Annotated in this window: 93 protein-coding genes, 1 tRNA gene and 1 riboswitch (1 of these 95 running past the window's edge); of the genes, 35 read left to right on the top strand and 59 right to left on the bottom strand. The window is 66.3% G+C overall.

Annotated elements, in window-relative coordinates; translation table 11 throughout:
- Positions 1-432: the 5' end (the start) of an MBL fold metallo-hydrolase gene (locus EB836_RS09735; protein WP_135539871.1), read on the bottom strand. The gene continues 696 nt to the left of window position 1, outside the view; 432 of the gene's 1,128 nt are visible here — the first part of the coding sequence; its start codon is at positions 430-432; its stop codon lies off the left edge, out of view.
- Positions 433-833: 401 nt separating this feature from the next.
- Here EB836_RS09735 and EB836_RS09730 point away from each other — a divergent pair, with 401 nt between their 5' ends.
- Positions 834-2,243, top strand: a complete 1,410-nt coding sequence (locus tag EB836_RS09730; RefSeq protein ID WP_135539869.1) for an APC family permease — start codon at positions 834-836, stop codon at positions 2,241-2,243.
- Positions 2,244-2,483: 240 nt separating this feature from the next.
- Here EB836_RS09730 and EB836_RS09725 read toward each other — a convergent pair.
- Positions 2,484-2,571, bottom strand: a tRNA-Ser gene (locus EB836_RS09725).
- Between the two features lie 152 nt (positions 2,572-2,723).
- Positions 2,724-5,024 carry a hypothetical protein gene (locus EB836_RS09720; RefSeq protein ID WP_135539867.1) on the bottom strand — a complete coding sequence of 767 codons (2,301 nt, stop codon included), beginning with the start codon at positions 5,022-5,024 and terminating at the stop codon, positions 2,724-2,726.
- A 241-nt stretch (positions 5,025-5,265) separates the two neighbouring features.
- Here EB836_RS09720 and ilvA point away from each other — a divergent pair, with 241 nt between their 5' ends.
- The 5 genes from ilvA to EB836_RS09695 all read left to right on the top strand — a co-directional run bounded on the left by ilvA (position 5,266) and on the right by EB836_RS09695 (position 9,762).
- Positions 5,266-6,537, top strand: a complete 1,272-nt coding sequence (ilvA, locus tag EB836_RS09715) for a threonine ammonia-lyase IlvA (RefSeq protein ID WP_167854421.1) — start codon at positions 5,266-5,268, stop codon at positions 6,535-6,537.
- 294 nt (positions 6,538-6,831) lie between these two features.
- The gene (locus EB836_RS09710; protein ID WP_135539863.1) at positions 6,832-7,842 is read left to right on the top strand and encodes an NAD(P)H-quinone oxidoreductase; all 1,011 of its coding nucleotides are present in this window, start codon (positions 6,832-6,834) and stop codon (positions 7,840-7,842) included.
- Positions 7,839-8,363 carry a proteasome activator gene (locus tag EB836_RS09705; protein WP_135539861.1) on the top strand — a complete coding sequence of 175 codons (525 nt, stop codon included), beginning with the start codon at positions 7,839-7,841 and terminating at the stop codon, positions 8,361-8,363. Before EB836_RS09710 ends, EB836_RS09705 begins: the two co-directional genes overlap by 4 nt.
- Positions 8,360-8,917: a hypothetical protein gene (locus EB836_RS09700; protein WP_135539859.1), complete on the top strand. Its 558-nt coding sequence runs from the start codon at positions 8,360-8,362 to the stop codon at positions 8,915-8,917. Before EB836_RS09705 ends, EB836_RS09700 begins: the two co-directional genes overlap by 4 nt.
- Positions 8,914-9,762 (top strand): HAD family hydrolase, encoded by an 849-nt coding sequence (locus tag EB836_RS09695; RefSeq protein ID WP_135539857.1) that lies wholly within the window; start codon positions 8,914-8,916, stop codon positions 9,760-9,762. The genes EB836_RS09700 and EB836_RS09695 overlap by 4 nt, the downstream gene beginning before the upstream one ends.
- Before the next feature lie 62 nt (positions 9,763-9,824).
- Here EB836_RS09695 and EB836_RS09690 read toward each other — a convergent pair whose 3' ends face one another.
- Positions 9,825-10,685, bottom strand: a complete 861-nt coding sequence (locus EB836_RS09690) for an HAD family hydrolase (RefSeq protein ID WP_240689795.1) — start codon at positions 10,683-10,685, stop codon at positions 9,825-9,827.
- A gap of 97 nt (positions 10,686-10,782) precedes the next feature.
- Complete coding sequence (gene serS, locus EB836_RS09685; protein WP_135539855.1) at positions 10,783-12,063, bottom strand: serine--tRNA ligase; 1,281 nt, start codon at positions 12,061-12,063, stop codon at positions 10,783-10,785.
- Between the two features lie 81 nt (positions 12,064-12,144).
- Between serS and EB836_RS09680 the strand changes: the two genes are divergently transcribed.
- From EB836_RS09680 to EB836_RS09670, 3 genes are all read left to right on the top strand, one after another.
- Positions 12,145-13,260, top strand: coding sequence for a diacylglycerol kinase family protein (locus tag EB836_RS09680; protein WP_240689793.1), 1,116 nt, complete (start codon positions 12,145-12,147; stop codon positions 13,258-13,260).
- A 190-nt stretch (positions 13,261-13,450) separates the two neighbouring features.
- A complete protein-coding gene (locus EB836_RS09675; protein WP_135539853.1) occupies positions 13,451-15,613 on the top strand; it encodes a hypothetical protein in 2,163 nt (720 codons plus the stop codon).
- Between the two features lie 216 nt (positions 15,614-15,829).
- Positions 15,830-17,185, top strand: a complete 1,356-nt coding sequence (locus tag EB836_RS09670) for an LPXTG cell wall anchor domain-containing protein (RefSeq protein ID WP_240689791.1) — start codon at positions 15,830-15,832, stop codon at positions 17,183-17,185.
- Between the two features lie 122 nt (positions 17,186-17,307).
- Here EB836_RS09670 and EB836_RS09665 read toward each other — a convergent pair whose 3' ends face one another.
- The 7 genes from EB836_RS09665 to EB836_RS09635 all read right to left on the bottom strand — a co-directional run bounded on the left by EB836_RS09665 (position 17,308) and on the right by EB836_RS09635 (position 25,090).
- Positions 17,308-18,183, bottom strand: a complete 876-nt coding sequence (locus tag EB836_RS09665) for a DUF1206 domain-containing protein (protein ID WP_135539851.1) — start codon at positions 18,181-18,183, stop codon at positions 17,308-17,310.
- A 177-nt stretch (positions 18,184-18,360) separates the two neighbouring features.
- Positions 18,361-18,801 (bottom strand): helix-turn-helix transcriptional regulator, encoded by a 441-nt coding sequence (locus tag EB836_RS09660; RefSeq protein WP_135539849.1) that lies wholly within the window; start codon positions 18,799-18,801, stop codon positions 18,361-18,363.
- A 14-nt stretch (positions 18,802-18,815) separates the two neighbouring features.
- Positions 18,816-19,835: a DnaJ C-terminal domain-containing protein gene (locus EB836_RS09655; RefSeq protein WP_135539847.1), complete on the bottom strand. Its 1,020-nt coding sequence runs from the start codon at positions 19,833-19,835 to the stop codon at positions 18,816-18,818.
- A 179-nt stretch (positions 19,836-20,014) separates the two neighbouring features.
- Positions 20,015-20,698 (bottom strand): nucleotide exchange factor GrpE, encoded by a 684-nt coding sequence (locus tag EB836_RS09650; RefSeq protein WP_135539845.1) that lies wholly within the window; start codon positions 20,696-20,698, stop codon positions 20,015-20,017.
- Positions 20,698-22,560: a molecular chaperone DnaK gene (gene dnaK / locus EB836_RS09645; RefSeq protein WP_135539843.1), complete on the bottom strand. Its 1,863-nt coding sequence runs from the start codon at positions 22,558-22,560 to the stop codon at positions 20,698-20,700. The genes EB836_RS09650 and dnaK overlap by 1 nt, the downstream gene beginning before the upstream one ends.
- Before the next feature lie 448 nt (positions 22,561-23,008).
- On the bottom strand, positions 23,009-24,007 hold the full coding sequence (locus tag EB836_RS09640; protein WP_135539842.1) for a carbon-nitrogen hydrolase family protein: 999 nt from the start codon (positions 24,005-24,007) through the stop codon (positions 23,009-23,011).
- A 177-nt stretch (positions 24,008-24,184) separates the two neighbouring features.
- Positions 24,185-25,090, bottom strand: a complete 906-nt coding sequence (locus EB836_RS09635) for a helix-turn-helix domain-containing protein (RefSeq protein WP_135539840.1) — start codon at positions 25,088-25,090, stop codon at positions 24,185-24,187.
- Between the two features lie 280 nt (positions 25,091-25,370).
- On the opposite strand from EB836_RS09635, the gene fepB reads away from it, so the two are divergent.
- Positions 25,371-26,408, top strand: coding sequence for a Fe2+-enterobactin ABC transporter substrate-binding protein (gene fepB, locus EB836_RS09630; protein WP_135539838.1), 1,038 nt, complete (start codon positions 25,371-25,373; stop codon positions 26,406-26,408).
- A gap of 152 nt (positions 26,409-26,560) precedes the next feature.
- Here the strand turns inward: fepB and EB836_RS09625 are convergent, their stop codons facing one another.
- Positions 26,561-27,829 carry an alpha-hydroxy acid oxidase gene (locus EB836_RS09625; RefSeq protein WP_135539836.1) on the bottom strand — a complete coding sequence of 423 codons (1,269 nt, stop codon included), beginning with the start codon at positions 27,827-27,829 and terminating at the stop codon, positions 26,561-26,563.
- 61 nt (positions 27,830-27,890) lie between these two features.
- Complete coding sequence (locus EB836_RS09620; RefSeq protein WP_135539834.1) at positions 27,891-29,576, bottom strand: L-lactate permease; 1,686 nt, start codon at positions 29,574-29,576, stop codon at positions 27,891-27,893.
- Between the two features lie 285 nt (positions 29,577-29,861).
- Between EB836_RS09620 and EB836_RS09615 the strand changes: the two genes are divergently transcribed.
- The gene (locus EB836_RS09615) at positions 29,862-30,602 is read left to right on the top strand and encodes an FCD domain-containing protein (RefSeq protein WP_205683344.1); all 741 of its coding nucleotides are present in this window, start codon (positions 29,862-29,864) and stop codon (positions 30,600-30,602) included.
- Positions 30,603-30,609: 7 nt separating this feature from the next.
- On the opposite strand, the gene EB836_RS09610 is transcribed toward EB836_RS09615, so the two are convergent.
- The gene (locus EB836_RS09610; protein ID WP_240689789.1) at positions 30,610-34,287 is read right to left on the bottom strand and encodes an efflux RND transporter permease subunit; all 3,678 of its coding nucleotides are present in this window, start codon (positions 34,285-34,287) and stop codon (positions 30,610-30,612) included.
- Between the two features lie 334 nt (positions 34,288-34,621).
- Positions 34,622-35,836 (bottom strand): CobW family GTP-binding protein, encoded by a 1,215-nt coding sequence (locus EB836_RS09605; protein WP_135539830.1) that lies wholly within the window; start codon positions 35,834-35,836, stop codon positions 34,622-34,624.
- A gap of 209 nt (positions 35,837-36,045) precedes the next feature.
- Between EB836_RS09605 and EB836_RS09600 the strand changes: the two genes are divergently transcribed.
- Positions 36,046-36,453, top strand: coding sequence for a transcriptional repressor (locus tag EB836_RS09600; protein WP_135539828.1), 408 nt, complete (start codon positions 36,046-36,048; stop codon positions 36,451-36,453).
- A 6-nt stretch (positions 36,454-36,459) separates the two neighbouring features.
- Here the strand turns inward: EB836_RS09600 and EB836_RS09595 are convergent, their stop codons facing one another.
- Complete coding sequence (locus EB836_RS09595) at positions 36,460-37,473, bottom strand: GTP-binding protein (protein ID WP_167854416.1); 1,014 nt, start codon at positions 37,471-37,473, stop codon at positions 36,460-36,462.
- A 69-nt stretch (positions 37,474-37,542) separates the two neighbouring features.
- Between EB836_RS09595 and ykgO the strand changes: the two genes are divergently transcribed.
- Positions 37,543-37,665: a type B 50S ribosomal protein L36 gene (gene ykgO, locus EB836_RS09590; protein ID WP_039212194.1), complete on the top strand. Its 123-nt coding sequence runs from the start codon at positions 37,543-37,545 to the stop codon at positions 37,663-37,665.
- A gap of 25 nt (positions 37,666-37,690) precedes the next feature.
- Here ykgO and EB836_RS09585 read toward each other — a convergent pair whose 3' ends face one another.
- The gene (locus tag EB836_RS09585; protein WP_167854415.1) at positions 37,691-38,344 is read right to left on the bottom strand and encodes a GntR family transcriptional regulator; all 654 of its coding nucleotides are present in this window, start codon (positions 38,342-38,344) and stop codon (positions 37,691-37,693) included.
- A 416-nt stretch (positions 38,345-38,760) separates the two neighbouring features.
- Between EB836_RS09585 and EB836_RS09580 the strand changes: the two genes are divergently transcribed.
- A complete protein-coding gene (locus tag EB836_RS09580; RefSeq protein WP_205683343.1) occupies positions 38,761-40,431 on the top strand; it encodes an APC family permease in 1,671 nt (556 codons plus the stop codon).
- Positions 40,432-40,495: 64 nt separating this feature from the next.
- On the opposite strand, the gene EB836_RS09575 is transcribed toward EB836_RS09580, so the two are convergent.
- On the bottom strand, positions 40,496-41,149 hold the full coding sequence (locus tag EB836_RS09575; RefSeq protein ID WP_135539823.1) for an NTP transferase domain-containing protein: 654 nt from the start codon (positions 41,147-41,149) through the stop codon (positions 40,496-40,498).
- 120 nt (positions 41,150-41,269) lie between these two features.
- On the opposite strand from EB836_RS09575, the gene EB836_RS09570 reads away from it, so the two are divergent.
- A complete protein-coding gene (locus tag EB836_RS09570; protein WP_135539821.1) occupies positions 41,270-42,994 on the top strand; it encodes an amidase in 1,725 nt (574 codons plus the stop codon).
- A gap of 66 nt (positions 42,995-43,060) precedes the next feature.
- Here the strand turns inward: EB836_RS09570 and EB836_RS09565 are convergent, their stop codons facing one another.
- From EB836_RS09565 to EB836_RS09555, 3 genes are all read right to left on the bottom strand, one after another.
- Entirely contained in the window at positions 43,061-43,678 is a 618-nt protein-coding gene (locus tag EB836_RS09565) for a TetR family transcriptional regulator (protein WP_167854414.1), read from the bottom strand.
- 73 nt (positions 43,679-43,751) lie between these two features.
- Positions 43,752-44,966 carry a glycosyltransferase gene (locus EB836_RS09560; RefSeq protein WP_135539817.1) on the bottom strand — a complete coding sequence of 405 codons (1,215 nt, stop codon included), beginning with the start codon at positions 44,964-44,966 and terminating at the stop codon, positions 43,752-43,754.
- Between the two features lie 95 nt (positions 44,967-45,061).
- Positions 45,062-45,793: a DUF998 domain-containing protein gene (locus EB836_RS09555; protein WP_167854413.1), complete on the bottom strand. Its 732-nt coding sequence runs from the start codon at positions 45,791-45,793 to the stop codon at positions 45,062-45,064.
- A gap of 102 nt (positions 45,794-45,895) precedes the next feature.
- Here EB836_RS09555 and EB836_RS09550 point away from each other — a divergent pair, with 102 nt between their 5' ends.
- The 3 genes from EB836_RS09550 to EB836_RS09540 all read left to right on the top strand — a co-directional run bounded on the left by EB836_RS09550 (position 45,896) and on the right by EB836_RS09540 (position 48,004).
- Positions 45,896-46,669: an isocitrate lyase/phosphoenolpyruvate mutase family protein gene (locus EB836_RS09550; RefSeq protein WP_135539812.1), complete on the top strand. Its 774-nt coding sequence runs from the start codon at positions 45,896-45,898 to the stop codon at positions 46,667-46,669.
- Between the two features lie 76 nt (positions 46,670-46,745).
- Positions 46,746-47,507 carry a VOC family protein gene (locus EB836_RS09545; RefSeq protein WP_135539810.1) on the top strand — a complete coding sequence of 254 codons (762 nt, stop codon included), beginning with the start codon at positions 46,746-46,748 and terminating at the stop codon, positions 47,505-47,507.
- Entirely contained in the window at positions 47,504-48,004 is a 501-nt protein-coding gene (locus tag EB836_RS09540) for a hypothetical protein (protein WP_205683342.1), read from the top strand. Before EB836_RS09545 ends, EB836_RS09540 begins: the two co-directional genes overlap by 4 nt.
- A gap of 72 nt (positions 48,005-48,076) precedes the next feature.
- Here EB836_RS09540 and EB836_RS09535 read toward each other — a convergent pair whose 3' ends face one another.
- Both EB836_RS09535 and EB836_RS09530 read right to left on the bottom strand, forming a co-directional pair.
- Positions 48,077-50,206, bottom strand: coding sequence for a RecQ family ATP-dependent DNA helicase (locus EB836_RS09535; RefSeq protein ID WP_135539808.1), 2,130 nt, complete (start codon positions 50,204-50,206; stop codon positions 48,077-48,079).
- A 56-nt stretch (positions 50,207-50,262) separates the two neighbouring features.
- Positions 50,263-50,736: a hypothetical protein gene (locus EB836_RS09530; protein WP_135539806.1), complete on the bottom strand. Its 474-nt coding sequence runs from the start codon at positions 50,734-50,736 to the stop codon at positions 50,263-50,265.
- A gap of 133 nt (positions 50,737-50,869) precedes the next feature.
- Here EB836_RS09530 and EB836_RS09525 point away from each other — a divergent pair, with 133 nt between their 5' ends.
- Positions 50,870-51,454: a TetR/AcrR family transcriptional regulator gene (locus EB836_RS09525; RefSeq protein WP_135539804.1), complete on the top strand. Its 585-nt coding sequence runs from the start codon at positions 50,870-50,872 to the stop codon at positions 51,452-51,454.
- On the opposite strand, the gene EB836_RS09520 is transcribed toward EB836_RS09525, so the two are convergent.
- Positions 51,455-52,363 (bottom strand): ArgP/LysG family DNA-binding transcriptional regulator, encoded by a 909-nt coding sequence (locus tag EB836_RS09520; RefSeq protein WP_167854412.1) that lies wholly within the window; start codon positions 52,361-52,363, stop codon positions 51,455-51,457.
- 70 nt (positions 52,364-52,433) lie between these two features.
- On the opposite strand from EB836_RS09520, the gene EB836_RS09515 reads away from it, so the two are divergent.
- On the top strand, positions 52,434-53,033 hold the full coding sequence (locus EB836_RS09515) for a LysE family transporter (protein WP_135539800.1): 600 nt from the start codon (positions 52,434-52,436) through the stop codon (positions 53,031-53,033).
- A gap of 42 nt (positions 53,034-53,075) precedes the next feature.
- Complete coding sequence (locus EB836_RS09510) at positions 53,076-53,795, top strand: AAA family ATPase (protein WP_135539798.1); 720 nt, start codon at positions 53,076-53,078, stop codon at positions 53,793-53,795.
- 35 nt (positions 53,796-53,830) lie between these two features.
- On the opposite strand, the gene EB836_RS09505 is transcribed toward EB836_RS09510, so the two are convergent.
- Together EB836_RS09505 and EB836_RS09500 are read right to left on the bottom strand one after the other, a co-directional pair.
- The gene (locus EB836_RS09505) at positions 53,831-56,008 is read right to left on the bottom strand and encodes a YhgE/Pip domain-containing protein (protein ID WP_135539796.1); all 2,178 of its coding nucleotides are present in this window, start codon (positions 56,006-56,008) and stop codon (positions 53,831-53,833) included.
- Between the two features lie 115 nt (positions 56,009-56,123).
- Positions 56,124-56,984: an ATP-binding cassette domain-containing protein gene (locus EB836_RS09500; RefSeq protein WP_135539795.1), complete on the bottom strand. Its 861-nt coding sequence runs from the start codon at positions 56,982-56,984 to the stop codon at positions 56,124-56,126.
- Between the two features lie 369 nt (positions 56,985-57,353).
- Here EB836_RS09500 and EB836_RS09495 point away from each other — a divergent pair, with 369 nt between their 5' ends.
- Positions 57,354-58,433, top strand: coding sequence for a tellurite resistance/C4-dicarboxylate transporter family protein (locus EB836_RS09495; RefSeq protein ID WP_135539793.1), 1,080 nt, complete (start codon positions 57,354-57,356; stop codon positions 58,431-58,433).
- A gap of 154 nt (positions 58,434-58,587) precedes the next feature.
- Here EB836_RS09495 and EB836_RS09490 read toward each other — a convergent pair whose 3' ends face one another.
- From EB836_RS09490 to EB836_RS09480, 3 genes are all read right to left on the bottom strand, one after another.
- Positions 58,588-59,199, bottom strand: a complete 612-nt coding sequence (locus EB836_RS09490; protein ID WP_167854411.1) for a DUF805 domain-containing protein — start codon at positions 59,197-59,199, stop codon at positions 58,588-58,590.
- A 181-nt stretch (positions 59,200-59,380) separates the two neighbouring features.
- Entirely contained in the window at positions 59,381-60,694 is a 1,314-nt protein-coding gene (locus EB836_RS09485; RefSeq protein ID WP_135539789.1) for an MFS transporter, read from the bottom strand.
- 75 nt (positions 60,695-60,769) lie between these two features.
- Complete coding sequence (locus EB836_RS09480; RefSeq protein ID WP_135539788.1) at positions 60,770-61,258, bottom strand: MarR family transcriptional regulator; 489 nt, start codon at positions 61,256-61,258, stop codon at positions 60,770-60,772.
- A gap of 115 nt (positions 61,259-61,373) precedes the next feature.
- A riboswitch (FMN riboswitch) is annotated at positions 61,374-61,502 on the top strand.
- A gap of 114 nt (positions 61,503-61,616) precedes the next feature.
- On the opposite strand from EB836_RS09480, the gene ribD reads away from it, so the two are divergent.
- From ribD to ribH, 4 genes are all read left to right on the top strand, one after another.
- Positions 61,617-62,762, top strand: coding sequence for a bifunctional diaminohydroxyphosphoribosylaminopyrimidine deaminase/5-amino-6-(5-phosphoribosylamino)uracil reductase RibD (gene ribD, locus EB836_RS09475; RefSeq protein ID WP_240689787.1), 1,146 nt, complete (start codon positions 61,617-61,619; stop codon positions 62,760-62,762).
- 76 nt (positions 62,763-62,838) lie between these two features.
- On the top strand, positions 62,839-63,501 hold the full coding sequence (locus EB836_RS09470; protein ID WP_135539786.1) for a riboflavin synthase: 663 nt from the start codon (positions 62,839-62,841) through the stop codon (positions 63,499-63,501).
- Positions 63,494-64,879: a GTP cyclohydrolase II gene (gene ribA, locus EB836_RS09465; protein WP_135539784.1), complete on the top strand. Its 1,386-nt coding sequence runs from the start codon at positions 63,494-63,496 to the stop codon at positions 64,877-64,879. The genes EB836_RS09470 and ribA overlap by 8 nt, the downstream gene beginning before the upstream one ends.
- Positions 64,880-65,015: 136 nt before the next feature.
- Complete coding sequence (ribH, locus tag EB836_RS09460) at positions 65,016-65,486, top strand: 6,7-dimethyl-8-ribityllumazine synthase (protein ID WP_135539782.1); 471 nt, start codon at positions 65,016-65,018, stop codon at positions 65,484-65,486.
- Positions 65,487-65,633: 147 nt separating this feature from the next.
- Here the strand turns inward: ribH and poxB are convergent, their stop codons facing one another.
- The 8 genes from poxB to EB836_RS09420 all read right to left on the bottom strand — a co-directional run bounded on the left by poxB (position 65,634) and on the right by EB836_RS09420 (position 79,405).
- On the bottom strand, positions 65,634-67,349 hold the full coding sequence (gene poxB, locus EB836_RS09455) for a ubiquinone-dependent pyruvate dehydrogenase (protein ID WP_135539780.1): 1,716 nt from the start codon (positions 67,347-67,349) through the stop codon (positions 65,634-65,636).
- Positions 67,350-67,763: 414 nt separating this feature from the next.
- Positions 67,764-68,930 carry an MFS transporter gene (locus tag EB836_RS09450; RefSeq protein WP_135539778.1) on the bottom strand — a complete coding sequence of 389 codons (1,167 nt, stop codon included), beginning with the start codon at positions 68,928-68,930 and terminating at the stop codon, positions 67,764-67,766.
- Positions 68,917-70,338, bottom strand: coding sequence for a DUF3322 and DUF2220 domain-containing protein (locus EB836_RS09445; protein WP_135539776.1), 1,422 nt, complete (start codon positions 70,336-70,338; stop codon positions 68,917-68,919). The genes EB836_RS09450 and EB836_RS09445 overlap by 14 nt, the downstream gene beginning before the upstream one ends.
- A complete protein-coding gene (locus EB836_RS09440; protein ID WP_135539775.1) occupies positions 70,335-73,799 on the bottom strand; it encodes an ATP-binding protein in 3,465 nt (1,154 codons plus the stop codon). Before EB836_RS09440 ends, EB836_RS09445 begins: the two co-directional genes overlap by 4 nt.
- Complete coding sequence (locus EB836_RS09435; RefSeq protein ID WP_135539773.1) at positions 73,796-74,575, bottom strand: DUF4194 domain-containing protein; 780 nt, start codon at positions 74,573-74,575, stop codon at positions 73,796-73,798. Before EB836_RS09435 ends, EB836_RS09440 begins: the two co-directional genes overlap by 4 nt.
- Positions 74,572-76,035 (bottom strand): DUF3375 domain-containing protein, encoded by a 1,464-nt coding sequence (locus EB836_RS09430; RefSeq protein ID WP_135539771.1) that lies wholly within the window; start codon positions 76,033-76,035, stop codon positions 74,572-74,574. Before EB836_RS09430 ends, EB836_RS09435 begins: the two co-directional genes overlap by 4 nt.
- A gap of 57 nt (positions 76,036-76,092) precedes the next feature.
- Positions 76,093-78,930: a DEAD/DEAH box helicase family protein gene (locus tag EB836_RS09425; RefSeq protein ID WP_167854410.1), complete on the bottom strand. Its 2,838-nt coding sequence runs from the start codon at positions 78,928-78,930 to the stop codon at positions 76,093-76,095.
- Positions 78,931-78,973: 43 nt separating this feature from the next.
- The gene (locus tag EB836_RS09420) at positions 78,974-79,405 is read right to left on the bottom strand and encodes an MmcQ/YjbR family DNA-binding protein (protein WP_135539767.1); all 432 of its coding nucleotides are present in this window, start codon (positions 79,403-79,405) and stop codon (positions 78,974-78,976) included.
- Between the two features lie 53 nt (positions 79,406-79,458).
- Here EB836_RS09420 and EB836_RS09415 point away from each other — a divergent pair, with 53 nt between their 5' ends.
- Positions 79,459-80,460, top strand: coding sequence for an asparaginase (locus EB836_RS09415; protein WP_135539765.1), 1,002 nt, complete (start codon positions 79,459-79,461; stop codon positions 80,458-80,460).
- Between the two features lie 18 nt (positions 80,461-80,478).
- On the opposite strand, the gene EB836_RS09410 is transcribed toward EB836_RS09415, so the two are convergent.
- Positions 80,479-81,501: an NADP-dependent oxidoreductase gene (locus tag EB836_RS09410; RefSeq protein WP_135539763.1), complete on the bottom strand. Its 1,023-nt coding sequence runs from the start codon at positions 81,499-81,501 to the stop codon at positions 80,479-80,481.
- Between the two features lie 74 nt (positions 81,502-81,575).
- The gene (locus EB836_RS09405) at positions 81,576-82,463 is read right to left on the bottom strand and encodes a DUF402 domain-containing protein (RefSeq protein WP_135539761.1); all 888 of its coding nucleotides are present in this window, start codon (positions 82,461-82,463) and stop codon (positions 81,576-81,578) included.
- A gap of 86 nt (positions 82,464-82,549) precedes the next feature.
- On the opposite strand from EB836_RS09405, the gene EB836_RS09400 reads away from it, so the two are divergent.
- Positions 82,550-83,539: an amidohydrolase family protein gene (locus tag EB836_RS09400; RefSeq protein WP_346763086.1), complete on the top strand. Its 990-nt coding sequence runs from the start codon at positions 82,550-82,552 to the stop codon at positions 83,537-83,539.
- A 40-nt stretch (positions 83,540-83,579) separates the two neighbouring features.
- Here the strand turns inward: EB836_RS09400 and EB836_RS09395 are convergent, their stop codons facing one another.
- From EB836_RS09395 to EB836_RS09330, 14 genes are all read right to left on the bottom strand, one after another.
- Positions 83,580-84,329 (bottom strand): hypothetical protein, encoded by a 750-nt coding sequence (locus EB836_RS09395; RefSeq protein ID WP_135539759.1) that lies wholly within the window; start codon positions 84,327-84,329, stop codon positions 83,580-83,582.
- Positions 84,330-84,397: 68 nt separating this feature from the next.
- Positions 84,398-85,333: a hypothetical protein gene (locus EB836_RS09390; RefSeq protein ID WP_135539757.1), complete on the bottom strand. Its 936-nt coding sequence runs from the start codon at positions 85,331-85,333 to the stop codon at positions 84,398-84,400.
- A 1-nt stretch (position 85,334) separates the two neighbouring features.
- The gene (locus tag EB836_RS09385) at positions 85,335-85,979 is read right to left on the bottom strand and encodes a response regulator transcription factor (RefSeq protein ID WP_135539755.1); all 645 of its coding nucleotides are present in this window, start codon (positions 85,977-85,979) and stop codon (positions 85,335-85,337) included.
- The gene (locus EB836_RS09380) at positions 85,967-87,961 is read right to left on the bottom strand and encodes a sensor histidine kinase (RefSeq protein ID WP_135539753.1); all 1,995 of its coding nucleotides are present in this window, start codon (positions 87,959-87,961) and stop codon (positions 85,967-85,969) included. The genes EB836_RS09385 and EB836_RS09380 overlap by 13 nt, the downstream gene beginning before the upstream one ends.
- Positions 87,962-88,288: 327 nt before the next feature.
- Complete coding sequence (locus EB836_RS09375) at positions 88,289-89,566, bottom strand: aminotransferase class I/II-fold pyridoxal phosphate-dependent enzyme (RefSeq protein ID WP_276606434.1); 1,278 nt, start codon at positions 89,564-89,566, stop codon at positions 88,289-88,291.
- Between the two features lie 270 nt (positions 89,567-89,836).
- Complete coding sequence (locus tag EB836_RS09370; RefSeq protein ID WP_135539749.1) at positions 89,837-91,915, bottom strand: FAD/NAD(P)-binding protein; 2,079 nt, start codon at positions 91,913-91,915, stop codon at positions 89,837-89,839.
- Complete coding sequence (locus EB836_RS18275) at positions 91,902-92,837, bottom strand: LLM class flavin-dependent oxidoreductase (RefSeq protein ID WP_205683341.1); 936 nt, start codon at positions 92,835-92,837, stop codon at positions 91,902-91,904. The genes EB836_RS09370 and EB836_RS18275 overlap by 14 nt, the downstream gene beginning before the upstream one ends.
- Entirely contained in the window at positions 92,834-93,451 is a 618-nt protein-coding gene (locus tag EB836_RS09360; RefSeq protein ID WP_135539747.1) for an NAD(P)H-dependent oxidoreductase, read from the bottom strand. Before EB836_RS09360 ends, EB836_RS18275 begins: the two co-directional genes overlap by 4 nt.
- A 1-nt stretch (position 93,452) precedes the next feature.
- Entirely contained in the window at positions 93,453-94,835 is a 1,383-nt protein-coding gene (locus tag EB836_RS09355) for an NtaA/DmoA family FMN-dependent monooxygenase (RefSeq protein ID WP_135539745.1), read from the bottom strand.
- Positions 94,828-96,807, bottom strand: a complete 1,980-nt coding sequence (locus EB836_RS09350; protein ID WP_135539743.1) for an ABC transporter ATP-binding protein — start codon at positions 96,805-96,807, stop codon at positions 94,828-94,830. The genes EB836_RS09355 and EB836_RS09350 overlap by 8 nt, the downstream gene beginning before the upstream one ends.
- Positions 96,804-97,694 carry an ABC transporter permease gene (locus tag EB836_RS09345; RefSeq protein ID WP_135539741.1) on the bottom strand — a complete coding sequence of 297 codons (891 nt, stop codon included), beginning with the start codon at positions 97,692-97,694 and terminating at the stop codon, positions 96,804-96,806. Before EB836_RS09345 ends, EB836_RS09350 begins: the two co-directional genes overlap by 4 nt.
- Positions 97,691-98,743 carry an ABC transporter permease gene (locus tag EB836_RS09340; protein ID WP_135539740.1) on the bottom strand — a complete coding sequence of 351 codons (1,053 nt, stop codon included), beginning with the start codon at positions 98,741-98,743 and terminating at the stop codon, positions 97,691-97,693. Before EB836_RS09340 ends, EB836_RS09345 begins: the two co-directional genes overlap by 4 nt.
- Positions 98,743-100,407, bottom strand: a complete 1,665-nt coding sequence (locus EB836_RS09335; protein WP_135539738.1) for an ABC transporter substrate-binding protein — start codon at positions 100,405-100,407, stop codon at positions 98,743-98,745. Before EB836_RS09335 ends, EB836_RS09340 begins: the two co-directional genes overlap by 1 nt.
- A gap of 445 nt (positions 100,408-100,852) precedes the next feature.
- On the bottom strand, positions 100,853-102,358 hold the full coding sequence (locus EB836_RS09330; RefSeq protein WP_135539736.1) for an acyltransferase: 1,506 nt from the start codon (positions 102,356-102,358) through the stop codon (positions 100,853-100,855).
- Positions 102,359-102,598: 240 nt separating this feature from the next.
- Between EB836_RS09330 and EB836_RS09325 the strand changes: the two genes are divergently transcribed.
- The gene (locus tag EB836_RS09325; protein ID WP_135539734.1) at positions 102,599-103,630 is read left to right on the top strand and encodes a nitronate monooxygenase; all 1,032 of its coding nucleotides are present in this window, start codon (positions 102,599-102,601) and stop codon (positions 103,628-103,630) included.
- A gap of 83 nt (positions 103,631-103,713) precedes the next feature.
- Here the strand turns inward: EB836_RS09325 and EB836_RS09320 are convergent, their stop codons facing one another.
- A complete protein-coding gene (locus tag EB836_RS09320; RefSeq protein WP_135539732.1) occupies positions 103,714-104,439 on the bottom strand; it encodes a response regulator transcription factor in 726 nt (241 codons plus the stop codon).
- Between the two features lie 168 nt (positions 104,440-104,607).
- Here EB836_RS09320 and EB836_RS09315 point away from each other — a divergent pair, with 168 nt between their 5' ends.
- The 3 genes from EB836_RS09315 (at position 104,608) to EB836_RS09305 (ending at position 108,635) form a co-directional block, all read left to right on the top strand.
- Positions 104,608-105,513, top strand: a complete 906-nt coding sequence (locus tag EB836_RS09315) for a hypothetical protein (RefSeq protein WP_135539730.1) — start codon at positions 104,608-104,610, stop codon at positions 105,511-105,513.
- A complete protein-coding gene (locus EB836_RS09310) occupies positions 105,510-107,537 on the top strand; it encodes a sensor histidine kinase (RefSeq protein ID WP_135539728.1) in 2,028 nt (675 codons plus the stop codon). The genes EB836_RS09315 and EB836_RS09310 overlap by 4 nt, the downstream gene beginning before the upstream one ends.
- Before the next feature lie 231 nt (positions 107,538-107,768).
- On the top strand, positions 107,769-108,635 hold the full coding sequence (locus EB836_RS09305) for a hypothetical protein (protein WP_167854409.1): 867 nt from the start codon (positions 107,769-107,771) through the stop codon (positions 108,633-108,635).
- Between the two features lie 62 nt (positions 108,636-108,697).
- Here the strand turns inward: EB836_RS09305 and EB836_RS09300 are convergent, their stop codons facing one another.
- Entirely contained in the window at positions 108,698-109,771 is a 1,074-nt protein-coding gene (locus tag EB836_RS09300) for a type II CAAX endopeptidase family protein (protein WP_135539724.1), read from the bottom strand.
- A 181-nt stretch (positions 109,772-109,952) separates the two neighbouring features.
- On the opposite strand from EB836_RS09300, the gene EB836_RS09295 reads away from it, so the two are divergent.
- Together EB836_RS09295 and EB836_RS09290 are read left to right on the top strand one after the other, a co-directional pair.
- A complete protein-coding gene (locus EB836_RS09295) occupies positions 109,953-111,389 on the top strand; it encodes a histidine kinase (RefSeq protein WP_135539722.1) in 1,437 nt (478 codons plus the stop codon).
- Positions 111,386-112,018, top strand: a complete 633-nt coding sequence (locus EB836_RS09290) for a response regulator transcription factor (RefSeq protein WP_135539720.1) — start codon at positions 111,386-111,388, stop codon at positions 112,016-112,018. The genes EB836_RS09295 and EB836_RS09290 overlap by 4 nt, the downstream gene beginning before the upstream one ends.
- Before the next feature lie 31 nt (positions 112,019-112,049).
- On the opposite strand, the gene EB836_RS09285 is transcribed toward EB836_RS09290, so the two are convergent.
- The 3 genes from EB836_RS09285 to EB836_RS09275 form a co-directional block, all read right to left on the bottom strand.
- Positions 112,050-112,289 (bottom strand): hypothetical protein, encoded by a 240-nt coding sequence (locus EB836_RS09285; RefSeq protein ID WP_135539718.1) that lies wholly within the window; start codon positions 112,287-112,289, stop codon positions 112,050-112,052.
- 84 nt (positions 112,290-112,373) lie between these two features.
- Positions 112,374-113,135, bottom strand: a complete 762-nt coding sequence (locus EB836_RS09280) for an SDR family NAD(P)-dependent oxidoreductase (protein WP_135539716.1) — start codon at positions 113,133-113,135, stop codon at positions 112,374-112,376.
- Positions 113,136-113,511: 376 nt separating this feature from the next.
- Positions 113,512-114,090: an NAD(P)H-dependent oxidoreductase gene (locus EB836_RS09275; protein ID WP_135539714.1), complete on the bottom strand. Its 579-nt coding sequence runs from the start codon at positions 114,088-114,090 to the stop codon at positions 113,512-113,514.
- Positions 114,091-114,448: 358 nt separating this feature from the next.
- On the opposite strand from EB836_RS09275, the gene EB836_RS09270 reads away from it, so the two are divergent.
- A complete protein-coding gene (locus EB836_RS09270; protein ID WP_135539712.1) occupies positions 114,449-115,111 on the top strand; it encodes a TetR/AcrR family transcriptional regulator in 663 nt (220 codons plus the stop codon).
- Positions 115,112-115,343: the final 232 nt, after the last annotated feature.

Below are 115,343 nucleotides of genomic sequence, written 5' to 3'. Positions count from 1 at the left end.
GGCGATGTTGAGGTTCGGGTTGATCCCGGTACCGAGGTCGACGGCGTTGGTGTAGAAGCGTTTGATCGAGCGCAGGTCCTCACCGTGCATGGCGACCCAGGCGCTGGGATTCTTCGCCAGCAGCGCGGGCACGAGACCGATGTGGTCGCGGTGGTAGTGCGTGATTGCGATGCCGTGGATGTCGCTGACCTTGAAGCCGAGGTCCGCCAGCGCCGAGGTGAGCGCCAGGTACTGGTCCTTGCCGTCCCAGCCCGGGTCGATGAGGACAACCCCGGAGCCGTCGGCGATCGCATAGCAGTAGGTGTAGACGAGCGGGTTGTCCGGGATCGGGACGGGGACGGCCCAGACTCCTTCGGCGACCTTTTCGACCGGGGGCAGAACCCGGTCCTTCCACGCTGCCGACTGTCGGGAACTGAGCGTTTCGATCGCCATACTTCTCTCACACCTCACTGTGGGTCCGTTAAGTCCTATGACTGCAATCTACTCTGTTTCCATCTCGGCCTGAAGGTTCGTTCGATAACTGGGCGGTTCGAGGCCGAGGCGGTGGCCGTGACGACCGGGCGAGTGTCGGGCGCCCTGGGATTGTGACGCCGTCTGCGGCAGGCGGCCGGAACGGTGCAGAACAACCCCGTGAGACTACCGATATCGTTGTGATCTTTGCTGAAAGTCACTGATTCCATCTCAATCGGGCACTTATTATTCGCATATTCATCGTCGACGGTTTCGCAATCAGTACCGAAGACGTTAAGATCATGACGCACATCACTGCCGGGGCGGCGTCGAGGACGACAGGCGCGCACCGGCAGCGGCAAGACTCATTGGGGAGGATTGATATGGCTGCTTCCGGCTCACTGAAGCGCAACCTCGGGCTGTGGTCCATCGTCGGGCTCGGACTCGGATACATGACCCCGACGGTGGTCTTCGATACGTTCGGAATCGTGTCCGGCGAGACCAAGGGAGCAGTACCCTCGGCGTACCTCATCGCTCTCATCGTCATGATCTTCACGGCCTTCAGCTACGGCAAGATGGTCAAGATCTTCCCGACCGCAGGGTCGGCGTACACCTACACCCGCGAGACGATGAATCCGGGCCTCGGCTTCCTCGTCGGGTGGACCTCGCTCATGGACTATCTGCTGCTGCCGATGGTCAACTGCCTCATCGCGCGCCTGTATATGGAGTCGCTCGTCCCCGACGCCCCACCGTGGGTGTGGGTCGTCGTCTACACGGTCGTCATGACCGGCATCGTCACCTCGTCGATGCGCGGCACGGCGAACTTCAACGCCGTTCTGCTCACCTTCGCCGTCACCATGGTCACGCTCTTCTGCATCTTCGCGATCGTCAATCTCACCAACGGTGACGGTGCCGGAGTCGTCTTCAGCCCCGAGCCCTTCGTCCATGAGGGTGTGAGACTCTCCGCCCTGCTCACCGGAGCGACCGTCGTATGCTTCTCGTTCATCGGCTTCGACGCCGTGACGATGTACACGAACGAGGCCAAGCACGTGAACCTCATGCCCAAGGCGATCATGCTCACCGTCATCGCCGGCGGTGCGATCTTCCTCGTCGCCAGCTACTTCGCGCAGCTGCTGTTTCCCGACAATTCGCAGTTCACCATCGTCGATGACCCGCTGCCGGAGATCGGCTTCCTCACCGGCGGCCACGTCTTCCAGGGATTCTTCCTCGCCGCTGCGTTCGCGGCCACGATCGCCTCGGGACTGGCCTCGCATGCCTCCGTGTCTCGCATGCTGCTGGTCATGGGCCGCAATGGTGTGCTGCCGCGGAAGGCCTTCGGCTACATCAACCCGAAGACCCACACCCCGGTGTTCAACATCGTCCTCGTCGGAGCCGTGTGCCTGCTAGCAATGTCGTTCAGCCTCGAGCTCATCTCCGCGCTCATCAACTTCGGTGCGCTCATCGCGTTCACCTTCGTCAATCTCACGGTCATCGCCCACTACGCGTTCCGAACCAAGCAGGTCGTGGATTTCAAGACAACGTTCAACTTCGTCATCATGCCGTCCATCGGCGCGATCCTCACCGGTGTGCTGTGGGTGAGTCTGCACAAGACGGCGCTCATCGGCGGCATCATCTGGCTGACGATCGGCATCATCTACCTGGCTGTGATGACTCGCGGCTTCAGGCGCTCGGTGCGCAGCTTCGACGACCCCGAGGCCGATGCCCAGATGTCCGAGCCCGAGGAGCCCGAGCCTTCCGGGACGCCCCAGCCCGAGGTGCCGGTCGAGGACTGAAGCCGCCAGGTGCCGGCGCCTCGGGGCCGGCGCCTGGGGGCCGGCGCCTCGGGGCCGGCGCCTGGGGGCCGGCGCCTCGGGGCCGGCGCCTGGCCTCCTCGTTCAACAGGGAATCAGGTTATCGATGCGAGGACCTACCGATAACCTGATTCCCTGTTGAACGAGCGGGCCCACTGCCGCCGGATGCAGAAGCCCCCGAGCACTTCGCTGATGCGAGGTGCTCGGGGGCTTCTCACTGGGCGGAAGCGGTGGGATTCGAACCCACGGTGCGGGGTTGCCGCACAACGGTTTTCAAGACCGTCTCCTTCGGCCGCTCGGACACGCTTCCCTCGGTTCTCTGATGCCGGTGACAGCACCGGAGTGAACCCGGCCTGCTCGGCGCGAGGCCGAGCCAGAACAGTTTCTCACAACCGCAACAGCATCTGCCAATTGACCGGGCAGCGCTGGGTCGCAGTCATGGCGCGACAGTATTCGACCTGGTCAGTTCTTCTTCCGCTTCTTCATCCGGTTCCGTTTGCGCTCGGTGCCGAGCAGCTCATCGAACACCGAACTGCCGGCCGAGTTCGAATCCTCGTCCGGCTCCTCTGAGGCTCGGTCGCCGGGTGTGCGGCTGCCGTCGCCGGAATCGTGCGCGCGTTCGTTCCAGGTCTTGCCGAGCTTCGGGGCATTCGTCGGCTTGGCCGGGGGCGACTCGTGGCCGGTGCTGTCCGCGTCCTCGGAGGTGGCTCCGCGAGCCGCGAAGGTTGCGGGCACCCGCTGGACGGGAACCTCCGACTCTTCCTCGTCGACGAATTCCTCGTCGGCGTCGTCCGCGGGCGGGACGACGGCGTGGTCCTCGACATCGTCGATGTCCGAGTCGGCTGTGGCATCAACAGTGTTCTCGGCGGTGTCCGCGACCGGAGCGGCATCCGCCTCGGCATCATCAGCGCCCGAGCTCGCGATCGCCGCCGCTACGGCACCAGACGTTCCCCGGGGCGCGGCAGCGGCCGACTCCGAATCGGCAGTGGTCGTATCGTCGACAGGTGCCGCCGCGGTGAATGCAGCACTCGGCTCGGCGTCGGCGGGCGCAGCGTCGCCGGCGGGAGCGACGTCGGCGAGGGTGTCAGGGGTGCGCTCTTCGTCGATGGGTGTCCTGTCGGTGGGTGCCTCCTCGGCGCGGGACGGCTTGCCCTTGAGCACGAGGGTGAGCGTGGCCAACGGCACGGACAGCCAGTTCGGGCGGTTGCGCAGCTCGGTCACGGTCTCCACGAGGAGGCGGTCGATGAGTGCTGCCCGCAGCACGGGGTCGCCCAGGCCGATGCTCTCGCCACGGGCGCGGGAGTACCCGGACAGCAGCGAATTCTGCACCTGCGAGGCCCACAGGTATTCGGGCGAATCGAAGATCGCGCGCAGGGCCGTCGGATCGTTGCCGAACCCGCTGACCACCAGGGATCCGTCCTCGGAATCGAGCGCATCCGTGCGCTGCAGCCGAGCGAACCCGGCCGCATAGTCGATGCTGCGCAGCAGCGCCACGAGGTCGAAGGCGGCAGGCTTCGGATCCGAATTCGTCGAATCCGTGAACTTCACCACCGAATAGCCGTCCGACGGTGAGCTGACCACATGGTCGAGCGTGAGCTCACCATGAATCTTCTGCAGAGTCCCGATGGTCTCCAGGCCCTGCACCTTCACCCGGTGGGCGCGCAGCTCCGGCACCAGCGAATCCAAGGCCAAAGGTGCCCGGCCGAGCGCCCAGTCGATGCGTTCGACCCACTTCGCAACCAGCTGCTTCGTCGGCTCGCCGGCGCCTTCGACGACGCCGAACTCGGCGGCCATGTCCGTGTGGAGTTCTCCGATGCGCCGGCCCATCTCCGCGGCATGGGCGTTGTACGCACCGATCGATCCCGAATCCACGGCACACACGGTGTTCACGGCTTCCCGCCAAGCCGGTTCGGCCTCGACGTCGACGTGGGAGAGCAGAGCCATCGGCGCCTCCATCTCCTGCACCTCGAACATGTCGTACCAGCGGCCGGACCCCCATCCGATGACCTCAGGCACGCTGCGCGACCCCGCCTCGGTGAGCAGCACGGGAATCGTCAGCGACGACGGCATCCCGTTCTCCAGCACTCGGAAGAATGACAGCTCCAACGGTTCGTATTCGTCATGGATGATGACCGTCGACTTGTGCGCACCGGAGTCCGCGACCTCGATCGGTCGGATCTCCACCGGCAGAACATCGTTCGCCCCTACCTCAAGGTCACCCTTGGCCGGCTTCGGCGGGACCGCCTCGGTGCCGGTGTCCGATGCGGGATTCGCCGAGGCGGCCGCCCCGTTCGCGGTCACCGGGAACGGCGTCGACGCTCGGTCCCGGGCGTCGGCCTTCTCCTGGGAATGGCGCAGGGACTCCGTCGAGAGCTGCCCGCCGTCGAAGACCTTGCGTTTCGTGATGGCATCGGCCATGAGGTTGACGAACACGGGGTCGGCGGCGCCGTCGTAGACATGGACGGTGCCGAGCGCGAGGTCGTCGACGCGGCCGATGAGGGCATGACGCAGGTGGATGTCCTCGGCGCCGCGCAGGGTCAGGGGAATGTTGAGGCGGCGCAGGGTCGGGCCGTCGCCGACGGAGATGACGGTGACGAGGCCGACGAATCCACCGAGCTCCTCGGCGGTGTAGGTGAACGCGCGAGCCACCGACATGGGGGTGATGTCGGGGTCGGAGCCGAAGTCTGCAGCGAGCTTGGGGAACCACGGCTGACGAGGTATCCAGCTGGCTAACAGTTGTTCGAGCTCACTGCTGATGGCCATGACGACTCCTAGGCGGGAATACGGGCACCTTCCATCCAATCATGTTAGGCGGCATTCGCGGATCAGGGCGCACCCGAAACCGTGAAGTCCGTGGCAGATCTGCGGCAGAACTCCGCCGTTATCGGGCGGCCGTGCGGGAGTGCGCGGGGCCGCGCGGGGACCCGCTCGGTGTCCTCATACCGATACGAGTTGCCAAATGGCAAGACTGAAGGCGCACAATAGTCTGGTGGTTGAAACAGACATGGCACCCCAGAAGCTCACACTCGCCGACGAGGTCGAGGCGGCCGCGCTGCGCATTTCCGATTCCGTCATCCTGTCGCCACTTCAGATCTGCGAGCGGCTGACGGCCGCGACCGGTTCGACCGTCTACCTCAAACGTGAGGACCTGCAGCTGGTGCGGTCGTACAAGATCCGTGGGGCCTTCAACTTCATGCTCCAACTCGACTCGGACGAACGAGAGCGCGGCGTCGTGTGCGCCTCGGCCGGAAACCATGCGCAGGGCTTCGCCCGCGCCTGCAAGGAACTCGGCATCCAGGGCACGATCTTCGTGCCCAAGACCACCCCGAAGCAGAAGATCGAACGGGTCCGCCACTTCGGCGGAGAGCAGGTGACGATCGAGATCGCCGGCTCCACCTACGATGACGCCTCCGCCCTGGCCTACCGGTTCGCCGACCGCAATGACGCCCTCCTCGTCTCGGCCTTCGACGACCGTCGGACGATCGCCGGACAGGGCACCGTGGCCGCCGAGATCCAGGCCCAGCTCGAGGCCGACCCCGACTACATCATCGTGCCCGTCGGCGGCGGTGGAGTCATCGCCGGTGTCGCCGCCTATGCGGCCGAGAGGATGCCGAACACGAAGATCATCGGCGCCGAACCCGCTGGGGCCGCCTCGATGATCGCCGCACTCAAGGCCGGCCACCCCGTGACATTGGAGAACATCGACCGCTTCGCCGACGGCACCGCCGTCAAACGCGCCGGCGCACTGACCTTCGACGTGGTGTCCGAACACGGTCTCGACATCCGCCCCGTCGCCGAGGGCGCGGTGGCCACCGAGATGCTCGACATGTACCAGGTCGACGGCATCATCGCCGAACCCTCCGGCGCCCTGGCCTCGGCCGGGATCGGCGGGCCGGATTCGGACAAACCGATCACCATCGAACCCGGTTCGACCGTGGTGTGCCTGGTCTCCGGAGGCAACAACGACATCTCCCGCTACCCGGAGATCCTCGAACGCTCCCTCGTCCACGAGGGCCTCAAGCACTATTTCATCGTCGACTTCCCGCAGGAGCCCGGTGCCCTGCGCCGGTTCCTCAACGAGGTGCTCGGACCCGAGGACGACATTGCGATGTTCGAGTACGTCAAACGCTCCGACCGTGAGACCGGACCCGCCTTCGTCGGCATCCAGCTCGGATACGCCGAAGATCTGCCGAACCTGCTCGAACGGATGGAGGCCTCGTCGATCGAGGTCGAGCGGGTGCACCAGAACTCGCCGATGTTCCGCCTCTTCGCCTAGTCCGCTCGCTGCCACGGAAGGCGATCCCTTCTGGCGCAAGAGCCGCCGCGGGTGGCGATTGCGCCTGAGGCAGGAGGAAACTCTGCCAAACAGTGGTCGCAATCGGACATTTCGCCAAATCTAGGTCGCTATCGGATACTTCTGAGCTCCAGAAGTATCCGATAGCGACCTAGATTTGGGCAGAAGTATTCTCAGCCACCACCCAGACGGCCTGCATACCGCGACCCGAACGGCCCGCGTACCGTTGCCCGAACGCCCCTGCCCTCCTGTCGGCCCACGCACTAGAGTGGGAGCATGCGCGCAATCACGATCTCCTCCCCCGGTGAGCCCGAGGTTCTGCAGCTCACCGACGAGCCGACACCTGACATCGCCGCCGATGAGGTGCTCATCCGCGTCCATGCCGCCGGCGTCAACCGCGCCGACCTGCTCCAGCGTCGCGGCTTCTACGATCCCCCACCCGGCGCGACGCTGATCCCCGGCCTCGAAGTGTCCGGCACGATTGAGAAGCTCGGCGCCGAAGTCACCGGCTGGACCGTCGGCGACCGGGTCGCGGCCCTCCTGTCCGGCGGCGGATACGCGGAGTTCGTCCCCGTCCCCGCAGGTCAGCTGCTTCCCGTGCCCGAAGGCTTCGACCTCACCGAGGCGGCTGCCCTGCCCGAGGTGCTGTCGACCGTGTGGTCGAACATCGTCGGCCGGGCACGGATCGAGGCCGGCGAATGGCTGCTCGTCCACGGCGGAGGATCGGGAATCGGCACGGCCGCGATCCAGATCGCGAACCACCTCGGCGTGAAGATCGCCGTCACCGTCGGATCCGAGCGGAAGGCCGAATTCTGCCGCGAACTCGGCGCCGACGCCGTCATCAACTACCGCGACGAGGACTTCGTCGAACGCGTCCACGAGATCTGCACCCATGAGGACGGTTCGACCGGCGCCGACGTCATCCTCGACATCATCGGCGCGAAGTACCTCGAACGCAATATCAAGGCTCTGGCCACCGACGGTCGCCTCGTCATCATCGGCATGCAGGGCGGAACGAAGACCGAGATCAACCTCGGCTGGCTCATGCAGCCGCGCAAGTCGGTCTCGGCCACGACCCTGCGGGCCAGGCCGAAGGAACAGAAGATCGCCATCGTCTCCGAGGTGTCCGAGCGCCTGTGGCCGGCCGTGACCGCCGGCGACATCCGCCCGATCATCCACGAGACCCTCCCGATCGCCGAGGCGGCCCAGGCCCATCAAGCGCTCGAGGACGGGGCGAACATCGGCAAGGTTCTGCTCATCGTCGACCCGGACGGTGACCGGGCATGACCGAGACGCCCGACCGCGAAGACAACGGCGGCACCGATGGCCTGGCCCGAGCGGAGAAGGACCAGGCCGATGTCTCCTCGCCGGCGAAGGTGATGCGCATCGGCACCATGGTCAAACAGCTGCTCGAGGAGGTCCGCGGCACCGAGCTCGATGAGAAGGGCCGTGAACGACTCGCCGAGATCCACCGCCGCTCCATCGAAGAACTCGAAGAGGGCCTGTCGAAAGACCTCATCGAGGAGCTCGAACGCCTCGATCTGCCCTTCGACTCCGGTGACGGCCCGCCGACGACCTCCGAACTGCGCATCGCCCAGGCACAGCTCGTCGGCTGGCTCGAGGGGCTCTTCCACGGCATCCAGACCGCCATCATGGCTCAGCAGGCGATGGCTCAGCAGCTCGGTGGGCGCGGTCAGCTGTCGCCCGGAATGGTCGCCCCCGGTAGGGCCCAGCCCGGCGCCGAAGGACCGTCGGCGGAGAAGTCGGCGACGGACCGTGACGATCGCGGCACCGGCAACTACCTGTGAAGCGCCTCCTCTCCGGCCTGGTCAAGAAGACGCACAGGACCGGTGGCGACGATGAGCGATTCGGCACCGGGCTGTGGCGGCACAACCGCGACCGCTTCATCCGCGTCGTCGACCGCTACTACACCACGGCCCTCGCCCTCCACGAGGCACGCCCCTCGGGTGACAGCGCCGCCTCCGGGGCCGCCTCGGCGAGGGATGAGGTCACCGGGGCCGGTAGGGATCCGGTCGACGTCATCGTCGACGGCACCCACCGGCTCAATGCCCTCGTCGACGTCGTCGACGGCATCACCGCGGACCTCCACGCCTGCTGTCCCGTGACCGGTCAGGTGGTGCCCGGACCGGACCGCAACGCGGTCGGCGATGTTCCCGAACTGCTGACGAAGGCCTCATCGAAGGTCGGCGAGGCGGTGCTCGCGGCGTCGATGGCGCGGACGGAAGCCCCGGCCGGGCGACCGATCGACTCGAGCGCACAGGCGACCGCGCGATTCATCGCCGATGCCGAGGAGCTGCTGGGGCGGGCGCGGGAGAACCTCGCTAGGCTGGGGCCATCATGATTCCTCCACTCAGTCCGGACCGCCTGCCTCCGGCCGACTTCGAACTCGGGCTCGTGGCCAGCGACATCGACGGAACTCTGCTGCTGAACTGGAAGCCGATCTCGAAGGCCACGATCGACGCGATCCACCGTTGTCAGGATGTAGGCATTCCCTTCGTCCTCGTCACGGGGAGACCGATCCGCTGGCTCGCGCCGATCGCCGAGCAGATTCCCGATCTCGGTCGGGTCGTGTGCCTCAACGGTGCCGTCGTCTACGACATCGCCTCCCAGTCCGTCGTCGATGCCCACAGCATCGATGCGCAGACGATTGCGGAGATCACCGCGGCGGTGCGGGCCGACCATCCCGAGGCCAGGTTCGCCTATGAGACTCTCAACGGCGGTTTCATCGATCGCGAGTTCGTCGCGCACCGGCCGCGTGAGGCCCGGATCATCGACGATGTCTCCGAACTGGCCGGTCAGGACGTCGTCAAGGTGCTTGTGCGTCTGGATACGAGCGATTCGCAGGCGATGCACGATCTCATCGACCCCCTGCTCGAGGGCACCTGCCATGCGTCGTTCTCCGAACCGGACAATGGGCTCGTCGAGCTCGCGCCGGCCGGAATCACGAAGGCGAAGACGCTGTCGGATCTGTGCGACCACCTCGGCGTGGCGCAGTCACAGGTGATGGCGTTCGGGGATATGCCCAATGACATCGAGATGCTCTCGTGGGCCGGGCACGGTGTGGCGATGGGCAATGCTCTGGGCTCGGTCAAGGCGATCGCCGCGGCCGTCACCGAGGCCGTCGACGACGACGGCGTCGCCCGCTACCTCGACGCGGTCCTCGACACCCACAAAAAATACCCCTAATTGCTACGTGACGGCGGCCCAGCAACCTCGCGCGAGGTTGCTGGGCCGCCGTCACGTAGCAATTAGGGGCGGGTGTCGGTGGTGCCGGTCGCGTCCAGCAGAGAATCGTCGAGGCCGAAGTAGTCGATGAGGGCCACGGCCAGGCCGTCGTCCTCGATCGGATCGGTGACGACGCTGGCGAGCACCTTGAGCTCGTCCTTGGCCTGGCCCATGACGATGGAATGTTCGACCCATTCGATCATCTCGAGGTCATTGAGCCCGTCCCCAGCGCCTACGGTGTGTTCATGGTCGACACCGAGCTCGGATTCGACGAGCGCCAATCCGCTGGCCTTCGAGATCCCGTCCGGGGCGATGTCGAGCCAGTTGCTCCACCCCACCGAATAGCTGACCTCATGGAGTCCGAGCGAATCCACGGCGGCGGCGAACTCTTCGGCGGTGCCGTTGACCTCGCGCATGACGATGCGTGTGGCCCGCTTGGTCAGCAGCTCCTCGAAGTCGACGATGTCGAGAGTGTCGGATTCGGCGAGCTCCCCGACCGGGAACTCCCCCGACGCCCACCGGTGCAGGTCGGGGTCCTCGACGAGGAACAGCGCCGTCGGCAGGGCCTCGTACATCTTCTCCAGGGCATCGCGCGGGTCGAAGGACACCACGTGGTGCAACTCCCACCCCAGCGGCAGCTCCGGGTCGAGACGGGCGACGACCGACCCGTTCGAGCACACGACGAAACCGTGCTTGAGGCCGAGCGCACGGACGACCTCGAGCGCACCCGGCAGGGCACGGCCGGTGGAGATCACGAGATGATGACCCTCCTCGGCGAGCCGATCGAGCACCTGCCTCACCGGCTCCGACAGGGATCCGTCGTAGTCGACGATCGTGCCGTCGACATCGAGGGCGATGAGGTGCGGGGCCAATGTGTCTCCCAACGTGAGCTTGAGTTTTCTGTGGACGTTCGCTTTCAACCAGCCGAGCAGCTTGGGCCAGCCGAGTCCCGCCGACCGGCCTGCGCTCAGCGGCGCAGGCTCAGTAGCGCGGACCCTCCGGCCCCTGCGCGGTCATCCCGCCGAGGTAGGGCCGCAGTGCCGCCGGCACCGTGACCGAGCCGTCTGCCTGCTGGTGGTTCTCCAGGATCGGCACCAGCCAGCGCGTATTGGCCATGGTGCCGTTGAGGGTCGCAACCGGGCGGGTCGCTCCATCGTGACGTTCGCGGATGTGCAGACGGCGGGCCTGGAAAGTCGTGCAGTTCGACGTCGACGTCAGCTCTCGGTAGGTGCCCTGCGTCGGCACCCAGGCCTCGCAGTCGAACTTCCTGGCAGCCGAATCGCCGAGGTCGCCGGCGGCGGTGTCGATGACCCGGTAGGGCAGCTCGCAGAGACCGAGCATCTTCTCCTGCAGGGACAGCATCCGCTCGTGTTCGGCCGCGGCGTCCTCGACCGGGACGTAGGCGAACATCTCGACCTTCTGGAACTGGTGGACGCGGATGATGCCGCGGGTGTCCTTGCCGTAGGAGCCGGCCTCACGGCGGTAGCAGGACGAGATTCCGGCGTAGCGCAGCGGACCGTCGGAGAGGTCGATGATCTCATCCATGTGGTACCCGGCCAGCGGGACCTCAGAGGTGCCGACGAGGAACAGGTCGTCAGCTTCGAGACGGTAGACCTCATCGGCGTGCTCGCCGAGGAATCCGGTGCCGCGCATGACCTCGGGGCGAACCAGCGTCGGGGTGATGGTCGGGTTGAACCCGGCCTCCTCGGCGACGTCTCGAGCGAGGTTGAGCAGCGCCATCTCGAGCTTGGCGCCGAAACCGGTGAGGTAGTGGAAACGGGATCCGGAGACCTTCGTGCCACGCTGCGTGTCGATGGCCTTGAGCTTCTCACCGATCTCGAGGTGGTCGAGCGGTTCGAAGCCGTCGGTGCCGAAGTCGCGGGGCTCGCCGACGGTCTTGAGCGTCGCGAAGTTCTCTTCGCCGCCGGAGGGGATGCCGTCGATGATGAGGTTCGGAACCTTCGACACGAGCTGGTCGAAAGCGAAGCTCGCCTCTTCGGACTCCGCCGACAGCGACTTCACGGCCTCGGATTTCTGCTTGCCCTCGGCGATGAGCGCAGGCTTGTCTTCCTTCGCCGCCTTGGCGATCTGGGAGGAGAAAGCCTTCTGGTCCGCGCGAGCGTCTTCGTAGGCCGTGATGGCTGCACGACGTGCGGAATCAGCGGCGAGGACCTCGTCGATGAGCTCGACGGATGCCCCGCGAGCCTCCTGTGATGCCTTGAACAGGGCCGGGTTGTCTCTGAGAAGCGCTAGATCGATCACCCTCTCAGCTTAACGGGCCGGGCCCGTTTCCGACATTCGGCGCTCAGCCTGTACCCGAGTTCGACACGGTAGATTTGGCACATGATCATCGAGCTGGACCCCCTGATGACCTGGGTCGTCGTCGCCGGTGCCCTCGTTGTGCTCGGCGCCGCGTTCCTCCTCGGTCGACGGATGGGCGCACGGCGCGTCCTCGCCAGGGTCAGGCGCTACGCCCACCCCGCGAACCTCGAGGACACCGAAGTCGACGATGCCGCCCGATACCGCGCCGCCCTCATCGTCAATCCGACGAAGACCGATGTGCGCCGTCTGGCTTCAACCGCCGAAGCGATCTGCCGCTTCGAGGGGTGGAACCCTCCCCTCGTGCTTGAGACCGCGCTCGAAGACTCCGGCGAAGGGGCCACGATCCGCGCGCTCGACGAAGGGGTCGACGTCGTCATCGCCGCCGGCGGGGACGGAACCATCCGCGCGGTCGCCTCGGCGCTGGCGGGCACCTCCACGCCGATGGGGATCGTGCCTCTGGGGACAGGGAACCTGCTCGCCCGAAACATCGATCTCGTCCTCGACAAGACCGAGTGGGCGCTGCGAATCGCTCTGTGGGGGCGCAATCGGGAGATCGATGTGGGAACGGCGAAGACCGCCGAGGATGGCGAGAGCCATATCTTCACCGTGATGACCGGGCTCGGCTTCGATGCCGCGGTCATGGCCGACACCAGCGATGAGCTCAAGAGTCGACTGGGCTGGTTGGCCTATGTCGAGGCCGGATCGCGGAAGCTCGCGGGCAAACCGAGTCAGGTCAAGGTCACATTCGATGATGACTATCGGATCTCGGCACGAGTGCGGTCGGTCCTCGGCGGCAACTGCGGGCGCCTGCAGGGCGGGATCCAGCTGCTGCCGCAGGCGGTCATCGACGACGGCATGCTCGATGTGCTCATCGTCAGCCCGAAGAACCTCGGCCAGTGGCTCGGCGTCCTTGCCTCGATCGCGGGACGTCGGGCCTCACGCGGTCTGCACACGAATATCCGCAAGTGTCAGAAGGTCGTCATCGAGGCAGGTGAGGACCTCAACATTCAGCTCGACGGGGATCCGCTCGGGCAGTCGTCGTACCTCGAGATGGAGGTCAGGCCCTCGGCCCTGACAGTCCGCGTGCCCACCGTCGAACAGCGCAAGCAGATCCGAGCCGAAGCCTGGCCGGTCTGAGGTTTGCACTGAACTCTCCTCAGCCCTTCAGCAATTACCAATTAGTAGGTCACGGAGCGATTACAGAAATTCACCGAAGCGTTACAGCAATTAAACCTGAACAAAATGTACAGAAATAGTTTAGGGAATCCTTGGAACCTAGGATGAGTGCCGTATCACACCCCTCGTCACAGAGATTGAAGGCACTCCAATGAAGAAGATCATCCTCGCGCCGGCAGTCGCCCTCGCATTCACCGGCCTCGTCGCCAGTCCGGTCGCCGCCGCGGAATCCCCCTCCACGCAGTCGGCATCCACCAAGGCCGAGCAGCAGAAGCAGGACGAGGCCGAGCAGGCCAAGAAGGAAGAGGCCAAGAAGGCTGCGGCCGAAAAGGAAGCGGCCGAGAAGAAGGCCGAGGAGAAGGCCGAGGAGAAGGCGGCCGCCGAAAAGAAGGCCAAAGACGCCAAGAAGGCCGAAGAAAAGAAGAAGGCTGCCGAAGACAAGGCTGATAAAGACAAGGCGGACAAGAAGAACGACGCCAAGAAGCCCCCGAAGAAGGTCGACCCAAAGCCCGCTCCTGCCCCCAAGGACGAGGACAAGGACGCCAAGGACGATGACAAGGCTGAGGACACGGTCAACCCGATCAATGCTTCGGTGCAGGTCGTCTCGAATGATGTCACCGCCGAAGAACTCCACGAGGATGGCGTGACCGTCAAGGTCACCGGACTCGAGAAGGGTGACAAGGTCTCCGTCAAGTCGGGACTGACCGGCCCGGCAACAACTGCTCAGGGTTCGACCGCCACTCTCAAGCTGCACTCCGCGAAGAGTGCAGAGGCACTCACTTCCGGCAAGCAGAACCTCGCCGTTCAGATCGAGCGCCCAGAGGCACAGACCGCCACGGAAGCCACCAGCTTCTCGTACACACCCTTTGCAGACAGTGATGGCGTCGACCCGATCGATGCGTCGCTCAAGGTCGATCCCAAGAAGATCACCGCCGAGGATCTCGCCAACAAGGACAAGGGCGTGACCGTCACCGTCTCGGGCGTGAAGAAGGGTGACAAGATCAAGGACTCCCTCACCGCGGAGACCGAGACCGCTGAGGCCGACGGTGACTACAAGCTCCACCTCTGGTACGAAGGCAACCCGAAGAACCTTGAGGCCGGAAAGGTCCCGTTCACCGTCACCATCGACCGCGAAGGCACCGAATCGGAGACCCTCAACGGCAACATCAACGTCGCCGACGAGACCAGCGACGTCGACCCGACCGTCAAGATCGATTCGAAGAAGATCTCCCTCGAGGACTTCAAGAAGGACGGACTGAAGTTCAGCGGATCCGGGTTCTCATCGAACGGAACCATCACCGTCCAGGGCGAAACCGTGACACCCCAGCGTGCCGCCGCACCTCAGGCCGAAGAGCTCCGCGCGGACGAGGACGGCAACGTCGAAGGTGCCGTGATTGCGCCCGAGTCACTCGAAGCCGGTACATACGCTTTGACCTTCGTCGACGACGAGACCGAAGAGACGAGCGACCCGGTCGAGATCACTGTGACCGACGACGAGGACGCCGTCGACCCGATCGACGCGTCCCTCAAGGTCGATCCCAAGGAGATCACCGCCGAGGACCTCGCCAACAAGGACAAGGGTGTGACCGTCACCGTCTCGGGCGTGAAGAAGGGCGACAAGATCAAGGACTCCCTCACCGGGAAGACCGAGACGGCTGAAGCCGACGGTGACTACAAGCTCCACCTCTGGTACGAAGGCAACCCGAAGAACCTTGAGGCCGGAAAGGTCCCGTTCACCGTCACCATCGACCGCGAAGGCACCGAATCGGAGACCCTCAACGGCAACATCAACGTCGTCGAGGATGAAACCGAGGCCCCCGCCGAGGCGACCTTCAAGGTCTCGCCGAAGACGATCGAAGCCGCAGACTTCGCCAACGAGAAGAAGGGCGTCACCCTCGCCGTCGAGAACTGCGAGCCCGGCGCCGATGTCCACTTCGAGGTCGCCCCGAAGGGCATCAACGTCACGGCCTACGAGAACACCGTCAAGGCCGACGACGAAGGCAATGCTTCCGTCAACGTCTTCGGCACCTCGACGAACACTTCGGCCTACGTCGGCTCCTACACCGCGACAGCAACCTGCGGCGATGACACCATGAAGGACGCCTTCAAGGTCACCCAGGGCGCCAACGGCGGTGGAGACGACGGCAACGGCGGCGACAACGGCAACGCCGGCAACGCCGGCAGCCAGCTGCCGCGTACCGGCGCCGACCTCGGCGGACTGACGACGGGGGCCCTGCTCGTCCTCGTCGGCGGCGCCGCGATCGCGCTGACCGGTCGCAAGAACAAGTTCGGTCAGACTCCGACGAGCTTCTGATCTGAGTCAGACGGCCGCTTTCGGCCGCAGATTGAGGGGTGGTCCGGCGCGCGCCGGACCACCCCTCAATCTATTCATCGTGAACGGACGCTGAACCCTGACGGCGATCCGACTTCCGTAGTGAACAAAACGACCACAACTATGCGTGTGGTGATTGTTGCATTACTGTTACATTCGCACTACTTCACACCCAGCTGTAATTTTCGAAGGAAATACATGAAGAAGCTCGCCCTCGCCCCCGCGGTGGCTATCGCCATCACCGGCCTGGCCGCATCCCCAGTTATTGCCGCACCCGAAGCACCCGCCCCAGCGGCCTCTGCCGACACCCAACCTACCGCCAAGCCCGGGGCCCTCAAGGCTCAGGCTGGCTCGATCGACAAGCAGGCCGAAGAAGCTTCTGTGACGCTCTCGACCGAGATTGTTTCCCAGGCTGACTTCGGGGACTTGGAGAAGGGTGTCGACGTCGTTGGTGCCGGTCTTGAGACTGACCACGATTACGACATCACTGTGGCTCCGGCGAGTGGACAGAACGTCAACGAGCTGAATACAACTGCCACAACGAATGCTGATGGCGCCTTCTCGCACAAGGTCTACGGCACCGATGACCCCGCGTTCGTCGGCACCTACTCCGTTGTTGTCAACGACAGCGCGGATAGCAATATCTCCTTCCAGATGACCTTCGAGGTAACCGGCGAAGACACCGACGAGCCCGAGGCCCCCGCTGCCGACCAGAAGGTCTCGCTCAGCACCGACAAGATCTCGGAGAGCGACTTCGCGAAGAACGGCATCAAGGTCACCGGTGAGGGCTTCACCCCCGACGGAAAGGTCACCGTCGTCGGCGGAACCGCCCAGTCGCCCTTCGCCACCGTCGAAGTCGACGCCGACGAAGAAGGAAAGATCTCCGCAACCCTGAAGTTCGACGGCGACGACAACCTCCCGGCCGGCGACTACTCCGTCTGGGGCGTCGACCAGGAAACCGAGACCAGCTCCGATGCTCAGACCTTCACCATCACCGAAGACGAAACCGACGAGCCCACCACTCCTGCTGCCGAAGCCAAGCTGGCCGTCTCCCCCGAGACCATCTCCCCCGCTGACTTCGTCAAGGAAGACAAGGGCGTCACCCTCGCCGTCGAAAACTGCGAGCCCGGCGAAGACATCCGCTTCCTCGTCAACCCCAAGGGCGAGTCGAACGTCACCGCCTTCGACAAGACCGTCAAGGCTGACGACGAGGGCAAGGCCAGCGTCAACGTCTACGGCACCAGCGCCTCCAACGCCTCGGCCTACATCGGCGACTACGATGTGACCGTCACCTGTGGCGATGACGAACTGACCGGTGAGTTCTCCGTCAGCGACGATGCCAATGCAGGCGGCAGCGACGGCGGCGAAGACGGCAACGCCGACGGAAACGACGATGGCGACAATGGAGATGCCGGCAACAGCGGCGACCTGCCCCGCACCGGTACCGAGCTGACCGGCCTCGTCGGCGGTGCAGGTCTCCTCCTCATCGGTGGAGTCGCAGTCGCACTGACCATGCGCCGCAAGAAGGTCGCCCAGGATCCCGCTGAGATCTGATAGCGACGAACTGAGAACAATTGCCCGAACTCGACTGAGCTGGGCGTGAGACAAAGAAGAGCGCGAACCCGACCGGGTTCGCGCTCTTCTTGTAGTCGTCAGAAGGGGAGGCAGCAGACAGCTCACTTCATGCGGTCGTACCTCGAGCGCAGAGCGAGGAAGGCTCCGTAGAGGATCAGACCGAGCCCCACGGCCAGCAGCAGGTACGGCCCGAAGGGCTGGTCGCGCATCCCCTTGAGCGCACCGTCGATTCCAGTGAACTCCTCCGGATCACCGGTGGCCGCCGAGGCCGCAACGAGGATGCCCACCGACAGCAGCGTCACACCTTTGCCCAGATAACCGACGACGCCGGTGAATCCGACCAGGAAACGAGTGATCGTGCTGCGCGGCCGACGCAGCTCCTCTTTCCACTTCCGTCGCAGTCCGTTGATACTGAACACGATGCCGATGATCGCAATCACGGCGCCGACGGCCATGAGGACATACAGTCCACCCGGTGCTTTCGCCACGGTCGTCGAGGCCTGTGAGCTCGTCTTGCCCGAGTCCGCTCCCCCTCCGAAGACGAACTGGGAGAAGGTCGCGGCAACCACCACATAGGCAACGGCAGAAGCGACCATTGTGAAGAAGTCGATCCACTGCTTCCTCCCCTGCTTCTGCTGCGGGTCTCGAGTGCCTGCGCCACGCAGCGATGCCGAGCCGAAGAACGCATTGACCAGACACCACAACGCCATCAGCGCACAGCCGAGGAAGCAGATGACGATCAGCACCATGCCGAACGGCTGTGAAGCGATCTGGCCGACGGCCCCGGCTTGATCGGCGTCTCCCCCGCCCTGACCGAGCCCGATCGTTATAGCAGTCGCACCGAGGATGGCATGGACCAATCCGTTGGCAAGGAAGCCGGCACGAGCCACCCGCTCGAACCAGCGGCTGTCAGCGGCTTCCTGGGCCGCCGTATCAGCGCTGTCGGCGACCTGACGGACCTTCTCTTTCTCGTTCACAGAGATCAGTGTCGCACAGCGCCCATACTGTTCTGGGCCGCTAAGAGCCGGAATCTTTGAGCACCTGCGAAAAGGCGGAGCGCGAACCCGATCAAAGGTTCGCGCTCCGCCTCGACGCAGTTCTCAGTGTCGCAGTGTCTCTGTGTGTCGTCGTGTCTCTGTCCGGCTGCCGCCGGCTCAGCCGCGTCGATACCGGTTGTACAGCACCAGAGCACCCGGTTCGGGGCGGCCCCGCGGGCGACGCCCCCGCGAGATCGAGACGACATCTCCACCCACCGTGCCGGCGGCGAAGACGCGAGCCTCGCGTTCCTGCGCCGTCATCCGCGAACGGACCTCGGCCTCGAGCTCCTCATTGCGGTGTTTGAGAGCATCGACCTGATTCTGCAGATCGATGATCTTCTTGATCCCGACGAGATTGACTCCCTCGTCCTGGGACAGCTGCTGGATCAGTCGCAGCTTGGCGATGTCCTGACCCGAGTAGCGCCGCCCGCGGCCCGCGGTGCGTTCCGGAGTGACGAGGCCCAAGCGGTCATACTGCCGCAGTGTCTGCGGGTGCATCCCCGCCAGATCCGCGGCCACCGAGATGACATACACCGCAGCACTCGATGAAATGTGCATTGTGATTCACCACCTCAACTGGCCTTAGCCCGATCCAGCAGGCCAGCCCGAGGATCCTCGCCCTCGGTGGCGGCCTTGAACGTTTCGACAGCCGCCTTGGCCTCATCGGACAGATTCTTCGGCGCCACGATCTCGACCGTCGCGAGGAGATCGCCGGTGCCCTTCTTCGTCTTCACGCCCTTGCCGCGCACACGCAGGGTTCGGCCCGAGGGTGTCCCCGGTGCGACCTTGACCTTGACCGGCATCCCGCCCAAAGTTGGCACCTTGACCTCGGCGCCGAGGGTCGCCTCGTCGAAGCTGACCGGCAGATCTATGCGCAGGTTGTCGCCGTCACGGGTGAACACGGGGTGCGGCTTGACGTTCGCCGTGAGGATCACGTCACCGGCCTCGCCGCCGTTCGGGCTGGCTTTGCCCTTGCCGGCCAGGCGGATCTTCTGCCCGTCCTTGACACCGATCGGAGTCCGCACGGTCAGCGGTCTGCCGCCTGGCATGTTCAGCTTCACCGAGGCACCGTCGATCGCTTCGGTGAACGACAGCGTCGTGGTCGACTTGATGTCGCCACCCTTGACCGGGGGCGAGTAGCCCCCACCGAATCCGCCGCCGTAGCCGCCACCGCCGCCGAATCCGCCGAGCAGATCGGCCAGATCCGGAGGCACATCGCCTCCGCCTCCGTATGTCGTGCGGGTCCGGGTGCGTCCGCCACCTCCGAAGAGATCGGAGAATACGTCCTCGAATCCGCCAGCACCGGCACCGCCGGGCCCACCGGATCCGGCGCTGAACCGGGCACCGCCGCCCATAGCGCGGACCTGGTCGTACTGGGCACGCGATTCCTTGTCGGACAGCACCTGGTGGGCCTGCCCGATCTCCTTGAACTTCTCCTCGGCCTTCTCATCACCGGGATTCGCATCCGGGTGATACTTGCGCGCGAGTTTGCGATAGGCCTTCTTGATCTCGGCGTCGGAAGCATCCTTGGAGACGCCGAGGGTTTTGTAGAAGTCCTTGTCGAACCAATCATTCTGAGGTCCGGTATTCACCTGGCACCTCCTTTCCTTCCCATCAATCCTGTCAGCACTGTATTCACTTGTCTCCTCACAATCCGCATCCCCGGGGACGCTGCCCCGAAGATCCGGACCGCCGCCGAGGTGGTCCCCGACCCCGTACGTCAGTGAACTGACGAACGGGACCGGGGGCCGCCTCGGCGATCGTGGTCGTTTCAGTCCTCCGGCTGCTGGACACCGACCCGGGCGGCGCGGATGATGCGCTCCCCGATCCGGTATCCGGGCTGCATGACCAGGAAGATCGTCGGGCTCTCCACCTCGTCCGAGGGTTGCTGCATGAGCGCCTCGTGGACGTTCGGGTCGAACTCCTCGCCGACCTCGCCGTATTGTTCGACGCCGAGCTTCGCCAGCGAGTCGACGAGCTTGTCCACGTGGGTCTCGAAAGGCCCGGTGACATCGCCGTTCTCGCGGGCGAGCTTGACCTCATCGAGCACGGGGATGAGCGCCTCGACGACCTTGATCGTGCCGCCTAGCGCCGCACGTTCGCGTTCGCGTTCGGCACGCATCCGGTAGGCGGCGTACTCAGCGTTGATGCGCTTGAGGTCAGCGAGGTGCGCTGCGGCCTCCGATCCCGGCTCGGGTTCGTCCGCCGGCTCCGTGTCCTCGAGGCCGGAGGCATCGGTGGGGATGTCGACACCGAGGTCGCTGGCATCGGCCGCGGACGCGGTCTCGGCCTGCTCGGCGTTCGGATCCGCGGTCGGCTCCTCGCCGGCCTCGGCCGAGGCCGACTGCGCGTCGGCCTCGGGACGGACCTCACCGGTGTTCGGATCGACCCGGCGCTTGTCACTGAAAGTGAAGCCTGGCTCCTCGGACGACTCGTCGTTGCCCTCGGCAGTCATTACTTCTTCTCCTCATCCTCTTCGTCGACAACCTCGGCGTCGACGACGTCGTCATCGGCACCGGACTCGGCTGCACCCTCACCGGCAGCTGCGGCGCCTTCGGCACCACCCTGCTGGTTGTAGATGGCTTCGCCGATCTTCTGCTGGTTTTCCATCAGCTTGTCGTAGGCGGTCTTCACTGCGTCCTCGTCTTCGCCCTTGAGCGCTTCCTTGACAGCGTCGACGTCGCCCTGCATCTCAGTCTTGATCTCTTCAGGGAGTTTGTCGGCATTGTCGGTGAGCAGCTTCTCGGTCTGGTAGGCGAGGTTCTCAGCATTGTTGCGGACATCGGCGGCCTCACGGCGCTTCTTGTCCTCTTCTGCGTGCTCCTCGGCCTCGCGGACCATGCGCTCGATGTCTTCCTCCGGCAGTGCGGAACCGCCGGTGATCGTCATCGACTGCTCGGTGCCGGTGCCCTTGTCGGTGGCCGACACGTGGACGATGCCGTTGGCGTCGATGTCGAAGGCGACCTCGATCTGCGGCACACCACGCGGAGCCGGAGCGATGCCGGTCAGCTCGAAGGTGCCGAGGTTCTTGTTGTCGCGAGTGAACTCGCGCTCACCCTGGAAGACCTGGATCGACACGGAGGGCTGGTTGTCCTCAGCCGTGGTGAAGGTCTCCGAACGCTTGGTCGGGATCGGGGTGTTGCGCTCGATGAGCTTCGTCATCACGCCGCCCTTGGTCTCGAGACCGAGCGAGAGCGGGGTGACGTCGATGAGCAGAACGTCCTTGCGCTCTCCCACGAGGACACCGGCCTGGACTGCCGCACCGATCGCGACGACTTCATCGGGGTTGACGCCCTTGTTGGGCTCCTTGCCTCCGGTGAGTTCGGTGACGACGGCGGAGACGCCGGGCATACGGGTCGAACCGCCGACGAGGACGACGTGGTCGATGTCAGACACAGACACGCCTGCGTCCTTCATGACTGCGTGGAACGGAGCCTTGGTGCGCTCGAGGAGGTCCTTGGTGAGATCCTCGAACTTCGCGCGAGTCAGCGACTCGTCGAGGTGGATGGGTCCGTTCTCGCTCATCGACAGGTACTGCAGCGAGATGTTCGTGCTGGTGGCCGAGGACAGTTCCTTCTTCGCCTGCTCAGCGGCTTCTTTGAGGCGCTGCAGAGCAGTGGCGTCCTTGGTCAGGTCGACACCGTAGTTGTTCTTGACCTGCTCGACGAGCCAGTCGACGATCCGCTGATCCCAGTCGTCACCGCCGAGGCGGTTGTCACCCGAGGTCGCACGGACCTGAATGGTGGAGAAGTCGTCTTCATCCTTGCCGACTTCCAGCAGGGACACGTCGAAGGTGCCGCCGCCGAGGTCGAAGACGAGGATGGTCTCATCTTCCTTGCCGCGCTCGAGGCCGTAGGCCAGAGCAGCAGCGGTCGGCTCGTTGATGATGCGCGAGACGTTGAGTCCGGCGATCTCACCGGCGTCCTTCGTAGCCTGACGCTCGGCGTCGTTGAAGTATGCGGGAACGGTGATCACCGCGTCGGTGACCTTCTCCTGCAGGTATTCCTCAGCGTCGTGCTTGAGCTTCTGGAGGATGCGGGCCGAGACCTCCGGAGCGGTCATCTTCTTGCCGCCGATCTCGGTGGACCAATCGGTGCCCATGTGGCGCTTGACCGAAGCGACCGTGTTCTTGATGTTGGTGACAGCCTGGCGCTTGGCGATCTCACCGACAAGGGAGTCGCCGTTCTTGTTGACCGCAACGACGGACGGGGTCGTGCGACCGCCCTCTGCGTTCGCGATGACCTTCGGGTCGCCGCCCTCGAGGACGGTGACGACGGAGTTCGTGGTTCCGAGGTCGATTCCGACTGCACGTGCCATAGTGTTCTCTCCTAACAGATTGTGAGTTCCTGCGACTCGAATGTGTGCGATCGGGCGGCTCCGATTCCTCAGCAGAACCACTCGACCGCACACATTGAGCCAACCTGACTCAAGTATTCTCTTCGAGGTTTCGGCCGTCAAGTCGAACCTCATCAAAGTTGCGTACACTAGACTCAACTTTGGTGAGGTTGCTTTTATTCCTCCGCACTGAAGAATTCCTTTTCACGCACCTGACGGCCCCGTTTTCCGGGACCGTCAGTGCTTTCGGAAGCCGATCTTCCGCAGGCGGAGCGTTAGGAGATTCTTGTCCGCCGGGCTCTATCCGAACTGGCTGTGCTGCGAGAATCCAAGCAGACCCGTTGCCGGACGGCAGCCGTCCTTCATCGCCATCGGGCGGGTTCGCTCCTGCCCGAGATACACAGGAATTGCGGATTCGCGCGCGGACATTTCAGTCTTCCACGGCATAGAGATCCGCGGCCGGTTCCACATCGGCCAGGGTCGCCACGTCTACGGTCTTCGGGGTGCGGTTGCGGTTGATGAGGAGTCGGAACACGTCGGGGCGAGAATAGTGCCCGACCGGGTCGGCTGCCGATTTCGCGATCGCGATCATCGCGGGATCAAGGGTCGCGTAGAGGATTCCCTCTTGATCGGGCGCGAGCGGTGTCGCGAGCTCCGAGCCTTCTGGCCCGAATATCCGGGCGTGCCCGCCGCTGAGCTTGAGGAGATTCTTCTTCGTCTCTGTGTCGCAGAAGGTGTCCATCGCGGCCTGACCGACGAGGGCGCACGGGGCGAGGACGAAAGCCTGACCTTCAACGGCGTAGACGCGGCTTGCTGCGGTATTGACCTCCGGACTGAGCGCTTGAGCGGCTCCTTCGTAGATCGAGAACGACGGCCAGGCTCCGACATGGATCTCTTCGTTCTCCGCAAACAGCGCGTATTTCGACAGCGGCTGGAAGTGCTCCCAACAGTTGAGTCCGCCGATGCGTCCGAGCTCGGTCTGATGGATCTGCAGGTCGGAGCCGTCGCCTTCTCCGAAGACCGTGCGCTCGACGTGGGTGGGCTTGAGCTTATGCCTCACACCCTGCAGTTCGCCGTCGGCGTCGATGAACGCCTGGGCCATGTACAAGCTGCCGGCGACCTTCGCGCTGTAGCCGACGACCACATAGATTCCTACGTCTCGCGCCGCGGCACGGATGCGGACCATCTCCGGGCCGTCGGATGTCATTGAATTCTGTGCGTACTGGGGGACGAAGCGCATCCCATCGGCGGGAGAGTCGAGCCAGATCCACCATGGGTAGCCGGGGAGGAAGGTCTCCGGGAACGCTACGAGATCGGCCCCGTTGTCTGCGGCTTCGCGGATGAGTGAGATCGTCTTGTCCACTGCGGCATCGAGGTCGAGCCAAGCGGGTTCGGCTTGTACAGCGGCGGCGGTGATCGTACGGTCCATGATTGCTCCTTTGCAGATGGGACTTGCGTCATATCAGTATCGGAGTCTTCGTCACGTTCGTGTTGACCAGATCTGCCAGAGCCACTGACCAGATCCGCCTGATCTCGAAAGCCATAGGAACCGGACAGCGACTGCAGGAACGCCGGCAATGGCATGGCAGCTGCCGCAGATGCTGCATCACAGCCCGGAAACGAACCGCCTCGGCGTCACTCCATTCTCCGCGCGGAAGGCACGGATGAATCCGGATTCGCTGTCGAACCCGAACCGGCCGGCCACGGCGCCGACGGTCGCCTGCGGATTCAGGCAGAGGAAAGCCGCGGCCGCACTGATGCGCATTCGGCGCATGGCCGATGACACGCCGCCGTCGGGGAACAGTCGGTAGAGCGTGCGGACCGAGACGCTGCAGCGCGCAGCCAAGCGCTCCACCGTCCAAGTCGAGTCGTGGAGGTCTCGTCGCATCATGGACTCGACGCGCTGCCGCATGAACTCGTCCGGCAACCGTCCAGGCCGTGAGACCTCGCGCTCTCGCAGCACCTCGCTCAGCGCCCCGAGGATGTGATCAACCATGGGCGCCAGGGCCGAACCGCCGCTCTGCAGCTGATCGCTCATCGCCAGCAGCAACTGCGAGACGACGCCGCCGGGAGAGCCCGGGCCGTGGGTGACAGCAGTGATCGCGCGGGTATCGTCGACCCCGATCGCGGACTTCGGCAACTGGACAACGAGCTGCCGGAAGCCTGCAGGAAAATGCAGACGGTAGGGTCGGCCACTGTCATAGAGCGCAATTCCGCCGGGACGCAGCTGTGCGATTCTTCCGTCCTGCTCGACGAACCCTTCGCCACGGCGCTGGATCGAGAACAGCAGGAATTCGTCATCGGCGGAGGCAGCGAACCGTCGCGTCCGCAGCACGTCCTGCTGTGAGGCACTGACCGTGGAGAACTCGAGTTCGCCGATGGTCTCCCGCCTGATCTCACCGCGGAAGGAGTCCACCGATGAGCAGCGGGCCTCGAGCTTGACGAAGGTCTCGCAGATGAGCTCTGTCCAGACGGCAACAGCCTCATGCGGCGAGGTTTCCGCCGTCGTCATCGTCTGCGATGTATATGCCCTCACAGCTCTTCCACCGAAATCGATCGCCGCAGGCAGCTTCGCCCACACTCAGGTGTTGGAAGCATAGCTCACATCCGGGCATCGAATGAAGGACCCTCCTGCGGTACCGATCAGGCGGGGCCCATCGGCAACACCGAAGCACTTCTTCCGTGCGCCGGACCCGGGCCGAATCGAGAAACAAGTCACCACGCATGCAGTTTTCGCGACTGGTTAGGTTAGGCTCAGCTATGCGACTATTCCGTTTCGACGAAAGGACCTCATGTCCCGCCTCGCCAAAAGAACCGATCGCCGACTTGCGGTCGCCTCGATCGCCCTCGTCACCGCCCTTGGACTCTCCGCCTGCAGCGGGTCGGGCTCCGCGGACACTGAGACGACCGCCGATGCCGACGACGGCGCCTGGCCGCTGACCATCACGGACGACGCCGACCACGAGGTCACAATCGAGAAGCAGCCCGAGACGATTGTCTCCACCGCCGTCACCCTCACCGGCAGCCTGCTGGCGATCGACGCCCCGGTCACCGCGTCCGGTGCCACCATGCCCAACTCCCCCGTCGCCGACGATCAGGGCTTCTTCACCCAGTGGAGCGACGTCGCGAAAGAGGAGGACGTCGAAGCCCTCTACCAGGGCGACCCCGACGTCGAGGCCGTACTGGCCGAGGAACCTGACCTCATCATCGTGTCGAAGACCGGTCAGGACTCGGCGAATGCGATCTACGATCAGCTCAGCGATATCGCACCGACCGTGGTCATCGACTACGGCGACAAGGACTGGCAGGAAGTGACCACCCAGCTCGGCAAGATCACCGGCCACGAGGACAACTCGAAGAAGGTCAACGAGGAATTCGATGCCCGCGCCGAGGAGGTCAAGGACTCGATCGACGCCCCCGCACAGCCGGTGACCGGCATGGTCTTCAATGAGAAGGCCAAGGGCGGCGGTTCCGGTGCCAGCGCCAACGTTTGGACGCCGGAATCCGCTCAGGCCAAGCTGCTCGAAAAGGTCGGGTTCGAGCTCGCCGAGGTCCCCGAAGGCACGACCAGCCAAGGCGAGATGGGCAAGCGCTCCGATATCTTCGAGGTGACCGGAGAGAACCTCTCGAAGGCCGTGACCGGCGAGTCCGTGTTCCTCTTCAACGCGAACGAGAAGACCGCCGAGTCGTACAAGAAGAACTCGCTGGTCAAGAGCACCCCGGCGGTGAAGAACGATGCTGTCTACGCAATGGGACTCGATTCCTTCCGCCTCGACTACTACTCGGCGACGAACGTACTCGATCGCCTTGAGGACGAATTCGGGAAGTGATCGACCCAGCCATGCGATCGTTCCCGACCAGCCCCGGGTCCGCGCGGCTCGCACAGTGAGAATTCGGCACAGCGAAACGGACGGTCGGCGACGAAAGGTTCAGACACCTTCGCCGCCGACCGCCCGCTTCTGCGCTCCGGACCGCTCGGTGATCAGCCCTTTGCGGGGCACGATGAGACGATCTCAGCCCGGTCGTCGCGGTTGAACTGACGCAGCTGAGTCACATGACTGGGGTTGAGCTCGGAGACATCGGCCACCTGCAGCAGCCGCATGGTGCGTTCGACCTGCTCGCCGAGGATCTCGATCGTGCGGTCTACACCTTCCCGGCCGCCGGCCATCAGACCGAAGAGGTAGGCACGGCCGATGAGCGTGAAGTCCGCGCCGAGTGCGAGCGAGGCGACGATATCGGCACCGTTGCGGATACCGGTGTCGACGATGATCTCCACGTCCTTGCCGATCTCCCGGGCCACCTCGGGGAGGAGTTCGAAGGGAACGGGAGCCCGGTCGAGCTGGCGTCCGCCGTGGTTGGACAGGACGATCGAGTCGACGCCGAGGTCGGCGAGCTTCTTCGCGTCCTCGAGCGTCTGCACGCCCTTGACGGAGAATTTGCCCGGCCACATGGCGCGGATCTCGGCGAGATCATCGAAGTCGATCGAGGGATCCATCGCCGAGTCGAGCAGCTCTCCGACGGTGCCGCCGGTCTGCGACAAAGAGGCGAATTCGAGCTTCGGAGTGGTCAGGAAGTCCCACCACCACCAGGGACGTGGGATCGCGTTGAGGATCGTCTGCGGAGTCAGCTGCGGCGGAATGGAGAATCCGTTGCGCGTATCGCGCAGCCGAGCCCCGGCCACAGGAGCGTCGACTGTGAAGAACAGGGTGTCGAATCCGGCGTTCTTCGCCCTCTCGACAAGACCGTAGGAGATCTCGCGCTGCTTCATCACATAGAGCTGGAACCAGTTGCGGCCGTGTGGATTGACCTTCTTCACGTCCTCGATCGAGGTCGTCCCCAGGGTCGAAAGGGTGAACGGAATGCCTGCGGCTCCGGCAGCCCCGGCACCGGCGGTCTCACCCTCGGTCTGCATCAGCCGGGTGAAGCCGGTCGGAGCGATGCCGAAGGGCATCGCCGAGCTGCCGCCCATGATCTGAGTGGAGGTGTCGACGTTCGTGACGTCCTTGAGGATCGAGGGGTGGAACTCGATGTCGCGGAAGGACTGGACCGAGCGTTCCATCGAGATCTCGCCCTCGGCGGCCCCGTCGGTGTAGTCGAACGCCGCGGCCGGGGTCCGGCGTTTCGCAATCTTGCGCAGATCCTCGATCGTCAGCGCATTCTCCAGGCGGCGCTTCTTCGGGTCGAGTTCGAACTTCTTGAACTTCATGAGATCGAAGATCTCGGCCGGCTGGGGTATCCGTCTCTTGACCATGTCTTTCGCTCCTTGCTGTGCGTTGGGGTGAGTGGTGGAATGCAGGGTGGGCAGTGTTGACTCAGGCCGAGGGGACCATCCAGGACAGAACCGTCGACTGGAGTCCGACGAGCAGGCACATGAGGACAAGCATGCCCAGCGACCATCCGATGACGCGGCGGAAGATCGAGGCCTCCTTTCCGAGCAGTCCGACAGCCGTTGCGGCGATCGTGAGGTTCTGGGGACTGACCATCTTACCCAGCACACCGCCGGAGCTGTTGGCCCCGACGAGCAACAGCGGATTGAGGCCGGCTTCATGGGCGGCGGTCTGCTGCAGTGTGGCGAACAGCGCGTTGGCCGAAGTGTCCGAACCGGTGACAGCGGTGCCGAGCCAACCGAGGATCGGTGAGAGGAACGCGAAGAAGGCCCCGGTGCCTGCGATCCAGGTGCCGATGGTGATCGTCTGGCCGGACAGGTTCATGACATAGGCCAGTGCGAGCACCGAGCCGACAGTGAGGATCGAGAACCGCATCTTCACGACATTGACGACGAGGACATCGAGGGCTTCCTTCGCCGTCATCTTGTAGACGATGGCGACGATGACACCGGAGATGAGCAGCAGCGTTCCCGGTGAAGACAGCCATTGGAAGTTGTAGATCGTGCTCGTCGAGGCCTCACCGGCCGAGTCGAGGATGTTTCCGTCCAGCCCCGGCCACGGAATCGCCACGTCCGTCGATGCCAGCCAGTTGTTGAGGGCAGGCACGAGCTTGGCCACGGAGAAGATCACGATGACGAGCAGGTAGGGGAAGAGCGCAAGGAAGATTCGGGACCCGGTCAGGGGCGCGGTCTCCTTCTTCAAATCAGTGGCCACGCCGCCGGCACCGCCGGCGTCAGGGGCATCGGCGTCTTCGTGCTCACGCTCGTCGGCCATCCGATCGAGCGCATCCTGTCCGCCCTTCGGCTTCCAGAACCGCAGCATGACGACCACTGCGGCGAGTCCGAGGAGGGAGGCAATGATGTCGGTGAGTTCGACCGAGAGGAAGTTCGAGGAGATGTACTGGGCGAAGCCGAACACGACTCCGACGACCAGTGCCAGGGGCCAGATTTGGCGCAGTCCGCGGCGGCCGTCGACGAGCATGACGAGGAAGAGCGGGACGATCGCGGCGAGGAACGGAGTCTGATGACCGACCATCGCACCGATGTCCTGGTAGTCGATGCCGGTCAGCGTACCGGCGGTGATGATCGGAATGGCGATGGCTCCGAAGGCCACCGGCGCGGTGTTGGCGACGAGGACGACGACGGCGGCGCGCATAGCGGTGAACCCCACAGCCACGAGCATGACGCCGGTGATCGCCACCGGGGCGCCGAATCCGGCGAGCGCCTCGAGCAGGCCGCCGAAGCAGAAGGCGATGATGATGGCCTGGATGCGCGGATCATCGGAGATGACGTTGATGACCAGGCGCAGGTCCTCGAAATGCCCTGAACGCACGGTGAGCTCGTAGAGCCAGATCGCGGTGATGACGATCCACATGATCGGGAACAGCCCGAAGGCGAATCCCTGCGTCGCCGACAGCGCAGCGAGTCCGACGGGCATTCCGTAGGCCGCGATCGCGACGACGAGGGCGACTCCGACGGCCGTGAGTCCGGCCCAGTGGGCCTTCCACTTCAGTGCGCCGAGGGTGACGAAGATCGTCAGCAGCGGCAGGATCGCCAGCAGCGACGACCACAGCAGACTGTCGGCCACCGGCGCGATTTCGGGTGTGTACATGGTTTCTTCTCCAACACAGCCGGGCTTGCCCACGGCGGGACCGTTCCCCTGTGAACGCGCTCCGAACTCGAGTGATCGAATTGTTCAGTATGGCCTTTATGAGGTCAGACCATTAATCTGAGCATAGAACCGCGGTGTGATCTGCGTCAAGCACGCGTTCCGGAGTTCCTCGCCGAGGCTGCCGGGCGGTGCCGCAGATTCATACAGAGCGGCGACGGCACAGGCACAAGCAGAACACTGACAAAAGAAGAGACATGACATGATGATCCGATGGAGGAGGAGACCATGAGCGAGGACAAGGGCGCAACGTGGAAGCCCGTGAACCGGCCGAGCACCTATGAGCTCGTCATCGACGCCATCGAAGAGCGGATCATGGCCGGCTCGCTCACTGTCGGCGACCCCCTGCCTGCCGAACGCGATCTGGCGACGAAGCTCGGAGTCAGCCGGGCCAGCGTCCGCGAGGCCCTGCGAGTGCTCGAGAGCCTCGGGGTCGTCCGCTCCTCGGGCGGGTCGGGCCGCGGTGCGGGAACCTTCATCGCCGCGATGCCCTCGGCTGCGCTCACCCGCTTCCTCCGCCTCCACGTCGCTCTGGCGAACTTCAGCATCGACGATGTAACCGAGACGCGCATCCAACTCGAGCGCTCGAGCTCGATCCTCGCGGCCACCCGTGCTGACAAGGATTCGCTGGCTGCGATCAATGCCCAGCTCGCCATGATGGACACCCCCGGCATCAGCATCGACGTCTTCAACGACGCGGACACGGCGTTTCACGTCGCCATCGCCCAGGCGGCCGGCAATCAGCTGTTCTCCGATCTGACGGGGGCGATCCGCACCTCCCTGCGCACGTCGATCTTCGCCTCTTTCAACCGAATCGCCGAACCGCAGACGCTCATGTCCCGACTGCAGGCACAGCACCATCAGATCCTGGAAGCCATCATCGCCGGCGACACGGAGGAGGCGGCACGGGTGACCGAGGAGCACATCCGCTTCGCCGCCTCAGCGCTCCCCGGGCTCACAGAGGCCTGATCGAAGCTCACTCCTCATCGGGACGCAGGCCCACCTCGGCTGCCTCCGCTTCGATCCTCGCCTCATCGTCGGCCCGCTTTTTCGCACGCTTCTCCTCGCGGCGCGTCGCCCGGATCTCCTTGCGTCGCTCGACGAGGAGGTAGAGGGCGGGGACGAGGATGAGGGTGAGGACCGTCGATGAGGTGAGGCCACCGATGACGACGATGGCCAGCGGCTGCGAAATGAAGACTCCCCCACCGGTGAGACCCAGCGACATCGGCACGAGGGCAAAGATCGTCGCGGCAGCGGTCATGAGGATCGGGCGCAGGCGCAGCCTGGTGCCGTGGACGATCGCGTCCATGAGCTCCAAGCCGTCCTCACGCAGTTTGTTGATGAGGTCGATGAGCACGATCGCATTCGTCACGACGATGCCGATGAGCATGAGCAGACCGATGAGCGAGGGAATTCCCAAGGGGGTGCCGGTCGCCAGCAGGAGCAGCACGGCTCCGGTCGCGGCGAATGGGATCGACACCAGCAGGACGAGCGGCTGGACGAAGCTGCGGAAGGTCGCGATCATCACGAGGAACACGAGCACGATCGCCACAGCCATGGCCGCCCCGAGCTGGCCGAAGGACTCCGCCTGCTCCTGGCTGGCTCCGCCGACGTCGAAGCTGACGCCGTCGGGCAGATCCATGGTCCCGGTCAGTTCGGCGGCCGCAGCGGTGACCGTCTCCAACTGTCCGTCGCCCGGGGTCGCGAACACCGTGACCTTCCGATCCCCGTCGGCGCGGTCGATCGTGGCCGGAGTCTCGGCCCTCTTCACTTTAGCGATCTCATCGACGGTGATCGATTCGCCCTTGATGTCGGGAATGGCGGCCTGCTCATCGGCGAGGCGCTCTTCCTCATCCTGATTCTGCTCCTGTTCACGCTGGCCGTCGACGAGGTCATCGATCGCGTCGTTGGCTTCCTTAAGCCCTTTCTCCGCCTGGTCGACGCCCTCACGGGCCTGCTCCACCTGGTCGGCCGCCATTTCATCCGGGCTCGGCGCAGGAGGCGGATTCTCGGCATCTCGCAACGCTTTGCGGGCCTCTTCGAGCTGCTCGGCGGCATCGTCACGGGCTGTTCGGGCCGATTCGAGCTGCTCTGCCGATTCGTCGGCGGCCTCACGTTTGGCCTCGTCGGCGCGGGCTTCGGTCTTCTCCTCGACCCTGTCGGTGGCTTCTTCTTGCGCGTTCTGCGTCTGCACCTCGGTGACGGGCAGTTCGAGGGCGCGGATCTCGTCCGGGGTCGCATCCGGGTGGGTCGGGGCGAGGAAGATGTCGCGTTCCTTGCCTTCCAGCGTCAGCGTTCCCGCATCGGTGCCGTGCAGGGCTGCGGCGATGGCCTGGCCGACTTCGGCCTGATTGTAACCGTAGTCGGCGGCCTTCTCTCGGTCGACGTCGATTTCAATGACAGGCTGCTCGGCGGCGAGGTCGTTGCGGGCGGTTTGGACTCCGTCCGTGTCCGCCATCCTCTTCGTCACCTCGTCGGCGGCATTGTGCAGTGAACGCAAGTCGGTGCCCGAGAGTGTGACTTCGACGTCTTCGCTGACGGATCCGCCGGCGTCCTGGACGTCGATGTCTCCGGCGTCGTCTCCGAGGTCGTCGAGCTGGGCCCGGATGCGGTTCGTCGCGACCTCGGCCTCGGAATCCTCGACAAGGGTGATGTTGAACTGGTTCTCGGCTCCGGCTTCCGGACCGTTGACCGTCGTCGAGTACGTCTCGACGTCCGGGTCGTCGGCGAGGACGGCTTCGATGCGCTTCGCGGCCTTGTCTCCAGCCTCGAGAGAAGCGCCCGCAGGCAGGGTCTGAGTGATGTAGAGGGAGTTGGCTCCGGCCGAACCCAGAAGGTCGGTCTTGAGGAAAGTCGCTCCCATCATCGTGACGATGAAGATGACGACAGAGAAGATGATGGTCCGCCAGGGGTGGTGCAGTGCGGAGAGAATCGCGGGCAGGCTGCGCTGCTGGAGTCGGTCGACTCTGCCGGAAGCCTCTCCATCGCCTGGTGCCGGGGAGACAACGGGTTCGACGCTCACATCCGGCAGGAGGTCTTTGCCTTTGGCTGCTCGTTTGGCGTTCTTCTTCTGGATCGTTCTCTGGCGGCGTTCGGCACGCGCCACGGAGCGCCTGTGCTGCCTGGCGGCCCAGAGTTCAAAGCTGCGGTCGGTTGCGACCTGACGCTTGGGTGAGAGCGGTTTGGGGCTGCGGCGCAGCACCCAGTAGCTGAAGACCGGGACGATCGTCAACGCGACGATGAGGGAGGCGAGCAGCGCCAGGGAGACGGTGACGGAGAAAGGGCGGAAGAGCTGTCCGGCGATGCCGTCGACGAAGGCGATGGGCAGGAACACCGCGACGGTGGTCAGGGTCGAGGCTGTGATGGCTCCGGCGACCTGTCTGACGCTGGCCACGATGTCCTCAATCGTCAGGTCGGTCGTTCCCTGGCGCCTCCTGATGTTCTCGATGACGACAATGGAGTCGTCAACGACTCGTCCGACGGCGATCGTCAGGGCGCCTAAGGTGAGGATGTTGAGGGTGTAATCGCCGACCATCAGCCCGATCATCGCGATGAGCAGCGACATCGGGATCGAGATCGCGGCGACGATGGTCGAGCGGAAGGAGCCGAGGAAGGCGAGGATGACGAAGATCGCGAAGATCAGGCCGAGTCCGCCTTCGACGGAAAGGTCATGGATCGACTTCTCGATCTCCGGTGCCTGGTCGAAGATCGTGGAGAACTCCGTATCTTCTCCGAGCTTCGGGCCCACTCGATCCAGAGTGTCTGCGACCTTATGGGAGACGTCGACGACATTGGCGTCCTGGTCCTTGGTCACCGATACGGTCACGGAGTCCTTGCCGTCGGCGCGGGACAAGGAGGTCTTCTCGATCGAGTCGAGGTCGACGTCGGCGACATCGCCGAGCAGCACGGTGCCGTCTTGGGTGCGCAGCGGCGTCTTCTCGATCTGTTTGACGGCGTCGACCTCGGTGCCGACCTCGACGGCTATCGAGGTGTCGCCCTGGCTGCTGCGACCGGCGGGGACGACGGTGCCGGCGGCTTCGAGTTCATCGGGGACCGAGGATTCGACGACGTTCTTGTCCGCCACGTCCCTGGGCCGGAAGGCGATGCTCACCCGCTGCTCGTCCTGGCCGGTGACCTCAACGTTCGAGACACCGTCGAGGGCGCGCAGTTCGGGGACGAGGTCGGCTTCGAGCCGGTCGCCGAGCGTCTTCGGATCTCCACCGGAGACGGCGAACATCGACACCGGGACGTCGTCCATCTGATAGGACAGAACCTCGACCTCGGCGTCGTCGGGAAGGCTCGCCTTCGCCCCGTCGACGGCGGAGCGGATCGAGTCGGTCATCTTCTCGGAGTCCTTGCCGAAGGGCCAGGTCACCTCGGCGGTCATCATTCCCGACGAGGTGGAGGTGGTGACCGATTCGAGTTCGCCTATCCCTTCGAGCGCGGTCTCCACAGGTTTCGTCACGGTCTCCTCGACGACCTCGGGGGAGGCACCGGGGACGGTCGCCTGCACCGAAGTGCTGGGCAGATCGACCGAGGGCATCGTCTCCTGATTGAGCGAGGTCGTCGCGACGATGCCGAAGACGGCGATCACGAGGGTGAGCAGTCCGACGATGAGGCGGTTCTTCAGACTCATCCGGGTGATCAGGGACACGGGTTCCTCCGGGTTCGGGGGTTGAGAAGGCACGGTTCGGACACAGTCGTCATGTGGCGGCATTGCCGAGGCAATGGTGCCCAGCGGCAGAGCCGAGCACCGACGAAGGCAACGCAGTCAGTATACCAAGCGAAACGCCTGAGCGGATCGCCCGAAAGTATTCACCGGTGTCCCCCAAAGGGATGATTTCTCGCTGTCGTTTCCGGTCGACCGATCAGCACGACCCGGTGGGGCACACTTCGACCTTAGGGGCGACGGATGCTTCTCGGCACGGGTGTTGACCTCCAGACCGCCCTCAGGAAATACGGAGGAGAACCGGAGGATTGCCTCTGGCTCAGCTGTGCAGACGCACGTGGTGGAGGAGCCGTTCGGCGCGTTCCGGGCTCGGCACCGCGGAGTTGTCGGCCCCGGGATTGAGCGCGGCGACGAGAGAGGAGCGAGCCGCCTCGGCGTCGAAGTCCTCACCGATGACGACGAGGACGCTGTCGGCATCCTGCGCGACCGCGTCCTGCGCTTCGGCGTCCTGCCGGTCACCGTCCCCCGCGGCCCCATCCGGATCCCGAGTCGTGGCAACGGGCCTGCCCGCCTCGGCGACGTAGACGTTCGGGCCGACCGCCTGCACTCCGAAGCGGCGCCGCCCGGACCCCACGGCCACCTGCACGGTTCCCTTCACGCGGTACACGCCCGGAGGCAGGTCCTCGACGAAGTCCATCACAGCATCGGGATCGGCGCATCCGCGCCCCGTGACGGTCACCGACCGCGCATGCCGGTGGGGCATGAGCTCTTCGGAGGCTCCGTCGTCTCCGGCCTGTTCGGCTGCGGCCTCGGCGTAGGCCTGACGCAGCAGCTCCCGGATCGGCAGTTCGGGTTGAGTCGTTTCGGTGCTCACTTCGCCGTCGCCTCGGCGGGATTCGGCAGACCTGCGGTCGCCCTCGCCCGGGTCGAAGATCAGGGTGGGATCGATGCGGGCATGACTCGTGCCGATGACGATGACGCGCGGGTTGCGCTGGTGGACGCGATCGCGGACGGCGGCAACCGCGGGGTCGCGGTCGCTCCCGGGGATCTCGTCGAGTTTGTTGACCACGACCAGGGTCGTGGCCGCGTAGCGCAGCGGCGGCAGGCTCGAGGTGTCGACGGTCTTGAAGTGCATGGTCGCGTCGACGACGTCGATGACCCCGCCGAGGTGGAACCGATGTTGGCCCATGCGCGTGATCATCCGGGCCAGGGTCAGGGGTTCGGCGAATCCGCTGGCTTCGAGGATGATCGCATCCAGGCGCAGCTTCGGGTTCGTCATCGCCACGAGAGCGTCCTCGAGCTCCGAGTCGTCGGTCAGACAGCACACGCATCCACCGGCGATCGACAGCGGTTCGTCGACCTGACCGACGACGAGGCCGGCGTCGATGTTGAGATCGCCGAAGTCATTGACGATGACTCCGATGCGGGCGTCGGGGTGGCGCAGCAGATGGTTGAGCAGACTCGTCTTCCCGGCGCCGAGGTAGCCGGTGAGCAGGATGACCGGTATCGCCGGCCTGCGCTTGGCTCCGCCCATTTCGCCTCCCCTTCTCGCGGCGCTTCGTCTCGGTGTCGCCGCCGGTCGTCTTCTTCCCGCTCGGCGCCCGGCCGGTGGCCCCGCGGGAGTTCCGAACGACGACCCCGCGAGAGTTCCGAGCGTTAATGGTAACGTGTTTCATTACTTCTTCCGCATATGCACGCGCGTGCATATGCGTGTACCGTCGACCCGCCCGAGGAGGGTGTCCCATGGCGTCTCCACCGAAGAAGCCGCGGAGCACCGCGCAGAAGGCCCTCATCCGCGCAGCCCTGGAGTCCGAAACCCGCTTCGTCTCGGCCAAGCAGCTGCACCGCCGCCTCGAGGACGAAGGCGCGAGCGTCGGCCTGGCCACGGTGTACCGCCAGCTCAATGCGCTCGGTCACAGCGGTGAGGCCGATACGATCACCGTCGCCGAGACTCAGCTCTTCCGCGCCTGCACGCAGACCGAGCATCACCATCATCTCGTCTGCGAGCGCTGCGGCACCGCCGTCGAGATCGACCCGCCGAGCGAGGACTGGATGCGCACGACTGCGGCCTCGAACGGATTCGAGATCACACACCATGTCTTCGAGATCTTCGGCCTGTGCGCCGAGTGCCGGGCGGCTGCCGCGGTGTAGACGCCGTCAGCTCCGGTGCGCGGTGTCCCAGGCGGGGAATTCGTCCGTGTACTCCAACCAGGCCATCGGTCCGGCCAGCAGTTCGGCATCGGTGAGCACCGCACGATCGAGCGCTTCGCACAGCCCCGCCTCGTCGAGGTCGAAGCCGATGACGGCAAGCTCCTGTCCCCACGCGAGCAGCTCAGCCCCAGCACCGACAAACGGGCCCGCCGACAGCGGCGTCAGCCTCAGCAGGCTTCCGGCCTGGTCCCAATGCGCGCTGACATAGGGCCGGGACGCCAGTCTGGCGAATCCGGCAGAGCGCACGATTCGGCCCCAGCGGCCTTCGCCGAGTGCGGCAGTGAGCACCGCCTGCAGGCGCTGCGGGTGGAACGGGCGCGCCTGCTCGTAGCGGCAGGCCCCGACGCCTCCCGTATGGGCAGGCGGCCGAAACTCCGCGTTGAGGATCGCCGTCCACCCGGCCGCCGGAGGTCGCCCGCCGAAGTCCCAGCGCTCCGGGGCATGCACGGCGTCTGCCTCGGCGATGAACTGCCTGGCCTCCGGCGCCAGGTGCCCGACCAGACCGAGGGCGGCGGCGAAGCCGGCGAAGTCGATCCGCTCTCCGGGCTCGAGCAGGACGAGCGTGGAGGCGAATTCGACCTGATCGACGAGCAGCGCGGCACGGTCTTCGCAGCCCAGATCGGCAGGCAGGCACACGAGGTCGAGCACACACACGAGATCGGTCAGGACGGCCCGGGACTCCGGGGCACTCAGGGCGCCGATGATCTCCGCACAGCTCGTCTCATCGTCGTACTCGAGCACGAAGCCGCGCACACTCGGCGTCATCGCAACCAGGGCGACGAGGCGGTCGATGACCTCGATGCCCTGCACGGTCTGTTCCGCGGGAACGAACACATAATCGCGCGCTCCCGCCAGCGCCATCGCATATCGCCGTCGCTCCGCGGCGCAGAGACCGACGACCGCGATCGCTTCGATCTCACCGGCCACCGGTGCTCGCGCACTCTCGAATGAGTCCTGCATTCGCTTCCCTTCGTCTGAGACCATAGTATTACTGTTAATGATACTCGTTTTCACTAAGGAGTGACACTCATGAAGGTTCGACGTTCACTGCGGTCCCTGAAGTCCCAGCCCGGCTCTCAGGTCGTCCGTCGACGCGGACGCGTCTACGTCATCAACAAGAAGAATCCCCGATTCAAAGCTCGACAGGGCTGAGTCGGCCCCGTCCCGAGCGGACGGTTCAGCCTCGCTCGAACAGCTGCGGATCGGCTTCGACGAGTCGGCGGGTGTGGCGGATATGGGAAGCCATGGCCGCCTCGGCGGATTCGATATCTTCGATCTCGATCGCGCGCAGGATCATCCGATGCTCGGCGAAGATGTCGGTCTTGCGTCGGTGCACATCGGCGGTCAGCAGCCGCCTGCGGTAGTAGTGACTGAGGTTCCACAGGTGGTCGACGGTCTCGCTCAGCCGTGCCGCATCGGGCACGGCCATGATCGCGCGGTGGAAGTCGCGGTCGCGTTCGAGGAACTCACCGGCCGATGTCGCGGACTCGACCGCCTCGGCGAGGTGGACGAAATCCGCCATCGCCTCCGGGGCATGCAGGGGGATCGCCATCGACAGCAGCAGCGGCTCGAGGCGTTCGCGCATGAGGTAGACCTCGCGGCACTCCTCGAGGCTGAGTTCGGTCACCCACGCCCCCGTCGACGGCACCAGCGTGATCAGTCCGGCGGCGGCGAGGCTGCGCAGGGCCTCACGGATGGGGATCCGGCTGACGCCGAACTCATCGGCGATCTCCTCCTGCCGGATGCGCGCCCCCGGCGGCAGCTGACCGTCGATGATGCGCGCCCGCAGCTCTGCCGCGATCGCGGCACTGCGACCTGGATCGTGGGTCATCGCGCACTCCCTCCTGCGGATGAGATCCTTCGCGCTCGACCCCGACGTTCGGCGCGACGCGCCGAACGGGCGAAAAATCGCAACCCAATTGCAATCCGTCGCCATCACCCTACACAGCCGCCGATCTGCGCTGAGGGAAATCTGTGAGACTTTCCGCCGATCGGATCCAATCGACCCCTTCTCCTTGTCACTGCCATCCGCGATTCCGGCATCGATTCCGCCATTTCCCACGCGATTGGATCCAATCGCAGATCGCCGACTCCGCGACTCGGAAAACTGAGCATCGTCGCTGGTCATCTGGCGTATAAAGGTGCCCTCTCAAATGAGCCGCAAACGCTCTGACAGTGATTGACATCACCCACAGGGCGGCGCAGACTTCAACAGTCGAAAATGGTTTCGAAAACGAAGGGGCAAAGATGTCCACCATGAATCCCCCGACACCCGGAGCTGCGGCCTCCGGTGCCGGCAGACCGATGAAGGTCGACGTCCGCAGCGACAAGGGACTGAAGAGAGATATCGGAAAGATCGGCCTGCTGTTCACAGGGGTCGGCTCGATCATCGGTTCCGGCTGGCTCTTCGGAGCCTTCAACGCCTCGGTGATGGTCGGACCCGCCTCGTTGATCTCCTGGGCCCTGGGCGCGGTGATGATGATCTTCGTGGCACTCAACTACGCCGAACTCGGCGTGATGTTCCCCGTCGCCGGCGGTGTCATCCGCTTCCCGCACTTCTCGTTCGGATCCTTCGCCAGCTTCACCTCAGGCTGGATCACCTGGCTCTCCGTCGCGGCGACCGTGCCGATCGAGGTCATGGCGGCCGTGCAGTACGCTTCGAGCTATCTGCCCTGGCTCATGCACACCGTCGATGACGTCGCCGTCCTCACCGGCCCCGGCATCGCGGTGAGCATCGGGCTCATGCTCGTCTTCAGCATCATCAACCTCTACGGCGTCTCGCTGTTCGCCCGCTTCAACAACATCCTCGTGTGGTGGAAGCTCGTCGTCATCGTCCTCGTCATCGTCGTGTTCTTCGCACTGGCCTTCAACCCCGGCCACTTCACCTCACAGCAGTTCGGCGGCTTCGCGCCCAACGGAGTGAGCCCGATCCTCGCCGCCCTACCCGCCGCGGGCATCGTCTTCTCCTACCTCGGATTCCGGCAGGGCGTGGAGTTCGCAGGCGAGACGACGAACCCACAGAAGAACGTGCCTTTCGCCGTCGTCGGATCGATCCTCGTCACCGGAGCCATCTACATCCTCCTGCAGGCCGCTTTCATCGGCGCTCTGCCGACCGACCTGCTCAAGGACGGTTGGGCGAACCTCGCGTTCACCAACGATGCGGGCCCTCTGGCCGAGATCTCCCTGCTGCTGGGAGCGGTGTGGCTGGCCATCATCCTCTACGGTGATGCGATCATCTCCCCCGCCGACACCGGTCTGATCTACACCGCTCTGGCTCCACGCCTGTCGTACTCGCAGGCGAAGGTCGGCAACGCACCCCGCGCCCTGGCGAAGCTCAACAAGAACGGCGTGCCGTGGATCTCGCTGCTCATGGTCTTCGTCGTCTCGTGCATCATGTTCCTGCCGTTCCCGTCCTGGGCGAAGCTCGTCGGCTTCATCACCTCGGGCACGGTGCTCTCGTTCGCCACCGGCCCCGTCGTGGTGGCGGCACTGCGCCGTCAGCTACCCGAGCAGGATCGCCCCTTCAAGCTGCCCGGCGGTGATGCGCTGCCGATCATCGGGTTCGTCTGCGCGAACCTCATCGTCTACTGGACGGGGTGGGAGACGAACTGGAAGCTGTTCCTCGCCGTGGCCATCGGCTATGTCGTGATGATCGCCCACCACATCTTCGCCAAGGACAAGTCCCGCCTGCCGGATCTGAAGATGCGTTCGGGCTGGTGGATGCTGCTGTGGATGGTCGGGCTCGTCGTCCTCAGCTTCATCGGTCACTACGGCGGCGGCCTCGACCTCCTCGGCTTCATCGTCGGCGAGATCGTCACCGTGATCTTCTCGATCATCGTCTTCTACATCGGCATCGCCTGCCGCCTGAGTCCCGAAGAAGCCGTCGAGGCCGTCGAACAGACGCAGATCGACGGCTGAAGACCCTCGCCGAGGCGACCGTCGTGAGTCACGATGACCGCCGTCGCACGGTTCGCCGGAACATTCACTGCAGCCGAGTTCGAATCGCTTCGAGCTCGGCCGCGGTGTCGAAATCGCTCACCACGTCCGGGTCCACGTCGACCACGGTCGGTTCGAGACCGGAGAACAGGAGTCTGACCGCCCGGTCGGTGGGATCGCCGATGCCGTTGAGGCGACCGCGCAGCAGTTCGGATGGCCACGCCGCACACAAAAACTGCGTCTTCCCGCGATCATCTTTCGCAGTGGCCAGCCGTCCGGTTTCTCGACAGGCGTGGATGAGTCTGCCGAGGTGGCTCGCTGTAATCATCGGCATATCCCCGGCGAGGACGAGAATGATTTCGGAAGGCGACATCGCAGCCACGGCGGCCGCAATTCCTGCCAGCGGCCCGGCAAACGCGGGCTCCTCCCGCACTTCGTGAACGGTCGCCTTTTCTGCGGCCGACAGACCGCCCACGGGTCCGGCTACCCACACCTCGGAGCACGTGATCGAAACCTGACCGGAATCGGCGTCGCTACCCGCATCGCCGCTGGCCTCTGCAAGATGCCCCGTGTCAAGCCTGCGGATACTGTTGAGGATCCGTGAGATCGTCGACTTCCCGCCCACGTCGACCCCGGGTTTGTACTCGCCGCCGAAACGGCGGGAACGACCCCCAGTGAGAATGATTGCGTTGACCGTCATGCCTTGATCGTACCGAGCGTCGGCAACGGAATCCGCAGCCCATCACGACCGGATCGGCGCTACCCTGGGCAGGAACACACCCACATCGCGCACGCACCGTCGAGTGCCCGGAGGATGAACATGTCGAAGTTCGACGTCGTCGAAGCGTCCATCGCCGATCTGCGGTCGGCCCTTGAGGACGGCCGCACCACCTCGGTGGAGCTCGTCGAGGCCTATCAGGATCGGATCGCCGCATTCGACGGCCGGGATACCGGCACGAAGCTCAACTCCGTGATCGTTGCGAACCCCCAAGCGCTGACCGAGGCTGCCGCCTCCGACGAACGACGTACCGCCGGGACCACGCTCGGCCCCCTCGACGGGATTCCGTACACGGCGAAGGACAGCTACATGGTCGCCGGCCTCACGGTCGCGTCCGGGTCGCCGGCGTTCGCCGATCTGATCGCGCAGAAGGATGCGTTCACGATCGAACGCCTGCGCGCCGACGGTGCCATCTGCTTGGGCCTGACGAACATGCCGCCGATGGCCAACGGCGGCATGCAGCGCGGGCTCTACGGCCGCGCCGAGAGCCCGTACAGCGCGGACTGGCTGACCAGCGCATTCGCCTCGGGATCTTCGAACGGCTCGGGCACCGCCACAACCGCGAGCTTCGCGGCTTTCGGCCTCGGGGAAGAGACCTGGTCGTCCGGTCGGGCACCGGCTTCGCACAATGCGCTCATCGCCTACACGCCCTCGCGCGGGGTCATCAGCGTGCGCGGGAACTGGCCGCTCGTGCCGACCATGGACGTCGTGGTCCCCCACACCCGAACGATGGCTGATCTGCTCGAGGTCCTCGACGTCATCGTCGACGATGATGCCGAGACCCGCGGCGATTTCTGGCGCGTCCAACCCTGGGTGAGCATTCCGAAGGCGAGCGCTGTGCGCCCAGCCTCGTATGCCTCGCTGCTGCCGGAGTCAGCCGAGGAGGCCCGGTCGGTGCTCGCCGGTGCCCGCCTCGGAGTGCCGCGGATGTACATCAACGCCGATGACGAGGCCGGGACGAATCCGGACGGCGGGATCGGCGGGCCCACGGGACAGCGGGTCGTCACTCGTGCCTCGGTGATCGAGGCGTGGCAGGCCGCGCGGGCCGATTTCGAAGCCGCCGGCGCCGAGGTTGTCGAGACGGATTTCCCGGTCGTGAGCAATTACGAGGGCGACCGCCTCGGCGCTCCGACGATCAGGACTCGCGGACTCGTCTCACCTGAGTATCTCGATCGGGAGATCAACGACCTCTCCTCGTGGGCGTGGGACGATTTCCTCTCAGCAAATGGGGATCCGAATCTGCCCACGCTCGCCGAGGTCGACGGGGCGTTGATCTTCCCGCAGCCCGAGGGTGCGCTGCCCGACCGGTATTTCGGCTTCGACGACGATATCGCGACCTATCCGGAACAGGTGCGGGCCAATGGCTATGCGTCGCTGACGGAGATCCCGGAGCTCGAATCCGGTGTGCGCGGGCTCGAGGAGACTCGCCGTGTCGACCTCGAAGAGTGGATGGATGCCAACGGACTCGATGCCGTGGTCTTCCCGGCGATGGCCGATGTGGGACCGGCGGACATGGACGTCGATGAGGCCTCGGCTGATCTCGGGTGGCGCAACGGCACATGGGTGGCCAACGGCAACCTTGTGCCGCGTCATCTCGGCATCCCCTCGGTGACGGTGCCGATGGGCACGATGGCCGACACCGGCATTCCGGTGGGTCTGACGATCGCGGGCCGCGGCTGGGACGACACCGCGCTCATCAAGATCGCCGCGGCGTTCGAAGCCACGGGAGCGCGCCGGGAGGTGCCGCCGCGGACCCCGCGTCTGTGAGCGATCATGGCACGGTCGTGGGTGCCTGCGGCGACCGGTCATACGCGCATCGGGTCGCTCAGATCGTCAGGGATCTCTTCGGGTGTGCAGCTGCTCGCTGTCGAGAACTCCACACGTCGCCGCGAGGATGACGGTGAGTGCATGCGCGCGCTGGGCCTCGAAGTCCGGCCCATTGATCGTCTCGGAGTGATCGCCGGCGGCCTCGTCGCGATCGGCGTCTGGTTCACCCGGACGCGGGGCCAAGTCGGCGATCAGCGGCTGCGTCGCCGCAGCGCTGCGGGCGAACCCCGCGACGAGTTCGAAGAGCACTGCGATCGCCGAATACTTCTGGCCCCGGCCCGCCGGATGGGGCGTGAGCAGTGACATGGCTGTCTCGACGACGTCCACGGCCTGTGGGCCGAGCTTCGTCGGCAGGCCGCCCGCGGCGAGCCACGGATGTGCGAAGTGCAGCTCGAGGAGGCCGTGCGTGAAAGTCCGCAGATCGGTCTGCCAGTCTCCGGTCGCCGTGGCTTCGCCTCGTTCGGTCAGTGCGCTGTCGCGAACGAGGTTGACGAGTTCCTCTCGGTTCCTCACATGCCGGTACAGGGCCGCTGCAGCACTGTCGAGCTCAGCGGCCACGGCGCGCATGGTCACGGCTTCGAGTCCGCTGCGATCGGCCAGAGCGATCGCGGCTCGAACGATCACGGTCCGGTTCAACTTCGCCCGCCGGCCGATCCTGATGGCCGGCCCGACGTGCCTGTCCGTCGTTGCGCCCTCCTCAGCCATCACACATCGCTGCCCACCGGCGCAGCGGTGCCGTGCTGTCGCCGTCGTCGAGTCGGGCAGCGACCTGAGAGGCGCGCTGCCGGTACCCTGAGTCGCCGAGAACCTGCTCCACACCTGCAGACACCCCTTCTCCGCTCACGCGCTTTCCGGTGAGCGGGGTGACCGCGGTGCCGAGTTCGTGTGCGCGTCGCGCCCAGAAGAATTGGTCGGTGTGCTGCGGCAGCGGGACACTCGGGGTTTGGGCACGCAGACAGGCCGCGGTGATTCCGGCACCGGCCTGATGCACGACCGCCGCGACCTGCGGCAGCAGCCAGGAATGGGGCACATGGTCCGCGGCGAAGACTCGGTGCGGAGCCGCCTCGGCGAGGTTGCTGCCGCAGGCCCCCTGCACGATCACTCGGCGGTCGGTGGCCTCCGCGAAGTCAGTCACCGCCGAACTTCCGCCGGTATCGACGCTGCCCAAAGTGATGAGGACGGGTGCGGGCCCAGCAGCGAGGAAGTCGACGAGTCCGACCGCGGGTGTCCAGTCCTCATCCTCGACGGGCCACCAGAATCCGTCGAGGCTGAGGTTGCTCGGCCAGTCGTTGGGACGCGGCAGGACTGCAGGCGAGATGCCGTGGTGGATGGGCAGGCCGGCGCTCAGCCGTCGATGGGCGCCTGCACGGCGGCTCTCATCCGGCAGTCCCAGTTCCCTGCGCACATGAGCGACCGCTGTGTCGACGGGAGCGGGGAAGCGTCGGGCCAGGCGGCCGAAACCGCGGTTGAGGACGGGCCCGAGATCGAGGTTCGAAGCGATCATCGGCGGGTAGCCTCGACTCGGCTCGGCCGGTTGCAGCAGCGCCTCGGCCGAGGGCACATCCAACGCTTCGGCGATGTCGTGACCATACGGCGAAATCGGGTTCGCGATGACAGCCCCGAACCCACCGCCCGCTGCGGCGGCGAGCGCAGCGCGGGCATGGTCGAGCATGTAGTCCCGCAGGTGGGCAAGGTAACCGCGGGCTCCCGGAGCTTTGCCACCGGGCGGCCGCGGCGGTTCGAGGGGAACGGTGAACGATACGGATTCGCAGCCGGCGGCAGTCACGGACTGCTCGTAGTCGGCATGAGTGACGATCGTTGCCCGGTGCCCGTCGGCGATGAGTCCCGAGGCGATGCGGATAGCAGGCTCGACGTCGCCGCGGGAACCAGGCGCGAGGACAAGGATCTTCATGAGTCTCCTTTGCGAACATTGTTCACTAAGGATAGCTCAGTGATCGCTGCACAGGTTTTCGGGTTCGGACCCACGGGCCGCGGTGCTTCGACTTCTCAGCGTCCTTCTGCCAGTTCACGTCGCCTCTTCGCGGCATCGCGCAGCTGCTTCCACCCGGTGAGGACGAACCAGACGAAGAACGGGTAGGCAGCGACCCTCTCGATGATGCCGACCGGCAGATTCCAGCTCTCGGGTGCGGCCATGAGCAGGGTTCCGGCGAACCCGAGTGCGCCGAAGCCGACGGTGAGTCCACCGAATTCGGCAGGCCCGATCCACCTCTTCTCCGGCCACCTCGACATCGCGATGCCGGCGGCCAGCAGCCCGAGGTTCTGCACCGCGGCACCACCGAAGCCGAAGACCGCATGCAGGGTGGGGTCGATGTCGGCGGGGACCATCCCGGTTCCGACCAGCAGCATCCCGCCCCCGGCGAGGAGGAAGGAACCGCACCTGCCCCAGACCGTCGGCGCGATCCAGTCGTGCCAGACCAAAGCGATGACCGCGAGGATCGATCCGCCGAGGATGGAGGATCCGTTGACGAGCGGGTGCGCAGGCGAACACACCTCGATCGGGGCGTCGGCGACGGACCATTCCCCGCACCCTGTCACGCCCAGGTGGCTGATCGACTGCCGAACGAACGAATAGGTGCCCTCGGACAGAAGTGCCGCGGGGATTTCGATGAGGATGACGAGCAGACCGGCAAGCACAGCGAGGAGCGCCCATACCCGCTCAGGTTTGGGCGAAACGCGGATGATGCCCGAACCGACCACCTCGGCCCCTCTGTGAGACAACCTCAGATGTCGTTCACGGTATCACCGCCCGAGTCTGAAACCTTCTGGTGAACCGCTGAGAACCCTGGCGTGTCGGGCCCGCGAAGTGGAACAGTATTGTCCATGGTCGATTACACGGTTCTTGCCGAACGCGCCTTCACCCTGCTGCAGGGACACCATCAGGACGAGCCTCTCGTACTGCCGACCGTCTGGGATGCCTGGTCGGCACGCGCCATGGTCGACGTCGGCTTCAACGCCTTGAGCATCGGTTCGCACCCGCTGGCCGATTCTCTCGGCCATGCCGATGGGGAGAACATGACCCTCGAGCAGGCGCTCGAAGGAATCTCGAGGATCACCTCGGCGGTGGACGTTCCCGTCACCGCGGATCTCGAATCCGGCTATGACACCCCGGCTCCCGAACTCATCGCCGGGCTCCTCGAAGCCGGTGCCGTCGGGGTGAATATCGAAGACACGATCCACAGTCGGGGCAGCATGCGCAGTCCCGACGAGCATGCTGCCTACATCTGGAGCCTCCGGCAGGCCGCCGAAGCTCAGCGGGTCCACGTCGTCATCAACGCGCGGACCGACGTGTTCAAATTTCCCGGCGATTTCGATGACCCCACCGCCGAGGCTGTCCGTCGTCTCCGTCTGTGCACCGAGGCGGGCGCGGACTCCGTCTACCCCGTCCGCCTGCCCGATGTCGGCACCCTCAAATCGATCCTCGCCCAGGTCACTCTGCCGTTGAACGTCACCGCTCATCCGATCAAGGGAGCAGTCCCCGAGGAGCTCGACCTCGGCCAGCTCACCGAACTCGGGGTGGGACGCGTGACCTTCGGTCCGCTGCTGCAAGCGGCGCTGACCGACTGCTTCGACGATTTCACCCGCTCCTGGCAATAGGATCCCCGCACTCCCACCTCGTCCACTCGGGCCGCTGTCGTCCCCTGAAGAGAATCCACCCGATAGAGGAGATGCAATGCCGCTCAATCCCCGTGAAGGCCAGCCGATCTGGATTGACTATGTCTGCCAGGACTTCGAGGCCGCCCAGAACTTCTACAACCAGCTCTTCGGCTGGGAATTCACCGACCAGGGCCCCGACTTCGGGCATTACACCATGATCACGAAGGACGGCAATGCCGTCGGCGGCGGCATGCAGGCGATGAACATGGACGGCACCCCGAGCCCGGAGATGCCCACCGCGTGGTCGACCTACCTGCATACTGCCGACATCGCCGGAGTCCACAAGGCCGCGCTGGCCGCCGGTGCCGCGAATGTCGTCGGTCCGATGCCCGTCGGCCCGCTCGGAGAGATGGCCGTTGTCGTCGACCCGACGGGATCGCCCATCGGCATGTGGCAGCCCGGCGAGTTCTCCGGCTTCGACACTCCGCTCACCCCGGGCACGCCGGTGTGGTTCGAGCTCATGACGACGAACTACCAGGCCGCGAACGAGTTCTACGGCACGGTCTTCTCCTTCGACATCACCCCGATGGAGGGGTTCCCCTACTCAACGCACGGCGACGGAGATGATGCCGTGGCCGGAATCTGCGATGCCAGCGAGTGGGCGCGGAATTCCCACTGGCGCACCTACTTCAACGTCGAAGACGCCGATGCGGCGGCAGCGAAGGTGACCGAGCTCGGCGGCAAGGTGCTCGCCGGTCCCGAAGACTCCCCGTACGGTCGCATCGTCACGGTCACGGATCCGGAAGGGGCGACGTTCCAGCTGCAGCAGAACCCGTGACCGGCCACGAGACCGCGGTCGCAGTACGTTTCGGGCCGCTGCGGAAACGGCTCCTCAGCCTCGGGGTCGGGGAGATCGTCGCCGCGGCGGTCTTTGCCGCAGTGCCGTCGAATCTCGCGTTCGTCGCCGCCGACGGCGCCGAGGCGGCACTGTGGTTCGCTGTGGCTCCACTGCTGTCCGTCCTCGTTCAGGGCGGCGTCTATTGGTTGCTTGCCCGGAAACACCTGCCCGCCACGATTCCGCCCCATTTCGCTCGAATCTATCGAGGACTGCGGGTTCTCGATCCGATCGTGATTCTCGGCTGCGGCATCGGCGTCGTTGCCACCTGGCCCGGACCCAGCCTCAGTGCCGTCCTCGTCGTGTTCGTCTGGCTGTTCGCGGCGGCCGAGTACATCAACTACTTCCACATCCGCCTGGCATATCCGTGGCCGGTATGGGTCGGACGGGTCGGACGCAGGTCGACGCCGAGGCTGGTCAGGGACCTCCGCGCGGTCTGAGCCCGCAGGGTGCCGAAGCCAGTGTCCTCAGGACCTCGGCACCACCCCGTCAGCCCCGCAGACCCACCCGCATCAGGCCCGCAGCGCGAGCGCGAATGGCAGCACCGAGGTGGCTCCCGCCCTGCGCAGCAAGCGTGCGCAGACCGTCATCGTCCACCGAGAGACGACCTCGTCATCGACGAGCAGCACCGACTTCCCGGCCACGGCCTCTTCGACCTCGGGCGGGACGACGAAGGCCTCATAGAGGTCTTTGACTCGGAAGGCGCTGTTGACGTCCGGGGTGCCGTGGTCGCCGATCTGAAGCAGTTCACCCCCGTCGGCGAGACGACCGGCCGCAGCGAGATTCTCAGCCAAGGACCGAACGGTCACGGGGCGACGGCCGCTCGGAATCGAGACGACTACCTCGGGGCGAGAATTCCAATCCCACTGAGCAAGCACTTCAAGGCACCACTTGCCGATCTGCCCGGGGACCTCGACATCGGGAGCATCGGAGGCGAGGAATGACCGCAGCGTCTGCCCCTGCCCGAGGTCGGACAGGCGGGCGATCGCACGCCCTTCCTCGGCGAGTTCTTCCGCGGGGATCCGGCCCTTGAGAGGCACGCCGATATTGGCCAACCCGCTGGGCCACGTACTGCGCGGTTCGATGGGCAAGCCGATCTTGTGGAGGTTCCCGGCCGCAGCCTGACGCTGCTCGTCGGAGATCTCAGCGGAGAACCACACACCGGCGCAGTTGTCGCAGCGCCCGCATGGCTGCGGGTCGGGATCGTCGAGCTGCCGGATGAGGAACTCCATCCGGCATTGACCGGTCGCTTCGTAGTCGAGCATGGCCCGGGCCTCTTCGGCGCGGACGGCCGCGACCTTTTCGTATCGCTCCCGGTCATAGGCCCAGCCCATCCCGGTGGAGACGTACCCACCGCGGACCTTGGACACGGCGTCTTCGACTTCGAGGGTCTTGAGCAGCAGATTCAGACGGGACCTCTTGGTTCCGACCAGCGTCTCCAAGCGGGCCACGGACAGGGGGCCGTCCGCCTCGGCGAGGGCCGCGAGCACAGCATTCGCGTCGTTCTGGTTCGGCATCGATGCGGTGGCGAAATACTCCCAGATCTGTTCGTCTTCGGCACCGGGCAGCAGGAGCACATCGGCGGAGTCCGTAGCGCGGCCGGCACGACCGACCTGCTGGTAATAGGCCACGGCCGAGGACGGTGCCCCGATGTGGATGACGAAACCGAGGTCGGGTTTGTCGAAGCCCATGCCCAGCGCCGAGGTGGCCACCAGCGCCTTGAGGCGGTTGTCCTTGAGCTGCTGTTCGAGTTCGGCACGTTCTTCGGCATCGGTCCGGCCCGTATAAGCGCGGACCTCGTGGCCCTGCTCGCGCAGCATCCGGGTGATGTCCTCGGCGGCGGAGACGGTGAGGGTGTAGACGATGCCGGAGCCGGTGAAGTCACCCAGGTGTGAGGCCAACCAGGCGATGCGGGCACTGGCGTCGAGTCCGGGCAGGACCCCGAGCCGCAGCGAGTCGCGGGCGAGTTCGCCGCGGACGACGGTGGTGTCGTCGCCGAGCTGTTCGGCGACGTCGGCGACGACCCGGGAGTTCGCGGTCGCGGTCGTCGCGAGCACCGGGGTGTTCGTCGGCAGTTCGGACAGGATCCGGCCGATGCGGCGGTAGTCGGGGCGGAAGTCATGCCCCCAGTCGGAGATGCAGTGGGCTTCGTCGACGACGATGAGGCCGAGGAAGGACAGCAGCTGCGGCAGCACCTCGTCGCGGAACTGCGGGTTGTTCAGCCGCTCCGGGGAGACGAGGAGGACATCGAGGCTGCCGGCTCTGAGGTCCTCGAGCACGGAGTCCCACTCGGTGACGTTCGAGGAATTGAGACTGGCGGCACGGACACCGGCACGCTCGGCAGCGGCGATCTGGTCGCGCATGAGCGCCAACAGCGGCGAGATGATGAGGCTGGGTCCGGTGCCGGAGGCCCGGAGCATGCGGGTGGCGACGAAGTACACAGCCGACTTGCCCCACCCCGTGCGCTGGACGACGAGCACGCGTTTCTTGCCCTGGACGAGGTCACGGATCGACTCGAGCTGACCGTCGCGGAACTGCGCGCTCGGGTCTGCGGTCAGCTCGGCGAGGATCCGCTGAGCGGAGGCGGCGAAGTCGTCGGGAGTTGCCGAAACGGGCGGGGACGTCGGGATGCTTTCCGTCATGGGGCCAGTCTAGGTGGAGGCACTGACGCGACCCGGCCGGAGGCCCCGTCCTCGACTCAGCGCAGCGCGAGTTCGATGCCGAGCGTTGCGAGCACGCCGAAGAGCACTCCCCACATGATGATCGAGATGACCTGCCAGAAGGCGACGACATTGCGGTTCGCACCGAAGCCGACCATCGCCGAGGACGTGATCTGTGAGGGCAGGAAGGTCTGGCCGAGCAGCGAGACTCCCGGCACGCCGAACTTGTCGAACATGCGCTTGAGCCGTTGCCGTTTCGGCGACTCATCAGGTTCCTTGTTCTTCGTCGCCCTGTCGCGAATGGCACCGGTTCCATAGACGAAGGCGAGCATCGAGATCACATTGCCGATGACGGCCATGAGGATGGCGACGACCGGGTGGAGGCCGATCGCCACACCGATGACCGAGCCGAAGTAGGACTCGACGAAGGGGATGGCGGAGACGAGAAGGATGCCCGCCCACTGCAGCCAGTCGGGAATGGACGCGGCGAATTCCTGGAGGCTCTCGATCATTTCGGACTCCCTTTCCACAGGGTCGATGCTCTGTCTAGTACGGCGTACTAGTACACTGTACTACACTGGCGCATGGCCGCGCCGCGATTCGGCGGTCGCCTGGCATATGGTGGGATCACAAGGGAAGAGGAACATGGCTCGTCGCGCAGAGATCATCGAGGCCGCGATCAGGCTGGCCGAACGGTCGAGCCCCGGTCAGGCGAATCTCAGTGTGAGAGCCGTGGCCAAGGAGGCCGGGATCGGAGCATCGACTCTGCGGCACTACTTTCCCACTCAGGCCGCTCTGCACGAGGCGATCGCGCAGAGCTACATGGAAGTCGCGATCAAGGACTTCTCGATCGACGACGCGGCCCGCGATCCACGGCAGCGTCTCTTCGAGTGCTGCTCCCAGTTCCTACCCTCGCATGAGCATCGCGATCTCCAACTCGATGTCTGGCTGACCATGCACATCAGCGCCCTCGGGCCCGAGCAGCGTACGCGGGCCCGCCGGCTGATCGAACACGGCCATCAGGTCACCTATGACTGTCTCCACAGGTGGCTGGGCCTCCTCGCCGAGGAGGGCCATATCGATCCCGCCGAGGTGCCACCCTCGGCGACCGCCCTGTTCACGATGCTCGACGGACTGAGTCTGCATGCGATCATCGCCCCCGAGCGCATCACCGTCGATGCCGCCCTCGATCAGCTCAGATGGCTGATCGCGAAGCTGCTCGACGGCTGATCACCGCATCGTCGCTGCGGCACGGCGGAGAGCCGCGGTCAGCCGTGCGAGCTTCTCCGAAGCCAGCTTCCAATGGTGCCAGTACAGGGGCACGTCGATGGGCCGGGCCTCGGGGATCTGAACGAGATCGTCGTCGAGTTCGTCGAGCTGGAGCACGGGCAGCATCCCCCAGCCGACACCGGCTGCCACTGCGGTCGCGAAATCGGCGGAGCTCGGCACCACCGACATCGGCGGGGTCACCTCGACTCCCTCGCGGCGGAGGAATGACAGCTGCAGATCGTCGTCCTTGCCGAAGTTCACCATGGGCATCCTCTCCAGGTCCACCTCGGCGCCGGTGCTGTGCCTGGCCAGCAGATGCCTGGTGGCGACGGCGACATAGCGCATCGACCCGAGCCATTCGACCTCGGTCCCGTATCCGCCGACCTGCGCCGAGGTGATCGTTCCCAACACTTCGCCCGAGGTCAGGAGGCCGAGCGCCTTGTCCTGGTCGGCGAGCTCGATGCGGATGACGATGTCATCCCAGCCGGCCGCCTCGGCGAAGATCGGACGAAACCACGTCGCCATGGAATCGGCGTTGACCCCGATCCGCAGCACTGTGGGGATCCGGGCCGCGGTGCCGGACCCGGCCCGGTCGGCGTCGGTCCGGCCGGGTGCATCGATGTCGATGAGACGGTCCATCGTCTCGGCCTCGAGCAGCTCGACCTCCCGGGCGTACCTGAGGACCGCCTGCCCCGCCTCGGTGACGGTGATCGGATTGCTGCGGCGGATGAGCACCTGTCCGAGGCGGGACTCGAGGGTGCGGATGCGCTGACTCGCAGCCGAAGGCGTGATCCCCAGGACGAATGCCGCGCCTTCGACCGTGCCCTCGTCGACGGCCGCGGCGAGCGCCTTGACGTGCTCGATGTTCATGAAGCAATTGTGCATCAGATGAAGATTCTTGTGTTTTTCTTACCCGGCTGCGGACTCTAATCTTGAGTCCGTGCTCACTCATCTCGTCACCGGACTCCTCACCGGCTGGTCGCTCATCATCGCCGTCGGACCTCAGAACGCTCTCCTGCTGCGGCAGGGCATCCGGCGTGAGCACCTCGGCGTCGTCGTCACTATCTGCATCGTCGCCGACGTCCTGCTCATCGGAGCGGGCACGGTGGGCATCGGCGCGATCGTGCTCTTGGCGCCATGGGCTCTGGAGATCCTGCGCTGGCTGGGCGTGGCCTATCTGCTCTGGTTCGCGTGGACCAGCCTGCGCTCGGCACGCGCTGCCACCGGGCTCGAAGCGGACACCCAGCAGCGCAGCCTCAAGTCGGTCATCCTCACCACGCTGGCGCTGACCTTCCTCAATCCCGGTGTGTACATCGATACCGTCGTCATGCTCGGCAATCTCGCCAATCAGCAGGGCGAGGGCAACGTCTGGCCGTTCACGCTCGGGGCCATGCTCGGTTCGATGAGCTGGTTCCTCGCCATCGGCTACGGCGCCCGCGGACTCTCCCGGTACCTGGCCCGGCCGCGAGTGTGGCAGGTCCTCGACATCGTCATCGCGATCGTGCTCATCATCCTCGCGCTGCGGCTGGCACTCGGGTAGGCACGGCCGGCCATGTCAGGGCCGGCCGGTAGCCTCACCGACATGGATCCCCGCATCGATCTGCCGCTGCGATCAGTGAACAAGCACGCTCTGTCGCCTCCGGAGCTGAGTCCCTGGCTGCGCGAGCTGCCGGCCGTCCGCAACGTTCTGGAGGGATTCGAGTTCGAACGCACGACCGTCTTCGTCGGCGAGAACGGTTCGGGCAAGTCCACGATCATCGAAGCCATCGCTACGGCCCTCGACCTGCCGCACGGCGGTGGCTCCGACTGGGAGAGGCGCGATCACGCCGAGGCGCCTCCCGAGCTGAGCGACCACCTGCAGATCATTCGCGGAGCGTCAGCTGACCGCGGCGGCTTCTTCCTCCGCGCCGAGACGATGCACGAGAACATGGCCTACCTGCTGGACGTCGGTTCCATCCGCGGCCGCCAGTACGCCCAGCGGTCACATGGCGAGATGTTCGTCGACCTGCTCACGGGCAGATTCATGGGGCTGGGGCTGTGGATCCTCGATGAGCCGGAGAGCGCGCTGTCCTTCACCGCTTCGCTCACTCTTCTCCAGCTCATCCGCGAACGCCAGCGCAACGGCCTGCAGACGGTCATGGCCACGCATTCTCCGATCCTCGCCCGAGCCGAGGGGGCGAAGCTCGTCGAGGCCGGGGAATGGGGGCTGCGCGAGTCCACGTGGGAAGACCTCGACATGGTCGACCACTGGCGCCGCTTCCTCGACGACCCGCAGCGGTACCTTCGCTACCTCGACGACTGACCGAGGCGACCCCTTCCGCCGCGCCCGGCCCAGCACTACAAGCTCAGACTCGGGTGCAGCTGCGTGAGCGTGACCATGCGTTTGCGGCTGCACACGACGACGGTCGCTGCCAGGGCGATGAGCGTCATCAGCAGCAGAACCACCGCCGATTGCCCGGCGATGAACATATCGCCGCCGGCGATGAGCGTGCGCAGTCCGTTGACCGCGTGACTCATCGGCAGGAACGGCGAGATGATCTGGAAGATGCCCGGTGCCGTCTCCACGGGATAGGTCCCGCCCGCCGAGGCGATCTGGATCATCAGCAGCACGAGCGCGATGAGCCGCCCGACTCCGCCCAGTGCGGCCACACACAGCTGGTGGATCGCGTGGAAGTTCGCGGCGATGAGCACCGAGAACAGCAGGGTCCACAGCCATGCACCTGCCGAGAAGTCGAGGGCGAAGGTGAGCACGAGGTAGAGCACTGCGACCTGCGCGACTCCGAAGAGCAGACCCGGCACATATCCGGCCCAAGCGATGCGCGAAGACTTCGCCGATGAGGCCAGGGCACGATAGGGAATCGCGTTGAGGACCATGTAGGTGATCATGCCGCCGATCCACAGTGCCAGAGACACGAAGAAGGCTGCCAGGCCCTCACCGTAGGCATCGACGGCGTTGTCCTTGGACTTCTCCGCATCGACCGGCACAGCCACGACGTCCGACCGGTGGTCGCGGTCGTTCTTGTCGTACGTCGGGATCTGCTCAAGCCCCTTCTCCAAGCCGTCGGCGAGTTCCTCGGAACCGTCGACGAGCTTGCCCGCACCCTTGTCGAGTTCGGTCGACCCGTCGACGAGCTGCGAGGAGCCGTCCTTGAGGTCATCGGCTCCGTCCTTGGCCTTCGCGGTGCCGTCCTTGAGTTCGACGGCACCGGAATGGAGATCATCGGCTCCCGTGGCGAGCTTGCCCGCCCCGGCATCGAGCTTGAGCAGGCCGGAATGGAGGTCGTCGGCTCCAGTGGAGACCTTCTGCGCCCCATCGTCGAGCTGACCGACCTTCTTGTCCGCGGCCCTGATCTTCTCCATGACGGAATCGACGGCGTCGGTCACCGGGCCCTCGAGGCGCTTGGCTTCGTCCTTCGCATCGGAGGCACGCGTGTGCGCACTGTCGAGATCCTCGCCGAGGCCGTTCATGTCGTCCGCGAGTCTCTGCACATTCTCATCGTCCGGATAGTCCTTCTGCAGCTGCTTGATCCGGTCGTCCATGTCCCCGCGCACGGTGGTGCGAGCATCATCGAAGTCGCCTTCGGCACGTTCGAGCTTCGGCCGGGCCCCGTCGACGAGGTCATCGGCCTTGCGCTTGAGGTCCTCCGCCTTGTCCGTGGTCTCATCGGCGACGTCACGGAGCTCGGAGGTGCCGTCGGCGACCTGACCGGCCCCGTCGGCGAGTTCGCTCGAACCGTTCTTCGCCTCGGTCGTCGACTTCGCTAAGGTATCGGCGCCGTCGGCGAGGTCGCCGCTGCCCTTCTTGAGCTCCCCGGCGCCGTCGTCGAGATCGCCGAGTCCCGTTCTCAGCGTGCCGACGCCCTTGTCGAGCTCGGTCGTCCCGTCGACGAGCTGACCGGTTCCGTCGTGGAGTTCGACCGAACCGTCGTGGAGCTCCGCCGCCCCGTCTGCGGCCTTCTTCGTCTCCGCGTGGATGTCATTGAAGCCGAGGTAGACCTCGTTGACGTATTCGGACGTGGTCGTCTTGTTCAAACCCGAATTGATCTCATTGAGCACAGTGCCGGCCACTTGGCCGACGATGAAGTTGTGGGCGTCGTCGGTGCGCAGCTGCAGACCGGCCCGTTCCGGATCGTCGCCGCCGGTGGACACCAGGGCCTGTGAGAAGTCCTTCGGGATCTCGAGGATCGCGAAGTACTTGCCTTCGGACAGGCCCTTGTCGGCTTCCTCCTGGCTCGTCTCGGTCCAGTCGAATCCGCCCTCGCCCTTCGGGGTGATCTCATCGACGAGTTCATCGCCGGCGTGCAGGGTCTCGCCGTCGGAATCCGGCTTCTCCGCCCCGACGTCCTCGTTGACCACTGCCGCCTGCAGCTTGTCGAGATGGTCGGTCGGGTTCCAGTTCGAGGCCAGGTAGAGGCCGCCGTAGATGGCGGGGATGATGGCGATGACGATCATCGCCAGGCGCGTGATCGTGTGTCGTTTGAACCGTGAGAGCTCTAGCCAGGGAAGGGAGAACATACGGGAATCTCCTCGGGATCGAAATCGTGGTGGAGGACTGTCAGTGCGGATGGGGCCGCGGTCGGAACGCAGCCGGGAGCCGCCTCGGCGAGTGCAGGCGACGGTGCGGACATCGTCAGTGCCGCGATCGACTGTGGGGTCTCTGGCTGACGGGCAGCTCGAGTTCGACGACCGCCCTCGGCTCCGCGTGGGGTCCGAGTGATCGCTGTGCGATGTCGAATTCGCCGGCGTCCTCGCAGGAGACGATGACCGTGAGCGGCTTGTCCGGCTCTCGAGTCTTCCGCAGCTGCTGGTAGACGAGGATCCCCGCCCAGGCTCGCGCCCGGTCGGCTGATTCGCGCAGGTAGTCGATGTTATCGATGACGACGACGGGCGGTCGGCTCAGGCAGGCCAAGCCGAATTCGAGGAAGAACTTCTGCAGCTCGCTCAGTTCCGAGACGAAGACCTCTCCGTCGTCGTCGATGAGGAAGTCTGCCCGCTGCGCATCTGTGGTCGAGAACGTCCCTTCGGGCTGTTCGTCGATGAAGTCCGTCGCCGACTGCAGAGTCTCGCGGAACAGGCCGATGATCTCGCGCAGCGATGACTTCGACACCCAAGGCTTATACCAAGGCTGCAGCATGATCTGGCGTTCGGCGACGTGCTGGGCCACAGTGAAATCGTTCTCGAGGTCGGTCAGACCCTCGACATGTCCGACCGCGACCAGGCCGCGAACGGCGCGGGCCCGTTTGCGGATGTCGAGTTCGCCGAGGCGGCCCTCCCCCGCCGAGACCCGCATCCGTCCAGCGAGGGACAGGAGGAAAGAGGTTTTTCCGCTGCCGGCGGGACCGCGGACGATCGCGAGTCCGCCCTCCGGAATCTCGAGGTCGATGTCGTCGAAGACCTCGCCCTGCTTGCCTGACAGGGACCAATTGCGCACTGCAATCGACTGCTCGTCGCTGTCCGTGTCCTCGGCGAGAGTCTCTGTGGTGCTCTCCATGGCCATGGCTCCCAATCGTCCGTTCCCACGTGTCTGTGCGGGCTTGTCTGTCCTCGCGCCGACCCTCAGTGCCTCCGGGCGCCGACGCGCCGCTTATGTGACTGCAGACTACGCCACCGGAGGGGAACGGCGGCATAAGGAGGGGCCGACAGACTTCAGGTTACTCATAGGTAACTCTAGCGGATCGTCTCACGAATACGGGCTCAGAAAAAGGCGATTGTCGGCAATCGCACACCATCGCCTCCGCCTGCGGGCGCGATTCGGAGTCCGCAACGTCTCCTGTGCAGCTGCGGCACGATGCGGAGTACTAAGGTTGAAAGGAACGAATACGCAGATGGGAACGAATACGCACATGAGGACGAGGAGCGGATGAGCACGGCGGATCGCGGTCTCACGCAGCTGCACAGGGCCTGGGGCCTGAGCCCGTCGACGCTCGCACCCGGATGCTTCGCCTCGGTGATGGCCACCGGCATCGTCGCGGTCGGCGCTCAGCTCAAGGGGCTGCACCTGCTCAGCGTCGTCCTGTTCTGGCTGGCTGTCGTCCTCTACCTGTTCTTCATCGCCCTATCCCTCATTCGGGTGGTCCGCTACCGGGATGACCTGCGTGCCGACCTTCACAATCCCAGTCGCGCCTTCGGGTTCTTCACTGCTGTGGCGGGCACGAATGTCCTGGCCACAGCGCTGATCGGGCTCGGGGTGGTGCAACCGGCGCTGGTGCTCTTCGGCATCGGCGCCCTCTTGTGGCTGATCCTCGGGTACGGAATTCCGTTCACTGCGATCCTCGGCTCGAACATCCACCCGGTGTCCAAGGAAGTCAACGGCACCTGGCTGGTCTGGGTGGTGGCGTCTCAGTCCGTGGCCGTCGTCGCCTCGAGCCTGGCGATCGAAACCGCGAACACCGAGTTCTCCTCTGCGGGCTTCGTCGTCTTCCTCACCCTGGTCGCTGTGGTGATGTGGGCCGTGGGATTGGCGCTCTATGTCGTCTGCTCGGTGTCGATCTTCGTCAGGGTTCTGCGGCATCGATTCGGGCCTGAAGACCTCGACGCCCCGTACTGGGTGACGATGGGGGCCTTGGCGATCACGATCGTTGCGGGATCGCGGATCCTCGAACTCGAGGCCTCGCCGATCCTTGATGCCACACGCATGGTCGTCGGCGGATCGTCGACGCTGCTGTGGGCCTTCGCCACCTGGCTCATCCCGGCTCTCGTTCTGGCCGGAGCGTGGCGGCACCTCATCCACCGGGTGCCGATGAGCTACTCGGCGGGTCTGTGGAGCATGGTCTTCCCCCTGGGCATGTACGCGGTGGCGAGCATGTTCCTGGGCCGCTCGGATCGGTTGCCCGCGATCGAGTGGATCGGTCAGCACTGGTTCTGGATCGGCTTCGTCGTGTGGGCGATCGTCTTCGTCGCGATGGTCGTGTCGTTCGTCCGGACCGTCCGCCCCCGGTAGTCACCCGCGAGCGTCACCGCCTCTCGCAGGCGGCACAACGCCCCGCCGACGTCATCTCATACCGGTGCAACGGTGCGAGATGGCGCCGGCGGGGCGTGATGGTCCCGCAGCTGAACGACATGTCCTCAGCGAGACGTGATTGCCGGAGTGCGACTCAGGCGTCGTAGCGCTGTCCCTCGGGCTTCGAAGGCATGATGTAGAGCACGATGAGGACGATGCTGCCGATGCCCGTCAAGGACAGAAGGTACAGCAGACCTGAGTAGTTCGCATCATGAAGCCGGCGCCAGGAGATGGCGATCTGCGGTACCAGAGTAGCCAGGACGAAAAGCCCCATGAGCGTTCCACCGATCCCCATCAGAGCCAGGCTGGCCCCGGACGGCCCGGAGAACCCATACGGATCCGCCGATGCCGAAACCGACATCATGACCACCCCGATGATCAGCAAGATATACGGAATCAGAGCACCGAGACCGGTGAACAGAGACGCGAACCAGAACTCGCTGCGCGAGGCCCGGCCGTTGAACTTCACGTAGTTCTTGAAGAAGCGCTTGACGGCCTGGCCGAAGGAGGCGCCGTAGAGCGGGAGGGAGAGGTCATCGGGGTGGGCGGCACCGCGCGGCGCTCCGCCGAAGCCCTGCTCACCGGGCATTCCGGCGCCCGGCATTCCCTGACCGGGGACCCCGGAACCTGAGTTGTATGCTGCATTCGCGTCGTAGGACATCATGACCTTCGTATTTAGAGGATTGTTCAGGATCAGCAGCTCCAATTGTGCACCAAAGTCCGCCTCTGCCCCTATTTCCCACGGTTTCAGATCTGCAACACGCCTCTTCGTTCGCCCAACGGCCCTGCCTCGACGACAGCAGCGGCATCCCGAACGCGAACCTTCGAAGACAGCAGCGGCGCCCGAGGATCTGTCCTTCGGGCGCCGCTGGGAATGTCTCGATGCCTCAGGCATCGCCCCCGGTCAGAGCGTATGCTTCGTCGACCGGAGCTTCGTCGATATGGCCGTCGACGCGACGCAGCGTCTTCCAGCCCACCGAGATGACGACGACCGACAGCAGCACGGCTCCGGCTCCGAAGAGGTACGGAGAACCGGCCCCGATCGACTCGGACACGGCTCCGGCGACGATCGGCGCCACGGCACCGCCGACGAAGCGCACACCCGAGTAGGTGCCCGAAGCCACCGGGCGGGGCAGGTCGCTGACCTCCATCGCCGATTCCGTGAAGACCGTGTTGAGCACGCCGAGGAACATGCCCGCGACGATGATGCAGATGATGATGCCGACGAACGAGTCGACGAGGAACGACATGACACCCAGCAGCACAGCGAGCGCGACGAGGGTGACGATGAGGCTGCGGCGGCGCCCCATCCGCTTGGTCAGCTGCGGAGCCGCAAACACCGAGGTGACCGCCACGCAGATGCCCCAGCCGAAGAAGACGTAGCCGAGTCCCATGGCTCCGAAGTCCTCCATGCCCATCTTTGCTGCGGCCGCTTCGACAGGGAAGGGGCTGTAGGCCAGGAGGATGAAGAAGCCGAAGTTGTACAGCAGCGCGGAGACACCGAGCACAGCCACTCCCGGACGAGCGAGCGCCCGGAATGTGGCACTGAGCCTGATCGGCTCGGCAGACGGTCCGCCCGAGTTCGTGCCTCCCGGCAGCAGCACGACGATGGCGATGAAGCCGATGGCCATGAGGACTGCGGTGCCGAAGAACGGACCGCGCCACGAGATTCCGCCGAGCAGCCCGCCGAGGAGCGGGCCGGTGGCGATACCCACGCCCAGAGCCGCCTCGTAGAGGATGATCGCCCTATCCGCGCCGCCGGATGCGGCACCGACGATCGTCGACAGGGCGGTGGAGATGAAGAGCGCATTGCCCAGACCCCAACCGGCGCGGAAGCCGATGATCTGGTCGACGGAACCGGAGAATCCCGCGAGCGCGGCGAATACGACGATAAGGACGAGCCCGACGAGCAGCGTGGTCTTCGCGCCGATGCGCGAGGACAGGAAGCTCGTGAAGAACATCATGCCGCCGGTGATGAACAGGTAGCTGGTGAACAGCAGCATCGACTGGGCGGGAGAGGCATCGAGTTCAGCCGAGATGGCCGGCAGGATCGGGTCGACCAGACCGATGCCCATGAAGGCGATGACGGCGGCGAACGCAACTGCCCAGACGGCACGTGGCTGATGGAGGATGGACGCTCCCGCCCCGGTGTCGCCGGGTGTTTCGTCTCCTGTGGCTTCGTTGTCTGCTGACGCTCTCATCTGCTGGTCGCGTCCCCTTTCGTGTGGTGCCTTCTGTTGTGAGACCACGGGTGAGACCCGTAGTGGATTCGTCGCCTAGTCCACGTTCGCGTCCGACTCCGGTGCTTCCGCGGATTCGTCGACACTGTCGACCGGATGCCGATCTTTGAGGAAGTCCGAGACCAGCCCGAGCGCCCGATCGACGCTCTGCCGCTCCTCGACGCTGAGCGATTCGAAGTACGGCTGCATCTGATCGATCATGATCGAGCGGTTCTCGGCCAGCCGCTCCCGGCCGGCATCGGTCAGCGAGAACTGCGAGGCGCGCCCGTCGGTGGGGCTCGCCTCCCGGACGACGAGTCCGGCCTCCTCGAGCTTGGCGAGGAGCTTCGTCGCCGCGGGCTGTGAACTCAGGTACCCCTGGGCGAAATGCCCGACGCGAACGGGCTGATACTGCTCGACGACTGCGAGCGCTCGCAGGGCGGCCAAGGAGTTCTCGTTGCCGATCACTCGCCGAAACGCCCTGGTCAGACGTGACGAGACGACGACGAGACGCGATACGAGCTCTGCTGAATCCACATCATCCATAACCTCTTTATATACCCCGGTTATGCATCACGGCAAATCCGGCGCCGCCGGACGCGGAGGTCAGCTTGTGACGGACGCCACATCCGCCTCGGCGATGGTCGTGCTAATCTGGCCTCACATGTTCCGGGGACGGTGAAATTCCGTACCGGCGGTCATAGTCCGCGACCCGCTGGCATTCGTGCAGGCGGTTGATTCGGTGAAATTCCGAAACCGACAGTCAGAGTCTGGATGGGAGGAGCATGGTGGCCTCGGCCGCTGTGGAGCCGTGCATTCGCATGCACCGCCGTCAGCGTCCGGCCGCTCTGATGGTTGCACCCGCAATATCCTCCCTCCCGGCGAAGGCTCGGGAGGTTTTTTCATGGGCGCGCAGCTCACGGAGGCAGCGGAGTTCACCGAACTCGAATCCGCGGCGATGACCGCGGCCCTCAACGCGGCCCGCGAAGGATTCCGCGGGGCGAATCCGCTCGTGGGCGCCGCAATCCTGACCGACGACGGCCAGATCGTCACCGGCCATCACCGTGGCGCCGGCACTCCACACGCCGAAGTCGATGCCATCACCACCGCTCACGATCTCGACATCGACCTCTCCGCTTCGACGCTGTTCGTCACGCTCGAACCCTGCTCCCACTACGGTCGGACGGGGCCGTGCACCGAGGCGATCCGCTCCGCCGGAATCCCGTCCGTCGTCTTCGCCGCGCCCGACCCGAATCCGCTGGCCGCCGGTGGCGGTGAGATCCTCGCCGAGGCGGGACTCACGGTGCGTTCGGGACTGCACCGCGCGGACTCCCGCGCTCTCAACGCCCGGTGGGTCTCGGCGATGTCCGAGGGCCGGCCCTTCGTCACGGTGAAGATCGCGCAGAGCCTCGACGGGGCCGTTGCCGCCGCCGACGGGACCAGCCAATGGATCACCTCGGCGCAGTCCCGGGCGCACGCCCATGAGATCCGCTCTCGCGTCGATGCCATCCTCGTCGGCACCGGCACGGCGCTGGCCGATGATCCGCGACTCAACGCCCGCGAAGCGGACGGGACCGCCCTGCCGAATCAGCCGCGGCCCGTCGTGCTCGGTGACACCGAGCTGCCCGCCGAATCCTTCCTCGCGCTCAACCCCGACATCCTCCGGCTGCGCACCCATGACATCGGCGAAGCCCTGGACCGACTGCACGAGGAGAAGGTCCGCCACCTCCTCGTCGAGGGCGGGCCGCGGATCCTCGCCGCCTTCTTCGCCGCCGGTGTCGTCGATGAGGTCTTCTGCTATCAGGCGCCGCTGCTGATCGGCCCGGGCCGGCGCAGCATCGAAGGGCTCAATATCGGCACCCTCAGCGAGGCGCTTCGACTGGTCCCCGACGACACCGAGGTGCCCGCCCTCTCAACGCTCGGCCCCGACTTCCTGCTCCACTTCGCCACAGAGACGACACCACCGGGATCCGCCCCGCCGGTTTCAGAGTCGACAGGGGCAGGGTCGACGGGTTCAGGATCGACCGTCTCAGGCCCACCGGGCCCCTGACGACACGCAGCCGGCCCACCGCTGCCCCACTCGACACTCACTGTTCAGCACCACGACTTCAGCATCACGGAGGCACATGTTCACCGGAATCATCGAAGGACTCGGCACCGTCGAGACCATCGAGCACACGAACGATTCGGCCGCGATCACCATCGATGCCGGCGATCTCGTCGCCGATCTCGACCTCGGCGGATCGCTGGCCGTCAACGGCGTCTGCCTGACCTCGACGAGACGGTCCGCTGCGCAGAAGCCGGGACGCTTCACCGCCGAGGTGATGGGCGAGACGCTGCGTCTGACCGGGCTCGGCACGCTGGGCACCGGCGACCGGGTCAACCTGGAACGCTGCACACCCGCCTCGGGGCGCTTCGACGGTCACGTCGTCCAAGGCCACGTCGACGGACGCGGCGAACTCATCGACCGCATCGACCGGCCCGACTGGTCGACCCTGCGCATCGCGGTCCCGAACGACCTCGCTCCGCTGACAGCGGTCAAGGGATCCATCGCCCTCAACGGAGTGTCCCTGACCCTGACCGCCGTGTCCGAACCCTCGGCCCCCAACGCGTGGGTCGAGGTCGGCCTCATCCCGGCCACCCTGACCCATACGACCTTCGGCGAGCTCGAGGTCGGCGCGGCCGTGAACATCGAAGTCGATGTGCTCGCGAAGTACACCGCCCGCCTCCTGTCCTTCTCATCGTCTACGACGCACAACAGCACTCAGCAAGGAGTCGATCATGACTGATTCAGTCGCTCACGCCAGCCGTCTCGACCCGATCGACGCGGCCATCTCCGCCGTCGCCGCCGGCCGTCCCATCCTCGTCGTCGACGATGAGGACAGGGAGAACGAAGGCGACCTCATCATGGCCGCCGAATACGCGGACGCCGCGACGATCGGCTTCTTCGTCCGCCACACCTCGGGCGTCATCTGCGCTCCTATGACCGCCGACCGCGCCGGTGCCCTGCGACTGCCGCCGATGGTCACCGACAACGAGGACCCGAAGGGCACCGCCTACACGATCAGCTGCGACGCAGTGGGAGTGACCACGGGAATCAGCGCCGCCGAACGTGCCGAGACCGGCCGGGTGCTCGCCGCAGCGATCCCCGATCCGGCAGCGATCTCGCGGCCCGGTCACATCTTCCCGCTCGTCGCGAAGGACGGCGGGGTCCGCGAACGCCCGGGCCACACCGAAGCGGGTGTCGAGTTCGCGCGCCTGGCCGGTGCGCAGCCGGTGGCGATGATCGCCGAGGTGGTCCACGACGACGGTTCGATGATGCGCTTCGACGCGGTCCGTGACTTCGCCGATGCGAACGACCTCGTCATGGTCTCCATCGAGCAGCTCATCGCCTACCTCGATGCCCGGGATGCAGGCGGCGTCGACGAGGCGTCGTCGACGGGGTCTTCCGCACTGACCGGCACCGAGACCTCTGCAACTTCCGCGATGTCCGGCGCCGAGTCACCGGCGGGAGACGAGCCCCTGCTGACGACCGCGGAGGTTCCGCTGCCGACGAAGCACGGGAGCCTGCGGGCCCGCGCGTTCACGATCGACGGGCACGACCACCTCGGCGTGTTCGCGGGATCGTTGGACTCTGCATCTGACGGTCCGGCGCCCTTGGTGCGTGTGCATTCGGAGTGCCTGACCGGGGATGTCTTCGGTTCGCATCGGTGTGACTGCGGGGAGCAGCTCGACCGGGCGCTCGATCTCGTCGCCGACCGTGGAGGGGCCGTGATCTACCTGACCGGGCATGAGGGCCGCGGGATCGGACTGAGCAACAAGCTGCGTGCCTATGCGCTGCAGGATCAGGGCCGAGACACGGTGGATGCGAATCGTGACCTCGGGTTCACCGATGATGCCCGCGACTACCGTGCCGCCGCAGCGATTCTGCGTTCGCTCGGTCTCACACGCATCCGACTGCTGACGAACAACCCGGCGAAGACGGCAGCACTGGAGAAGCTGGGCATCACGGTCGAGGCGGTGGTCTCGCTCGAGGTCGCCGCCCGCCCGGAGAACACCCACTACCTGGCCACGAAGCGCGAACGCATGCACCATGCGCTCACGCTGCCCGAGGTCACGGGGACTGCCCGCGACAGCGCCGAATCCACCGGGGCCGTCGCCAGCTGACGCTCAGCCGCCGGCCCTGGCGGCACCGATCATACGAAGACCACGACGGGGTCACCGCACTCTCGTCAGGAACGAACCAGGCTCTTCCGAACCCGCACGACAGGCTCACCCGAGCCCTTGAGCAAAGGACATACCCATGGCCCATTCCGGAGCCCCCGCACTCACCGTCGACGCCGCCGATCTGCGCGTCGCCATCGTCGCTGCCTCCTGGCACACCCAGATCATGGACGGACTCGTCGACGGAGCCCAACGCGCCGCCGCCGAGGCCGGTGCCGAAGCCACGCTCATCCGCGTTCCCGGCAGCTTCGAACTGCCGGTCGCCGCGGCACGACTGATGCCGCACTTCGACGCGGTCGTCGCCCTCGGCGTGGTCATCCGCGGTGGCACTCCGCACTTCGACTACGTCTGCCAGGCCGCCACCGACGGCCTCAACCGTGTGGCCATCGACTCCGGCAAGCCCGTGGGCTTCGGCGTGCTCACCTGTGACACCGAACAGCAGGGGCTCGACCGTGCCGGGCTCGAGGGATCGCAGGAAGACAAGGGGCATGAGGCGATGACCGCAGCCCTCGTCACCGCTCAGGCCCTGGCCCCTTACAGTCTCCGCTGACCAGCACCTCTCCCGGTTTCATCGAGAAACAGGTTGAGTGCCGAGACGCGGGAGTGCACCCCCGTTTCTCGGCACTCAACCTGTTTCTCGGCAGAGGCCTCAGGCGTGGCGTCAGGCGCAGCCTCAGGCGTGGCGTCAGGCGCAGCGTCAGAAGAGCTGGCGGATATTCGTCCGTGCGAGGTCGATGAGTTCATCGCCCTTGCCCGACATCACCGTGCGGATGGCGTAGAGGGCGAAGCCCTTGGCCTGGTCGGCGGTGATCGTCGGCGGCATCGACAGCTCCTGCCGCTCGGTGACGACGTCGAGGACTGCGGGCCCGTCGTAGGCGAGGAACTCACGCACCACCTTCGGCAGGTCCTTGGACTTCTCGACGCGGAACCCCTTGATCCCGACCGCCTCGGCGATGGTGGAGAAGTCGGGGTTGTTGAGCTCGGTGCCGAAGGTGACGAAACCGGCGGCCTTCATCTCGAGCTCGACGAAGTTGAGCGAGGAGTTGTTGTACACGACCGTCTTCACCGGCAGCTTGTTCTGGGTGAGCGTGATGAGTTCGCCCAGCAGCATCGACAGTCCGCCGTCACCGGCGAGCGCAATGGTCTGTCGGTCCTCGAACGCTGACTGCACTCCGACGCTCTGGGACAGGGCGTTGGCCATGGAGCCGTGGCTAAAGGAGCCGATGAGGCGGCGCTTGCCGTTCATCGTCAGATACCTCGCCGCCCAGGTCACCGGTGATCCCACATCCGGGACGAAGACCGCATCATCATCGGCCATCTCGTCGATGAGCCGGGTGAGGTACTGCGGGTGGATGGTGCGCTTCGACGGTGTGGCGAGTTCGTCGAGCTCCTTGCGGGTCTTCGCATAGTGCTTGGTCATCGTCTTGAGATGAGAACTGCTGCGGTGACCCTTGATGAGAGGCAGCAGTGAGTCGACGGTATCGGCCACCGTCCCCACCAGGCCGATGTCGACCGGGGTGCGCCGCCCGATCTGGGAGCCGCGCACGTCGACCTGGATGACGGTCGCGTCTTCGGGATAGAACTGCTGATAGGGCAGGTCGGTTCCGAGCATGAGCAGGGTGTCGCAGCCCTTGAGCGCGTGATAGCCGGAGGAGAAGCCGAGCAGACCTGTCATGCCCACGTCGAAGGGGTTGTCGTACTCGACGAATTCCTTGCCGCGCAGGGCGTGGACGATCGGTGCCTGCAGCTTGTCGGCGATGGCGATGAGCTCATCATGAGCGCCCTCGGTGCCGGCGCCGGCGAGGATCGTGACCTTCTTGCCCTTGTTGAGCGCCTTCGCGGCGGCCTCGACCTGGGATTCGGCGGGGATCACGTGCGAGGGATAGGACCGGACCACCTCGGCGGCGGCGCTGATCTCGGTCAGGCCGATGTCACCGGGGATGACGAGGACCGCGACGCCGCGCTTCTCGACGGCCTCGCGCATGGCGATGCGCAGCAGCCGGGGCATCTGCTCGGCAGTGGCCACGTTTTCGACGTAGACGCTGCATTCGCGGAACAGCTCGGTCGGGTGGGTCTCCTGGAAGTAGTTCGAACCGATCTCGTCGCTGGGGATCTGTGCGGCGATCGCCAACACGGGAACTCGCGACCGCTGGGCATCGTAGAGACCGTTGATGAGGTGGAGGTTGCCGGGCCCGCAGCTGCCGGCGCACACGGCCAGCTGGCCGGTCAGTGCGGCCTCACCGCTGGCGGCGAAGGAGGCGGCCTCCTCGTGGCGGACATGGACCCAGTCGAGCTGAGGGTTGACCCGCAGCGCATCGGTGAAGCCGTTGAGCGAGTCTCCGGGGATGCCGTAGACGCGCTGGACTCCGCTGGCCACGAGGGTATCGACGATGTTTCTGGCGACGGTGGGCATTGACTTCCTTCCGTTGAAACACGAACGCCGAGGTAGCTCGTCTGCGTTCCCCGGCGTATGCGTGGACCGCACCGTCAGTCTATCCCCGAGTCCACCGGCTGGATATGTGAGAGCAGTGACAGCGCGAAGCAGCTGGGACGGTCCGGACGTGACAGGCAGATTGCCATATCGACAGGACGTGTAAAGAATTCGCCATTTCTTTTACACGTTCCGCGAATGCAGCAATCGACTTTGCACATGTGGATGCCGACCGAACCGTATAACGATCTGCCTGAACCGAAGGCAGCAGAACTCGAAACGCGTGCTGTATTGAAATCCGCAGTTGAAGCTCGAGCAACTCCGACCTTCGCGATCTGCTCTTCGAGCGCCCATACTGCCGGCTTGCCGATGCGAGGGTCGGCTGGGAGGGCCCTCTCAGGTCCGGGCCGAGAGCACGGTCGCCAGGGTCAGCAGTCCGGCCATGGTCATCGACATCCAGCCGTAACCGCCGATGACATCGGCCAGGGCGGGCCCGGCCACGGGGGCCAGAGCCGTTCCGGCGGTGATGGGGGCGACGAAGACGCCGTTGATGGCTCCGAAGTTCTTCGTCCCCCAACGGTCGGACACGGCTGTGGCCTGGAAGAGGGTCATGCAGCCGCGCACTCCCCCGGTGACCATGGCGATGCCGATGAGCATCCAGATCGGGCTCGGCACCAGCGCCAGCAGCCACAGCCCGAGGGCGCCGGCGGCGAAGAGCAGGACGGTGCGGGCACGCGGACTCGTGTGCCGCTCCAGGCTCGGATAGCCGAAGCGTCCCGCCACCTGACCGAAGCCGACGAGCCCGAGGGCGATCGCGGCGAGACTGTACCCGGCTCCGCGTTCGATGAGGACGGGGATGATGTTGATCGTCAACGCGAAGAGGGTGAAGGTCGCGATGGCCACCGCGATCTGCAGGATGATGAAGCGCGGGTGCCGGGTGATCGTCCGCAGTTCGGCCCGGCTCGGTCGCACCCGGTCCGCGGCCGCTTCGTCGGTCCATCTCCGGTTGAGGAAGAGCAGATGCATCGGCAGTGCCAGGACCGCGAGCAGACCGGCGAGGATGCCATAGGTGCCCCGCCATCCGCAGACGTCGATGAGCCAGGCGATGATCGGCGCGAACACCGTCGAGGCGAGCCCACCGACGAGCGTGATCGTCGTCAGCGGCTTCGTCCGTTCGTTCCCGTACCAGCGGGTGACGACGGCGAAGGCCGGCGGGTAGAGGGTCGCAGCCTGAGCGAAGCCCGCGAGGATCCAGGCGAAGAAGAAGACGACGAGGTTCGGGGCGACCGCCACGAGTCCGAGCGCGATGACGCCGATGAGCGTGCCCGCGCCCATGATCAGCCGCGGCCCGTGCTCGTCGAGCATCCGCCCGACGCGGGGTCCCATGAGCGCCGAGACGATGAGTCCGATCGTCAGTGCTGCCGTCACCGTCGTATGGCTCCAGCCCATATCCGCTGAGATCGGGGTGACCGCGACGGGCAGCGAGTAGTAGAGCAGGCCCCAGCAGACCAACTCCGCGATGCACAGGGCGGTCAGTCCTCCGCGCGGTTTATCCGTCGTCATCGTCGCCTTCGCCGAGGAGACGCTCCGTTTCCGTGCCACGTCTCGTCCCCGCACCGAGATCGCCCTCCCCTTCGCCGAGGCGGCTCGGCGTCGGGTTTCCGACCGCGGTCCGCAGTCGGTTCAGTGCCGTGTCCCAGGGGATGCGTTCCTGTTCGAGCCGGACGTTGCCTTCGGCGCGGATCCGGTCGAGGGCACGCAGTTCCGTGCCGGTGAGGTGGGCGAACGTGCCGGTGCTCGGTTTCGGTTCGGGCACCCACAGGTCCCGGTGGGCGAGCAGGTTCGCTTCGTCCATGAGCACGGATTCGACGGCCGGCAGGTGGCTGCGCAGCCTATTGAGGATCGCGAACCCGTGAGAGTCGAGGTCACCCCAATAGATCACTCGGGCGTCGGCAATCCAGTCGAACCGAGCCACCCCGTCGACGGCATAGCCGGAACCATGGACGGCCACGGCGGCCGGCCAGGCGGGCATGGCGAGCACGGATTCGAGGTTCTCGAAGACGAAGACCAACTGCGGGGCGATGGGCAGGCGGCCGAGCTGCGAGATCGGTGCGGTGATGTCATCGAGGCCGGCCAGGCTGATATCGGCCGCCTGGCCGGTGGCCGGAGCGGCGGGCTCCGCCGTGACCCTCAGGGCCGGGTCGAGGATGCGCAGACGCAGTCGCGGTTCGGCGTCGAGGACGGTCACGGCGTCGGCGTGCCCGATTCCGCCGAGGAGTGCGGTGACAAGACTGCGGTGGGTCTCGAACCACTTGGAGTCGACTCCGCGGATGGGCAGCTGCCTCGGTCGCAGTGTTCCGAGCCGGTGGCCGCGCAGCCAGTCGACGACGTCGAGGACGGTGGTGAACGCGGCGTCGGTCAACCCGAGGATCCGCTTCGCCTGGGACCGAATCGCGGCGGCGAGTGCGTCGTCGTCACCGGTGCCGCCGGCTCCGGGACCGTCCGGGTCATCGGCGTCGATCTGTTCGACGCTGCCCGGCTCAGCTGCGAATCGGTCGCGGATCGTCGCTGCCCGGTCGCGCAGTCTCCGCCAGTCGCGGGCGGACTCGCCGCCGACGAAATCAGCGACCGCGTCCGCGGTGGTCAGGCGCACACGGAGGGGAATGCGTTGGCGACCGACCCGGGCCCAGTTGCGGTCTTCCCAGTCGATCTCGAGTCCCGAGCGAGTCCCGGCGACCGATCCCGGCGCCGTCGGCGAGGCCCATCCGATGGCTGTCTCCTCGACTGCCCTCCAGCTGCCGGCCCACTCGGCGGCGGCAGCCTGATCGGTGAGCACCTGCTTCTCCGTCGGCGGCTTGAGCGCGATCTCGAGGCGCACTACGCCGCTGCCCTCCGCGGCCCAGGCGGCCATGGACGAGTTCAGACGAGCGCGCGCCTTCGTCCGGGCCCCGGCGACGGAGAGCATGGTCATTGTGCGTCCGGTTCCTCAAAGTTCGAGACATCGTCCGCGCTGGCCGGTTCGCCGGCACCTTCCAGTTCGCTCACATCGCCTGCGCCGTCGGAGTCCGCACGCTCGGTTGCGTCCCACACCATCGTCGAGGTGAGGGTCTTCTGCCGACTCGGGTTCTCGATCGACGTCGCCGCACCCACATAGGGTTCGATCGTCTGCAGGAGCTTCTGCGGGGTCGCGAGCACCATGTGGAATCCGAATTCGATGAAGATGTCGAGCGCCATCCGGGTGTAGCGTGTGTCGGCCTTGTCGAAGGCCTCGTCGAGGATGATCGTGCCGTACTTCGAGATCGCCTCGTCCGGGTCCGCCAATTGGTAGCGCAGCGCCGCGGCCAGGCAGAAGATCACGAGCTTCTGCTGCTGACCGCCGGACATTGCGGCACCCGAATCGTAGGTCGCATGCGCCCGCCCGTGATCATCGATCTCCTCGGCGAGGAAGCTGACGTGCAGACGAGTGTCCAGGCAGTGGGTCCTCCACACCTTGTCGACGTGCTCGCTGGAGGCGAATCGGCGCATCACCTCGGCGAGGGTGTCGTACTTCTTCTCCGCGGTCTCCATATCGTCTTCGCCCCAGCTGCCCGCGGCCACGAAGCGCAGATCGGCGATGAAGGCGTTGACGGTCTCGGACCGGCGGGTCTTGACCTTCAGCCGCAGGTACCGGTCCTCGTCGAACTGCGAGCGCAGCAGGGAGGAGTTGATCGGGGCGACCCGATCATCGATCTCCCGCGGGGCGGCATGGATCTCGTTGAGCAGCTCGCCGATGAGGTCGCGGGAGCGCTGTTGGAGCAGCTCCCGGAACCGGTTCTCATGATCGGGCAGACCGTGTGCGAGGATCTCGTCGAGCATCCCCAGATACGCCCGCCGATCGTCGACCTCGGCTGTCAGCTGTGACGATACCGACGGCCACGCGGCTTTGAACTCTGCCGCCAACCGGGTCACGGCGTTGCTGGCGTCCCTGGCCACGACCTGTGCGCGGTCCTTCTCCTCCTGCAGAATCTGGGAGACCTGCTGGCCCACCTCGGCGAGGTTCTCGCGCTTGATGCTGCGTTGGACCTTCCGGAACCGATCATCCAACTGTTCGCCGAGGCGGCCCTCGACTTCGGCAATGCGACCGGCGTTGACGTCGTCCTCGATCCGGGTGATGTTCGAGCGCAGATCCGCCGATCCCTCATTGGCCCGGCGGAGCGCGTAGTCGGCTTCGGATTTCGCGTTCTCAGCGGTGTCCTTGACGGTTTTCGCTTGGCGTTCGGCGCCGATCGCCTGCTGCAGGTCACCGTCGGCGTCTTCGAGTTCGGCCAATTGCCGCTCCAGGGTCGCCACCTTCTCGGCGGCCCCGTCCCGGTCGACGTCACGCCAGGACTGTTCGCGGATGCCGGCGAGGATGCCGCGGCGACGGTGCGCCTGTGCGGTTTCAGCATCGGCGGCGGCGACGATCTGTTCGGCTGCGGCCAGTTCGGACTGCGCTTCCTTGAGTGAGGCGATGAGCGCTTCGAGTTTGGCTTCCCGGTCGCCGAGGACCCACTGGCTGCGGTCGTCAATGCGCCGCCGGTCGTCCTTCTCATACCGGGTGCGTGAGGTCTTGACCTGACCTTTGACGGTGACGGCGCGTGGGTGGTCGTCGAGCTCGTCGGGGTGGTCGACGCACGCGAAGTCGAAGCGTTCGGACAGGGTGGACCGCACCCAGTCACCGAATCCGGTGTCGGACACGTGCACCTTGTTGACCAGGGATTTCTCACTGCCGACGGGGCGTGGGCTCGACACCGAATGCGGGATCTCCTCGAACACGAGGCGACCGCGAATGCGGTGGGCGTCGACCCAGGTGCGCACGGCCGAGAGGTTCTCGGACCGGACGAGGACGGTGAGCGCCATCGGGCGCAGCACGCGTTCGATCGCCCCGGTCCAGCGGGCTTCTGCGGGGTCGACCTCGATGAGTTCGGCGGCGAAGGGCAGGGCCTTCTCGCTCAGTCCGGTGCCGGCGGCGAGTTCGGTCCGGATCGCCATGAGGTTGTTCGGCACGGTCGATCCGGAGCGGCGCAGGGATTCGATCTCGCCTTCGAGCTCCCGCACCCGGGCGCGGGCCTGGGAGAACCGGTCGTGGTCGGCGTGGCTGGGACCGGACACCTGGGTGTCGTCGTCGAGGCTGGACGCGATCTGGGCTTGGAGTTCGGCGAACTCCGCGGCCGTGGTCGGTGCCGCGTCGATGCCGGCCTGTTCGAGCTGACGGGCCAGACCGGCCCAGCGTTCGGCGATGGCGCGGCGTTCGGTCTCGGCGGTGTCGATGCGCTGCTGGAGGTGTTCGGCCTCAGACCCGCCGAGTTCGAGCGTGGCCCGCCGGGCCAGGTCGTACTCGTCGACGGCGGCATCATAGTCGCGCTGCGCCCGGTCGGCAGTGACCTCGAGTTCGACGATTCGGCGGGTCAGTGCCGAGAGGTCGGTCCGGAGGATATCGAGTTCGCGTCGTTTCTGGTACGGCAGCAGGGCGTCGCTGAGCGCGATCGATTCCGCGGCGACGTCGTTGGCCGATTCGAAGCGGGCGGCGGCTTCGCGCAGCTGGAGCAGGTGGTCGCGTTGACGACGCAGTTCGACGACATGGTCGTGGGCGTCTTTGAGGTCGCCGAACTGGGCGACGGCGGTCTCGGCGAGGTCGAAGGTCACCGGGGTTTCGAGCATATGGTCGCGGAAGAGCCGGTCGAGGCTGTCGAGGCTCTTGGCCGACTGCGTCTTGTGCAGCAGTTGGAGGGCGGATTCGTCGGCCATGCCGAAGGTCTTGCGCATGCGCGCATAGAACTTCCCGTGGTGTCCGTTCGAGGTGACCACGGCATCGGGGCGGTCGGCCTTGAGTTTGCGGGTCTCGAGTCCCGAGCGGGCATAGTGCTGGAGTTCGGAGAGATCGAGTTCTCCGCGCTCGAGGACGCAGGCGTCGGAGAGGTCCGTCGTCTTCGTACCGGAGCCCTTGATGAAGAAGAGCCGGGCCAAGGACAGCGGCCGGTCGGTGCCGTTGTCGTAGCGGAGGATGATTCCGCTCCAGGTCGCCCGGGGCCGCAGATACTTGCTGACGACGCGGTCCTCTTCGGTGTCGGCGGTCCGTGTCCACGCCCCGCGGACGTAGCTGACGAGGCTGCGCTGGTCGACGCGGCTGCCGGCGGTCTGGGCGGCGACGTTGAAGCGCAGCCATTTGTCCGGGGTGAGCACGGCGGCGATGCCGTCGAGGAGGGAGGATTTGCCCGAACCGGAGGGTCCGGTGATGAGGTGGCCCTTGTGAGACACGGGGATGCGGTGGATGTCGGCGTCGAAGGTGCCCCAGTTCGCGATCTGGATCTCGCTGAGTCGCCACTGGCTGCCGACATCGGGACGGTTCGCTCCGCGGGCCCGTGCCTGCTCGGCGACGAACGCGGCGTCGAGTGGGAAGAGTGCCTCGGTCACGCGTCGTCCTCCTCGGTGTCAGTTTCAGCGTCGCCGCCAGAATCGCCTTCAGCACCAGCATCGCCGGCACCCGTATCAGCATCGCCGAAATCCTCACCGGCATCGGTCTCACCCGCAGCGATGCGCTCATAGACGGCGATGAGCTCACGCACCCGATCCTCGTCGATGAGGAACTTCACCATCGGAGAGATCTCGAACCGGTCCTCGCCGGCCTTGTGGAGTACGCGCAGCCGGTTGCTCATCCGCGACCAGGCACCGTTGAGGTTGCGTTGGAAGGTCGATTCGTCGCCGGTGCGGTAGATCGCGAGTCGTTCGTAGACCTCTTCGCGGTCGACGATGACGCGCGTCTCCCCCGGCGCGGCGAGCAGCAGCTGCCGCAGCACGAGGAGCATCGCCGTGTCGAGGAAGGTGAGCCGTTCGCTGCGCACCGCGGCCGGCGCGTCGATCTCATCGGTGACGATCTTGCGAGTGAACGCGAATTCGTCGACCCGGTCGATGACGAGGTCGAGGAACAGATCGTGCAGACGGGAGCGGACGAATCCTTCGTCGGCGACGAGGGCCGCCCACAGCTGCGGGCTCTGCGTCCCCGAGACGTAGGGACCCTTGAGCAGTTCGAGCAGCACCCGCCGGGTCCGCTCCCTCAGCGTTCCGGTGTCCCCGGACCACAGGGCGCTGGGAATGTCGTCGACGATCTCCGCGGAGGCGAAGGGCTCCCTCGCCGAGGCGGCCCCCTCCTCGGCGGATGGTGTGTCGGTGTTGTGATCGGCAGGGCTCATAGGGTGATGCCTTCGGTGAAGTAGTGGCGGCGGATCGCGGCGGTGCGGGCGATGCCGTCGACGCCGGTCCAGGTGAGGATTTCGCGGTTGTCGTGATCGACGTGGCCGTACGTGCTGGCCAGGGACAGCAGGCCGACGACGCTGGCCAGCCCCTGGGTCGCGGGGAACGTCTCGAGCACCTCGGCGACAGAGGCCTCATGGGCGGAGGTGACGACGGAATTGATGTTCTCGGTGAGTTCGGCGAAGTCGATCTCGGATTCGCGGGCGACGGCGATGAGTTCGGCGAAGTCGACCTCCGTTTCGGTGGCCTCATCGAGTTCGGCTCCGGCGTCGAACTCCTCGGGGTCGTGCAGGATGACTTCGCCGACGCTGCCCAAGGAGACGCTGGAGAGTTCGAGGTCGATGCCGATCTCGTCGTAGGGTCTGAGTTCTTGGGCCACCGGCGCCGCCGCGGCGAGGCCCTCTTGGAGGAGGGTGCGCATGACACGGTCGCGTTGGAATTCGTGGGAGTGGACGTAGCGGCGCAGACCCCGGGCAAATTCGGTGAGGATATCCGAGACCTCGTGCGAACCGTCCTTCATCTGCCGCATCAGGGTGCGCAGGGAGCGGCGGGTGGACAGCGACAGGGCGGCAGAGAAATCGCGGTCGAGGATGGCTGCGATGTCGTCGTCGAAGGACGCGGACTGTTCGGGGTCGCGCACGAGGGCGGAGAACGCCGAGAAGGTGCGGCCCTCGTCGGAGGATTCGATGAGGTCGACGCCGCGGAAGACCTCGTCGAGGACTTGGGATTGGGAGTCCTCGGCGGCGAGGATCGAGATCCGCAGCTCCTGGTTGAGCTCTTCGAAGCGGGCACGCACGCGAGCGAAGTCGGCGGGCAGTCCCTGTGCCTGTTGGAGGATGTCGGAGACGCGTTCGTTCGCACGCCTGCGGTCGAGGACGACGGAGCGGGGGTCGCCGCGGCGGACGCGGGCGATTTCGGCGTCGATGCGGTCGCGTTCGGCAGTCAGTGCGGCGAGTCGGCGGGAGCTGTCCGGGTCGGTGTCGATGGCCAGTTGGCGCACGGATTGGGCGAGGCTGACCAGCCGGGATTCGGTGGCGGTCTGCGGTGGGGTGCGCAGCTGTTCGAGCATGCGGATCGCGTCGAAGCCGGCGGCGGAGAGCTCGTAGGTCTCACCCCGGGCGGCGGTGGCCGGCCGGCGGACGAGGATCTCGGCGCGCCGCCAGTCATCGCAGTAGGCCTTCGCCGTGCGCAGAGAGAGGTCGAAATGGTCGCGCAGCTCCTCGAGGTCGGCGTCGATGCTCTCATGCAGGTCCTCGGTGTTCATCCGGGTGCCCGGCTTGCCCAGGTGGGCGTCGAGGGTGCCGGCCATGACAGCGAGGTTGTCGGCCCGCAGCATGCGCAGAGTGGCATTCGACTCGAGCAGACGCCGGTAGGCGAGTGCTGAACTGAGGGCTGACATATCGACTATTGTCTGCGCCGAGGCCCCCGTCTGCCAATTCCACGCCGCTGCACCGCATCAGTGCCAGGTCGTGCGCAGCACGGAGGTCAGCTCCAGCGGATTCGCCGATCGCACCGACACGAGGATCCCGGCACCGTCGGTATTGCGGGTGTAGACGGCACCGCCCCCGCCGATCCAACTGCCCCAGGACGCGGCGAAGGCATCGGCCAGCTCCCGGTTCGTGCCCAGAACGCTGGGCACCGCATGCCATACGGGGTCACGCTCATGGGCAGAGCCGATCCCTGCGCGCAGCTGATCCCACCAGCCGCGGATTCCCGGATTGCCAGGCGGCAGATGCCAGCGTGGCAGCAGATAGCGGGGATCGGTGATCGGCGAGACCACCTCGTCGAGAGCGAGCGCGAAGGCCTCTGCCGATCGGGCATCGGCGTCGAGGTGGCAGCGCAGGTCTCCGCGGGCGTCGATGCGTACGCGCACCGCCTCGGCTCCCTGGGTGCTCAGGCCGACCTCGTGCAGCGCCTCGGCGATCGCCCCGGCGACCTGGGAGACCGTCGGGGGCCGCGAATAGAGGCGACGCCTGCGGGCACCCGCGATCGACAGCGTCACGGGCAGACCGATGAGGACGACTGCCGCGAACGCTCCGAGAACCGCGGCGAGGACTCCGCTGCTGAGCAGGGCGACGATCCCCAGGAACACTCCGATGCCGATCCACGCAGACATTGCCCCACGCCCGAAGCCGAAGGGCAGCAGTCGGCCGGGATCCCCACCGAGGTGGCGCCGGGTGACGCTCAGCCCTGCGGCGGCGGTGTCTGCGGCCGCGGGCCGGTGCTCGGCGATCGGCGCGAGCAAGGCGGTGTTCTCCGCGGTCGCGAGGATGCGCACCGATCGCAGCTCCTCATCCCGGTAGTCGGCGCCGACGTCCCAGCGCCGGGCCACCTCGGTGCGGGCTTGAGCGCGGGCGGTCATCCGGGCGTTGATCGCGGCGAAGCTGTCATCGCCGGGAGGTTCGAAGGCGGAGAAAGCGGGATCGATATGGGCCACTCCGTCGACGACCTCCCCGTCGGCGTCGGTGCCGAAGAATCCCTCGTGTTTGCGCACGAGCCTGCCCCAGTCCTGATCACCGCGAGGGTGCTCGGAGCTCACGCACACCACGGTCCAGTTGAGTGCGACCTTCCCGGGCCAGTGAGTGTCCTTGCGCAGTGCGCGCCCGCGAGTCTGCGTCACGGCGGTCGGTGTGGTCGCGGTCGACAGGTCGATCACCCCGGTCACCGCCGGGGCATCCCACCCTTCGCCGAGCAGGGCCCGAGTGCCGATGAGCACTTGGAGATCCCCGCGGCTGAAGCACTCCGTAATGAGGGGGACCCAGGTCCGGCTCGTCCACCCGCCTTCGAGGCGGCTGATACCGGCCGCGGGCTCGCTGATGCTCAGCTTTGAGGCCAGAGTCCGGTCGCGTTCGGCGATCCGACTGTGCAGGTCGGCGAGCACCTCGGGCGGCCCGGCGACGGTGCGACCGGTCATGAGCACGGGGTGCAGGGCCTGCGTGCGCGGATCGGCGATGAGGGTCTCGAGGACGAGCAGAGCGGAACCGGATCGTTCATCCAGCACTTCGCCGACCTCGGCCGAGAGCGTGGCCGTGGCGGATTCGACATCGCAGAGGATGAGCATGCGCAGTCGCTCACCGAGTTCGGCGGCTTCGAGGGCGACGATGTCGGCACTCGCGGTCGGTTTCGCCGCGGACCGGGCGATGACCCGGTCGACGGGTGAACGGCCGGGGCGGATCCCGTGGCGGGTCCAGCGGTAGCCGATCGCCGGCAGGGCACGGCGGATCGCCTCGGCGGCGGCACCATCGCCCGGTTCTGCCGAAGCAAGGAGGTGGTGGCGCATCCAATCGTCGATGAGCAGCGCCCAGTCATCGATGTCGGGGTCGCGGCGATGCTGTTCGCCGACCCGGGCTCCGGGTGGAAGGCGCAGCAGTTCGGCATGGTGCAGGCGCAGGGCCGCGTCGCACAGATCGGGCACCGACGCGCGCATGCTCTGCCAGCTCACGGTCTCGGCCCGGGTGCCAAGGAAGCGTCGGTCGACCCATTCGAGGAAGCTGAGGCTGCCCCGGCTCGGATCGAGGACACCGGTGATGAACTCCGTGTAGTGGACGGCTTCAGACGCGAGCCAGTCCTTCTCCTCCCGCGTCGGTTCGGTCAGCCAGACCAGGTCGGCGAACGGCGCCAGATCGCCCTCCCTGACGACAGCGGGAATCGACGCCGAGTAGCGCACCCGGCCGAAGAGCACCGAGACGAGTTCGCGCTGCGAGTGTGTCATCGTCCCCGGCGGGGTGGCGGTGAGCCCGAGCACCCAGACTTCGGGGAGCAGATCGAGCAGTTCGGCCAGCAGAGAGCCCCAGACTTCGAGCAGATGGTGGCATTCGTCGAGGATGAGCAGGAGCGGGCCCGAGTCGACGAGCCGATCGACGAGCTGTCTGCCGCCGGGTGCGAGTTCGTCGAGGAGGCTGCCGGTCGACTCCCGCTCCTCGTCGAAGACCGCCAGCGATTGGTAGGTCAGGGCGGTGAACACGGCGTCCAGTTCCCGGTCGGTTCCGGCCGGTCCGCCAGCGGCCTGCCCCTGGTCATCAGCGCCACGTCCCTCAGCGCCACGTCCCTCGCCGAGGCTGTTCCACGCATGCGCCCACTGGGTCTGGATCGCGGTGTTGGGGCCGAAGGCGACGACGGTGCCGACCCGGTCCTGTTCGAGCAGACGGACGGCATGTTCGATGCCCACCCGTGTCTTGCCCGCTCCGGGCGGCAGGACGATCCACGAGCGTCGATCATCGGCCGCACTCGCCTCGTCGAGGGTGGCCAGAGCCTCTCGCTGGTGGCGGCGCAGGGGCGACACTGGGACGGTCATCGTCGGTCGTCGCCCCTCAAACGCTGTGACTGCTCGCCCCGCATCATTCGCGTCCGCCGAAGGTCGTCGGGTCCACGGGTCGGTCCTTCTTCGGCAGCTTCGCGACGACGAGGCAGTAGGACTCGAGGACGAGGTCGCCGAGCAGTTCGGCATCGAATCCAGCGCTGCCGTCGTGGCCGGCGTCGGCATCCTCGTCACGGCCGTGCTCGCCGTGGCCGGCCACGGTGATCCAATGCTTCTTGTTCATGTGGTAGCCGGGGGTGATCTCGGCGTGGGCGTCGCAGAGGACCTCCCCGTCGAGGGGATCGATCTTGAGATTCATGCTCGGCACACCGCGCAGCTCGAAGGTCATCATGAACATCTTCCCGCGCACCTTGTACACGGTGTACTCGGGACCGAAGGGGTGGACGAGCTCGACGGAGGGATACTGCATGGCCTGATCGTGAGCCAAGCGGAGCACGGTATCGGGATCCATGCGTGAAGACTAGCAAAGGCCGCGGACACGAGAGGCGGCGCTAGACTCGCATCATGCCTGATTCTTCGTCTTCCTCTGCTCCCCATCTGCTGGTAGCCGCCCTCGGCGGGACCATCGCCTCGACGGCGAATGCCTCCGGCGGGGTCGCGCCGGCGCTCAGCGGAGCCGAGATCGCCGCGGCCGCCGGCCTCGACGGGATCTGGCCGGATCTGCAGGCCGATTTCACTCAGGTCTCACAGGTCTCGAGCGCGAACGTCACTCTCGAGATGCTCTTCGACGTCGTCGAGCTCGCCCGGACCACCGCCGCCGATGGCATCGTGCTCACCCAGGGCACCGATACCTTGGAGGAGTCGGCGTTCGGGCTCTGGCTGCTCAACGATTCGGGCATCCATATCGCCGCCACCGGGGCCATGCGCAATCCGACGCTGCCGGGAGCCGATGGGCCCGCGAATGTCCGCAGCGCCGCCCTGACCGCACTGTCCGACCAGGTCGGCGGGCTGCCTGCGTCTCTTGTGTTCAATGACGAAGTGCACGATCCGAGGTTCGTCACGAAGGCGCACACGACCTCGACGGCCGCGTTCTCCTCCGGGCCCGTCCTCGGGGCGATCGGGTGGCTGAGCGAGGATGATCTCCACCTGCCGCACGCACCGCGCGCGCCGAAGTCACCGTTCGCCGGCCTCCCCCGGCCCGATCGGCTGGCGAAGATCGCCCTCGCCGAGGTGGGGATGGGCGAGCCGGAGGAGACCCTTGATCTCATCGCCGGCTCCGGATTCTCCGGCGCCGTGCTCTCCGGAGTCGGCGGCGGGCACGTGCCCGAGCACCTGGCGCCCGCGGTGGCCCGGCTGGCGGAGGTCATGCCCGTCGTCCTCGCCTCCCGCACGGGATCCGGTGCGAGTCTGAAGCGCACCTACGGCTACCTCGGCGGTGAGATCGGTCTGCTCGAGACGGGACTCATCCCGGCCGGGATCCTCGATGCCAGGAAGGCGAGGATCGCCCTCACCCTGGCACTGAGCCTCGGCCTCGACCCGGCTGAGGTGTTCGCGCACTTCGGGTGAGGCGAGTCCTCTGCCCGATCAGCTCTCCGCGCCGACGGCGACGACCATCTTGCCGAAGTTGCCTCCGGTGAGCAGGTCGTTGAAGTACTCGGGGGCCTTCTCCAGCCCGGGCCGGATGTCCTCGCGGTAACGGACCTTGCCCTCCTTGAGCCACCCGCTCATGTCAGAGAGGAACTGCGGAGTCAGCCGCTCGGCGAATTCCGTCTGGATGAAGCCGCGCACCAGCAGCGACTTCGTGAGGATCTGGCCCATGAGGGCTCCGGAACGGTCCGGTCCCTCGGGCAGCGACGTGAGGTTGTAGTTGGCGACGAGACCGCACACGGGCACCCGGGCGAAGGTGTTGAGCCGTGGCAGCACGGCGTTGAACACGTCTCCGCCGACGTTCTCGTAGTAGACATCGATGCCCTGCGGGACCGCCTCTTTCAGCTCCTGCCGCAGGTTCCCGCTCCGGTGGTCAAGCGCGACATCGAAGCCGAGCTCCTCCAGGTGGGCGACCTTGTCCGGGCCACCGGCGATGCCGACCGCGGTCGCACCCTTGATCTTCGCGATCTGGCCGACGACGGACCCGACGGGCCCGGTTGCGGCGGCCACAGCCACGGTCTCGCCTGCCTGCGGCTGACCGATCTCGAGCAGCCCTGCATACGCGGTGAAACCGGGCATGCCGAGCACCCCGAGATGGGTGGAGATCGGCGCGAGCTCAGGGTCGATCTTGCGCAGGTGCCCGGTCCTCTCCACCGAATACTCCTGCCATCCGCCGTAGCCGAGGACGATATCGCCGACGGCGAAGTCGGCAGCATTCGATTCGACCACCTCGGAGACAGTGGCACCGACCATCACATCGCCGACCTCGACGGGCTTGGCGTAGGACTTCGCGTCCGACATCCGCCCGCGCATGTACGGGTCGAGCGAGAGGTAGAGGGTGCGCAGCAGCACCTCACCATCGCCCGGAGTGGGCACGGGCACCTCATCGAGCAGGTAGTTCTCCGCGGTGGGAGCGCCCACGGGGCGCGAGTTCAGGCGAATCCGATGGTTGGTCGTCATGGAGACGGTTCCTTTCAGCAGCAGATGATTCTCGACTGTGTGCTTCGTTGCGGTGACGGGCCCATCCGTGCCAGTCACCGATGGTGTCGGTCATAACAACCATTCGGGATCGCTCGATGTTCCTGAACGAACGATTTTTCTCTCACCGAGGCGGCTCCCAGTCGCGCGATCGACGTGGCATCATCGCCGGTCAGAGGCGTCGTTTCGTCTGCCAGATCGCGGGCCACCGCTTCCCATGCGGGGTCGAGGGCCCAGGAGAAATCGCCGAGGTGGTCGAGCAGATGACTGCCGTTGCTGCGGATGATGTCCGACCATTCCTCCGGCCATGCGCCGAAGTTCGCGGCCGCGGCGAGTTCGTCGACGTCCTTGAACACGGCGCCGTTCGGGTCGAGGCCGCCGCTGCTGTGCAGGGGCGCAGACGCGACGGGGAAGGTGATGTCGAGGATGTGATCGCTGGTGAACAGCGCGTCCTTCGTCCGCCGGTGCGTCGCCTCGAGGTTGATGTACCACTCGGTGCGCACTCCGCCAGGCTCAGTGCCGTCGGCCCCGTGTTCGGCACCGTCGGCGACATCTTTGAGCAGCACCCACACGGAGAACGGCACCGCGGGCGGGACGATCTTGAGCACCCCGCGCCCGCGCCAGGTGCCCTCGACATTGATCCGGGTCGGCGCCTCGGCGAGGGGGCGGAACCGCGCGGCCAGGGGAACGTCGTGCGGGTTCGTGTCCTCCCAGCCGACGATGCGGGTCTCCTGCGTCGGAGTGCCGCCGGCCAACCACAGGGCGGTGCCCTGCGGACCATCGGCGATCACGCGCATCGGGCGGGCCACCTCGGCGCGGTCACGGTCGAAGTCGAACCGCCGGAACGTCCAGGTCACCGTCTCTCCCGGTGTCCAGAACGGCGCCTGCCCCACGTTTCTGACCTGGGACGGAACGATGGTCGGGTAGGGATCGCGCAGGCTCATCCGGGCAGTCTATGCCGCCGTCATGGATGCACGCTGAAGACGGACCGCCTTCCTCCGACGCCTGCCGAGGGCCATAGAGTGGGCCCATGAACGACTCCGACGACGCAGCCACTCGCACCGCCCCGATCGCAGCGGCGAATCCCGCCCCCGAAACCATGGTCGGCCGCACCGTCGAGGTGCCGGACACGATGACGACTCCCCCGCACACGGACGCGCAGATCCCCGCCTACCTCGAGGCACTGGGCCTGCCGGCGCTGGCCGACATCCACATCCACTTCCTCCCCGAGAACGTTCTGGACAAGGTGTGGGACTATTTCGACAATGCCGCGACGAACTACGGCCGCGACTGGCCGATCACCTACCGCTATGACACGGACAGACGTCTGCGCATCGTCCGCGAACTCGGCAATCGTGCCATCCCGGCCCTGACCTACCCGCACAAACCCGGCATGGCCGCGTGGCTGAACGAGTGGAACGCCGAATTCGCCGCCGCCCACGACGACGTCATCCACTGCGGCACCCTCTACGCCGAACCCGAATGCGCCGACTACGTCCCCCAAGCGCTGGCCGCCGGGGCGACACTGTTCAAGATGCACGTCCAGGTCGGAGTGTTCTCCCCCGACGATCCGGTCCTCGACCCCGCGTGGGAAGCGCTCGAGACAGCGCAGGCCCCCATCGTCATCCACGCCGGATCCGCGCCCCTGCCCGGCAGATACACCGGCCCTCAGGCGGTGGCGAACGTCCTCGCACGGTTCCCCGACCTCAAGCTCGTCATCGCCCATATGGGCATGCCCGAATACGACGAATTCGCCTCCCTCGCCGAGGAGTTCGACAACGTCCACCTCGACACGACGATGTTCGCCTCGGGGTACTTCTCCTCCCCCGCCGAGGTGGACCCCGCCTACCGCGAGCGCTTAGTCGGACTCCAGGACAAGATCATCCTCGGTTCGGATTTCCCGAACATCCCCTACCCGTATGTCGACCAGATCTCAGGTCTCGCGGGGCTGGGGCTCGGTGACGACTGGATGCGGTCGGTGCTGTGGACCAATGGTGCCACAGTGCTCGGACTCGACTGAGGTTCAGCCGTTGCAGCTCACCCTGTCACTCGTTCAGGGCTCAGACCGAGCGCAGCCACTCATCAACGGTCACTGCGGACATCCTCGGTGCCGGTGGGATGAGGCCGTCTCGCGCGGTCGGTCCGGGCAGGGGGATGCCGATGACCTTCGCCGGTCTCGTCCCGGCCTTCTGGGCGCGTCTCGCGGCCAGTAGTCGTGCGATCGCAGCGAAGTCACTGATCTGCGGTCCCGCGACTTCGACAGTGCCGCGCTCACCGGCGTCGATGGAATCGGCCATCATCCGCACCGCCTCGGCGACGGCGAGGGCCTGCACCCGCATCTTCGGCACGAAGCGCACGGGCCCGGCCGCGATCGTCATGGTGTCGACGAGTTCGAACCATTGGGCGGAACGGAACATCAGCAGCCGTTCTTCCGGGAGGAGTCGGCGGTAGATGCGCTCCTGCATCGCCTTGCCCTGGTAGTAGCCCAGCAGACGGGACTCGGCGGCTTCGGGGCGGAAGGCGATCGACAGGCACGCGACCGCAGTTCCGGGGTACTCTGCCGCGGCCCGCGCGATCGACTGCGTGCTGCGGGAGAAGAAGTCGATGGCTTTGCGGGGTTTCGTCGTCAGGCGGTTGACGCAGTCGACGAGGGCATCGCTGCCGTCGGCCGCCTCGGCGACTCCCTCCCCCGTATATGTGTCGACGCCATTGCCGCGATGCGCGGGAATGACCTCGTGATCGCGGGAGCGCAGGAGATCGACGAGGCGGGCGCCGAAGGCTCCGGTGGCTCCATAGACAGTGATGCGCATGACGGATCGGCCTCTCAGACGTCGCACGGGCGGGACCGTCAAGAGCCCGCCCGTGCGCCGGTCGTGTCTCAGTTCTGGCTGACCGTGACCATACCAGTGTCAGCTGTGGCCGAGATCGGAACGAGGGTCTTGCCCTCGGCGTCCTTCGGGTCCTTGCTGACATCGTATTTCTTGAGGTCGGAGGCCATATCGACCGAACCGTCGTTCGACTTCGCGTTGATCCGGTAGACGAAGTCCTTGCCGGTCTTCTCATTCGCGAGTTCGAGGTTCGGCAGCCGCAGGTCGATCGACCCCTCGTCGGTCTTCGCGCTGATGCCGCCGGAGGGGATCGCTTCGTCGGTGAATTCGAGGTCGAGTGTTCCCGTCGAGGTCACGGCATCGACATGATCGTTCACGGTGAGATTCTCTCCGCTGATGGTGCCGACCCCGGTCTTCGCTTCCACGGTGTCGAAGGCGCCGTCGAGCGAGGTCGCTCCCCAATCGGTCGAGGTGTGCACACGGTCGGCGGCACCCGTGATCGACAGGCCCCCGCCGTCGGTGTCGGCGAAGATCTCCGCATAGTGGCCGTCGACGTCGAATCGGCCGTAGTTCCCGTCGAGGTCGAGGGTGAGGCCACGAGCGAGGTTCGCAGGGAGGGTGACGATGAGCCGCGTGTTCTGCAGTTTCTTTCGGTGGGGCAGGTCCACCTCGGCGGTGTCCTTGTTCTGCTCGACCTTGAGGTCGGGGGAACTGTCGCGGGGGCCGGTCGCGGTGAGTTCGACAGTGGGCACGGCGACGTCGGCGGTCGTGATGTCGACGTCGGCACCCATGCCGAGCTTGATCTTGAGCTCCTTCATCGTCGACGGCAGGGCCTTCTCAGCGACGATCTCACCGTAGTGCAGGCGTGAGGCGCCATGGGCGGTGGTGACGATGATGGGGATGAGGAGGACGACGGCTGCGAGGATGATGAGGGTCGCACGCAGACCGACGCGAGCGGATTCGCTGATGCGAACTGTGGCAGGCATTCTAGGCTCCGAGGAATGTGAGGACGGCGAGGACGCGTCGGTTGTCCGAGGTGTCGGCGGTGAGGCCGAACTTCGTGAAGACCGAGCTGATGTGCTTCTCTACTGCTCCGGCACTGAGATAGAGGGTGCGCGCGATGGCGGCGTTGGATTTGCCTTCGGCCATGAGTTGGAGGACTTCGACTTCGCGGGGGCTCAGAGTCGACAGTCCGTCCTTCTTGCGGGTGCGCACGAGGATCTGGGAGACGACTTCCGGGTCGAGGACGGTACCGCCTGAGGCGACTTCGTCGACCGCGGCGAGGAAGTCTTCGACATCGGCGACACGGTCTTTGAGCAGGTAGCCGAATCCGCCGGTGTTCTCGGCGATGAGTTCGGAGGCATACTGCTCCTCGACGTACTGGCTGAACACGAGGACCTTGACGTCCGGGTTCTGTTTGCGGATGAGCACGGCAGCGCGAATGCCTTCGTCGGTGAATGTCGGGGGCATGCGCACATCGATGACGGCGAGGTCCGGCGGATCGTTGTGAACGACGGCCAGCAGCTCGTTCGCATCGGGCACGGCCGCGATGATCTCGTGTCCGGCGTCGGCGAGCAGCCGTTCGAGTCCGGCCCGCAGGACGGCAGAGTCTTCAGCGATTACGATGCGCATGGCACCTCCACAACTACAGTCGTTGGCCCACCTGCGGGGCTGGTCAGATTCAGTGTGCCACGGGCGGCTTCGACACGGTCGATGAGACCGGCGATTCCGGTGTGGCGTCCGGAGCGGTCGACGCCGGCGCCGCCGTGACCGTTGTCGGTGACGACGATCTGCACTCCGATGTCGATCGGGGCGATGAAGACGCTTGCCCGGGTGGCGCCGGAATGCTTGGCGATGTTCGTCAGGCATTCGGCGACGACGAAGTAGGACACGGCTTCGGCTTCCCGGCCGATTCGGCCTTCGAGGCGGACGTCGACGTCGACGGGGATCGTCGATCGGCCGGCGAGGGCGGATACGGCGGCGTCGAGTCCGCGGTCGGTGAGCACGGCCGGGTGGATGCCGCGGGCGAGCTGCCTCAGTTCGGTGACGATGCCCTTCGCCTCGGTGTGGGCTTCGGCGACGAGTTCCTTGGCGCGTTCGGGGTCGGAGTCGATCTTCGACTTCGCCATGCCCAGGGTCATGGTCAGTGCCACGAGGCGGGGCTGGGCACCATCGTGGAGGTCGCGTTCGATGCGCAGCCGCTCGGCGGCGGCCGCCTCGATGCCGGCCATCCGGGCCCGGTCGAGTTCGGTGACCTCGGCCTGGAGAGCGACGGTGCGTGCCGGAGCGAGCAGCGCCCGGTCGAGTGCTCGGTCGAGGAACGGGGCGAACCACAGGATGGCCACGGAGCTCGCGAGCACGATCACCGAACCGATCGCGACGCCGATGCGGGCCGGGCCCTCGATGTCGGTGCTGATGAAGAAGGCGTTGACGCCGGAGGGATTGATCGCGGCGAAGATGCCGTAGATGGACCCGCAGATGCCGGCGAGGGTGCCGGCGACGATGATCGCTCCGAAGAGCATCTTGATGTAGTGGTGGGCGGTCGAGCGCCAGAACGCTCCGGATTTCACCTGCAGCCAGCGGTTGTGGAGGAAGCGGGTGAAGCCGGGTTCGCGGATGCTGCTTTCGATCTTCGGAACGGGGATCTTGTCACCGTAGATGAGTTCGGCACGGTAGCGTTCGGCGACATTCGCGCCCTGCTGGACGAGTACCCACACGAGGAGGGCGATGACACCGAGACCGAGGGCGAAGATGCCGCCGATGCCGGTGAACAGCAGACCGAGGGGGACCCAGGCCCAGATGACGGCGAGGACCGCGGAGAGCACGAGGTTCGCGACGCCGATGATTCCGGTCGACCGTTTGGGCCAGGTGATGGGGCCGTCCGCGGGGATCTCCGTGACGTCGTCGTCGGTCAGCGGCAGTGAGCCGGTCACCGGGGCGAAGGTGACCGGTTCGGTGCGCGGCTTCCTGCGCCGAGGCGGCTGCGGGGCCGGCATCGCACGTGGCATCGGGCCGGGGGCGGGCATCCCGGGCTGCGGCTGCGCGGCGTGTCCGGGTTGCTGGGCGCGGTTCGGTCCCTGGGGGTACGGGGTCTGGTGTCCAGTCGGACCGTAGGACGGCTGACCCGCGGGACCGTAGGACGGTTGCCCTGCCGGGCCGTAAGGTGGCTGACTTGAGGGGCCGTAGGGCGGCTGACCCACCGGTTTCTGGGGATGCGGTCCGGCAGAAGCGTGGGGCGGCTGACCCGCCGATGCCTGGGGACGCGGTCCGGCCGACCCATACGCTCCCGACGCTGCCGGGTAGGTCATCGGCGTCTGTGGGGAGCGCGGCTCCTGCCCGTAGACGCGGGTCGGGTCCGGCCCATTCTGTCGGGGCGGAGCCTGCTCATACTCTCGGGTCGGGTCCGTCGCGAACGGCACATCGAGGTCCAGCGGCTTCGTCCGGAACTGCCCGGCCTGGCTGGCTGTCGCTTCGTCGAACTCTGCGGTCGGCGGGGCGCTGACGATCGCCTCGGCGCTGATGGACTCTTCGCGCTCGTCGGGGGGCTGAGTCTCGCTCGGATCGGTGCCTTGCGGCTCCTGATCCTGCGGGTTCTCGGGGGTCTTCTCACTCATACCGAATACGCTACGGGAGTCGAAGTCGCGCGGACAGCACGAAGACCTCCGACCCCGCATCGGGTTTTCCCCACAGGCCGTGACCGCGCACACCATCCTTATCGCTGGCACCGGTTGCCAGGCACTTCCGGACCTCCGGCAGCATTTTCCGGGCACTTTCCGCGACGCGGCCCGAGCATCCGTCACCCTTTGCTCCACACCGCCCCGGTGCAACGGGGCGTTATGACGCTTAAGGTGACGGATGCTTCAAGCACCGGGAGGACAAGCCGCTATGGGTAGGCGGAGGCGCCAATGGTGCGGGATGGTCGCGGCGGATGGCTGTGCAGGTTATACGGGCACGCCGACCGGAGCGGTCGTCGCCGAGGCCTCCTCGCGGGCTGTCGTCTCGTCAGTCTTCGGGGAGCCGGCAGTCGCGGCCGTGGCGTCGAGGGCCTGGGCGAGGTCGGCGAGGATGTCGTCGATGTCCTCGATGCCGACCGACAGTCGGATGAACCGGCCCGAGATGCTCAGCTCGCTGTCGGCTACGGCCAGATGCGTCATCGTCGCCGGATGGTCGATGAGGGACTCGACTCCCCCGAGCGACTCGGCGAGCGTGATGAGCTTCGTGTTCGCCACCAGCGCCAGAGCTCGCTCCTCGGTGTCGGTGCGCAGAGAGACCACTCCCCCGAAACCGCTCATCTGCCGCTTCGCCACCTCGTGCCCCGGATGCGAGGGCAGACCCGGGTAGACCACCTCGGCGACCTCTTCCCGGCCTTCGAGCCATTCGGCCACGGCCTGCGCATTCTCGCAGTGCGCTTTCATCCGCACTGGCAGAGTCTTGATCCCGCGCCTGGTCAGCCACGCGTCGAACGGAGAGACCCCCAGCCCGACAGAAGCCAGGTGGCTCTCCAGACGATCGATCACCTCGGCGGCGCGGGGACAGCTGGTCCCGTCGCCGGCGAGGACGGCACCGCCGATGACATCGGAATGGCCGTTGATGAACTTCGTCGTCGAGTGGACGACGATATCGGCGCCGAGCTCGAGGGGACGCTGCAGGACCGGTGTGGCGAACGTCGAGTCGACGGCCAGCAGCGCGTTCGCCGCGTGGGCGAGTCGGGCCGCCTCGGCGATGTCGATGACGTCGAGCCCAGGATTGCTCGGGGTCTCGACCCAGATGATCGCGGTGCGTTCGTTGATCGCCGCCGCAAGTGCCGCGGTGTCGGTGAAGTCGACGGTGCGGATGACGACACCCCACCGCACGTACTCGTTCTGCAGCAGACGAAAGGTTCCGCCGTAGACGTCGCGCGGCAGGATCACTTCATCGCCGGGACCGAGCAGAGCGGAGAAGACGGCCACCTCGGCAGACGTGCCCGAGTTCACCGCAGCGGCGAAGGACGCGTTCTCCAATTCGCACAGCGCCTCTTCGAGATCGCTGCGGTTCGGGGTGCCCGTGCGGGCGTAGTCGAATCCGGCACGGGTCTCTCCCGGGGTGTCCATCTGATAAGTCGAAGTCTGGAAGATCGGGGCCACGACCGAACCGGTGTGTGCCTCGGGCATGGCGCCCGAGTGCACCGATCGGGTCGAGATTCCGGCGGGTGTGGTGGGTTCGTAACGGGGTGAACTCACGGCGGATCCTTCCTTCACTGATGAACACCGCTGCATCTGCGGTGACTATCAGTGTGATCCGCCGGCAACCGTGCGTGCGCATCCGGTGACGCGCACGGTCACCGCCTGTCATATGACGTTGATCATCGTCATCTTTCGACATGAGAGGTCACGTCGCTCGCCGAGGCGGACGGCCACTCCCTTTACGGACGACCGCTGCCGTCACGGACGCCCGCTGCCCTCACAGACGACTGCTTCCGCCACGGACGATCTCTGCCGTCGGGCCGGCCCTCACCCTGCCAGGAGTTCACGGTCGTCGGAGATCGCCGCGACGGAGGCCAGGATCGCCCCGGCGATCCTCTCGTTGTCGGCAAACACCGGCGCACCCGTGTGCGGCCGGCTGAATGCCTCAGCGGTCGATCCCGAGACCGCGGGACCGAGCAGGAACAGGTCCGGCTGCGCCTCACCGTCCGCATCGAGTGCGCGGCCCGTCTCGTCCGTGCGCAGCTTCGCGTGCGCCGTATCCTCGAGCAGCAGCGCCCCGTCCGAGCGGAGTGAGGCGAGGGCTGGATCCGCGGCGCGCTCGGCGCTCTGACGGGCCAGGCGGGCGTCGACGAAGTGAGTGAAGGTCTTCGCCTCCGGATGTGCCGTCGATCGCGCGGTGAAACCGAACTCATCGGCCTCTACGCTGAGCCCAGGACCGAGGAAACGCACGAGCCCTGCGTCGTGGAGGGCGAGGATCTGCTTGACCCGCACGGGCGGCGGGCCGCTGCCGATGAAGGAGAACAGCGAGTGGAAGCTGCCCTCGACGAACTCCGTGCGATCACTGTGACTGACTCGGCCGTCACGGACCAGCGTCCTGATCGCCACATAGGACTTGACCAGGGCCTCGAACACCGCAAGGTCGGCCGAATGCTCGGCATCGGCGCTGCGCCGCAGGTGGCCCTCGATGTGCTCGCGCACGCTGACTTCAGCGCTGGCGAAGTCCTCGCAGCTCAGATCGTCGAGAGGCCGATCCAATCGAGCCAAGTCGAACAGGTCGTCCGGGTCGGTGACGACCGCCCGAGCAGCCGCAGCGATGGCCTCGACGCAAGCACGGTGTCGCGGCGCATGGGTCCGCCGGCCGGCGGCGACGTCGCCTGCGCACGCGGGTCCGGTGGCGAGACCTGTCGAGACCACCTCGTCGGCGGTTTCATCGATGAGCGTGAGAAGTTCGGGAGCATCGATCTCGCGCTTCCACAGCACGTGTGCGTAGTGGGCATAGGTGAGTTCGAGTTCGAACAGCGGTCCGAGCACAGTCGGAAAGTCGATGACCGTACTCGCCCTGCCGGAACGGTGTCCCCCGCCGAGGTGATCCCCCGCAGCCCTCTCGCCGCCCTTGCCGCCCTCGCCGTCGTCGAGGCGGCTGAGATACCGCAGTTCGACCTCGGGGGCGCCGGGGACGGCGGTCCTGCTGTAGCCGAGTTTCGGGCTGTAGGAGATGCCGCGCGAAGACCCGACCCACAGCACCGGTTCGCCGCCCGAGGGACGGTAGATAAGGTTCTCCCCGCTCGGAGCGAACTCTCCGCCGCGGCCTTCGGTGACCATGACCATGAAGTCGAGGAACGCCAACCCGAAACCGCGGGTGAGCACCTCGGCGCCGGCGGGAATCGCGGAGAAGTCGAGGTCGGCGGTATAGCCGGGAGCCTGATAGTAGAGACCGGCTCCCCTCGCCGAGGCGGTCGCACGGTTGCCGAACTCCGCGTCCGCGGCGGCCGGGTGCATGTCGAGGTGACCCTGCGCGGAGACGAGGACGTCCGCGGTGATCGTCGCACCGGTCGAGGTGGTGACCGTGAAACCCGAGCCGCGATCCACCCGCCGCACCGACTCGGCGCGGACCCGGTGGATGTGCACCTCGGCGGCGAGCTGGTCGAGTGCGGTGTCGAAAGCCGCAGACAGGTAGTGGCCTTGGATCCGTCGGCTCGCGAAGGACTGTGAGTCGAGCAGCGCCGCCTCCTCGGCGAGTCCGCACCTGGAGAGTCGCTCGCGGCCGGGCCCGTGAATCCATTCGTGCAGGGTCGGGCCCCGAACCCCGGGACGCTCGAGGCGGCAGGAGTCGTCGGGGAAGATCGTGATGTCCTCGGTGCGGGAGTTCATCCACAGATGCGGCGACTGCTCGGTCCGCCAGATCCGTCCGGGCCCCGGCGAGAACGGGTCGATGAGGTGGATGCGCAGCCCCGCCCCGGCCTCCTCGGCGGCGGCGATCGCGAGGAGGATGCCCAGGGTCTTCGGTCCGGCGCCGATGAAGGCGAGGTCGGCGCGGGGTCCGAGCGAGCCATCATCCCCGACACGACCGCCGCTGATGACCGCCGACCGCTCACGCATCGGCATAGGCGCTCACAGCCGGCCCCACGCCGAGGCGGCTGCGCAGATCCGCTCCCGTCGTGTTCTCCCGCAGTCCCGCCGACTGCAGCGCCGGGAGGATCTCGGAGACGAGCCGGACGCTGAACTCGAGCTGCTCGGCGACGGAGGCCGAGAAGAGGACCCCGTCCGCCCCGCGTCCCCGGAGGATGCGCACCGAACCGACGATGTCGGCCACTTCGGTCCGGCGATCGGCTGCGGGCAGGATCGCGAGCACCGGGGTCTCGGGCGCGAGTTCGGCACGCAGCTCTTCGAGTGAGACCGTTCCGGAGGCTTCATCGACGAGGACGATGTCGGCGGCGGCGCGGGCGGCTTCATTGCCCGGTTCGGCGCGGACGACAATCGGCGGATGGCCCTGCGGCGGGCGCGGCGTGATCGAGGGGCCGAGCACCGAGTAGTCGGTGCCGGTCGAGTCTGGCAGCTTCGCCTCGACGTAGTGGAGGCGGTCGCGATCGATGTACCGGTCGGTGCTCTTGTCGCGGATGATCGCATCGTCGTCCCAGGAATCCCAGAGGCGCCGGATGACATCGATGACCGCGGCCGCTTCGGCCCAGGCATCGACCGCCGGAGCGGCTGCGCGGCGGCCGAACAGCTCCGCCTCGGCGGCGCTGTCGGAAATCCCGACGGACAGGCCCGCCCGTGCCCGGGCGGCGTAGTCGAGCGTCGCCGAGGCTGTGCTCACGTGGAAGGGTTCGAGATGGGTGATGCGCACCTCGGGGATCAGCCCGAGGCGGTCGGTCAGCGGCCCGAGCCAGGACGCGAATTCGACAGCGTCGAGGTCGGAGAAGTCATCGGGCACGAGTGCGAAATCCACGTGTCCGTCGAGGGTCTTCGCCGCGGCGAGACCGGTCGTGAGGTCCGGGGTGAGGGTGGTGGCGATGAGCGCGCTCATGAGGGGTTCCTGTCGGTCGTGATCGGGGTGGTGATGAGGGATTCGGGGTCGACCGCCTCGGCGTGGGTGCAGGATCGGGACCGCACGGTGAGTTCGGAGTCGAACTGATCGATGGCGTCGATGACGTCGAGTTCGACGGACTCGTCGATGCTTGCCGGGCTCGACTCGGTGGCCGGGAGGATGTTCTTCGACAGGACGAAGCGTCCGCGGCCGATCGAACTCGCTCCGAGCGTGGCCAGCAGCGGTTTGAGGCCGAAGTCGAGGGCGAGGACGTGGGCGGCCGATCCGCCGGTGAGGACCGGCAGCACGGGTTTGCCGTGCAGAGCGTCCATCGGCAGCACATCGACGAAGACCTTGAGCAGACCCGTGTAGGTGGCCTTGAAGACCGGCGAGCCGACGACCACGGCATCGGCGGATGCGACGGTGGACCGGGCCGAGGCGATGAGTTCGTCGCTCGTGTCCCCAGCCAGCAGCGGCCCGGCGGGCAGGTGCCGGAGTTTGATGAACTCCGTGCGGTGGCCGTATTGGCCCAGCCTGCGGCCGATGAACCCGAGCAGCGCCTCGGTCTTCGAATTCTCCGCTGGGCTCGATGAGAGCAGGACGACACGTGCCATCTCAGCCCACCTCCTTGAGCTCGGCGGCGTCAGCGCCGGTGGTCGTCCCCCGGGCTCGGCCGCGGGCGTCCGCCCAGTCGGCTGCGGTGCGTGCGGCGGGCAGTCCGATGGTCTCCCGCAGGGAGCCGTCCGGGTATTCGGTGCGGTAGACGCCGAGTTCCTGGAGTTCGGGCACGACCTTCTCCACGACTTCGTCGAGTCCGCCGGGGGTGAGGTGGGGGACGAGGATATAGCCGTCGGCGGCTCTTGTCCGGACCGCCTCGGCGAGGTCGAGCGCGACCTGGTGCGGGGTGCCGACGAAGGAGTGCCGGTTCGAGACTCTGATGACGAGTTCGCGGGCGGTGAGGTTCTCGGCCTCGGCGATGTCGCGCCAGGCCGCGATCGTGGCTTCGGCGTCCTTGATGTGTCTGACCCGTCCCTGCGAGATCGACTCGCCGCCCGGCGGGACGTCCGGCAGCGGCCCGTTCGGGTCGAAGGCGGAGAGGTCACGGTCCCAGACGCGTTCGAGGAAGGCGATGGCACCGGCCTCGCTGACCTGCTGGGCGGCGACCTCGCGGGAGCGTTCGACCGCCTCGGCGGGGGTATCGCCGAGGATGACGGATACGCCCGGGTAGATCTTCAACTCGTCCTCGGCTCGACCGTAGCGGGCGAGTCGGGATTTCACGTCCGCGTAGAACTTCCGCCCGGATTCGGGGTCCGAATGACGGGTGAAGACGACGTCGGCGGAACCGGTGGCGAAGTCGCGGCCGGAATCGGAGTCTCCGGCTTGGAAGACCACGGGGTGGCCGCCGGGCAGGGCTCCGGTGGGGAATCGGCCGGAGATGTCGAAGAAGTCGCTTTCGTGGGCGAAGGCGCCGTCGTTCGCCGCGGCGTCCCAGAGTCTGCGGGCGACGTCGATGAAGTCTTCGGCGCGACGGTAGCGATCGGCGTGGTCGAGGTAGCCGCCGCGACGGAAGTTCTCGCCGGTGAATGCGTCCGAGGTCGTCACGACGTTCCAGGCGGCGCGGCCGTTGGAGAGATGGTCGATGGTCGCGAGCCGGCGAGCGATGTCGAAGGGCTCGTTGTAGGTGGCGCTGAGTGTCCCGGCCAGGCCGATACGGGTGGGCACGGCGGCGAGCGCGGAGAGCACGGCCGTGGTGTTCGGGCGGCCGACGACGTCGAGGTCGAAGATCTTGTTCTGGTGTTCGCGCAGGCGCAGGCCCTCGGCGAGGAAGAAGAAGTCGAAGAGCCCGGCCTCGGCGGTCTTCGCCAGATGGGAGAAGGAATCGAATTCGATGTGGCTGCCCGAGGCGGCGTCTGCCCACACGGTCGTGTTGTTCACGCCGGGGAAGTGGGCGGCCAGGTGGACCTGGCGCGGCTGTCCGGAGGTGTGGGTGTCAGGCATGATGTGCTCCTGTTGAGTCGGTGGGGTTGTCGGTGAGGTTGTCTGCTGCGACCGTGCGCACGGCCGAGTCGTCGAAGCAGGGCACTGCGTCGATGAGCGCCCGGGTGTAGGCGTGGCGGCTGCTGTGGAGGACGTGAGCGGTCGGCCCGGATTCGATGACGAGTCCGTCCTTCATGACGATCACCTGATCGGAGATCTGTTCGATGACGGCCAGGTCGTGGGAGATGAAGAGATACGCGACGCCGAGGCGGGCCTGCAGGTCGACGAGCAGCTGCAGGATCTGCGCCTGCACACCGACGTCGAGGGCGGAGACGGGCTCATCGAGGATGATCACCTCGGGGTCGACGGCCAGAGCCCGTGCGATCGCGAGCCGCTGCCGCTGCCCTCCGGAGAGCTCCTGCGGGGTGCGGCCCAGCAGACTGTGGTCGAGCGCCACGGAATCGAGCAGTTCCCGCACCCGGCCCGGCCGCTGAGAGCGGGTGCCGATGCGGTGGCCGCGCAGGGGTTCGGTGAGTATCCGCTCGACCGTGTAGTGCGGGTCGAGCGCGGCGCTCGAGTCCTGGTGCACGTACCGGATCCGTCGACCGAGGTCCTTCCGGCGATAGTCGGCAAGCGGCTTTCCGTGCAGGTCGACACCGCCGGCATCCGCCCGATCCGCGCCGAGGAGGATCCGCGCCGAGGTGGTCTTCCCCGACCCGGATTCGCCGACGATGCCGATGGTCGACCCGGCCCGCAGCGCGATGTCGAGTCCGTTCACTGCGGGACGGTCCCCGCCGAAATTCCGTACGATTCCGCGTCCGGTCAGCACTGCCTCGGTGCTGGGGTCGGTCACCGGTTCGGTTCCGACCGATGCGGCCCCGCCTGAATCGTTCGTGACCGATGCGTTCGCGCCGCCCGATGCGTCCGCGACCGATGCGTCCGCGCCGCCTCCGAGGTCGGTCCGCGTCGCGCGGCCCGGTTGAAGCCGACCCCATCCGAGGTGCGGGGCTGCGGCGAGCAGAGCCTGAGTGTAGGGATGCCGGGGTGCGGTGAGGATGCGGTCCGTCGGCCCGGTTTCGACGATGCGGCCACGGCTCATGACGATGAGCTCGGCGGCGCGTTCTTTGGCCACCCCGAGATCGTGGGTGATGAGCACGAGCGCGGTCTGCGACTCGGCGACGAGGGCGGTGAGCACGTCGAGGACCTGTTTGGCGACCGTCGCGTCAAGCGCCGAGGTCGGTTCGTCGGCAATGATGAGCGCGGGGCGGGCGGCGATCGCATTGGCGATGAGCACCCTCTGCCGCTGCCCGCCGGAGAGCTCGTGCGGATACCGCCGTCCGTGGGTGTCCGCATCGAGGCCCACGGCGGTGAGCACTTCGGCGATGCGCGGTCCGATCTGGGGTTTCGCGAAACCATTGACCGTCAGCGTCTCGTGCAGCGCCGAGGCGATCGTGCGCACCGGATTGAGTCCGGCTCCGGCGTCCTGCGGCACGTACCCGATCCCCGTGCCGAGGATGCGCTGCCAGGTGCGCGGCTTCGCCGAGGAGAGATCCTCGCCGAGGTGGCTCTGCGTGGACGCCTCGACCCGAGTCCCCGTCGGGAGGAGTCCGGTCAGTGCCGCCGCCGTCGTCGACTTCCCCGACCCGGATTCGCCGACGATGGCGAGCGTATCGCCGGCATCCAGGGTCAGGCCGATGCCGGCGATCGCCGGTGCGCTCGCGCCCGGGTAGGTCACGCTCAGCCCCGAGACGTCGAGGACCGCAGGGGTCTGCCGAGCCGGCACGTCCGGGGCCTGTGGCGTGGGCGCCGACGATCCACGGCCGACAGAGGTGCCGACGGAACTGCCGACAGCGGTGCCGGCAGAGTTGCCGGCGGGAACGGCAGCCTGCTCGCCGGCGGTGGTCGAGACCTCCGGAGGAAGGGCATCGGAGTCCTCGAGGAGCTCGGTGCCGGCTCCGGCCGAGGGCCAGGCGAGGAGATCGGTGTGGATCATCGGAATCCCTTCTCGGAATTGACGGCGTGGGACAGGCGGTTGGCTGCGAGCACGACGGCGGCGACGACGAGGCCGGGGAAGGTCGTCATCCACCAGGCGGCGGCGAGGAAGTCGCGTCCCTCGGACACGAGCAGTCCCCATTCGGGCTGCGGCGGCGGGGCACCGAAGCCGAGGAAGCTCAGCGCCGAGACCGCGAGCACCGCGGACCCGAACTCGAGGGCGAGCAGCGCCCCGATCGGGCCCTTCACCTGCGGCAGGATGTGTCGGGCGAGGACGGCCGCGGCGGACAGGCCGTCCGCGCGGGCGGCCCGGACGAATTCGGCTGCCCGCCAGCGGATCACCTCGGCGCGGGTGAGGCGGGCGAAGGAGGGCACGGCGGCGACGCCGACGGCCACGGCGACGTTGAGAGTGCCGAAACCCAGTGCGGTGATCACGGCCATCGACAGCAGCAGACCGGGGACGGCTTGGAGGACGTCGACGGTGCGCATGAAGATCGCGTCGACTGCCCCGGTGAAGTATCCGGACAGCAGCCCGAGAAGCACACCGACCCCGACTCCGATGAGCACGGCGGCGAGGCTGGCCGACAGCGTCTGGGCCGAACCGTGGACGGTGCGGGAGAAGACATCGCGTCCGAGCTGGTCGGTGCCGAAGACGTGTTCGGCACTCGGCGGCAGCAGTCGGTCGGCGGGGTTGCCGGTGAGCGGATCGACACCGGTGAGCAGGCCGGGCCACAGTGCCGCGACCGCGGCGAGGGCGAGGACGATGAGCGCGATGACCTCGGTGACGCCGATCCGCGAGCCTGCCGCCGCCGAGGTGAGGCGGCGCAGGGTGCCGGCCTGTCGGTCCTCGGTCTCGCTGTTCGTCTGCAGTTCGAGTGCGGGGCTCATGCGCGTGCTCCTTCGCTCCCAGCCGTCGCTGAGCTCGGGACCGGGTTCGCGACATCGGATCCACGCTCCTGGTGGGCCGCCTCGGTGACGGTCGACGTGCGACGTGTGCGTCGTGCGGCCCGCAGGCGCGGGTCGAGCAGCGGGTAGGACAGGTCGGTGATGAGGTTGACGAGGACGAACACGGCCGCGGCGAAGAGGACGATGCCTTGGACGAGCGGGATGTCCTGCCCGGTGACCGCGGTCTGGGCGAGGCGTCCGAGTCCCTGCCGGGAGAACACGTTCTCGACGACGACGGACCCGGCCAGTGCCTGACCGAACAGCACCCCACCCATCGTCAGTGTCGGCAGCAGCGCCACGGGCAGTGCCTGGCGCAGCAGCAGTCGCAGGCGGGTGTATCCGGAGGCGTGGAAGGTCGTGACGAAGGGTTGGACCCATGCGTTCTGCAGCGAACGGAACAGGACCTGGGCGATGATCGCCGACAGCGGGATCGCCAAGGTCACGGCAGGCAGCACGATGGCAGCCGGCGTTCCGTCACTCACTGCGGGGAAGAGCGGGAGCCGGAAGGAGAAGAACTGCAGCAGCATGAGTCCGACCCAGAAGGTCGGCAGGGCGACCCCGAGTCCCGGCAGGGCGGCGAGCGCATCGCGCAGCAACGGTCGGCGACTCAGGGTCGCGGACACGGCGATGATGATCCCGACGAGGAGCGCGATGACCAGGGCGAGCGCGGCCAGCGCCAGCGTCGAGGGAAGGGCGGAGGCGATCGCCTCGGTGACGGGAGTGCCGGCCTGGATCGACGTGCCCAGGTCAAAGCGCAGCAGGCTCCCGAACGCGAAGAGGTATTGGACGATGAGCGGCTGGTCGAGGTGGAATTCGGCGCGCAGTCGGGCCACCTCGGCGGGGTCGAAGCTCTGCAGCTCTCCGCCGGCACCGAGCATCGTGATGACCGGATCGCCCGGCAGCCAATAGAGAAGGAAGAAGCTGAGAGTGAACGCGATCCACAGGACGAGCAGGCCCTGGGCCAGGCGGGAGGCGAGGAAACGCAGACTCATCACTGCTCACCGCCGAGCCAGGTGTCGTGGAGCTGGTAGCGGGAGGAGGCTTCGAAGGCGAAGTCGTGGACGTTCTTTCCTGTGCCGACGATGCCGGTGAGTTCGACGAGAGGGATCGAATAGCCTTCGTCGAGGATGAGCTTCGTAGCTTGGGTGAAGTCGGCCTTTCGGGCGTCTTCGTCGAGGGTTTCGGTGGTGCGGGCGAGCACCTTGTCGATCTCTCCGGGTTTGCGGGCGTTCGAGTTCTGCTCGTTCGCGCCGAAGTAGTTGCGGAGGATGTCAGCGTCCGAGCGGGTGAGGTTGCCGAAGGTGAAGTCTTCCTTGCCTTCGGCCTGCAGGGCGGTGACCTCGGCGATCGTCTTCTTCTCCAGCTGGAGGTCGAAGCCGATGGTCCGCAGCTGCTGTTGGACGAGTTCGAGGAACGGAGCGTCCTGCCAGTAGGTCAGCGTCGTCGTCAGCTTCGTGCCGTCCTTGACCCGGATGCCGTCGGCTCCGGGTTTCCACCCGGCGTCGTCGAGCAGCTTCTTCGCTCCGTCCGGGTCATAGGCCAGCAGGTCCGAGAGGTCTTCGTACTGCGGGGTCGATTTCGCCAGCACCGAGGTGGCCGGAGCCTGATGGTCGGAGACGACCGTGGCCAGCTGCTGCCGGTCGATGCCTTTGTTGAGGGCCTTGCGCACCGCTTCGTCCTCAGCGATCTGCCCGGTGGTCTTCGGCACGAGGTTGTACACGACACCGGGGTTGGCGCGGGAGACGATGTCGAGGCCCTGGGCTTCGAGGGTCTGTTCGTCCTGGGATTGGACAGTGGTGTCGACGTCGACCTGGCCCGAGAGCAGCGAACCGTTGCGCACCGAGGCCTCGGGGACGATCGAGAATTCGACGCCGTCGAGATGGGCCGGCCCCTCATGGGCGGCCAGTGAGGAGGCCCAGTCGTAGTCATCGTTGCGTTTCAGCGTGATCGCCTTGTCGTGTTCGACCTTCTCGAGTGTGAATGCGCCGGTGCCGACGAGGTCGCCGGTGCAGCGCTGTTCAGGGGTCTGTTCGAGCGTCTTCGAGGAGTAGAAGCCGAGGTTCATCGTCGACGTCGCCTGCAGGAATTGGGCGTTGGGTTGGTCGAAGGTGAAGGTCACGGTCTGCTTGTCAGGGGTGTCGATCGACTTCAGTCCGTCGATGTAGGTCTGGCCGATCGACGCCTTCGCTCCGAGGTCTCTGATCGCCTCGAAGTTCTCCTTCACCGAGGCGGAAGTGAAGTCCGTGCCGTCGTGGAACTTCACCCCGTCGCGGAGGTGGAAGGTGAAGGTCTTCGCATCGTCGGAGACGTCCCAGGACTGTGCCAGCCAGGGCTTGATCTCGCCGGTCTTCGGGTCCTGGTCGGTCAGGGAGTCCGTGATCTGGCGGGTGATGTTGAGGGTGACGTTGTAGCCGACCTGCTGTCCGTCGACGCACTGCGGGTCCGTGTCGTAGGCGACCTTGAGGACCCCGCCCTTCTGCGGCTGCCCGTCATCGCCTTCGGCACCGGCCGAACCGGAGCAGCCGGCCAGAAGCAGGGAACCGGCGGTGAGCGCGGCGAGGGCGAAGCGGGTCGAGTAGGTGCGGCGAGTGCGGGCGGCGCGGCCGCCACCGGCGAAATGAGCCGGGTCGGAGGCGTGCAGACTGGCGATATTCATGGGAATCCTGTGGTGTGTCAGTGGCGGGAGGAAGGGTGTGTCCGTGACGGGACGAAAGACGGTGCGGGTCGCTACCGAGCATTCGGCGATGATTGCTCAACACATAATGAGCGGAATCAGGCAACCTTGAGCGGGTGTGCCCGAGTCGAGAAGAAGCATCGGACCCGGAGGCGAGCAAGGTGGGATGAGAATCCGCGAGCCGAACGACGGTGCCGGGAAGCCGCGGCAGACCTCGCGGGATCAGCCGGTGAAGAGCTGAAACATCGGCATGAGGCGGCAACAATCAAGAGCTTCGAACCGTGCGGACAACGCCCAGGTCTGCGAATTCTTGTGTGCGATCATCATGCCCTCTGCTGAAGTGATGTCATGGAATGCTGACGATTCATACCGTACCAATAAACATCATTGCTCAACAATCCTTCTTTGCGTTCTTCGTCACGCTTCGTCATAGAGACCGGCGGGATGACCCGGCCGACGGGGCGGAAACGCCCGGCCGGTCGGACAGCCCAGCAGCGAGGATGAGCGCGCCTATGAGCAGGAGGACGGCCGTCAGCGTCCAGCCCAGCGGCGCGATTCCGACAAGGAGGGCGATGGCGATGCCGGTCGTGGCCGCACCGACCGCGGTGACGGCGCGGGCCCGCGGCCCGAGAACCGGAATATGTCGGCCGATCGCTGTCAGACGCTGTTCGGTGGGAAACGGGATCCGATTCACCGCCATGGCCAGAAGCGCCGACAGCAGCATCACCGCCAGCAGCCACACCGGCCGTGTGGCCCACCACCAGGCGGAACCGATCTCGGGCAGCACGAACTCGGCGATCCCCGGACCAGCCGCACTCCGCAGACCCGACACCGTCTGTGCCAGAGCCCCGAGTTCCCCGATGAGGACGATGACGACGCTCATGTGCCACAGATAGACCTCCATTCCGTACCGGTTGCCCCAGGCGATGACCCGCCGCCAGATCTGCGCGCGCAGAATCCTCGGCTCGGCGGCCGCCTCGGTGACGGCCTCGGTCGCCGCGCCCCCGCCTGCGGTCAGCGCTCGGTTGAGCCGGGCGTGGAGGAGCCGCAGTCCGCACATCTGCACCACTCCGAGCAGCACGAGGGCACCGGTGGGCGGGTTGAGGTTGATGAGCATATTCGGGCTGTAGACGCCGGAGGCGACGAGCCCGGCCAGGACCAGCAGCGCGGCCGCCAGCACCGGCCATACGAATGCCCGGCGCACCGGTCGGTCGAGGGACTCGGCGCAGAAGAACCCGAGCTGCTGGATCAACGGCCACACAAGAAGGAAGTTGAGATAGCCCAACCCCGAGACTCCGGTGACCGCGACCAGGGCGTCGACGACGATGACGGCACCGGCGAGCACTGCCAGGGCCCGCCTCGGCGCGGTGTCATGGACATGCACCGCCACGGGCACGAGCGCGGTGAGGCCGACATAGACGGCGAGGAACCACAGTGGTTGGCCGATGCGGTGGCTCGCCTCGGTGATCAGCTCGGTGGGAACGCCGATCTCGGCGGCTGCCGACAGGCCGATCCCGGCGAGGGCGATGAGGACGGTGACGGGGGCGACGAGTCGGCGCAGGCGAGCGCGCAGGTAGTCGGCCCATGTGCCCCCGCTGGCGCGGATGCGACGCCAGGCGAAGAAGCCCGAGGCGCCGCCGATGATGAAGAACAGGGGCATGACCTGGAAGAGCCAGGAGGCGGCGGCGAAGCCGGTGGTGTCCGAGAGCGCGACGGTGGGCACCACGGCGCCGTCGGGGCCGAGGACTGCCGCGCTCATCATCGAGTGGAGGATGACCACGACGACGAGGCAGGCGAAGCGGAGGAGGTCGAGGGCGGGATCCCGCCGGTGCCCGGCGGACTCGCGGGGTGGTGCGACGACGGTCGGCAGGGCGGGGTGGGCCCGGCCTCGGTGGTCGTCGGGCGGCAGCGATTCGCGGAATGTCAGTGTCATGGCGGTTTCTCATCCGGGTCGGTGAAGTGCGATGACACCGAAGTTAGGAACCGTGTTCGGCCCGCCGCATCACCCCGGGGAGCCGAGCTCGCACCGGCCGGCCGATACCTGCGGGGGATGCCGCACGCTGAACACCCCCTACCGGTCACGCTGGGTACCGCACACTGAGCACCCCGCACCGGTCACGCGGGGTCGTGTGAGAATGGCGATGAGCACGCCCGACTTCAAGGAGAGACACTCGTGACGATCGCCTTCGCGAAGACCACCCTGCCGATCATCGGCGCTCCCATGGCCGGTGGGACGACGACGCCCGAACTCACCGAGGCGGTCGCCCGAGCCGGCGGTTTCCCCTTCGTCGCCGGCGGCTATCTCACGGCAGAGGCCCTGGCCCCGTTGGTCGAGCGGATGCGTGAGACCACCGATGTCTTCGGCGTCAATCTCTTCGTCCCGAACCCCGTTCCCGTCGACCGGGAGGCCTTCGCCGCCTTCGTTGCCGAGCTCGAACCGGCCGCGGCCGAACGCGGCGTCACCCTCGACCCCGAACCGGTCGACGATGACGACCACTTCGACGAGAAGCTCGACTGGCTCATCAACCACCCCGTGCCTGTGGTCTCGACGACCTTCAACCTGCCCACCGATGAGACGGTCGACCGCCTCCACGCCGTCGGCAGCCAGATCGTCGCCACGGTGACCTCTGTGCCCGAGGCCCGAGTGGCCGCGGAACGCGGAGTCGATGGGCTCATCGTCCAGGGCCCGCGTGCCGGTGGGCATTCGGGCACCGCCGATCCGACACGGACGATCGAGGACCGCCCCACCGTCGATCTCGTCCGCGACATCCTCGCCGAGGTGGACCTGCCCGTGGCGGCCGGAGGCGGAGTCGACGGTGAGGCCATGGTCGCTGAGCTCCTCGGGGCCGGGGCGAGCGCCGTAGTCGTCGGCACCCTGCTGCTGCGCTCCGATGAAGCCGGAACCGCGCCGACGCACCGCGCCGCACTGGCCTCCGGTGAGTTCACAGACACCCGGCTCACCCGCGCATTCACCGGTCGCCCGGCGCGCGCTCTCGTCAACGGCTTCGTCCGTCGCTTCGATCCGGTGGCCGTGAACGCTTATCCGGCGGTGCACCATCTGACGAAGGAGTTCCGGGTCGCGGCGAAGAGGGCCGACGACCCGCAGGGCCTGCACCTGTGGGCCGGAACCGGCTACCGGGGAGCGGACGCAGCGTCGGCCGAAACGATCGTCAAGGACCTCGGCGCCCGTTTCGCCCGCCAGTAGTCGTTCCCCACCGGCGTCTGAAGTGGTCGCAGTGGTCGCCGGTCACCCGACCCGTTCGCCCACCTCAGGCGGCGGTGCGGCTCTCAGCTTCCCGCGACGACCAGGCCCGTCTCGTAGGCGGCGACGACGATCTGGGTGCGATCGCGCAGGCCCAGTTTCGACAGGATCCGGGATACGTGGGTCTTCACGGTCTGTTCGGCGAGGTAGAGCTGCGCGGCCACCTCGGCGTTGGCATGGCCCTTCGCGACCAGGGTCATCACCTCGATCTCACGGTCGGTGAGCTGTCCGAGAACCGCGGTGTCCTTGGCCACGGTGGGTCCGGCGACGTATTCGGCGATGAGACGGCGGGTCACCGAGGGCGCGAGCAGCGACTCCCCGCCGGCCACGACGCGCACGGCGGTGATGAGATCCTCGGCGGTGGAGTCCTTGAGGAGGAATCCGCTGGCACCGGCCCGCAGCGCAGAGAACACGTATTCGTCGGCGTCGAAGGTCGTGAGCATGATGACTCGCGGATGCACCCCGGGCATGGTGGAGATCGCCCGGGTGGCGTCGAGGCCGTTGAGTTTCGGCATCCGGATGTCCATGAGGATGACGTCGGGATCCGTGCGGCGGACGAGGTCGACGACGGCCGATCCGTCCTCGGCGCTGCCGACGACCTGCATGTCCGTCTGCGCGTCCAGCAGCGCACCGAAGCCCTGCCGGATCATCGCCTGATCGTCGACGATGGCGACCCGGATGATCGTCTCCGACGGTGGCGGCACACTCGCCGAGGCGGCTGATCCGTCCCCCGCATCCTCAATTCCTGGCATGGTTCAAACCTACCGGACGCGGCCGCCCCGGAACCCTCTCAAACCCCGAGAAGCCGTCGCCTCGACCCGGCTTCGACCGGATTTCATCCTCCTGGGGGACCCGCGCGGGACCATATTCACTCCCACGTATGATGCGCAGGCGCATACCCGCTCTCTAATGTTCGAGCCATGATCATCACCGCCATCGTCCTCGCCACCGCGGCAGCGTTCTGCCTGGCTCTGGGCACCCACTTCCAGCAGCATGCCGTGGCCGCCATGGCTCCCGGTCCGCGTCGCCGCGCCACCTGGGTCACCGGGCTCGGGCTCATGGGGCTGGTCACGGTGCTCAATGTCATCGCCCTCGGCCTCGGCCCGGTCGCCATCGTCCAACCCATCGGCGCGGTCTCCCTCGTCGCCGCCGTCCTCATCGGGCAGCGCTTCTTCGGGCTCCGCCTCGGTGCGCCCCTGCTCATCAGCATCGCGGTGACTCTGTTCGGGGTGTTCTCCTTCGTCACCACCTCAGCACGGTTCGCCCACGACCTCAGCGCCACTGAGCAGTCGGTGACCTGGCTGCTCGCGGTGCTCATTGCGCTCAGCATCTTCGCGGGCCTGTTCTCGATCAGCTCCGCCGGCCACATTCCGCGGGTCATCATCACCGGCATCGTCTTCGGCACGGTCGCCGCGGCCACGCACGTCCTCGCGCGCTCGGTCATCGTGGCCGGTCTGCCCGGACTCGACGGACTGGGTGCGCGGTGGTGGCTGCTGCTCAGCGCGGTGGGACTGGCTTCGGCCGCGGGCTTCTGGCTCGTCCAAACCGCCTACGCCTGCGGTCCCGCCGAGACCGTGCTCGCCGGGCTCACCGTCATCGACCCGATCGTCGCCGTCATCATCGGTGCGGCCTTCTTCGGCGAATACTCGGGACTGACCCCCGTGGCGACTCTCGGTCTGCTCGCCTCGGCCGGCATCGGCATCGGCGGGGTGTGGATGCTCTCGCGGTTCCACCCGAAGGTCCTCAGCGCTCGATCGACCGTCATCTCCCCCGTCCCGGCACCTGCCGCCACCACCCATCCTCTCCAGCAAGGAACCCAGTCATGAACCACTCCCCCACAGCACCGATCACACCGGTCTCGCCCGGCGCGTCCCAGTCCGGAAACCCGTACGCTGAAGAGGTGCCCCGACCAGCAGAGCCCCAGCCGACCGACCCGACGCACAGGTCGCCGAGTCAGTCCCCTGCACCCCAGGACCGCTCCTGGTGGGCTCGCCTGTGGCACAATCTCGGCCGTGATGCCGGGCTGGTAGCGCCGAGCATGCTCATCTCCCTCATCGCGATGCCCGTCCTCATCGCCCTGTTCTCGGTCTCGATCGGCACGGCGATCGTGTGGGTCGGGGTTCTCCTCCTACCGCTGACGCTCACCGTCGCCCGAGCGTTCGGCGACCTCTCCCGGGCCCGGGCCCGCGTGTGGGGTGCTCCCATCGCCGAGGCGGCCGCCCCACCGCGCGGACGCGGACTCCGCTGGTGGCTGGCTCCCCTGGGTGACGCCCGCGCGTGGTTGGATCTGCTCTTCGAGGCCGTGTTCGCACTGCCGATCCGGATCCTCACCTTCGTCGTATCAGCCGCGTGGTTCTTCGGCGGCCTCGGCGGGATCACCCACTTCCTCTGGGGCGCCTTCATCCCCGACGGGGGCGGGGACACCGTTGATCGGGTCGTCGCCTGGGCGACGAATTCCCCGGTCAGGGACTTCGGTTTCGCCGCCGAGGCGTCATTCCAGTCCGTCGTGGGCCTCATCCTCCTGCTCACCTTCCCGTTCGTCCTCCACGCCATGGCGCTGCTTGAGATCGTCACGATCCGCGCCGCCCTGTCCTCCGACTGGGCTCGCACCGCGGCCGAGCACCCTCACCCGAATGCGGCCTCGCCATCGCTCGCCTCGGCACCGAGCTCGTCCATCCTCTCGACTGCCGCCGGGAACCGGAGTTGGTTCTGGTTCATGTCGGTCTTCGTCGGTGTCGTGCTCGTGGCGGTCGCCTGGCCGGTGACCACGGTCGTCTATGACGTCCCGACCGTCTTCGCGATGCTCATCGCCTTCGCGCTCAGCGCCTCGCTCGTCCTCGCCGTGCGGTGGCCCATCGCCGGAATCGGCCTCGGTCTCGCGGGTCAGCTCGTGAGCATCCTGCTCACCGCGGACATCTCGGGGGCGGTGCGACCGTTCACGGTCACCTCGCTGTTGGCACTCGTGTTCCTCCACTTCCTCATCGGTCTGCGCCACCGGTGGATCCACCTCGTCGCCGTCTGGACGGCCAGCCTGCTCATCGGGGTGTTGGCACTGGTCATGCCGCATGCCGGCGGGTTCTCGGGGGCTCTGTCGAACGTCATCACGACGCTGTCGATCGCCGCCGGCGCCGGGATCATCGGTGTCATCGGCAACCTCCTCATCCAAGGTCGCCGGCAGCTGGAGACCGAGCGGGAACTCAGTGCCGCGGAACTGGCCAAACGGCAGGAGCTGGAAGAACGCAACCGGATTGCCCAGGAACTCCACGATGTCGTCGCCCACAGCATGTCAGTCATCAGCGTGCAGGCCACGACCGCGCAGTACCGGCTGCCCGGACTCGATGAGCGCAGCCTCGGCGAGTTCGACTCGATGGCCTCCTCTGCCCGGCAGGCGCTGACGGAGATGCGCGGGCTGCTCGCGATCCTCCGCGGAGGTCGGGATGCGGACCTGGCGCCGCAGCCGACCGTCGATGACATTCCCACGCTCGTCGACATCACCCGCGGTTCCGGGGCCGCCGTCGATCTCGACTTCCCCAGCGAGGCTCTGTCACTGTCGGCGACGGCGAGCCTCACGGCGTACCGCGTGGTGCAGGAGAGTCTGTCGAATGCGCTGCGTCATGCCGCCGGGGCCCCGGTGGCGGTCACCGTCACGGCCATCGGGACCCGACTCGAGATCTCTGTACTCAACGGCACACCCGACGGCGGGCCGGATACGGGCGGGCACAGCCACCTCGGCGGGGGTTTCGGCATCAAGGGGATGCGTGAGCGCGTCGAAGCATTGGGCGGGAGCCTGCGGGTGGGGCCGACCGACAACGGCGGTTTCGAGGTCAGAGCCACACTGCCTGCCGAGTGAGGGCACGGTTGCGGGGCGGACTGTGGGGACAGTTCGATGCCATACTGAATGTCACCGACCGATCCCCCTCCGGAAGGATATCTCCCCATGTCACCAGGTCCCCCACCTGCCGACTCCACTGGTCCGGCAAGTCCACCCGCTGCAACGGGCTCGCCCGCGGCGACAGGCTCACCGATCCCGGCGAACTCATCCGCGCGGGTCCTGCGCCGTACGATCGCCATCGTCATCGTCGTGGCTTTCAGCCTGGCAGCGGCGGGAGGCATCATCGTCCTGCTCGGCGATATGGAGTCCGAAGCGACCTACAGGGTCATCGGCACGACTGCCCTGACCGGGGCCGTCAGCGTAGCGGCGTTCTGCGGGGCGACGCTCCTCGGTCGCCGGAGCCAATGGTTCGGGATCGTCACGATCGGGTTGTCTGTGATCACCATGGCGCTGTGCCTGTGGTTCCTCTGGGGCGATCCGTACCGGTGGGACGGCCCGTGGTCCGAGACCGACGGCCTCAGCATCGGCGACATCATTTCCCAAGTACTCGCCTCATCCGTCCTTCTCACCGCCGTCGCAGCGGTGAGTTCGCTCATTCTGCTGCTGACAGCCCGAACCCGGCTGGTGCGCATCGGGCTGCCGATCACGCTCGGTTTCCTCGTACTCGGCACATGCTTGGTCCTCATGATGATCTGGGTGGAGGCGGCATGGGAGCTCGAATGGCTGACCCGCCTCAACGGCATCGTGTGGATCCTCGCCGCGCTCGGAGTCGTCATCGTGCCGCTGACCTCGCTGCTGCTCAGGGCTGGGGCGAAGCCTGCGGATGCCGGCGAAACAACAACCGGGCCCACGCGGCCTCGTTCGACTCCGCCTGAAGCACCGCAGCGGGCCGGCTCGACGCTGTCGCCCTCGACTCTCGACCGTCTCGACATGGCTGCACGAGCCGAGGGCGTCACGGTCGACGAACTCGTCGACCGTCTGCTGGCTGCCGGTTCGCGGACCGATCCGACCACCGGTTCGGCCTCTCAGTCGGCTTCCGTCCCGACGACCGCTGATACTGCGACCGCGCCCGCGACCGATTCCGCGACCAAGCCGGATTCGCACCCACGCCATTAGACGCCCGGCCCCGCGTTCGCAGGTCCGGACCCGACTCACGCGTTCGCAGGTCCGGACCCGACTCACGCGGATTCGGGCCCGACCCCCACGTATTCTGACCCGTCCCCGCGGGGACGAAGCGTTTCGCCAGTGGAGGGACCGCCTCGGCGACGGTGGTCGAGGACGACCACGATGCCGAAGACGATCGGGGCGGCGATCGACACGACGACCTCGGCGGTCGGGGAACTCGTCGCGTTGAGGTCGGCTCCGGAGAGCACACCGAGGACGAACGCGAAGAGGTTGTTGACGATGTGGAACGCGATCCCGGCCTCGAGGCCGCCGGTGATGACGGTCAGTGTGCCGACGATCGCGGCGAAGATCCCGACATCGATGAGTCCGGGCAGATCGTAGAGGTGGCCGAAGACGAAGAACGGCACGGGGATCAGCACGGCCCACGCCGGGTGCCGCAGCCAGGAGCCGATGATGTTCATCGCCAGCCCGCGGAAGACGATCTCCTCGGCCGTCGCCTGGAACGGGACGAGGAGGACGAACGCGATGAGCATGGCGAGCACATGCTGATTCCACACGATTCCCGAGGTCAGGGTGCCCGTTGCCCCGTCCGAGAAGAGGACCATGACGATCGCGCAGACCACCCACACGGCCGTCCCGTAGAGCATGTACCGCCCGAGTCTGCCCCAACGCATGCCGCCGCGAAGCGAGATCATCGAGGAGTACCAGCGCCGATAGACGCAGAGGGTCGCGAGTTCGGCGGCCGGCCACATGAGGATGACGTTGATGAGCCCGAAGAGCACTCCGGTGATGGTGTTGAAGTCGATGAGTCGTTCTGACCACGCGGTGAAGTCGCCTTCGGTGTTGAGCGTGATCAGGGCAACGATGAAGAAGCTCACGAACTCGACGATCATCGCGACCGAGTAGAACAGCAGGGTCAGGAGCACCACGAGGATCGGTTTGAACCATCGGTTCCCCGGCAGCCCGGCGAACTGCCGATGATAGCGCCGAGGCGGCTCAACGGATGCGGGGATGTGCAGGTCCGTGCCGGGCTGGGCCGGTTGGGCCGGCTGGAGCGGGTGGGCCGGCTGGGCCGGCTGGAGCGGTTGGGCCGGCTGACTGTGCAGTGTGTGCGGTTGATTTCTCATGTCTCCACCCTGTCGAAGAACGGGGTCGTCGACCATCGGCCGAGGGCATGATTCGTGTCATCCGATCGGGCGAATGCACACATCAGGGTGCTTCCGATCGAGCAACCGCGACCATGGGTCCGAACGGATTTCATCCTTTCGGACGACAGCCTCCCAGCGGTCGCCCGGGTAGGGTCGAAGCGTGACATCTCGAACCGGCCGCCCGCTCGCGCATGCCCTGCTCTGGACAGGCATCGCCGCCGCCGTCGGTGTGCTCCTGCTCGTCATCGTCGTCGGGGCCGATTGGCCCTCACCGGAGGACGCCGGTTCCGAAGCCGATGCGCTCAGCGCCGAACTGCTGGTCCACTTCGTCTTCGGTCTCGTCTCCCTCATCTGCCTGCCTCTCGTCCTCTTCTTCGACGGACGTCGGGTCCCGCGCAAGCAGCTGCGTCCGAAGGTCCTCGCCGCGGAGAAGCTCGGCGAATTCCTCACCGTCACGGGTCGCGGCGGTGAGGAGTTCCTCGCCGCCGACGGCTCCGTCGAGTCACTCCAACGCCGCCCCGGCGGCTGGATCCCGGTCACCGTCGGCATCATCGGCCTCCTCTGCGGCACGGTCAGCACGGTCGGGTTCCTCGCTGCGTCCCTCATCCTCGTGTCACTGTCGGCCCGGCGCAGCTGGGCTCTTGACTTCCTCGCCCTCGCCGCCGCACTGGCCGCCCTCCTGTCGACCTACGTCCTCACCCCGCAGGCCGCCGGCGCGTTCGAGCTTCCGATCTTCCTCTTCAGCAGCATCGTCTATGCCGTCATCGTCGCCATCGGCGTCATCCGCGGTTCCCGCGAACAGGGCCTCATCGACTCCGCCGCTCAGACCCTGCTGCGCGAACGCTCCCGCCAAGATCGCGCCATCGCCGAGGTGCGTCGCGGCATCGCCCGCGACATGCACGATTCCCTGTCCCATCATCTGTCCGTCATCGCCATGTACTCCGGAGCCCTGTCCGTGAGGCAGGACCTCGACCCCGAGGACGTGCGCGAAAGCGCGCGCCTCATCGCCGATGCCGCCCGCCGATCCGGAATCGAACTCCGCGAGGTCCTCACGATGCTCCGCAGTGATGACCAGGGCACGGTCATCGACCCCGACATCGACCGCCTCGTCGCGGCCCGCGGCCACATCGCCGAACTGCGCTATATCGACCCCGTCTGTGCCGCGGCACTCCAGCGGTGCAGTGCACTGGAGCGGACGACGATCTACCGTTTCGCCCAGGAGGCGATCACGAACGCCGTCAAACACGCACCGGGTCAGAAGGTGACGATCAAGGTCGGCCTCGACGAGGCGGAGGGTCGCCTCGAACTCGTTGCGAGCAACCCCCACACCGGTTTGGGCCCTGCGTTCCGCGCCGGGGCACAGCAGCTCGTCACCGGTTCCGGCTTGGGGCTGTTGGGACTGCGAGAGAGAATGGAGGCCATGGGCGGAGACCTCACCGTGACGACGGCCCCCGAATTCACCCTCCGCGCCCGCATCCCCATCGACCCCGCAGTCTTCACAACCGAGGGAAGCGCCACGGAAGCGGAAGCGGCGACCGAGGACGAGGACGGTTCGGACGGGACGCCGCCGGACGGGCAGCAGGAGGAAGAAGCGTGACGATCCGTGTCATCATCGCCGACGACGAATCGCTCATGCGTTCGGGACTGCGGCTCCTCCTCGGCGCGGCCGAGGACATCGACGTCATCGCCGAGGCGGCCGACGGGCACGAGGCCATCGATCTCGCCCGTCGACTGAATCCCGACCTCGTCCTCATGGACATCCGAATGCCCGGCGTCGACGGCCTCGAGGCGGCGCAGACGCTGCTGTCGGATCCCGAGCACCCGCAGGTGCTCATGCTCACGGCTTTCGGCACCGACGATTTCATCCATCGCGCCCTGCAGTCCGGGGCCGCCGGCTACATCCTCAAGGACACCCCGCCCGAGGAGCTCATCAACGCGGTGCGAGCCGCCGCCGACGGCACCCGCACCTTGTCGGCGACCGCATTGGCCACCTTGCTCACGTCCGGCCCGACCGCCTCGGCGCCGGGCCCGGATCCGCTCGCTTCCCTGTCGACGCGGGAGCGGGAGATCGCCGAGGCGGTCGCGCAGGGAATGACGAACGCGCAGGTGGGACGGTCGCTGTTCGTCTCAACAGCGACCGTGAAGACCCACCTTGCGCGCATCTTCGACAAGCTCGAGGTGAGCTCACGGGTGCAGCTGGCGCTGCTCGTCAACGAGAACCGCTGAGAACCGCTGAGAACCCGGCTCTTCGGTGTACTCATGTATGCGAGATGGAGATCGAGCTCATATTGCTCGATATGCTCACGCCTTCGCCAGTCGTATCCCGCAACGCCCAGGAGCCGAAACCACAGAGGGTGAGGAGGGCGGGCACAAGGGTCAGCAGCGCCGCCAGGGAGGCTGCGCCGTCGGCTCCCGTCCAGCTCAGCACCTGTGCGGTGCCCATGGTCGCTGCGCAGACGGCCACTCCGATGATTCCCGCACGGCCGAGGAAGTTCATCTTCCGCGGACCGACTGCCTCGCGAAGGCGACTGCCCGCGATTCACGCACGGGCGGCCAGCCGCCTCGGCGAGGGTTCAGCCGATCATTTCGGGGCCATGCGGATCGCGCCGTCGAGGCGGATCGTCTCACCGTTGAGCATCGGGTTCGCCACGATCGATTCGACGAGCTGGGCATATTCGGTCGGCTTGCCCAGGCGGGCCGGATGGGGCACGGACTTGCCGAGGGATTCCTGCGCCTCGGCGGGCAGTCCCGCCATCATCGGGGTCTCGAAGATGCCTGGGGCGATGGTGACCACGCGGATGAGGGAGGCCGCGAGTTCGCGAGCCATCGGGAGGGTCACCGAGGCGACGGCGCCCTTTGACGCCGAGTAGGCGATCTGGCCGATCTGTCCGTCGAAGGCCGCGACGGAGGCGGTGTTGATGATGACTCCGCGCTCCTCGCCGGTGGCCTCCTGGCCCTGCATGGCCGCGGCGGCGAGGCGGCAGACGTTGACGGTGCCGACGATATTGATGCCCAGCACCTTCTGGAAGGCGTCGAGGGGCAGCGGTCCCTTGCGGGAGACGAGCTTGCCCGGTGTTGCGACTCCGGCGCAGTTGACGACGACGCGCAGGGCGCCGAGTCCGGTGGCGGTGTCGACGGCGGCCTGGATCTCGTCTTCGTTCGTGACATCGGCGGCGACGAAGTGGGCGGAGTCGCCGAGTTCGGCGGCGACCTGCTCACCGACCTCGGCGTTGAGGTCGACCATGACGACCTGGGCGCCGGCCGCCAGGAGGCGTTCGGTGGTGGCCCGGCCGAGGCCGGAGGCTCCGCCGGTGACGAGGGCGACGGTGTTCTGCAGATCCATAGGTGTCCTTTGCATCGCGGGGATCGTGGCGTCGTTGAGTGAACGATCTGTCGTTGCGACTCTAACGCAGCGCTGTGGGACCGGTCACCTTCCTATGGCGGGACCTCGTTCAACGGAGAATCAGGTTATCGATGCGAGGCCGGTGCGAAAACCTGATTTTCCGTTGAACGAGGGGGCGAACGGCCCGGCGGCGGTTGAATGAGGGTGCGATCGGCCCGGCGGCGGCACAGGCGGCTGCGGTTCCGGATGCAAACAGCGCAAGGCCCGCTGATCATTGATCGGCGGGCCTTGGGCGTGTGTTCTCAGAGCGTGCGGGCCTCAGGGCACACAGGTCCCGGACCCTGCCCTGGGGTCAACGAATGTGAACGTGGGCTGCTCAGGCGGCCTGCACCTCGGCGCTGGCTTCGCGCACGGACTTGAGGGCTTCGCCCCAGCTGACGATGTCGGCGACCATCGAGGCGAACGGCGCGGCAGAGACCTCGGTCGGGGTGAAGACGCCGTCGGCGAAGTCGGTGAAGAGGCTGAAGGAGGCCTGGTCACGGACGACGGCCAGCTTGTAGTTGGCGAGGATGTGGCGCAGGTGCTCAGCGGCACGCACACCCTTGTCGGCGCCGTAGTTCACGATGCCGGCGACCTTGTGGTTGAACTCGGCGGCCACGAAGTCCAGGGCGTTCTTCAGGGAACCGGAGATCGAGTGGTTGTACTCGGGGGTGACGAAGATGAAGGCGTCGAACTCGTTGAGCTTGGCGCCCCAGGCCTTGGTGTGATCGTTCTGGTACATGTTCGCGCCAGCCGGAATGACCTCGTCGAGCAGCGGCAGGTTGAACTCACCGAAGTCGACAACCTCGGCGCGCACGTCCTCGCGGCCGGCCAGCTGGTCCTTGGCCCAGGCGACGACCTGTGGGTTGAGTGCCTGTGGGCGTGAAGTTCCGGGAATGATGGCGATGTTGAGCATGTCCGTCCTCTGTTCGATGGCAAGATGCAATGTCAGATAATTCTGTTCTTGGGCGTTCGGCACACAGCAGTCCACTGCGGTGCGCCCACGTTCGAACAACATGGTTGAAAACTTGATAATTCCAGATTCTGGAGTGATCGCTGTCACGTTGATCGTGGCGTCGTTGTCACGTTCAACTGCGATTCGGACTCCTGGGGCACCTCTCTACCATCGGAAGAGCCGGGTTCGGATCACCATTCCGCAGGGCGCAGATCCCCGAATTCTGGGCGGAAGCGGCGATTCTCAGGCCAACGTGATGTATTCTCGGTTGGCAAGTGAAAGATTGTTCGATATCCGACCGCCAAGGAGCCCAAGCACCGTGAGATCAGCCAACGGCCGCAACAACATCCTCCGCTCGGCTCGGGACACCTTCGCTGCCAAGGGCTTCGACGGCGCCTCCATCCGCGATATCGCGCAGGCCGCCGGACTGAGCCTGTCCGCACTCTACTATTACTTCCCCTCCAAGCAGGAAGCTCTGTACGAGCTCGTGCACACTGCATACACCTGGTACAGCGAGCACAGCCGGGCCGCCATCGCCGAGGTGGGCGATGATCCCACCGAGCAGCTGACCGTGGCCGTGCGCTACCTCGCCCGGTACCGCATGGAGAACGTCTCCGTGTCCACAGTGCTGCTGCGCGACACCGAACGACTCACCGGCGACAATGCCGCCCGCGTCAAAGAACTCCAGCGCGAGGCGCGAGTCATCATGGGCGACATCGTCCAATCAGGCATCGATGACGGAACGTTCCGCGTCGACAGCGCACCGCTGGTCACACGTGCGATCCACTCGATCTGCAACTCGCTCTCGCTCTGGTACCGCCCCACCGGCGACCTCACGTCCGATGTCATCGAGCGCGATTTCACCCAGTACTCACTGCGCATCCTGGGACTCGATCCCAGCAGCGAGGAGCTCGACCGCCTCATGGCGCTGCCGATCAGCCAGGCAGGCATGCTCGACTTCATCTCCGACGACAAGGCCTGAGTCCGGCCGGTCGGCAGACACCCGGGCCGCAGACACCAGCGGCGCTGCCCAGGTCACTATTTTCGCCCGAAGGTACTAATCACGCGCGGCGCCGTGCGTGATTAGCGCGTGTCCTGTAAGTGTCACCTGAGGCGGAGGACGAGGCTGGCGATGATGATCTCACTGGTGTAGTAGGCGGCACGTTTGGCATAGCGAGTCGCCAAGTCACGGAACTGTTTGAACCGGTTGAAGC

The organism is Brevibacterium sp. S111, from assembly GCF_004745075.1.
In the GTDB taxonomy this organism is placed as follows: Bacteria; Actinomycetota; Actinomycetes; order Actinomycetales; family Brevibacteriaceae; genus Brevibacterium.
The sequence above is the reverse complement of the archived record's forward strand: the minus strand, read 5'-3'. Positions and strand labels throughout refer to the sequence as shown.

What these genes read in the sequence shown, in the direction of transcription:
- EB836_RS09420 (WP_135539767.1), bottom strand. Translation starts at nt 79,405, where the DNA reads ATGGATCCCGATACCGTGCTCCGCTTGGCTCACGATCAGGCCATGCAG.
- EB836_RS09450 (WP_135539778.1), bottom strand. Translation starts at nt 68,930, where the DNA reads ATGACGACGGATAAACCGCGCGGAGGACTGACCGCCCTGTGCATCGCG.
- EB836_RS09470 (WP_135539786.1), top strand. Translation starts at nt 62,839, where the DNA reads ATGTTCACCGGAATCATCGAAGGACTCGGCACCGTCGAGACCATCGAG.
- EB836_RS09350 (WP_135539743.1), bottom strand. Translation starts at nt 96,807, where the DNA reads ATGATCCACACCGATCTCCTCGCCTGGCCCTCGGCCGGAGCCGGCACC.
- ilvA (WP_167854421.1), top strand. Translation starts at nt 5,266, where the DNA reads ATGGCACCCCAGAAGCTCACACTCGCCGACGAGGTCGAGGCGGCCGCG.
- EB836_RS09550 (WP_135539812.1), top strand. Translation starts at nt 45,896, where the DNA reads ATGGTCGATTACACGGTTCTTGCCGAACGCGCCTTCACCCTGCTGCAG.
- EB836_RS09650 (WP_135539845.1), bottom strand. Translation starts at nt 20,698, where the DNA reads ATGACTGCCGAGGGCAACGACGAGTCGTCCGAGGAGCCAGGCTTCACT.
- EB836_RS09585 (WP_167854415.1), bottom strand. Translation starts at nt 38,344, where the DNA reads ATGACCCACGATCCAGGTCGCAGTGCCGCGATCGCGGCAGAGCTGCGG.
- EB836_RS09425 (WP_167854410.1), bottom strand. Translation starts at nt 78,930, where the DNA reads ATGACCGTCCCAGTGTCGCCCCTGCGCCGCCACCAGCGAGAGGCTCTG.
- EB836_RS09595 (WP_167854416.1), bottom strand. Translation starts at nt 37,473, where the DNA reads ATGCAGGACTCATTCGAGAGTGCGCGAGCACCGGTGGCCGGTGAGATC.
- EB836_RS09570 (WP_135539821.1), top strand. Translation starts at nt 41,270, where the DNA reads ATGTCGAAGTTCGACGTCGTCGAAGCGTCCATCGCCGATCTGCGGTCG.
- EB836_RS09500 (WP_135539795.1), bottom strand. Translation starts at nt 56,984, where the DNA reads ATGGAGAGCACCACAGAGACTCTCGCCGAGGACACGGACAGCGACGAG.
- EB836_RS09720 (WP_135539867.1), bottom strand. Translation starts at nt 5,024, where the DNA reads ATGGCCATCAGCAGTGAGCTCGAACAACTGTTAGCCAGCTGGATACCT.
- EB836_RS09535 (WP_135539808.1), bottom strand. Translation starts at nt 50,206, where the DNA reads ATGACGGAAAGCATCCCGACGTCCCCGCCCGTTTCGGCAACTCCCGAC.
- EB836_RS09580 (WP_205683343.1), top strand. Translation starts at nt 38,761, where the DNA reads ATGTCCACCATGAATCCCCCGACACCCGGAGCTGCGGCCTCCGGTGCC.
- EB836_RS09635 (WP_135539840.1), bottom strand. Translation starts at nt 25,090, where the DNA reads ATGACGACGGCGGAAACCTCGCCGCATGAGGCTGTTGCCGTCTGGACA.
- EB836_RS09605 (WP_135539830.1), bottom strand. Translation starts at nt 35,836, where the DNA reads ATGGGCGGAGCCAAGCGCAGGCCGGCGATACCGGTCATCCTGCTCACC.
- EB836_RS09280 (WP_135539716.1), bottom strand. Translation starts at nt 113,135, where the DNA reads ATGGATCTGCAGAACACCGTCGCCCTCGTCACCGGCGGAGCCTCCGGC.
- ykgO (WP_039212194.1), top strand. Translation starts at nt 37,543, where the DNA reads ATGAAGGTTCGACGTTCACTGCGGTCCCTGAAGTCCCAGCCCGGCTCT.
- EB836_RS09380 (WP_135539753.1), bottom strand. Translation starts at nt 87,961, where the DNA reads ATGAGTGAGAAGACCCCCGAGAACCCGCAGGATCAGGAGCCGCAAGGC.
- EB836_RS09400 (WP_346763086.1), top strand. Translation starts at nt 82,550, where the DNA reads ATGAACGACTCCGACGACGCAGCCACTCGCACCGCCCCGATCGCAGCG.
- dnaK (WP_135539843.1), bottom strand. Translation starts at nt 22,560, where the DNA reads ATGGCACGTGCAGTCGGAATCGACCTCGGAACCACGAACTCCGTCGTC.
- EB836_RS09355 (WP_135539745.1), bottom strand. Translation starts at nt 94,835, where the DNA reads ATGCCTGACACCCACACCTCCGGACAGCCGCGCCAGGTCCACCTGGCC.
- EB836_RS09615 (WP_205683344.1), top strand. Translation starts at nt 29,862, where the DNA reads ATGAGCGAGGACAAGGGCGCAACGTGGAAGCCCGTGAACCGGCCGAGC.
- ribD (WP_240689787.1), top strand. Translation starts at nt 61,617, where the DNA reads ATGGGCGCGCAGCTCACGGAGGCAGCGGAGTTCACCGAACTCGAATCC.
- EB836_RS09480 (WP_135539788.1), bottom strand. Translation starts at nt 61,258, where the DNA reads ATGGATGATGTGGATTCAGCAGAGCTCGTATCGCGTCTCGTCGTCGTC.
- EB836_RS09520 (WP_167854412.1), bottom strand. Translation starts at nt 52,363, where the DNA reads ATGAACATCGAGCACGTCAAGGCGCTCGCCGCGGCCGTCGACGAGGGC.
- EB836_RS09285 (WP_135539718.1), bottom strand. Translation starts at nt 112,289, where the DNA reads ATGAACTTCCTCGGCCGTGCGGGAATCATCGGAGTGGCCGTCTGCGCA.
- EB836_RS09310 (WP_135539728.1), top strand. Translation starts at nt 105,510, where the DNA reads ATGAACCACTCCCCCACAGCACCGATCACACCGGTCTCGCCCGGCGCG.
- EB836_RS09545 (WP_135539810.1), top strand. Translation starts at nt 46,746, where the DNA reads ATGCCGCTCAATCCCCGTGAAGGCCAGCCGATCTGGATTGACTATGTC.
- EB836_RS09625 (WP_135539836.1), bottom strand. Translation starts at nt 27,829, where the DNA reads ATGGTCAAGAGACGGATACCCCAGCCGGCCGAGATCTTCGATCTCATG.
- EB836_RS09680 (WP_240689793.1), top strand. Translation starts at nt 12,145, where the DNA reads ATGATCATCGAGCTGGACCCCCTGATGACCTGGGTCGTCGTCGCCGGT.
- EB836_RS09600 (WP_135539828.1), top strand. Translation starts at nt 36,046, where the DNA reads ATGGCGTCTCCACCGAAGAAGCCGCGGAGCACCGCGCAGAAGGCCCTC.
- EB836_RS09430 (WP_135539771.1), bottom strand. Translation starts at nt 76,035, where the DNA reads ATGTCAGCCCTCAGTTCAGCACTCGCCTACCGGCGTCTGCTCGAGTCG.
- EB836_RS09695 (WP_135539857.1), top strand. Translation starts at nt 8,914, where the DNA reads ATGATTCCTCCACTCAGTCCGGACCGCCTGCCTCCGGCCGACTTCGAA.
- EB836_RS09640 (WP_135539842.1), bottom strand. Translation starts at nt 24,007, where the DNA reads ATGGACCGTACGATCACCGCCGCCGCTGTACAAGCCGAACCCGCTTGG.
- EB836_RS09675 (WP_135539853.1), top strand. Translation starts at nt 13,451, where the DNA reads ATGAAGAAGATCATCCTCGCGCCGGCAGTCGCCCTCGCATTCACCGGC.
- EB836_RS09620 (WP_135539834.1), bottom strand. Translation starts at nt 29,576, where the DNA reads ATGTACACACCCGAAATCGCGCCGGTGGCCGACAGTCTGCTGTGGTCG.
- EB836_RS09335 (WP_135539738.1), bottom strand. Translation starts at nt 100,407, where the DNA reads ATGAATATCGCCAGTCTGCACGCCTCCGACCCGGCTCATTTCGCCGGT.
- EB836_RS09360 (WP_135539747.1), bottom strand. Translation starts at nt 93,451, where the DNA reads ATGGCACGTGTCGTCCTGCTCTCATCGAGCCCAGCGGAGAATTCGAAG.
- ribA (WP_135539784.1), top strand. Translation starts at nt 63,494, where the DNA reads ATGACTGATTCAGTCGCTCACGCCAGCCGTCTCGACCCGATCGACGCG.
- EB836_RS09370 (WP_135539749.1), bottom strand. Translation starts at nt 91,915, where the DNA reads ATGCCGATGCGTGAGCGGTCGGCGGTCATCAGCGGCGGTCGTGTCGGG.
- EB836_RS09530 (WP_135539806.1), bottom strand. Translation starts at nt 50,736, where the DNA reads ATGATCGAGAGCCTCCAGGAATTCGCCGCGTCCATTCCCGACTGGCTG.
- EB836_RS09495 (WP_135539793.1), top strand. Translation starts at nt 57,354, where the DNA reads ATGAGCACGGCGGATCGCGGTCTCACGCAGCTGCACAGGGCCTGGGGC.
- EB836_RS09705 (WP_135539861.1), top strand. Translation starts at nt 7,839, where the DNA reads ATGACCGAGACGCCCGACCGCGAAGACAACGGCGGCACCGATGGCCTG.
- EB836_RS09395 (WP_135539759.1), bottom strand. Translation starts at nt 84,329, where the DNA reads ATGCGCATCACTGTCTATGGAGCCACCGGAGCCTTCGGCGCCCGCCTC.
- EB836_RS09660 (WP_135539849.1), bottom strand. Translation starts at nt 18,801, where the DNA reads ATGCACATTTCATCGAGTGCTGCGGTGTATGTCATCTCGGTGGCCGCG.
- ribH (WP_135539782.1), top strand. Translation starts at nt 65,016, where the DNA reads ATGGCCCATTCCGGAGCCCCCGCACTCACCGTCGACGCCGCCGATCTG.
- fepB (WP_135539838.1), top strand. Translation starts at nt 25,371, where the DNA reads ATGTCCCGCCTCGCCAAAAGAACCGATCGCCGACTTGCGGTCGCCTCG.
- EB836_RS09405 (WP_135539761.1), bottom strand. Translation starts at nt 82,463, where the DNA reads ATGAGCCTGCGCGATCCCTACCCGACCATCGTTCCGTCCCAGGTCAGA.
- EB836_RS09385 (WP_135539755.1), bottom strand. Translation starts at nt 85,979, where the DNA reads ATGCGCATCGTAATCGCTGAAGACTCTGCCGTCCTGCGGGCCGGACTC.
- EB836_RS09730 (WP_135539869.1), top strand. Translation starts at nt 834, where the DNA reads ATGGCTGCTTCCGGCTCACTGAAGCGCAACCTCGGGCTGTGGTCCATC.
- EB836_RS09670 (WP_240689791.1), top strand. Translation starts at nt 15,830, where the DNA reads ATGAAGAAGCTCGCCCTCGCCCCCGCGGTGGCTATCGCCATCACCGGC.
- EB836_RS09345 (WP_135539741.1), bottom strand. Translation starts at nt 97,694, where the DNA reads ATGAGCCCCGCACTCGAACTGCAGACGAACAGCGAGACCGAGGACCGA.
- EB836_RS09340 (WP_135539740.1), bottom strand. Translation starts at nt 98,743, where the DNA reads ATGAGTCTGCGTTTCCTCGCCTCCCGCCTGGCCCAGGGCCTGCTCGTC.
- EB836_RS09315 (WP_135539730.1), top strand. Translation starts at nt 104,608, where the DNA reads ATGATCATCACCGCCATCGTCCTCGCCACCGCGGCAGCGTTCTGCCTG.
- EB836_RS09410 (WP_135539763.1), bottom strand. Translation starts at nt 81,501, where the DNA reads ATGACGACCAACCATCGGATTCGCCTGAACTCGCGCCCCGTGGGCGCT.
- EB836_RS09485 (WP_135539789.1), bottom strand. Translation starts at nt 60,694, where the DNA reads ATGAGAGCGTCAGCAGACAACGAAGCCACAGGAGACGAAACACCCGGC.
- EB836_RS09505 (WP_135539796.1), bottom strand. Translation starts at nt 56,008, where the DNA reads ATGTTCTCCCTTCCCTGGCTAGAGCTCTCACGGTTCAAACGACACACG.
- EB836_RS09710 (WP_135539863.1), top strand. Translation starts at nt 6,832, where the DNA reads ATGCGCGCAATCACGATCTCCTCCCCCGGTGAGCCCGAGGTTCTGCAG.
- EB836_RS09300 (WP_135539724.1), bottom strand. Translation starts at nt 109,771, where the DNA reads ATGAGAAATCAACCGCACACACTGCACAGTCAGCCGGCCCAACCGCTC.
- EB836_RS09320 (WP_135539732.1), bottom strand. Translation starts at nt 104,439, where the DNA reads ATGCCAGGAATTGAGGATGCGGGGGACGGATCAGCCGCCTCGGCGAGT.
- EB836_RS09510 (WP_135539798.1), top strand. Translation starts at nt 53,076, where the DNA reads ATGGATCCCCGCATCGATCTGCCGCTGCGATCAGTGAACAAGCACGCT.
- EB836_RS09415 (WP_135539765.1), top strand. Translation starts at nt 79,459, where the DNA reads ATGCCTGATTCTTCGTCTTCCTCTGCTCCCCATCTGCTGGTAGCCGCC.
- EB836_RS09525 (WP_135539804.1), top strand. Translation starts at nt 50,870, where the DNA reads ATGGCTCGTCGCGCAGAGATCATCGAGGCCGCGATCAGGCTGGCCGAA.
- EB836_RS09560 (WP_135539817.1), bottom strand. Translation starts at nt 44,966, where the DNA reads ATGAAGATCCTTGTCCTCGCGCCTGGTTCCCGCGGCGACGTCGAGCCT.
- EB836_RS18275 (WP_205683341.1), bottom strand. Translation starts at nt 92,837, where the DNA reads ATGAGCGCGCTCATCGCCACCACCCTCACCCCGGACCTCACGACCGGT.
- EB836_RS09575 (WP_135539823.1), bottom strand. Translation starts at nt 41,149, where the DNA reads ATGACGGTCAACGCAATCATTCTCACTGGGGGTCGTTCCCGCCGTTTC.
- EB836_RS09275 (WP_135539714.1), bottom strand. Translation starts at nt 114,090, where the DNA reads ATGCTCAACATCGCCATCATTCCCGGAACTTCACGCCCACAGGCACTC.
- EB836_RS09330 (WP_135539736.1), bottom strand. Translation starts at nt 102,358, where the DNA reads ATGACACTGACATTCCGCGAATCGCTGCCGCCCGACGACCACCGAGGC.
- EB836_RS09390 (WP_135539757.1), bottom strand. Translation starts at nt 85,333, where the DNA reads ATGCCTGCCACAGTTCGCATCAGCGAATCCGCTCGCGTCGGTCTGCGT.
- poxB (WP_135539780.1), bottom strand. Translation starts at nt 67,349, where the DNA reads ATGCCCACCGTCGCCAGAAACATCGTCGATACCCTCGTGGCCAGCGGA.
- EB836_RS09445 (WP_135539776.1), bottom strand. Translation starts at nt 70,338, where the DNA reads ATGACCATGCTCTCCGTCGCCGGGGCCCGGACGAAGGCGCGCGCTCGT.
- EB836_RS09435 (WP_135539773.1), bottom strand. Translation starts at nt 74,575, where the DNA reads ATGAGCCCTGCCGATCACAACACCGACACACCATCCGCCGAGGAGGGG.